Origin of the sequence: Pseudomonas profundi, assembly GCF_008638305.1 — a bacterium.
GTDB lineage: Bacteria > Pseudomonadota > Gammaproteobacteria > Pseudomonadales > Pseudomonadaceae > Halopseudomonas > Halopseudomonas profundi.
This window is the reverse complement of the sequence record NZ_VTPZ01000005.1, coordinates 113,895-229,237: the sequence shown is the minus strand read 5'-3', so window position 1 is coordinate 229,237 and position 115,343 is coordinate 113,895. Positions and strand designations below refer to the sequence as shown.

Sequence of the window (115,343 nt, the reverse complement as noted above, 5' to 3'; positions counted from 1 at the left end):
TGAGCAGCACCGGGTAGCCGATGCGCTCGGCAGCCGTTACGAAGGTCTGCAGGTCCTGTTCGTCGCCATGGTAGCCGGGCACCAGCGGCACGCCGGCCTTTTCCATCAACGCCTTGGCCGCTGATTTGCTGCCCATGGCATCGATGGCCGAGGCGGGTGGCCCGACGAAGATCAGGCCCTGCTCTTCGCAGGCACGGGCAAAACCGGCATTCTCGGACAGAAAACCGTAGCCGGGATGAATCGCCTGGGCACCGCTGGCGTGGGCGGCGGCGAGAATCTTGTCGACCAGCAGATAGCTGTCCGCTGGTTTCGCGCCACCAAGGCCGATGGCTATATCGGCTTGCAGGACGTGCTGTGCCTGACGGTCAACGTCACTGTGTACGGAGACAGTGGTAATGCCCATCTCGCTGGCGGTGCGCATGACCCGGCAGGCAATTTCGCCGCGGTTGGCGATAAGCAGGGTATTGATCATTTTTGTTCGTCCCACATCATGGCGAAGTTTTATGTTGTTCGGTTTTCACTATCTTTACCGGGTAGCTCTCAGTCTGGCTGCCATGCCGGTTTGCGCTTTTCCAGAAAGGCGCTCAGGCCTTCCTGACCTTCCGCGCTGACCCGGATGCCGGCAATGGCCGCTTCGGTATAACTGCGTACTTCCCCGGTCAGTTCACCGTGCTTGACGGTCTGCATAAGCGCCTTGGTCGCATTCATGGCCTGGGGGCTGTTCAGCAGCAGGTTATCGACCCACTCCTGTAGCGCCACGTCCAGCTTCTCGGCCGGATAGCATTCGGCGAGCAATCCCAGTTCCCGCGCCCGTTCACCGCTGAAACGCTCGGCGGTCAGGGCGTAGCGGCGCGCCGCCCGTTGCCCGATGGCTTGCACTACATAGGGGCTGATGACTGCGGGAAGCAAGCCGATACGCACCTCGGACAGGCTATACAGGCTGTCGTTGGTGCCAATAGCGATATCGCAGCAACTGATCAAACCCAGCGCACCACCAAAGGCTGCCCCGTGTACCACGGCCAGAGTCGGCAGGCTGAGCTGCGCCAGACTGGCCATCAGTTGCCCAAGTTCTCGGGCATCACTCAGGTTGGCCTGATAATCGAGCTTGGCGCACTCCTGCATCCAGGCCAGATCGGCTCCGGCAGAAAAGTGCTTGCCGCGCCCGCGCAGCAGGAGAAACCGCAGCCCTTTGGCGGCCTGAACCTCATCCATGGCTGCCAGCAGCTCACGGATCATCTCGGCATTGAACGCGTTGTTGCGTTCGGGCCGGTTCAGCCACAGGGTTGCTACGCCGTTGTCGCTGTATTCGAGTTCGATTGTCTTGAAGCTGGTCATGGCTTTCTCAATCCGTGTTGTGGCAATCAGCCGCCTGGGTGAAGCGGCAGCTGAAAGCAATCACATCCTGAACACCCCAAAGCGGGTCGGTGCAATAGGCGCATTTAGCGCGGCCGATATCGCCAGACCGAGCACGTCGCGGGTCTGCGCCGGGTCAATTACCCCGTCGTCCCATAACCGCGCGCTGGAATAGTAGGGATGACCCTGCCGCTCGTACTGCTCAAGAATCGGTTTGCGCAGCGTCTGTTCCTGCTCGGCGCTGAAGGTCTCGCCGGCGCGTTCAGCCTGCTCATGCTTGACCTGCACCAGCACGCCTGCTGCCTGTTCGCCGCCCATCACCGAAATGCGAGCATTGGGCCACATCCACAGGAAACGGGGATCGTAGGCGCGGCCACACATGCCGTAGTTGCCGGCACCGAAGCTGCCACCGATGATCACGGTGAATTTTGGCACCTGGGCGCAGGCCACAGCGGTAACCAGTTTGGCGCCGTGCTTGGCGATACCACCGGCCTCGTATTTCTGACCGACCATAAAGCCGGTGATGTTTTGCAGGAACAGCAGCGGAATGCCGCGCTGGCAGGCCAGTTCGATAAAGTGGGCGCCTTTCTGCGCGGACTCGGCGAAGAGGATGCCGTTGTTCGCCAGGATCGCTACCGGATGCCCATGCAGATGGGCAAAGCCGCATACCAGCGTGGTGCCATACAGCGCCTTGAATTCATCGAACTGGCTGTCGTCGACTAGGCGGGCAATCACTTCGCGCACATCAAAGGGTTGCTTGGCATCGGCCGGGATGATGCCGTATAGCTCGTCGCTGGCGTAGCGCGGGTTGATTGGTGCGCGGCAGTTCAGCTCACCCTGCTTGCGCCAGTTCAGATTGGCGATGCAGCGCCGGGCCAGGGCCAGGGCGTGTTCGTCGTTCTCGGCATAGTGATCGGCCACGCCTGAGGTCTTGCAGTGCACATCGGCGCCGCCCAGATCCTCGGCGCTGACCACTTCACCGGTGGCGGCCTTGACCAGCGGTGGGCCGGCAAGAAAAATGGTTGCCTGGTTGCGCACCATGATGGCTTCGTCTGCCATCGCTGGCACATACGCGCCGCCAGCGGTACAGGAGCCCATGACCACGGCAATCTGCGGAATGCCCTGGGCGCTCATGTTGGCCTGGTTGAAGAAGATGCGGCCGAAGTGCTCGCGGTCGGGAAAGACCTCATCCTGGCGTGGCAGGTTGGCGCCGCCGGAATCCACCAGATAGATGCACGGCAGGCGGTTCTGCTGGGCAATGGTCTGCGCGCGCAGGTGCTTCTTAACTGTCAGCGGATAATAGGAGCCGCCTTTGACCGTTGCGTCGTTGGCCACGATCATGCATTCGACACCTTCCACACGCCCTAGACCGGCGATCAGACCGGCGGCGGGCACGTCTTCGCCGTAGACCTCATGGGCGGTCAGTTGGCCGATTTCCAGAAACGGCGAACCTGGGTCGAGCAGGGCATCGATGCGCTGGCGGGGCAACAGTTTGCCGCGCGAGAGGTGGCGCTCCTGGGCCTTGGCGCCGCCGCCTTCGGCAACGCGCGCCAGCAACTCGCGCAGGTCCGTCACCAGTGTCTGCATGGCCGAGCAGTTAACCGCATATTCTGGCGCGTTGCGGTTGATTTGACTGTTGAGAATGCTCATGGGTTATCTCTTTTTATAAGGGCGCTTTTTATGAGGGGCTTCACCGGGTCTCGTTGAACAGTTCGCGCCCGATCAGCATGCGCCGAATTTCGCTGGTGCCTGCGCCAATCTCGTACAGTTTTGCGTCACGCCAGATGCGGCCGGTGGGGTAGTCATTAATATAGCCATTGCCGCCGAGGATCTGGATTGCTTCACCGGCCATCCACGTGGCTTTTTCGGCGGTATACAGGATCACGCCCGCACAATCCTTGCGCACCTGGCGGACATGCCCGCTGCCCATGGCGTCGAGGTATTTGCCGACGCTGTAGAGATAGGCGCGGCACGCCTGGAGGGTGCTGTACATGTCAGCGACCTTGCCCTGAATGAGCTGGAACTCGCCGATGCTCTGACCGAACTGCTTGCGGTCATGAATATAGGGCGTGACGATGTCCATGGACGCCTGCATCAGGCCCATCGGGCCACCGCTCAGCACCGCGCGTTCATAGTCCAGGCCGCTCATCAGCACCTTGGTGCCTTCACCCAGGCCGCCGAGAATGTTTTCTTCCGGGATCTCAACGTTGTTGAATACCAGCTCGCCGGTGTGCGAGCCGCGCATGCCGAGCTTGTCGAGCTTCTGCGCAACGGAGAAACCAGGGGTATTGGTATCCAGGATAAAGGCAGTCATGCCTTTGGCACCAGCGGCGAGATCGGTCTTGGCGTAGACCACCAACACGTGGCAATCAGGTCCGTTGGTGATCCACATCTTGGTGCCGTTCAACACGTAACGGTCGCCTTTCTTGTCGGCGCGCAGTTTCATGGAGACCACATCAGAGCCGGCATTCGGCTCACTCATGGCCAGGGCGCCGATGTGCTCGCCGGAGATCAGCTTGGGCAGGAACTTCTGCTTCTGCGCTTCGCTGCCGTTGCGGTGAATCTGGTTCACGCACAAGTTCGAATGCGCTCCGTAGGACAAGCCGATACCGCCGGCTGCGCGGGAAATTTCTTCCATGGCGATCATATGCGCCAGATAGCCCATACCCGAGCCGCCGTATTCTTCGGCCACGGTAAGACCAAGCAGGCCCATGTCGCCAAATTTGCGCCACAGATCCATCGGAAACTCGTCGGTGCGGTCGGCTTCGGCGGCACGCGGGGCGATTTCCTTGGCAGCAAAGCCGGCAACCGAATCACGCAGCATGTCGATGTCTTCACCAAGGAAGAAGTCCAGTCCGGGTATAGCGCTCATACTATGTAATCTCCTGTTCTTATGTTTATAGCTGCGTGGCCTGGATGCGCGCATCCTTGGCGGTGGCGTCGTGAAATTCCGCTTTGCGCTCATTGCGCCATGCCGATAGCAGCCGGGCGTGCTGAATGCGGGCCTGATCCAGGAAACGCTCCTTGACCGGACCGTAGCCGCGAACGATGTCTGGCAGGTTGGTAAGCTCTACGGCGGTTTGCAGTTTCTCTGCGGTCAGCTTGTCGAGCACCTCGTCAAGAATGCCTTCGTAGGTCGCCAGCCATTCGCGTTCTACCTTGCGCTCGGCGGTATAGCCAAAGGGATCGATGACCGAATTACGCAGGAACTTCAGACGTGCCAGCAACTTGAAGCTGCGCATCATCCACGGGCCGAAGCTGCGTTTTTTTGGTTCTTCGCCTGGCTTGGCGTTGTTCATGATGGGCGGAGCCAGGTGGAAGTTGAGCTTGTAGTTGCCCTCGAACTGCGCTTCGATCTTTTTCATGAAATCGCCGTTGGTATACAGCCGCGCCACTTCGTATTCGTCCTTGGTAGCCAGCACCTTGAAGTAATTACGTGCGACGGTCTCGGTCAGCTTGCCCGGCTCGCCAGCGATTCGCGTTTCAGCCTCGCGGAACTGCTGCACGCGCGCCAGGTATTTGTCACCCAGTTTGGCGTTCTGATACTCGGTAAGAGTGGCGATACGGCGCTGAATGACCTCATCCAGATTCTGCGACAGCGGTTGCGCTGCGGCTTTGCTGCTGTTGCTGTCGATCAGGCTGCGCAGGCGCGGCAAATCAGCGGCGGCGCGGCGGCCCCAATCGAATGCCTTGAGGTTGAACTCGATTGCGGTGCCGTTCAGCTCGATGGCCTGGACCAGCGATTCTTGCGCGACAGGTAGCCAGCCCTTCTGATAGGCGAAGCCGAGCATGAAGGTGTTGGTGGCAATCGAGTCGCCCATCAGTACGGTGGCGATACGACTGGCATCCAGGAAACTGGACTGACCCTCGCCAACCGCTTCAGCAATCTGCGCCGACATGGCCTGGGTGCGGAACTTGGGATCGGGATGGGCTTCGAGGTTGCCGCTCTCGGCCTGCAGGGCAAAGGTGCGTACGAACTCGCTGGTGATGCTTTCGTCCGAATTCACCACGGCATGGGTCACGCCGTGGCGGAGCTTTTCCAGGGTCTCGTTGTTGGCGCTGACCACCAGATCGCAACCCAGCAGCAGACTGGTTTCGCCTGCAGCAATGCGCGGTGCATGTAGCTGCGATTGCTCGGCAGCGATGCGGATATGCGACCACACGGCGCCGCCTTTCTGCGCCATGCCGGCCATATCCAGGTTCAGCACGCCTTTGCCTTCGATGTAGGCAGCCATGCCGAGCAAGGCGCCGATGGTCACCACGCCGGTGCCGCCCACGCCAGTGACCAGAATGCTGTAGGGCTGATCCAGTGAGGCCATGGCCGGCGTTGGCAGATGCCATTCATCGTCACCGGTGTTGCCCAGCGCCTTGGCCTTGCGCAATGCGCCGCCTTCCACGGTTACGAAGCTCGGGCAAAAGCCGGACAGGCAGGAGAAGTCCTTGTTGCACGATGACTGGTCGATGCTGCGCTTCTGGCCGAATTCGGTATCGACGGTCACCACCGACATGCAGTTGGATTTGCTGCTGCAATCGCCGCAACCTTCGCAAACCGCCTGGTTGATGACCACCCGGCGCGCCGGATCAGGGAACTTGCCGCGCTTGCGGCGGCGGCGTTTTTCGGCAGCGCAGGTCTGGTCGTAAACGATAGCGGACACGCCGTCGAACTCGCGCAGCTCCTGCTGCAGCTTTTCCATTTCGTCACGGTGCAGGACTGGCACGCCGTCGGCCAGGTTCTTCACCGATTCGTATTTTTCCGGCTCGTCGGTCACCACGGCAATACGCTTGACCCCCTCAGCAGCCAGTTGCTGGGTGATCTGCGGCACGGTCAGAGTGCCGTCAACCGGTTGTCCGCCGGTCATGGCTACGGCATCGTTGTACAGAATCTTGTAGGTGATCTGCGCCTTGGCAGCGACCGCTGCGCGGATTGCCAGGATGCCGGAATGGAAGTAGGTGCCGTCGCCCAGGTTGGCGAATACGTGCTTGGTGGTGGTAAACGGCGCCTGGCCAATCCAGGCTACGCCTTCACCGCCCATCTGGCTGAAGGTCTGGGTTTGCGGATAGATCCACGCGGCCATGTAGTGACAGCCGATACCCGCCAGCGCCCGACTGCCTTCCGGCACCTTGGTGGAGATGTTGTGCGGGCAGCCCGAACAGTAGTGAGGTACCCGATCCATCAGCGCGCCCATTACGTTCTTGGTGGTGAGCTGTGCTTCGAGCTGCTGCAAGCGGTTCTGCAATCTGTCGTCCGGACGCAGGCGCAGAATCCGCTTGGCCAGGGCGCGGGCGATGTGCGCCGGCGTCAGCTCACTGATGGCCGGCAGCAGCCAATCAGTGTGGGGCATGCTCCACTCGCCCTTGTCGTCGAACTTGCCGACGATGCGTGGCCGCACGTCCTCGCGCCAGTTATACAGCTCTTCCTTCATCTGGTACTCGATCATGTGGCGCTTTTCCTCCACCACGATGATCTCTTCCAGGCCTTCAGCGAAATGGCGTACGCCTTCGGCTTCGAGGGGCCAGACCATGCCCACTTTGTAAACGCGCAGTCCCATCTGCTGGGCCTGTTCTGCATCGATGCCGAGCATCTCAAGCGCCTGGCACACATCCAAGTACGATTTGCCTGCGGTGATGATGCCGATCCGGGCGTTGGGTGAGTCCATGACCACGCGGTCGATACGGTTGGCGCGGGCATAGGCCAAGGCGGCATACAGCTTGTGTTCGAGCAGGCGCTGTTCCTGAGCCAGCGGCGGATCGGGCCAGCGGATGTTCAGGCCGCCTTCGGGAATCTGGAAGTCGGGAATGATCGATTCGACGCGGAACGGATCGATATCGACAATCGCTGCGCTCTCAACGGTATCGGCGACGGCTTTCAGCGCCACCCAGCAACCGGAGTAACGGGACATGGCCCAACCGTGAATGCCGTAATCCAGGTATTCCTGCACGCCAGAAGGTGCCAGAACCGGCATCATCACGGCTTTGAATATATGCTCTGTCTGGTGCGGCAGTGAAGAGGAGCGGGCGCCATGGTCATCACCGGCGACGGCCAGTACACCACCGAACTTCGAGGTGCCGGCAGCATTGGCATGCCGGAAGACGTCTCCGGAGCGGTCCACGCCCGGACCTTTGCCGTACCACATGCCGAATACGCCGTCATAGGTGGCGCCCTCAAAGATGTTGACCTGCTGGGTGCCCCAGATGGAGGTGGCGGCCAGCTCTTCGTTAACGCCTGGCTGGAAATGGGTGTGGCTCTCTTTCAGGTATTCCCGGGCGCGCCACAGATGCTGGTCGAAGCCGCCGAGTGGTGAGCCTCTATAGCCCGAAACAAAGCCAGCGGTATTCAGCCCCGCAGCCAGATCGCGCTGGCGTTGCATAAGCGGCAGCCGGACCAGCGCCTGGACTCCGGTCATCAATTGATAGCCGCTTATCTGCGTATACTTGTCGTCAAGCGAGAGGGAAGTTCCCATGGCTGATCATTACCTGTCTTGTTCTGTTTATGGCTACTGCAATGCACGGTAGTACGGATTGACTGGAGTATATGAAGGGCGGCGGGTATCGTAAATTTATAAAAACTAGATATAGGTATCTGAAAAACAAATGGCAAACCATGACGTTTCGATGCGCCAGTTGCGCTATTTCGTTGCCGCTGCGGAGACCGGCCAGTTTTCCCAGGCGGCCAGCAAGGTGCATGTATCGCAGTCGGCCATCACCACTGCGGTCATGCAGCTGGAGGAGCGCCTGGGCGTGAAGCTGTTCGAGCGGATGCCCTACGGCGTCAGCCTCACAGCGGAGGGCAACAAGTTCTTTCAGCACGCAAGTCACATTCTCGATACGCTGCAGGATGCGCTCAGCGAGCCGTTTTTTCTCAGCCATGCGATCAGCGGTGTGGTCAGGGTAGGGGCGACCTATACGGTGCTGGGCTACTTTCTGCCCAATTTGCTGGCGCGGTTCAAGCGCAGCTACCCCGACGTCGAAATCGACCTGATCGATATGGATCGAAGCAATATCGAGGCGGCAGTCAGCTCGGGTGAGCTCGACGTGGGGTTGACCGTGATCTCCAATGCCAGCGATCTCGGCGGCCTGGAGCACAGCGTGTTGATCAGGTCTCGCCGTCAATTGTGGCTGGCTTCCACCCATCCCCTGATGCAGTCGGCGTCCATCACCTTGAAGGATGTTGCCGGATACGCCTATATCATGCCCACGGTGGATGAAGGCGAGACATCGGCGCTGCGCTACTGGCATAGCCAGAGCCTAGAGCCGCAGGTGGCTTTTCGTACCTCTTCGATGGAATCGTTGCGCGGGCTGGTGGCACACGGTTTCGGAGTGACCATTCTGTCGGACATGCTGTACCGCGCCTGGTCGCTGGAAGGCAAGAAAATCGAAATTCGTCCGCTTACCGACGCCGTACCGCCGATGGAACTGGGCTTGCTGTGGCGTGAAGGCGCAAGCCTGAACGAGGCTGCCAGCGCCTTCCAGCAATTCCTCATTCATGCTTGTGGGTCCTGAGCTAGGGTCTGTTGCCGTTTCGTCGCGGCCGTGCCGAAACGGCAACAGACCCTAGGGTGATGTGCCAGGACATCACTCCCCCGGCTCGCTCTGGCTCGTCTGTTCGCGTCTTTGTCTGATGGCTTCAGCAAAATCGCGCTTGAGCGTGGGGTAGTAGGCGATCTGGCCACCCATTCCGCCAGCGATGTCGATTGATGCGCCGCTGATAAAACTTGCGTAATCGCTGGCGAGGAACAGCACCATGCCCGCCACGTCCTCCGGCTGACCATATCGACCGACCGGCACCACTTTCATGACCATCGCATCAAACTCTTCCCGGGTTACGCCGGGGCCCATTTCCTTGAAATGCCGATCCCATTGCCCGGTATCGATCCAGCCCATGTTCAGTGTGTTGACGAGGATATTGTCCTTGGGCAGCGACATGCCAAGCGATTTCGAAAGGGCTACGCAGGAGGCGCGGTTGATGACCGACGGAATCCCTTCGGGAGTGGGCACCACGCCTGCCAGTGCATTGATCTCAACGATTCTGCCCCAGCGCTGCTTGCGCATGAAAGGCACAACAGCCTGAACAAAGCGAAAGTGACCCATTTGCAACACGTTGGCATGGGCAAGAATGTCTTCGGGCGTGAGGCTATCCAGATTGCCGCCTTTACCCTGGCCTGCGTTATTGACCAGCACATCCACACCGCCCCAGGCTTCGGTGACTTCTGCAACGAATGCCTGGACCGCAGCGGTATCAGTGACATCGACCGAGCGGGCTATCACGGCCGCTGCGCTGCGCTCCAGTTCGTTGCCGGCTTCCGCAACAGCCTGCGCATCGCGCGCGCAGATAGCGACCTTGGCACTATCCGCCGCAAACGCTCTGGCAATCGCTCGGCCAATGCCGCGGGAGGCGCCTGTAATGATCACTCGCTTACCACTTAAATCAATATTCATACATTCTCCGTAGTGATGGAAGTTGGGGTATACACGCTCTACCCTCGGCTGGAAGCGCCATTTCAGGGCGTTTCCAGTCGAGCCCCTGCTTTCTATTAAACCGACAACCGCCGAAAAAAAGAAACACAAATGGAACAAAAAATAAATTTATGTTTAATTTATGCCATTGATTACAAGCAAAAAACGGCGAATGTGCGGTTTCAAGGGTTCTACAGCAGATTTGATGGCTGTTGCATCTGCTCCAATTTCGCTGTTATCTTCAAATCTGAATGCAGAATGAAAATCTTAATATGGAATTGCGGATTGTCTTCCGCTAGGATGGCTAGACGCTGAACGGAGCGCGGCAGGCTAAGCCAACTGGTGTTGTGGTTGAAGAGGCTTGTGGTGTTGCAGCGATACGCGAAAAATTTTCATTAGCCACTGAAAATAAAAACAAGGAATACAGATGAACACTAAAATCAAATTTGGTCACATCGGTTTGGCTCGTAGTGCGCTGGCTCTTGCAGTTCTAGCGGCTACGGGCAGCGCTTCAGCCATGCAAATCGATGTCGGAAATCCTGATATTCGGCTGCGCTGGGACAATACCGTTCGCTATAACCTGGGTATCCGCGCGGAGGACCAGGACAGCGCGATTATGAATAACCCCAACTTTGACGAGTCGAACGGGAAGTTTGATAAAGGCGACATCGTCACCAACCGCCTCGATCTGCTGACGGAAATCGACCTCGCCTACAAATGGCATTACGGTGCCCGGGTCAGCGCGGCTGCATGGTACGACGACGCCTACAGTGATCGCACCGTTGAAAGCAACGTGCCGGGTTATTCGACAAGTTATAACAACGACACCTACAGCTCGGAAGTAGAGCGCTACGTCTACGGTCCATCTGGAGAGATTCTGGATGCGTTTGTCTGGGCCAACTTCGATCTGGGCAACACGCCGGTCAACATAAAAGTCGGGCAGCACACGCAGTACTGGGGTGAGGGTCTGTTGTTTGGCGCCCACGCCATGTCCTACTCCCAGGCGCCAACGGATGCGGTGAAAGCCGTCACCAGCCCGGGTATTGAAACCAAAGAAGTGTTTTTGCCGATCGGGCAGGTATCTGCCAAGGCCCAGGTGACCAATAACCTGTCCATCTCCGGCCAGTATTTCTACGAATGGGATCACACCCGCTTTCCGTATGGCGGCACCTATTTCGGCGCAGCCGATCCTTTCTTTGAAGGTCCAGACCGTCTGCCAGCGGCGCCCGGCTTCAATCTTCGTCATGCGGACTCCAAGTTCGGACGCGACGATGCCAACTGGGGTGTCATGGCACGCTATGACCTGCAGGATCTAGGCGCAACGGTGGGCGCTTATTACCGTCAATTTGATGACTACCAGGCATGGCTGTCTCCTCAGATTGATATGGCGGCTGGCCAGTACCGCCTGGTTTACCCACGGAACGTGAAACTGATGGGTATCAGCTACGCAGGCAATATTGGTTCTGCAGCCATCGGCGCGGAAGTGTCGTACCGCCAGGATGGCGCACTGAACGCCACAGGCATCAGTTCCGTCAATAACGAAGGTCCTCGCGGTGACACCTATCATGCCGTGATTAACGCAGTGTATGGTGTGCCCCGCAACTGGCTGGCAAATAACTCGGTGCTGGTAGCTGAACTCGCATTCAGTCATCTGGACAAGGTCACCAAGAACGAGGAGCTTTATAAAGGAGAGGGTAACGCAGCCTGTACCGATCTTCGAACGCCAACTATTCCAGGCTCTGGAGATAAGGAAGACGGTTGCTCGACCCGCAACTACGCGGCCGTAGCTGTGAACTATACACCGCAATACCTGGCCATCCTGCCGTCGTGGGATCTATCCGTTCCGTTGACCGTCAACTACGGCTTGCATGGTAACGCGGCCACTGCCGGTGGCGGATCTGAAGGCGCGTTGGCCTGGTCTGTTGGTGCGCAAATGACCTATCGTCAGAGCCACGACTTTACCTTGCGCTACGCGGATACTTCAGCTCAGGAGAAGAACACCCTGAATGCCAACGGCGCAGAAATGGTCAATGGCAACGGGGCAGTAGGTGGTACTGACCGCGGTTGGGTATCGCTGACCTACAAGACCTCCTTTTAATAAACACAATATCGGAGCACGTTATGAAACTTCATTTTGCCTTAAGCATCGCCTTGACAGGGATTTCGGCATATTCACTGGCCGCAGTGCCTGAGCAGGAGGCTTCCAAGCTTGGCGAGTCTCTTACCATGGTCGGGGCGATTCAAGCGGGCAATGAAGCTGGCACTATCCCCCCTTTTGAAGGGGGGCTTCGTGACGCTCCTGCTGATTTTGAACCGGGTAGCGGTTATTGGGCGGATCCCTTCAAGGATGAAGAGCCGCTGTTTCGTATCGATGCCAGTAACTATGAGCAGTATGCGGATCAGCTGAGTGCAGGTCAGATCGAATTGCTCAAACGTAATCCAGACACCTATTACATGGATATCTACCCCAGTCATCGTACGGCGGCGCATCCCCAGAATGTTCTCGACGCCACCGTGCGCAATGCTACCACCTGTGAAACCGTGAAAGACGGTCTTGCCCTGGAGCCGGAATGTCGGGGCGGTATACCCTTCCCGATTCCACAAACCGGGCATGAGCTGATGTGGAACCAGCAGACCCGTTACAACGACGGCCAATACGGTACCACTACCGCCTCATCCAATAGCTGGATCGTGGCCTCCAACGGCACCGTGACCAAGGCTTCCGAGCAGGCCACCTTCGTTGAGCGTCCTTACTATCAGACGGATCTGGAAGAACGGGATCCGCAGATGTACACCCGTGTGTATTCGGTTACCAAAGCCCCTGCACGCCGGGCGGGTGAGCTGACCGGCTATACGGATTTCCTCGATCCGACCGAGCAACCACGTCGTGCCTGGAGCTATACGCCAGGACAGCGTCGGGTCAAATTGGCCCCCGAGTTTGCCTACGATACCCCCGTAGCCAGTATGGGCGGGCTGGAATTGTTCGATGAGCTGTTCATGTTTTCGGGTATGCAGGACCGCTTTGACTTCGATCTGGTTGGTAGAAAGGAGATGTACATTCCTTACAACAACTACGAGTTGTATTTTCACTGCGATGCTGACACCCAGCTGATGGAGTCCCACGTCAACCCCGAATGCGAGCGGTGGGAACTGCACCGTGTATGGGAAGTGGAAGCGACGCTCAAGGAAGGCAACCGCCACGTCTACAGCAAGCGGACCTACTACCTGGACGAAGACACCTATGGGGCTGGCCTGTATGACGCCTGGGACCAGAGTGGTCAGCTGTATCGTTCAATGATGCTGGGTGGCGTTCAGCTTTATAACCACGATATTCCTTACGTCGTCAAGCACTCTATCTATGACTTCAACAAGGGCATGTACGGTTTGATCAATGATGCGCTCAATGGCGGCTATCAGGTACTCGAGGAGCCTCGTTCTGAGCGCGAGTTGAACCCTGAAGCCATCGTGGGCCGAGAAAGCGTTCGCTAACCAGAGCCAGACCAGGGCAACGCTGGTTCTCCAGGACGGATAAAGCGCTGCCGATCATACCGGTTGACCCGGGTGCATCCCGCATGAGGATGCTCCTGGGATCACTGAGGATAAAAACAATGAATGTATCCCGTCTGTTCAGTTGGTCTGCTGGTAAACGCCGCCCAGGTGCCTTGCTCGCCATGGCAGGGGCTTGCTGCATCGGGTTAACGGTATCGGCTTCGGAGCAAGCTTCGGAATCGCCAACCGGTTTCCATGACCCGTTGCAACAATCCGCTTTGGTTCAGGCCGCCGCGCACGCGCAGCCCACTCTCGCCGTCACCCGTGCTGGTGAGAACCTCGTGGGTGTCGGCTTGCGCGGATTGATCATGATATCTGACGATGATGGCGAAACCTGGACCCAGTCCCCGAGTCCAGTGGCTGTCGATCTGGTTCAGGTGTACTTCCAGAATGAGCTCAACGGCTGGGCCGTCGGCCATGACTCTGTCTTGCTGGCAACCACCGATGGTGGATTTTCATGGGAAGTGCAGCTGGACGGTCGGAGTCTGGTCACTCTTCTCAGGGAACATTACGCCAACGTATCGGATCTTGATGAGTTCGAAGCGGAAAGCATGCTCCGGGAAGTCGACCTTGGAACCAGCACGTCTGCCGATCCCGACATCATGGCCACGCCTTTTCTCGACGTATTCGTGAGGGAGAACGGCGAAGGATTCGTGCTGGGTGCTTTTGGCATGCTGCTGCGCACTACCGACAACGGCGCTACCTGGGAACCCTGGACCGAACATACCGAGAACGACCGTCGTATGCATCTGTACAGCATCGACATGCAGGGCGATCAGGTCTACATCAGCGGAGAGCAGGGCTTGCTGATGCGGCTGGACCGTGAAGCGCAGCGTTTCGTGCAGGTTGATACTCCCTATACCGGCACCTTCTTCGGAGTGCATATCAGTAATGGCGCGCTGATGGCCTACGGTCTGAGGGGCAATCTCTACGTCAGTCGTGACGGAGGCGAGAACTGGCAGCATGTGGACACTCAGCAAAACGCGACGCTGATCGACGCCTTGGATGGCGCCGCCGGCGGAGAGGTATTGCTGGTGAGCGAGCGAGGTGAGCTGGTTCGCCTGGATACCACGACGCTGGAGACCGATCTTCTGTCGGTCCCTTATGCCGGGCAGGTGTATTCCTCGGCCAGACCGGAAGCGCCCGGCACGCTCATCGTTGCGCAATTTTCCGGGCTTCGAAAGATAGATATCAGCCAGTTTCAATAGTAGCCATACCGCACTTCCGTTCACCTCGCTAGAGGTTTGGGTAAGGACAGTTGGTCTAAACGAGTTTATGTCCGGGTTGCACTGGGTTGAGAAAACCGCCGTGCAAGCTGATATATGTGGAGAGGATGATGGTCGATCTTAAAAGCAACGCTGGGATGCCGGTCGTGCGTGACGTCAAGGACTTTGACAAAAGTTCTGGTGGCCTGTTTGAGCGTATTATTTTCAGCCATCGGATTCTGGTCCTTGTTACTTGTCTTTTAGTCACTATCGTACTGGGATTCTTTGCAACCAAACTGGACGTTAACGCCAGTTTCGAGCGAATGATTCCGGTCAACAACCCTTATATTCAGAACTATCTCGATAACAAGAGTGAACTACCCGGGCTTGGTAATAACATCAGGGTCGTGGTCTCCAACAAGCAGGGCAGTATTTATGACCCGGAGTATCTGGAAGCTCTGCAGGAAGTAAATGACACCCTCTATCTGATTCCAGGGATAGACAGATCCTGGATGCGCTCGTTGTGGATGCCGATCGTGCGGTGGCGCGAAGTCACCGAAGACGGCATCAGCGGCGGGGCGGTCATGCCATCCGATTATGACGGCAGCGACGCCAGCATCACCGCGCTGCGTCGTAACGTCACCCGCGCGGGTCTGACAGGCAGCCTGGTGGCCAACGACAGGGCATCAAGCATGATTGTTGCGCCGCTACTGGAGACACATCCGCAAACGGGTGAGCCGCTGGATTACAGCGAATTTTCTGACCAGCTCGAGGAACAAATCAGATCGTTGGAAAGCGATCAGATCGGTATCCATATTGTGGGTTTCAGCAAGCTGGTCGGTGATCTGATCGATGGGTTGCAGGTCGTGATGCTGTTCTTTGCGATTTCCGTGGCGATTGCTGCGCTGTTTGTGTATCTCTACACGCATTGCGTACGCAGCACACTGCTGCTGGTGAGTATCGCGATTACCGGCGTGGTCTGGCTGTTGGGTTTGATGCAGCTTCTAGGCTATGACCTCGACCCCTATTCAATCCTGGTTCCGTTTCTGATCTTCGCCATTGGTCTGTCCCATGGCACCCAGAAGATGAACGGCATTCTTCAGGATATCGGACGTGGCACCCATAAATACGTTGCAGCACGGTATACCTTCAGACGGCTGTTTCTGACCGGCTTGACTGCACTGCTGACCAACGTGGTCGGGTTTGCGGTGCTGGCGATCATCGATATTCCGGTCATTCGGGACCTCGCGCTGACCACCAGTATCGGTGTCACCGTGCTGATTTTCACCAAGTTGATTCTGATTCCCGTCGCGCTGTCCTATATCGGCGTAAGCAGGAAAGCCGCCAGGCTGGCCATCGAGAAGGACGCGGCCGAGCAGCAGAACAAGAGCTGGCAGGGCAAGATCTGGCAGGGTCTGGATCTGTTCACCCAGCGCAAGTGGGCTACCGCTGCCGTCGCGGTCTCGGTGCTGATCACTGGCGTCAGTGCGGTCGTCATGATGGACCTCAAGATCGGCGATCTGGATCCCGGTGCGCCCGAGTTGCGGGCCGATTCACGATACAACCGGGACAATGCGTTTATCTCAGCCAACTATGGTCTTTCCAGTGATCAGTTTGCGGTGATCATGAAGACCGACGTAGACGGCTGCCGCTTTTATGGACCTTTGCAAACCATGGATAAGCTGGCATGGCGTCTACGCCAGACCGAAGGCGTGCAGACCACCAATTCCCTGGCCGACTCAGTACGGTTCATGACCGCGGGAATGGCTGAGGGTAGCGGCAAGTGGCTGACTATCAGCCGTGATCAGGCGATTACCAACGCATCCGTCGACGCAGCGATGATCTCGTCGCCTGGCATCACCAACCAGAACTGCTCGGTTACCCCATTGATCGCCTATCTCACCGACCACAAGGCAGAGACCCTTACCCGCGTGCTGAACGTGGTGGAGGATTTCAACGCGGAGCACGGAACCGGGCCCGACGGTGAGCAGCCTGTCCAGTTCTTGCTGGCTGCCGGCAACGCGGGCATCGAAGCGGCAACCAATATCGAGGTACAGAAAGGCATCATCATCATGTACTTCGCGGTTTACGGCGCTACCGCTCTGTTGTGTCTGATCACCTTCCGCAGTATTCGCGCCACCCTGGTTGCGCTGATCCCGTTGATCATGACCACCATCATTGCCAAGGCGCTGATGGTCTGGTTGGGGATTGGCCTGAAGGTCGCCACCTTGCCGGTCATGGCGGTGGGTGTCGGAGTCGGGGTTGATTACGCGCTCTATCTGCTGAGTGTCCAGCTTGCCGTGCAGGGCCGCGGGGAATCGCTGGCAGTGGCCTACCGTCGTTCGCTTGATTTTACTGGCCGGGTAGTAGCGCTGATCGGTTTGACGATGGCAGCAGGCGTTGTCACCTGGGCCTGGTCACCGATCAAGTTCCAGGCCGACATGGGCATCCTGCTGACCTTCATGTTCCTCTGGAACATGCTGGGAGCGCTGATTCTGATTCCGGCACTGTCGCACTTTCTGCTCAGAGATTTTGGTACCGGGAAGAAGGGCAGCGGAGGATTTTCGTCCCCCGCCGAGGCTCCGGTGCCTATTGCCTCGCAGCCTACTCAAGCTCAAAAGCAGGCGGTGGTAGACACTCATTGAAGCGCTACTTGAGGTAGCGCTTGCCAAACAACAAGATTTTTTCGCTCCCCTGTAAGAAATGGAGATAAAGATGTTCGAATTACTGATGAGCGCCGACATGATGGTGCCAGACCCGGATGGAATGACCGAATTGCTGGTGGACAAGCTGGGCATCCACAAGCACGAGCGCTGGCGCCAGGCCTTTGATGACCATCCCTATATCGCCCATTTCCTGCGGGTGCACAAATCACTGGCCGTGTCGCCGACCCGGGTCGAGCCGCAGTGGCATCTGGACCGCCCCAACCCGGGTGATCCGATGTTCCATGATTTCCTGGAAAGCCTGAAGGAGTATCAGGGCCGGCATCGTCCGATGCTGACGCACTCCATTGTGCTGTCCCTGCACGGGGACAAGTTCGATGCCCTGGTAGCGAAACTGATGCGTCGGCGTCTACCGTTCCGAATGGCGCAACGCACGCCAGACATGCCCTTCGACCGTCTGTGGTTAGGAGCGTCGCCAGAAAAGCCGGTCTACGATCCCATCGTCGATGGCGGACTGTGTATCGAAGTCATGCCAATGGAGCCGCTGCAGATGCCTGCCGATACGTTCTCGGTCCCCGCTCCGCAGCCACGTGATTCCAAGCCCGGCGATATGGTGCGTGTTTCCGCCCGCGGCTATCTGGTGCGCGACCTGAACGAGACACTTCGCCGTTGCTCTGCCAATCTCGATTGGGAGCCCTCCGGTCCGATTGAGCTGATCGAGGGCGAAGGTTATCGCCGCGCGCGCATGGGCTTCAGCCTGGCCAACAGCGCCACGCTGGACATCATCGAAGCGACCCGCTGGAACAGTGAAGCGGGTCTGTACCTCAACAGCTGGGGTCCCGGCCCCTATTACATCCGCATCGCAGTAAACGATCTGGCCGCCAAGGCTGAAGATCTGCGCGCGCGGGGCACGGCGTTCAGCTGGATCGAGTCCAGCGATGCGGTGGGTGGCAAGGCACTGATCAGGATCGATCCGTCTGAGCTCAGAGGCCAATTGTTCGAGTTCGAGGAGTGCTGACATGAGCATTGAGGAAAGCCTGCCCGAAGTAATCAATGAAGCAGTGCAGATGCATTGCGACGGGGCCGTGGGCTGGGTGGTACTCACCCGTCCCGGCCAGATCAATGCCATCAACGATGCAATCCGCGTTGGTGTACCAGCGGCCCTCGAACGGCTGGAGAAGAACGACAGAATTCACGTCATCGTGATTCGCGGTGAGGGCGAACGGGGCTTGTGTGCCGGGGCGGACATCAAGGAAAAGCGCGGAGTCGAGACCTCCATCCAGGTGCGTAAACGAATGGAGGGCGCCCGCTGGATCGAAGCTATCGATGCGATAAGCAAGCCGGTCATCGTCGCCATTCACGGCTACTGCATGGGCGGCGGTCTGGAACTGGCGCTAGCCTGTGATATCCGCTTTGCTTCGCCCAATGCGGTGCTGGCGCTGCCGGAAACCGGCCTGGGATTGATCCCGGGCGGCGGCGGTACGCAGCGCTTGTGCCGGGTGGTGGCGCCAGGTCATGCGCTTGATCTGCTGCTGACGGGTGAACGCCTGGACGCCGAAAGGGCGCGGCAGATCGGCCTGGTATCGCGTGTCGCTAAAAGCGCCGAAACCTTGCTTGAGGAAGTGTCGGCGCTGGCATTGCAGATCGCTGGCAAATCTCCTATGGCTTCGGTGTATGCAAAAAGAGCCGCGCGGGCTGCCTCGGAAGTCGACCTGAAGAAAGGGCTGGATCTGGAACTGGACCTGTTTTCGTTGTTGGCCACCACCAAGGACGCAAAGGAGGCTGCTCTGGCATTTGCCGAGCGTCGTGCGCCGCAGTTCACTGGTGAGTGAAACCGATCATCTCGTATCAAGACAAGAGAACACTAAAATGACAACAGACAAGCTCAAGGATCGTGTAGCCATCATCACCGGCGCTGGTGGTGGTCTGGGCGCCGAGTGCGCGCGGGTACTGGCCTCCCATGGTGCCGCCATCGCGATCGTCGATATCAATCAGGAAGCAGCGGCCAGTGTGGCGGCAGAGATCGAATCGGCCGGTGGCCAGGCCATTGCCATACGCACCGATGTATCCAGCGAAGACGACGTCAAGGCGATGGTCGAGCAGGTGATGAACCGGTTCGGCCGTATCGACGTGCTGCACAACAATGCCGCCGTGCTGGATGTGAGCCAGCGCCAGAAGGACCGCGATATCTGCAACTTGGACATGGACGCCTTTGATCGCGCCATTGCGGTGAATTTGCGCGGCGCCGTGCTGTGTTCCAAGCATGTCATTCCGGTGATGCTGAAACAGGGCAAAGGCTCGGTAATCTTTGCCACCTCCGGACTGGGCGCCCAGGGAGATCTGTCCCTGACCGGTTACGCGTCAACCAAGGCTGCGTTGAATATGCTGCCCAAGCTGGTAGCAGCGCAGTATGGCAAGCTGGGTGTGCGCGGCAATGCGGTGCAGATTGGTCTGGCGCCTGCGGAAAATGCCCACGGTTCCATGCCGCCCGAGCTGCTGAGTATTCTGCGTGACAATCACCTGACGCAGGAGCTGGGCACCCCGCGGCAGATTGCTGATGTGGTGGCCTTTCTCGCCTGCGACGAGTCATCGTTTGTGACCGGTACTACGCTGGTAGCAGATGGCGGCTTTGGCAGTCACACGCCTTCGCTGGTGGCAATGCGCGCCTTCTTCGAGCAGTCGGGGCGCGGCGGCATGTAGTCGGGGTCAGTGTCTTTGATTTGCGCTCCTGGCCTGGGGCGCTACAGGCGTCAGGGCTGTCGCCTGATGCTGGCAAGAATGAAGTTGGCCGAGTGTTCACGCCAGATCCGCATGCCATCTTCCGAGGTAGTGTCAAAGCCGACCAGAACGGACATGGTGTAATGGTTGGTGAACCCGCCTGACATCAGCAGCGCGGAACTCGCCAGGAACAGACGGGCGTTGATATTTTGCTTGAATACGCCAGCGTCGATTCCACGCTTGAGAACCCCTGAAAACTTGATGGCCAGCGCTGGGGATTGGCTGGTGAAGCTGTTGGGCCTGGTCTCCGACGCCTCGTGATAGCGAATGCCTTCCAGGGCCAGGGCGCCCAGGAGCGGGTCTTCCATATACTGGTCAAAACAGCAATTGAGCAGTCTTCGCAGCGCTTCTTCCGGCGGCAGGTCATCTATATCAAGTGCGATCAGTTCCTGCATTATCCGCTGGGAGGCGTCATCCAGGACGGTTGAAAACAACACTTCCTTGGAGCCGTAATAGTGGTAGACCAGTTGTTTGGTCACGCCGGCTTCCCGGGCGATATCTTCTACTCGGGCACCCGCCAGACCTTTCAGAGCAAAGATCTGCCTGGCGGCGGCGAGCAGACGATTCATGGTATCCCGCTTGCCAGGTTCTGCACGGGTTGACGGGGTGTTCATAGTTGTCTCTGGCTTCAGTGAAAAAACATCAGATGTTAGTGCTCATAGCATAAAGGATTGCGGCATCACTGTAATGAACTTGAGCCGCTGACGAGTCGGCAACGGGAGCAGATATGGATCTGAATATTACCGGTCGCAAAGCCATTGTCTGTGCTTCTTCGCGGGGCCTGGGTAAAGCCTGCGCCATGGCCCTGGCCGCTGAAGGATGCGAGGTTTTCATCAATGGCCGCGAGGCCGTCAGCTTGAATGAGGCTGCGATGGCAATCCGTGACAGCACGGGTCTTGAGGTGGTTCAGGTGGTCGCGGATCTCAACACCAGCGCTGGCCGGGACGCGCTCCTGGCGGCTTGTCCCGCTCCGGATATTCTGATCACCAACAATGGTGGGCCCGCGCCGGGCAAGTTCCAGGACTGGGATCTCGATTGCTGGCAGCAAGCGCTGGAGGCCAATATGCTCAGCGCCATCCTTTTGATTCAGGCTGTCGTTGACGGAATGCGCGAGAGGCGTTTTGGTCGGATCGTCAATATCACCTCGGCCATGGTCAAGTCCCCGCGGTTGCCAATGGGTCTCTCGACGGCAGCCAGAGCCGGGCTGACGGCGTTCTCGAAAGCCCTGTCGGTAGAAGTTATCCGTGACAATGTCACGATCAACAATCTTTTGCCCGAACGCATCGCGACCGATCGGCTGGCCTACATGACCGGCCAGTTGGCAAAGCACAGGAACATCAGTCTGGAGGAGGCGAGAACCGAAATGCTCCGCCCGGTTCCGGCACGGCGTTTCGGCACTCCTGAGGAATTCGCCGCCGCCTGCGCTTTTCTGTGCGCGGCTCAGGCGGGTTACATTACCGGGCAGAATTTGCAGCTGGATGGCGGAGCCTATACCGGCCTGATTTGAAATCAGGCTTTGCTTCTGGTTTTCCAATCGGCTGGAGCCTGCTCTGCGGGGGCAAAATCGAGTTCGACGTCCACGTCATTGGGATCCTTGAAGAACACCTGCCAGGTCCGGATGTCCCCCGGCGCGCGGATGATTCGATAACGAATGGCGTGCCGGTCGAGTTTGTCTAATGTCTCTGTCAAACCCTGCGCAAAGAACGCCATATGATCCAGCACGCCGCGGCGAGGGTTGGGCATGTCATTTATTGCGATAACGTGAAGCACAGGGCGGCCCTTGGCGTAAAGCCACAGCCCGGGCACTGGAAAGGGTGGCCTTGCTCCGACTTCGAGTCCAAGCAGGTTCACATAGAACTGCTGTGTCTCCTCGAGCTGGTCAGTGACGATGGTGAAGTGGTCCATTCTGAGAATCATGGCTTGCCTGCCGTTTTTATGGAGTTTGCCTCTTGCCGGCTAACCACAGCTGGTTAGCCGGCAATAGACGTATATTACTCTTCTTCCTTGCAGATCAGTTTCGCTCGCATCGTGGCGCTTGCATAACTGCCGTCCAATCGCAGAACGGCCGACGCACCTGCCTTGATGGGAGTCATTGGGGATTCAGAAGCCGCAGTTTCGGCAGGCCCCGGGTTTAACTGACAGGTCACGGTAGAATCACTGTTATTGGTTACCTGAAGCACTTGGGTACCGACTGCTCCTCCAGGCCCTGGCGTAGTGGCAGTATCATCACCGACTATCTTCGTTTCGATATCCAGGCCGTTCAGCTCCTTGTCCAGCTCGATATTTTCCGCGAAAGCCGCCAATGGCAGACAAGCGAGCAAGCCTAGTGTCGCCGCAATCTTCTTCATTGTAATTCTCCTGCTATGTTGGGAGGGGCTTATCTGTAGAGACGCTACCCTCTCAGGAGTTCCTGCAATTGCTCCGAGAAGTTTGGGTTTGTTCGACGAAAAGAACAAGTTACCACTTCGCTCTTTATTGATTAAAAAAGTAGTTTCAGGTATTGGTTTTTCGAATACCTGAAACTGTTATTTGTGGATTGTTTATTGAGCTTGAGTGGTTATGCTGAAATGTAAATTCAGTGTTCAACAAAAATAACCGCTGAGAGTGCCTCTTATGTATTCAGTACATTACGATGAATACGATCCGTCCGCAGCTGGAGAGTTTCTGACAGAATCTCGACTGGTGAATGAGGGCTTTGACATACGTATTGAACATGCGCATTGGTCAAATTCCGGCACGGCGGTGATTCAGGCGAAGAGCAGCTGTCTGCTGCGTCTGGTACTACCAACACCAGCAAGACGGTGGTCTCCTTTTTCGGATAATAAAGGCCGTTTTTCCGACCTCAGCTGTGAATTTCAGCCGCTTGGGCAGGCGCTGTTTCTGCCGCGGGATACGGAATTTCAGTTTTGCCACGGCGTATCCGAATACAAGGCCATGATATGCCTGTTCGATCCCGGCATCATGGGCCCGCTGGCTGGAATCCAGTGGCAGTGGGATGGCTGTCTGAGCGACAGCATGCTGAATCTGGAGAGCCCCTACCTTAGGACGTCACTGCAGCGTCTTGCCCAGGAAGTTGCTGCACCCGGTTTTGCCAGCGAGCTGCATACCGAGTGCCTGCTGACCGGTGTTGCACTTGATTTGCATCGGCAGTTCCTGAGTTCCCAGGTTACCGCTGATTCAGGAAAATTGAGCCCCAGGCAGCTGCGAACCCTGCGCGAAATGTTCGAGACGGAACCTGAACACAGCAGCTCCCTCAAGCAATTGGCAGACGCGCTCGATATGCCGGCCAGGCGCCTTTCGGAGCAGTTCAAGAACACCACCGGTCTCACGCTACGCCAATTTGCCGCGCAGGCACGCATCCGCCGCGCAAAGTCACTGCTGCTCGATAGCAAGGTGTTGATCAAGCAGATCTCCTATCAAACCGGGTTCCTCAATCCGGCCTCCTTTACGGCAGCATTCCGCAAGGAGGTCGGTATGACCCCTGAAGCCTTTCGTCAAATGCACCGGTAGGCAGTTGCTCTCAGTAAGCGGGCACGGCGTCGTCGCGGCGAAATACCGGGTAACCGCCCAGCGTCAGTAGCATCAGGGGTCCGACAACAAAGCAGACGGCGCTGAAGGCCAGGAGGCCGGAGTAGTCGCCAGTAAGACTGTAGAGCGCGCCAAACAGTAACGGCGCTGCGGCAGCACCCGCTGTGATCAAACCCAGGTGAACACCAAAGAGCCGGCCATAATCACGCATGCCGAAATATCGGGCGATAAGAAAGGCGGCGATGTCGAACTCCGCTCCTGCACCTATGCCTACCAGCAAGGTTGCCAGAACATAGAGCCCGGTGTTGCCGCTGCTCAGGGCGAAAATCAGGCAGGCAACAGCGGGCATAAGCAGGGCGATGGACGCTACTCCCGGGGCCCACAAACGATCGATCAGATAGCCTACTACCAGTCTTCCGAAGATCAGCGAAATACCGAAGGCACTGAAAATCTGTCCGGCCTCAACGGCGCTCAGCCCTCTGTCCTGCAGCAGCGGGATGATATTGGTGACCAGTCCGACAACGCAGGCTACCACCAGGGTCATGGACAGGTTGCACACCCAGAAGCGCCAGGATTTTAGCGCCTCACTCAGCAGCATGCCGCTGGATGGGTCCTGGGGCTGGGGTTGTCCCACCGAAGCCGCACTGTTTTCTGACCTGACAGGCATCAACCAGCGCAAGGTCAGCGGCAGGGCTATCAGAACCGGCAGCAGCGACAGCGCGATAAATCCGGCTTGCCAGTTCCAGGTTGATACAGCCCAGGTGACCAGTAGCGGCAACCCGGCTGCGGCGAGTCCGGAGCCGCTGAGAATGATGGCCAGGGCCAGCCCACGATTTTCCACAAACCAGAGGTTGACCAGGTGGGACCAGGTGATCTGCAACGTCCCCAGACCCGCCAGGGGTACCAGAAAATAACCCAGATAAAGGCTCCATATCGTGGTCTGCATCTGGGTCAGCAGAACCATGCTGATTGAAAGAGCGAGCAGCGAGAGGATGGTGACAATGCGCAACCCGAATTTCAGGTTCAGCCAGCCCGCTAGTTGAGCCGCGACTATGGTGCCGAGCGACAGGGCGGTGATGGCGGCCTGCAACTCGCTGCGGCCCCAGCCCATTGCCTGCTCCAGCGGTATCATCATTGCGCTGAAGCTGTATAACAGCAGCGAGCTGGAGCTGGTCGCCACGCCGACGATGGCGAGAATGAGGATCTTCCAGCCGATTTTGAATTCTCTGTTATCGAACTGTTTCATGGTCTCTCTGCCCGTTAAAGATGGTTTCAAATCTTGCGGTATAGCGTCAGTCGTTACCGATAAACTGAGCCGCCTCGGCGCTTTTCTTTACTACGTGGTCACGTCTCAGGCTGCCGGGCGAGTCTGCGCCTGCCGCAACCGCAAGATCTTCCGGATGAATCAGCGTCGGCCCGTTTCGCAGTTCCTGCAGAGCCAGGCGGGCAATGTCATCCGCCTGCGGTAACGGCATGGTCATTGCGTTGGGAATATTCAATCGTTGCATGGTCTCGCGCATCGTTGGGGTATCCACGGTGCTGATCAGCAGATTGAGCACATCGACGCCTCGATCCTTCCACTCGGCCCAAAGCGATTCGCCCAGATTCAGCGAAAAGGCCTTCGTTGCTGAATACATCCCCAGCTTGCGCACGCCGCCCAGTGCCGCATGTGAACCTACCAGCAGCAACCCGCCACGGCCTTGCTCTATCATCCGGCGTCCAAACGCGTGGCTGATATCCATGACCGTCTGCGTGTTCATTCTGAGCAGCTTCATCCAATGCTCGGCATCGGTGTTGAGAAACTGGCTGATAAAGGGATCACCGCCGGCGTTGTATATCACCAGGCCGACCTGACGGGCGCCGATGGCTCCTAGCAGCCTTGAGGTGGCATCCGCTGCCGACAGGTCCTGCGTCACGCATAACGCCTGAATGCCGTGCTGCGCTTCAAGCTCGGCTTTCAGGGACTCAAGCGCTGTCTCGTTTCGGGCGACCAGAATGCAATTCAGACCCTGCGCCGCGACCTCGCGCGCGAAGGCTGCACCGATGCCATGCGATGCCCCCGCGATAAGCGCCCAGTCACCATAACGACGGTGAAACGCGGGCGCATCGTCCAGCTGGTTGATGGTTTCTTCAGACATATCCGCTCCGGGTACGATCAGTGTCCAGGTTCATAGGGGGGGAAGGTCGATATGGCTGGCGGAGGCGCCAATAGCAGTGCCGCCGAACACCTGGACGCGCCGTTCAATTTGCGAAGCAAAAAGTGTCAGCAGGGGCAGATCATGCTCAGCGCCAGCGGTGGTAACGAAGCTCTCCAGCGCAGCCTCCATTTCCTGATGATCTGCAAAGCGCTGGTCGAGCAGTGCTTCGGTTTCACGTATGTCCTGGGCTTGTAGCTCCAGCATCATGGCGTCGGCCTTGCCCAGATATTCCACGATCTTGCGCACGGCGTTCAGCTTGGTCTTCTGAAAGGGATCAGCCACTTCGACCTGTTCGACCGCATCGCTCAGCATGCTCAGCAGTTCGGCGTTGGGTCCCTGTGGTTTGATGGGAGTCACTGGCGTCTCGATTGCCACGCCCATTGATTCAGCCAGGGCGTGGACTACTACGCGGCGCAGGGCAATATCGAATTCAATATAGGTATCGTGGGGATCTCCCGGCTTTGGCGTAGCGACGGTCGAGGAGAACTGCATGGTGCTGACGGTGGAGAACAGTGTGGTATGAAACCGCACAACGTCGGGCTCAGGCGGTTCGCCGCTGACCTGCTGGTAATATTCGTAGAGCTGTTTGAAAGGCCCTCCAAGCGGTTCGTAATTGTCCCGCATCCGCGCTGATGCCAGGTCGGCCAGCGGGTCGCCGATCATCGCGAACTCGAAATCATAGAGAGTGGTCAGCTTGCCGTTCTCGAACAGATACTGACCCGAGTCGTACTGCACCAGGCTGGGCTTGGTGCGGTGCTGGGGCACATTGCGGCGTAGCCAGTTGAGGGCAAATTCCAGTAGCGGCTGCGGACGGGTTTTATTGCGCGCGTAAAGCGGGTAATAGGCGTTAAGCCCGGCCAGCGAAATGGCTTCGGCACCCTCGGGCAGATCGATGCCCTTGGCTACAAAGCCATCCAATGGCAATTGGTGCATGGCGACCATGGCGTCTATGTATTGCTTGGCCAGGCTCAGGCGTTCGGCGTCGTCCCTGGCGGTGGAAACATCTCTAGTGCCGGGCACGGCTTGCATGACGATGGCCAGCGGGTCTTCGCAGAATCCATAGATATGCGGTGCCGGAACGCCCTGCTGACCGATCAGCGCGAGAATATCCGCTTCGCGGCGCAGATCATCCGGAAACGGGCTGACGTCACCGCCCCGGTCGCCGCGGATGTGCAGTTTGAGTATTTCGTCGCCACGTTGCAGGTCCATGTTCCAGGCCGGGCGCCAGCGCGGTAGCCGGTCTGTGCTGACCACGGTCCCGCCCAGCAGCGTTTCCACGAAGCCACGTATCTTTTGTTCCATCAACTGGTCGGTACTGGCATTGTCTAAGACCATGTTCATTGGTTACTCCACGAATAAGCTTTTGGACCTGGCGCCGGCCAGGTCTGTAAATGAATAGAGCGCTCAGGCCCCTGGGGCAGCCAGTTCCGGCCCGCCAACCTGATCCAGGGACACGCCCTTTTTCTTTGCCAGATCGGCGGTGTCGAGGTACTCGCGCCACGCCGTGATTTTGCCCTCGGCATCGAGTTCGTAAACCGCGACCATGGAATGCGGCATGGGCTTGCCGCTGGAGACGGCGTAGTCATCCCGTTCGGTCATCACGATGCTGTCCGAGGACACCATGTTGCGGATGACGCAGTGGTTGTGGGTGACGTAACTCATCTGCCGCTGGATCTCGTCACGTAGCGCAGCGCGGCCGCGAATCACTGGCCCGCCGGGAACCCAAAGCTGCCAGACTGCGTCCTCGCTCATCATGTTCAAAATGGTGTCCAGCTGCGGGCGCGACGTAGCTGTGCCGTCACCCCATGCCGCGCAGAATTCCCTGATGATTTCTTCTTGTCGTAAGCCCATTGCAAAAATCTCTTCTGGAGTAGGTTGAAGGTCTGCGCTCAAAGGTAGGCACGGACTACCGGGACCATGGGCGTGCCGCAACTCATGCCGCCGTCGACGCGCATCAGGGCGCCGTTCACATAACGCGCCTCATCCGAGGCGAGGAAGAGCGCCATATTGGCAATATCTTCCGGCTCGCCCAGCTGCGGCACGTTCTGCAGGTCGAGGAAGGCGCGGGTCATCTCTTCATTGGCCCAGCCTTCAAGGGCAGCGGTACGGATCACGCCAGGGAGAATCGCGTTGCAGCGAACGCCCTGCTTGCCGAAGGTGGCGGCGATGGTTTGCACATACCAGTTGAGTGCCGCTTTGGACGCGCCATAGCTGAACTGGGCGACTTCCCCGGCAATCGAGCTGGTGGACGAGGTGAAGATGATCGAGCCGGAGGCTTGCTCCAGCATGTGGGGCAGGGCGTGTTTGCAGGCAAGAACGCCCCCCAGCACGTTGACGCGCATGTTGGCGTGGAACAGCTCTTCATTGAAATTGATGAAGTCCACGTCCCGCGCTGTTTCCGGGTTCTTGTTGACTGCGTTGTTGAACAGGATGTCGATCCGGCCGTAGGTCTCGATGGCGGTGGCTATCATCTGTTTGAGATCGGCCTCCTGGCCAACGTCAACCTTGAGCGCCGTCGCTTCGTTGCCCGCCGCAGTGATGCTGTGGGCGACTCGATCCGCGGCGTCCGCATACAGATCGGTCACTACAACCTTGGCGCCCTGAGCGGCAAATGCGATGGCGCTGGCGCGGCCGATGCCGCTCCCTGCGCCAGTGATCACGGCTACTTTTCCAGCAAGTCTGTTCATGGAAAGCTCCAATCTGGGGATCAGGTAAGCGTTAACGGCGTTGGCCAGCGGCAATGGTTTGTGGATTGGCTTCGCGCTCCATAATGGGCGCATCGCGGTAGCGCGTCGGGCCATTGCCGAACATCCCGTACTGGCTGCGAGTGAAGTCATACAACGAATAGGAATCCTGCTGCGGATTATTGGGGATGCCATAGGCCTGAATATTGTATTGCGCGCCCGAGCGGAACATTTCGCCGCTGTCATCCCAGGCGTCGTACAAGGCCGCGCCGAAGGTGTCTTCGTCAATGTAGTAACGGCGGGATTTCTGTGCGTGCCGCACACCTTCCTTGCGCTCAGCTGAAACTACCCAGGCGCGGTGCAGTTCCCAACGCTCGCAGGCCGGGTTGATATGGTTGTCCATCAGCTTGGTGTCCATGTCGCAACCCCATTTCAACTCGTAGTTGCTGTAGGGCAGAAACATTTCCTTTTTGCCTTCCAGCGTCCAGTTGAAACGGTCCATCTTGCCGGAGAAGAGAAAGATTTCGTCGTAGAAGGACACGCTGCCGAACGCCGCGTTGGGCGTGTCATAGGAAAATTCCGGGGCCTTGCGGATGCGTCGCTGTCCGGTCGAATAGCTCCAGGCATAGCGATCATTCTCCACTGGATCAAGGTGATCCCAATACCCGGAGGCGGTGCCAGCGGTACGGGCCGGGGCGACGATGCGTGACCAGATCCGGCTAGCGATCTTCGGGTCGCGTCCGTCCACGTCCAATTGATAGAACGGTTTTTCACCGGTGGAACGGTTGGTGTTGGTCAAGGTGACATGGCCCTGGTTGACCACATAGGCGCTGTGGTTCCAATCCCAGCCGTTGATACCCTGATAGTTGAGCAGGTAGTTCCACATTACCTGTTCGCCGATCTCCGGAATCGGAAAGGGCAGCCCGCCACGGCAGGCTTCGCTGACGGATAACCCACCGTGAAGCGATTTGCATTCCGGATTGCCTGCATTGTCTACGGTTGCCGCTAGAAAGGCCTCGGGGAAAGCCGCCGTGCGGTGGGTCGGATAAATATCCATGTAGTAGGTATCCGGGTACTGCTTGAGCAACTTCATTTGCCCGGAGGACAGCTCGTCGGCAAATTCATCGGCGTTGTCGGCGGTAATGCGAAACAGCGGCTCTTCGTCGGCGAAGGGATTTGGCCAGGATCCGTCGGCTGGCTCCAGGCCGGCGGGCACTTTCAGGCCGCCGGCGTAAGCGGGGATGGTGCCTGCTTCATTACCTGCGGCTATCGCACCAAAGCGGGTAAGGTCCTGGCCCAGGTCATCGGCGGTCCATGTCTCGTTACCCAGCGCCGAGGTAGCTATGACCGCGAGCAGGCTGATTGCAATCTGATTCATCTTCATGGAGTACTCCCAATTTTATTGTTATGTCTGAAGGCTGTTACCTAGAACGCAGTGCTCAGGGTTAACGATACCCAGTCACGATCGGAGAGGCCGATGCTGCCGTTACCCCCTACCACGGTGTTCCCGACGCCAGGAACGTTGCGGGTGATGGTGTCGGAGCCATAGCCGATGTAAGACAGGCTGATGTCGTAGCGCTCATCCAGCACACCCTTGATGCCCACTTTGAAGTTGTAATCGCCTTCGTTGCCACCACCGGTGGCAGCATTGCCGGAAAGACCGTAGTTGAGGCTCATTGGTGCGGAGATATTCCAGCCAGGCAGAACACCTAACCACTGAGGCGTGAAGTTGATCGCCAGCCCGGCGTAGTTGCGGGTAGCGCAACCCCAGTCCTTATCCTGGTCGACACAGCCGCCATAGCCTTCGCCGCGGAACTGATCGGCGTTCTCGGTTACTTTATCCAGGTGGCTGTAGGCGACTTCGGTAATCAGAGAGCCGGTGTCCCAAAGCGGTGTGGAAGGTAATAGCCAGAGCGCATTAGCGACCATATGCCAGGTGTCGCCCCGCGCGCCCTGGTTGTCTGCCAGATCGAACCGACTGGAAATCAGCGAAGCGTTCTCGCGATACGACAGGTCAACGCCCACCGAAGCACCGCCGAGTACCGGACCCGCTGACCAGCTCAAGCCGTAGAGCTTGATGTCTTCGGGGTATATATAACGAGCAGAGCTGGGTCCGGTTTGCAGACCCCAGGGGGTGTAGTCGTCAAACTCCCGGTAGAACGCGCTGATATCCGACTGCATGAAATCGAGGCTGTAACGCGCCATGACGCCCCAGTTGCCGCGGTTGTCAGGTTCGAGCGGGTCCTCAATGGGAAAGGCAAAGCCGGGCGCAACGGGCAAGCGATCCGGGCCTTGCAGAGCAACATCGGCGGAGGCCAGATAGGTTCCGCCTTCAGGTGCGCGCGTCGAATCCCACTCAAGGAAATACTGTGCCGCGAGGGAAAGCCGGTCAGTCACTTGAGCCTGGCCGGAAATCTGTGCCAGAGGCAGGAATACCTCGCGGGTTTCGGTACCAGGATTTGCCTGGGCTTTGCGGCCATCAAGGGGAGCCTGCGCGTAGGACACGGCATGACCGGGAATCAACAGTCCATTGCCCCAGTAGAGCGTGTGGCGTCCGGCGCGAAGACTGACAGGCGCATCGCCTACATAAAACCGGGTGAATAAAAAGGCATCGAGGAGCTCGCCGTTCAAGCCTCGGTGGTAGCGCTTGGTGTGGGACGAATACTGATCATCGAAATAGCTGGTAGTACTCGGACCGGCAGGCGCGCCGGGGTAATAGACATTGCCCGGATTGGTCTCGACGTCAGTATCGGCGTAGGCCTGATCGTACCAGGCCGCACCGCTGATGCGCAGGCCGTGGTCTCGTTTATAGGCCAGCTCGAACTCGCTCATCACATCCAGACGATTGGTTACCACATCGCCGCGATCAAACTTGTAGTTCGATTCGTCGTAGGTGGCGTTGTTGCCGAGCGCGTTATCGCGGCCCTCGGCGCGGACGCCCAGGTTGTAGCGAATGGTGTTGTCCCAGCGACCGATCAAGTCGGGATTACCGGTATCGAATTCTGCTGCCTGAATGTTATTGGCACAGACAAGCGCGACTGAAAGTCCTACAGCCTTGCTGAGTGATGACAACTCTGGCTTGAACATTAAGCTTCTCCGTTGATCTTGTTTTTATAATCTGACCGTTGTCAGTAAACGCGACAGGGATGGAGGCGACAACGCCAATGCCTATCGCTGAACTGCCTGGACCTATCGATAAACTGCTTTGCGCTGTAACAGGCGTCGGCAGTGTTTGCTGCGGAGAATCCATTCGCCTGGTTGGCCGGCCGGACAAAGCCAAACCGGACCAACCTGGCCGGCCTTAATAGCTGGCGGCTCAGTGCGCCTGCAGCCAAGTATCCATCGCCTGCCATACCTGCAATCGTGAGGAGGCCATGTTATGCATATGGGCCGCGTGTCCGATGAGGGTGACCGTTCGGTCACTGGCTTGGGGGTAGAATGAGGCTTCACGTTGTGGGTCAGGGCTGACATCGACCTCGCCGTACAGCAGCAGCACCGGGCAGTCGATGGCACCTGCCTGGTTCTCCACCGCACCTGGGGTAAGCGCCGCCAGAGCGAGTGTTACTGGCGTGAGGCCGGCGTGCTGATCGTCACGCGCTATCAGGTCCTCCGGCACATCAGGCAGGTGAAAGAATCCGCGCATTGTCTGCCGATCAGTCGGAATGTAGCCGCCATCGGAAAGGCTCGCCTGAACGCTGGCTGCGTCAGTGTCGCCAAGCTCAAGGGGCAGGTTGCTCCATCCCGCAACGATCAGCCGCTCAAAGCTTTTAAAACGGCCCTGTTGATAAACCGCCAGCATGCCGCCCATCGAGTGGCCCAGGCCGGACACACGCAGCTTGCCGTGCGGCGGCAATTGCAGCCATTCGCCGTCCTGCAGTGCAACAGCGGCTTGCCGTGCCGCGAAGTCGCTGGCAGCGGCAATCACTTCCAGCGTCAGTTGTTTTTCGGGTTCGGGTTTGCTGCTGTTGCCCATTCCGAGGGTGTCCAGAGCCAGCACCAGATAGCCACGGTCGGTCATGAATCTGGCAAAGCTGTAGGAGGGGTCCAGATAGCTCGGATGGTAGTACTCACCGCAACAGCTGCCGCCATGCAGGCACACCAGCAGCTCGACCGGGCGCTCGGTCGCTACTGCTTCGTCTGGGGCGAACAATGAACCCGACAGCGTAACGGGTATGGAATAGGGCGTGAGATGGCTGACATTCCACGTCAGTTTGATTTGCCGCATGGGTCGATTCCTTGTTGCAAAGAAAAAGCCCTTCAGCTGCGAATGCAACTGAAGGGCTCTCGGGTCGTTCAATTAGCGCTGTGATTCACGCGATACGATCGCTTCAGGGTTCAGCTCACGCTCGCTTCTGGCCTCGCTCAATACGCGATAACCACCGGTCATGCCGTCGTTGATGATGCCGTACATGCCCTTGTTGAAGTCGAAAATGGTGTGTTTGACGATGTAGGGAATGTCGTGATCGTAGAACTGCACACCACCCATCATCATCGAGCGGTACAGCTCACCATTCTGGTCCCATGCGTCATACAAGCCTGCACCGAAGGTATCTTCATCCAGGTAGTAGGTACGCTTGCTATATACGTGGCGCATGCCCGGCTTCAGCGTTGCTTCCACTTCCCAGACGCGATGCTTCTCCCAGCGCTCGCACTCTGGATTGGCATGTGAGGTCCGGAATTGATCGTCACAATCGAAGTAGAACTTGTAGGCGTTGTAAGGAATCAACATCTCCTTTCTGCCAACCAGTTTGAAATCAAACCGGTCCTGCACACCAGAGAACATGAAGAGCTCGTCGAACAGTTCCAGACCGCCCATGCTGCCGACCGGCGTGTCGTAGTTGAATTCCGGGGCCAATTTCACGCGGCGCTGGCCTGGCGTGTAGCTCCACGCACGACGTGGCTGCTCGGTAGGGTCAAGGAAGTCCATCAGACCTGTCAGTTCGCCGGCCTTGCGCGCAGGCGCTTTGGTCAGGGAATAAACGCGGTAGAACAATTCCGGATCGCGACCGGGGACGTCGATCTGGTAATAAGGACGTTCGACGAAGGTCGACTGGTTGGCTGTACGGGTAACGGTGCCGTTGCGGTCTACCACCCAGGTATCGGATGACGACGTGGTGGTGCCGTACTTGCCATCGTTGTAGCGCACCAACAGATTCCACATCATTTCGTTGCCGGTTTTCGCGATTGGGAAGGGAATCCCCCCGCGGCAGTCGGTTTCAAGTGCCAGACCTTCCTTGTAGGTATCGCAGGTAGTGGCGTTACGGATGGTCGCGTCCATCACTTCCTTCGGATAGGCCGCTGTCCGGTGGGACGGATAGATGTCCATGTAATACTCGGGATTGCGTTGCAGCACTTCCTTCTGCCCGGCACTCAGCAGATCGGCATACTCAGCCATGTTGGCCGAGGTAATGCGATACAGGGGCTCTTCGTCCTTGAACGGATCCACCCAGAAACCGCTGTCTGGCTCGAAGCCTTCCGGTGCGGTGCGCAGTCCGCCTTCATAAGGGGGAATGGTTCCGTCGGCGTTGCCTGCCTGGATTGCCCCGACAGGTGTCAGGCTTTGTCCGAGCTTTTCTGCCTCTTCAGGGCTGACGGCCGCGAAGGAGGCAGCAGATATTCCGCTCAGTAACAGACCGATAGCGATCTTCAGTTTCATGAAAGTTCTCCGTTATTGATGTTGTTAGAGGGAGTACTGCTGGACCCACGCCAATCGCTTACGGCGATGGAAGGCTCTACAGCTCCGCTACCATTGCAGATGGGTAATGCCTGATTTGAGATAGTGAAGGAAAAGCGCGGGCTGCATAGATCTACCAGCGCCTGAAAAAGCGCTGATAAATGCACTGACCATGATGACCGTCCGGAATGATCCAGATCTGTTCTCATTGTTCTGTCCTTTTATTTTTATTTTCTAGCGGCTGATTGCCTGTTGCGCAGCCTCGACGAACATCGGAGAGCTCGTTCGGACTGTTAGCAATGCCTGGGTAGACCCTATCAGAGATTTTTTTATAATTCCATATGCAGATTAAAATTCTGCAATAAGAATTGTAGGTGCTATTGTTAGAGGCACTTATGGTGAGAACCCTGTGTAGTGCGAATCGTTTTACTCAGAGTAAAACGGTTGCGCAGCACCTGATCGGACGTTGTTATAGGGTGCTCATCAGCTTGAAAAAGGGATACAACCATGAATAACAACAAGACTGATTTTGACGTGATTATCGTCGGTGGCGGCACCAACGGCTTGTCAGCGGGCTGCTACCTCGGCCTGGAAGGGAAAAAGATCCTGGTGCTGGAGGCGCTCGACAAAGTGGGCGGCATGGCATCGTCGGGATATCTGATCCCTGAAGCACCTGAGCATCTGGTGCACCCGTGCGCTCTCGACATGATGTCGATGCGTGTTCACTCCCACATACCCCAGGAACTGGACCTTGAGCGCCACGGATTCAAGGCGATCGAGCTGGCACCAGGGTATGTGTATCTGCACCCGGACGGGAGCTCGCTGGTGTTCTGGCGAGACCGCCTGAAGACCGCTGCGGAAATCAGGCGCTACAGTGAAAAGGACGCTGAAGCATTTCTGGAGTTCATGAACGTTATTGACATGTTCCTCGAAATTGCGCTCCCCATGATGCGTGTTGATCCGGCCAAACTGAACCTGAGTGCGAAGCTGAAAGTCGTGGGCAGCGCCCTGAAAAATCGCAAGCTCAAACCTGAATTGATGGCCCTGATGACAGGCTCCGCGCACCAGGCTGCGCGTGAACGCTTTGAACATCCAGTGACCATTTCCGCGATGTGCGCCTTGACCGGCCTGGCCGGTGATATTACCGCTGATGGCGGCGGCATCTACTATGCCTTGCTGGGCTTTCTTCACCGCTTTGGTGTCGGCCGCGTGCTCGGCGGCATGCAGCAACTAAGCAATGCCATGCGCTCCAGGCTCGAGGAGCTTGGCGGGCAGGTCATCATCTCTGCAACCGTGACGGAAATCGTCTCCAGCCAGGGCAGGGCGAAGGGGGTCAAATTGGCTGATGGGCGCGAGTTTACCGCCCGCTCGGTGATCGCCGGCTGCCATCCCAAGGTGGCGCTGGAGATGGTCACGGCGGGCGAAATGCCCAGGCATCTGCTTACCCGTATCGCCATGGCGCCGGCCAATGCCAAGGGCTCCGGACCGCTCAAGGTAGACGTGGCACTGGACGGTCAGATTTCCGTGCCGCGCTTCGAACAAGCCCGGGATGACGGCATCGACCTGCGCACGACCTGTCTGCTGATCGGCACCGAGGAAGCCGTGCTGGAAAACTTTACCGCCTGCGCCCGCGGTGAAGTACCCACTCTCCCGTATATCACCATGGCCGTTCCCAGCGCGGCGGATCCTTCCCAGGCTCCGGCCGGCCAGGATGTGCTCTATATCTATCCGCCGGTCATGCCGGTCAACCCGAAGGACGGTTGGGACAACATCAGGGAAGCGGTGGCGGATCAGGTAATCGATCAGCTTTCGGCCTATGTGGAAGGTATCAACGGACATGTCATCGGCCGGCGGATCGAAGCCGCGCCCGATTTTACCGCACGGCTGAACACGGTGAATGGATGTGTCGTGCATATCGACACCACCTCCATGCGCTCCAGCACCATGCGCCCGGCTCACGGACTGGGCGGCGATACCCTGCCGGTCGCGGGCTTGTATCTGGGCAGTGCCGGCATTCACCCCGGCGGCGGCGTGAATGGCATGTCTGGTCGCCTGGCAGCCAAACGCGTGGCCAGTTATCTGGCGAAGAATCCCTAACGATAAATAACAAGAATTACATTCTTACCAGGAGAACATGCTATGTCACTCGCAGCTCAGGAACTTGATATCGAAGCCGCCTACCACGCGGTCTCGGATACCTATCTTGGTTCGGACGTCGATATCCATGGCCTATGCCGGGAAAAGCGCCGCAACGAACCGGTGATGCAGGGCGACTTCGTCGACACCTACCTCAAGGTACCGACCAATGCCGGCGCCAAGGCGGCCAAATGTGCGGTGACGCTGTTCAGGTACAAGGACGTGATGGCGGTACTGCGTGACGCCGACACCTTCACCAGCGGTTTTATCGCCGAAGGGCTGGGTGCGTTTTTTGACGGCTTGATAGTCCTGGCGATGGATGGTGAGCAGCACCGTCGCACGCGAGCGCTACTCCAGCCGGTGTTCATGCCACAAACCGTAAATGAGTGGCGGCCCGAGATTGACCGCGTCATCCGGGAAGAATTTCTGTTGCCCATGGTGGCAGACAAGAAAGCCAATCTTATGGACTTCGGCCTCTACTTTCCGATTCGCGCCATGTATGCGCTGATGGGCTTTCCGGCCGACGATCCGGAGAAGTTCAAGAGGTACGCCAGCTGGGCGCTCGCGTTGGTGGCGGCAAACCAGATCGATCCGGAAAAGGCCAAAATTTACGGTCCCCTGGCTGGCCAGGCGGTGAAGAACCTTTACGATGCGATCAAAGAGATTGTCGTCCGCAAGCGTGCCGAGGGTACTCAAGGTAATGATCTGATCAGCCGCCTGATCAATGCGGAATATGAGGGGCGGGCACTGGACGATCATGAAGTGACCACCTTCGTCCGTTCGCTGCTGCCCGCTGCGGGAGAAACCACCACCCGGACGTTCAGCTCGGTGATGACGCTGTTGCTGGAGCGCCCCGAACTGCTGGAACGAGTGCGCACTGATCGCAGCCTGATCGGCAAGCTGATCGACGAATCCGTGCGTTACGAGCCGGTCTCGACCTTCAAGGTCCGCCAGGCCTCCAAGGACGTCGAGATTGGCGGCGTTATGGTGCCCAAGGGCTCGATGGTCCAGTGCATGGTGATTTCCGCCAACCGGGATGAAGAAGCCTTCGACAATCCGGATGCCTTCGAGCTGGATCGCAAGGCGCGCCCTGCGCTGGGATTTGGGTTTGGTCCGCATATGTGCATTGGACAGTTCGTGGCCAAGGTAGAGTTGAACAGCGCGATCAACGGCATTCTCGATCTGTTCCCCAACATCCGGCTGGATCCGGAGATGCCCGCGCCTAAGATTGCCGGGGCGCAGCTGCGTGGCGCGAAGACCGTTCATGCGATCTGGGACTGAAGCGCAGCACAAGCCAGATTACGATGGTCCGGATTACGATAGTCCAGCCCTACAAGGTGAAGATAAATGAGCAATATCGATAGTAAAGAGATCGAGAAATTTTTGCACGGCCAGCTGGAATGCTGGAACGCCGGTGACCGGGACGGTTTTTTTGAACACTACCGAAACGTTTCCCCCAATGGGCTGGATATCGAATATCTGGGCCGACCCGTGATGGAAGGTTTCGCGGTGCTGGAAGGCATGTGGGACCAGCAGAACAGCAAGTTCAGCGTGGAGGTCGAGCTGTCGATCATTGCCGCCAACGAAGCAGCCTGCCACCACAAGAACGTGATGCGCGACGGTAGCGGTGTTATCGAGACCATCGAGCTGTACAAGTTCGAGCAGGGCAAGACGCTGGTGCGCTACTTCATCAAGCAATGATGGGTAGGCCAGTCTGACCCTTCAGTCTAGGCCTCAAAATAACCGCAGGTAACGCTGCGGTTTTTCGGCGTCTGGTGCATGTTGGCGCGCGACGCACAGATGCACAGCCCAGCTCTGCTATGATTGGCGCTAGCGTCGAGCAAATCCCATCCAGGCCGAGCAAATCCCATCCAGGATATCCCCTATGAGCAAACAACTCGTTGAGAGCTGGCGCATCGAAGAGCGTCGGCAAATCGTCTCCCAGCGAGGCTTGAACGTCTGGCCGCATGATCAGCCGGACGATCTGGAGCAGATCGAACACATCCGTGAATGGCTCGATAGCCTGCTGGAGCCGGTAGTGCTGGACCATCCGTTGCATCCGTTGAAAATGCTGGTGTTCAGGGGTTTCAGCCCACGCATGGCTTACTATTTTGCCCTCGGTGATTACGAAGAAGCGGACCTCGAGCTGATCGAGAAAATGGTCAGACCGGGGGATAAGGTGCTGGAGTGTGGCGGCGGTGCCGGTATGACCGGCTCGTTGGCGGCGCGCTGTTCGGGTAATCCGGTCACCATCGTCGAGCCCAATGGGCTTATGCATGGGATTATCCGACAGAACGTTCAGCTTAACGGACAGGAATGTCGGCTGATTGCGGCGGCCGTGGTGGCCGACGACTACTCAGGCGATACGCTGACGCTTCGCGTGCAGGATGAATACTGGTGGAGTTCGGTGCTGGATCATGGGTCGGGGGAGCCGGTTCAGACGGCGGTCGCCAGGATCTCCGATCTGCTGGCCAGCATCTGTCCCAGCGTCCTGGTGCTGGATATCGAGGGCGCGGAAGTAGGGCTGTTGCCCGACAAGCTGCCCGATGATTTGCGACTGATCATGGTCGAGTTGCATTCACCGGATATAGGCGATGAGGCCACTGTCAGCGTAGTCAACACGATAATGCGTCAGGGTTTCCGCCTCTGCCATGTCAGGTCCCAGACCTGGGTGTTCGAGCGAGCGGCCTGAGCCGTCATCAAGCCATTTCGGGTTGATAGGGCTGGGGCTGGAATGCGCTGGCCGAGCGCAGCGTCAACAGGCTCAGGGATGCCACCATTGCCGCGACCAGCGAATACATGATGACGGGGTCGTAGTTTCCGTACTGGGTATGGATGTAGCCGAAAAAAGCCGGAGACATCCCCGCCACGATAGTCACCAGACCCAGATGCAAGCCGAAGATGCGCGCATAATCCTTCATGCCGAAATAGCGGGCAATGAGAAAGGCGGCAATATCAAATTCCGCGCCCGCGCTTAAACCTATGCAGACAGTAGCCAGCACCAGCAAGGCGGTAGACTCGGGGCCCGTTACCAGCAAGATAAGGCAACCTATGGCCGGGGTGAACAGCGCAGCGGCGGAAATGACGATGGGCGAGTAATGATCGAGCAGGTACCCAACAAACAACCGCCCGACAATGATGGATGCGCCGAAGGCACTGAAGATCTGGCTGGCGGTAAGTGCTGGTACGCCTTTGTCCTGCAGGTAAGGCACCATCACCGTGACCATGGCGACGATAAGCGATACGGACAGAATGAGCGATAGGTTGCACATCCAGAAGATCCTTGATTTGCGCGCTTCGGCAAAGCTGAGTCCGCTCGCCGCCAGAAGGGCCGTGCGGGCTTTTCCTTGAATGCTTTGGGGCTCGGCTGTCGGGATGTGCAGCCACAGCAGCGCCATGGGGAGCGTGGTCACCAGGGGCATGATCGCGAGCAGTACAAAGCCTGCCTGCCAGCCCCAGCGTTCCATGCACCAGGCCAGCAGGGGCGGAACGATTAACGCCGCCACGCCGGTCCCGCTCAGGATTATCGCCAGCGCCAGCCCACGGTTGCGCTCGTACCATAGGCTGATGAGTTGGGTCCAGGTGATGGCAATGGTTCCCAGGCAAAGCAGCGGCATGGCGAAAAACGCGAAATACAGCCAGGCGATATTGCCATTGAGCTGGGTCAGGGCGGCGTAGCACAGAACCTGCAGAACCAGGGAGACAATGGCCACCCGCCGCAAGCCGAAGCGGGCGTACAGCCATCCGAGCAACTGCGACGCGACGGCCACGCCAGCAAAGAGAAAGGTAATGGATGCCTGCAATTCGCCGCGGCTCCAGCCAAAGGCCTCCTGAAGCGGGATAACCATAGTGCCGAAGCCATAGAGCAGGGCCGCACTCATGCTGGTAACAACGCCAAACACGCCGAGAATCAGAAACCGCCAGCCCAGGCGGAATTCGGTAAGATCCAGCCTTGGTTGACGTGACAGGTTATGGTCGGACATTTTGCAACTCCTGCGGCACCTGCGCCTGCATGAAAGCCGGCGCATGAAATCAGCATTGTTTTTATGATTTTTTAAGTAACTCTTCGACCTTGGGCAAAGCGACCATGGTGGCTCCGCCATCCACCAGCAGCGAGGTGCCGGTGATGTAACCCGCCTCGCTTGAGGTCAGGAACAACACTGCGGAAGCGATATCAGCCGATTGCCCCAATCGGGGAACCGGAAAATGCTCCGCCAGCAAGTGGGGTAGCTCGTCGCCCAGGGTGCTCAACATATGGTGGGTGCCGATCAGGCCCGGTTCGACCACGTTGACCAGAATGTTCAGTGCGCCGAATTCGACGGCAAGCCCGCGCGCGAAGGCGTTCATAAAGGCCTTGCTTGAGCCGTAGGGGATCAGCGTTGGGGTGTACTTGCGGTTGGCCTCGCCGGAGGAAATGAAGATGATGCGTCCCTTGTCCTCCGCCTTGGTGAGGTGCGGCGCGGCATCCTTGGCCAGCCAGAACAGGGACTGGATGTTGCTGCGTACCAAGTGATCGAAGGTCTCGTCCGGCATCTCGGTGATCAACCCGTGGGCGGTATCTGCCGCGCAGTGAACCACAATATCCAGCTGACCGAAGTGCTCGATGGCACCCTCTACCATGGACCTTATCGCTGCCCGGTCGGCTATATCGCCGCCGACCAGCGCCGCTTCACGATCCAGCGCGTTTATCTGCTCGACCGTTTCATGACCGTATTTCGGGGTTCTTGCTGACACCACAACCTTGGCGCCTTCTTGAGCGTAGGCCAGGGCGATGGCTCTGCCCATGCCGCGTCCGGCGCCAGTCACCAGAACGACCTTGTCTTTGAATCTCATGTATTGCTCCCGCAGTGTCGAATCGAGTTGGCTGCCTGCAACGCAGGCAGACATGAAGCAGCGTTACAGATCAGCGCCGCGCACGTTGCGGGCTGTGCCGTTGCGACGGTCCGATTCGCCCCAGGCCAGCCAGCGGTCTGGTTCGCGATCGTCGCCAACTCGACGCCAGCGCCCTTCCTGCTGGGCAGTGATGGGGAAGCCGCCGACGAAATCGATCATTTCGCCCTTCGGCGCGGGAACAAATTCCCATTCTTCCTCACCGTCCAGGATGATGCGCGCCGAATCCAGGAAGTAGCTGCCGTCCTTGTGCACCGCCACGCCTTCAATATCGGTCGTCGTGCGTATTTCGCCTTTTTCATTCATGAAAATGGCATAGCCGAGGTGTTCGTGACCGACCATGAATGAGCCCGAGTCCCAAGTGCCGTCCTTGTAGATGGTCACGAATGACCACCAGATGACGTGCATCTTGTTGTTTACCACCAGGTCCTTCTTGAAGTGGATGGCGCCGCCTTCGGCCATGTAGAACTGGTCCAGGGCCATTGCGCCCTTTACCGGACGGCCCTCGCAGGTTCCCGAAATATCCCAGAGCTGGGAAACATAAAAGGTGCCCCATTCAACGCCTGGCAAGTACCACTGCAATCCGGGCCCAAGCAATTTGCCTTCAAGTTCAAACAGGCCTTCCTCCTTCCAGGTGAGCCTTTCGCTGGACGCGGTGATCTTCCAGGAATTGCCGGGCTCGTCAGGCTGATTGGTCCAGGTGACGGTGTCGCCTTCCAGCGTCTGCACCGGGATGGGCGTGGGTGCCTGGGCGGCCATACGCTCATGATCCATGCGTAGATGCTGTCCATCAATATGGTTGGTCTGATAGATGAACTTGGTTGGATTGGGCGTGCCGTTGGGCGCCAGGAGCGAGCGCACGAAAGAGTAAATGTTGCCCTCTTCGTCGCGCACCGAGCCAAAGGGGGAGCTCTTGCTCAACTGCAGCCCGAAGAAGCCCCGTTCACCGGCCATCGCTGGCCCAGTTACCTTGTGGGGGCCAACCAGCTGCTGATAACCAAAATCGCCGCGTTCAGGAATCGTTGTAAAAGTTCGCATAGCATTCTCATTGTTTTTAGGTGACTGGGGGTGGGTTATCGCTGGCTATGCCGCGATACGATTGCTTCCGGCGCCATGTTCCGTTCAGGTAGCGGGGTGGAAACAAACTTGTAACCGCCCTTCAGCCCATCGTTGATCACGCCGTACATTCCCTTGTTGAAGTCGTAGATTACGTTTTTGACGTTGTAGGGAATGTCCAGGTCGTAGAGTTGAACGCCGCTCAGGAACATCGACCGATACAGATTCCCCTGCTGGTCCCAGGCGTCATACAAGCCGACACCGAAGGTGTCTTCGTCCAGATAGTAGGTGCGCTTGGCATACACATGTCTGCTGTCTGGCTTGAGAGTGGCTTCCACTACCCAGACACGATGCAGTTCCCAGCGCTCACATTCAGGATTCGCATGGTTTTCAAGCATCTGCTCCTCCTGGCCACAATTGAAATAGAACTCGTAAGCGTTATAGGGAATGAACATCTCCTTGCGGCCGACCAGTTTGTAATCGAAACGCTCCTGGCTGCCGGAGAACATCTGCAGTTCATCGAAAAGCGTGACGCCGCCCTGACTCGCGACGGGTGTATCGAAGGCGAATTCCGGGGCCAGCTTGATGCGGCGCTGCCCTGGGGAATAGCTCCAGGCCCTGCGGGGTTGTTCTATCGGGTCGAGGTAGTCGGCCAGAACCGTTACCTCGCCTGCCCGGCGGGCTGGGTATCGGTTGAGGGAAAATACCCTGGCATACATGTCGGGGTTCCGATCTTCCTGGTCAACCTGGTAATAGGGCATTTCTTCAAAGGTCTGCTGCTCCGCGGCTTTGGTAACGCTGCCGTTGGAATCGATGATCCAGCTGTTGGAGGAGGCAGTGGTCGAGTACCCGGAGCCAATCTTGTAACGCAGCTGCTGGTTCCATAGCACTTCGTTGCCCGACTGGGGAATGGGAAAAGGTAGTCCGCCACGACAGGCGGTATCCACAGCCAGCCCGTCTTTCTCGGTATGACACTCGGTGGCGTTGCGAATGGTTGCCTCGACCACTTCCTTTGGATAGGCGGCAGTACGGTGGCTGGGAAAGATGTCGAGGTAATAGTCCGGATTGGTTTGCAACAGGTGCTTTTGTCCGGCACTCAGTTTGTCGGCGTATTGATCCATGTTGCTGGAGTCGATACGAAACAGCGGTTCTTCGTCCTTATAGGGATCAACCCAGAACCCCGAATCGGGCTCGAAACCTTCGGGCGCCGTGCGCAGACCGCCGGTATACGCAGGGATGGTGCCCTCACTGTTGCCTTCTTTGATGGCGCCCCAGGGCGTAAGACTTTCCCCCAGCTTGGCTGCTTCTTCGGGGCTGACCGCAGCCAGCGAGAATGTCGAGAGGCCGCTGAGTGCGGCGAGTAACACCAATCGATGCTTCATATGGTTCTCCAATTGTTTTTATTTGAACGATGGCCCAGCTTTACGTCTGTCCGGGATAGCAGCGTGGCTCTGCAGCTGGACGGCAGGGCATTTTTCAGGCGCGCTCGAAAAGCGTTCTGCAGGGTATGAAGGAGCTGATCACAGAAACGAATGCCTTCCAGCGTTGAGCTTTCCGGCAATCGATACATGACAACGCGAGGATGTGAGCTGGCCATGCAAGGCCATTCTGGATGGTTCATCGAAGGCAACCTTTTGTTTTTGTTATTGAAACTAAATTGACGAGCGCTATATGCACGCGCCTTGGCCATGCATTGAACCTAGCAGAGCAATTCGAATAAATCTACGATAGAGAATCTAGTTCTAACCGAAGAATTATGTTGGAAATTAGCATGAGGGTTATTCAGGCGGTGGCTGATAGTTGTTGTAGGTCAAGCACGGTGGGAGGTGGCGAGCACCATGTGTGTTTTTTTTGGGGCGATGGACGATGCGCCAGGAAGGCTGAATGAATCGTTTTACTCCAAGTAAAACAAAACCCCTTCTGAGAGGGGTTATGAGATGAAAATACACCATGCCGCTGAACGTCAAAGCCGCTCCGTGGCAACTAGCGGCCCGGTCCCTATCTCAACTCAGCATCAACATTCCACCGTCAATCATCAGGGTCTGGCCGGTCACGAAGCGCGAACCCTCACCGGCGAGAAAAACCAGAACGGGCGCAAGATCCTGCGTGGCATCGCCAAGCTGGCCTCCAAGCGGAATCAGACTGGCCATGAATGCATCGTGCTGCTTAAGCTGGGTCTCGCTCATGCTGGCGCGGGTGGCGTCGTACATTGGCGTCCATATCGCCGGGGCGATGGCGTTAACGGTAATGCCGTGCGGACCCCACTCGCGTGCGACGGTACGCGTCCATGCCAAGACCGCGCCCTTGCTGGCGGCGTAGTGCGCTTTGCCAGGCTGCCCGCCCACTCCAGCGGCTGAGGCAAAATTAATGATCCGCCCGCCACCTTGTCGCATACGCTCGTAGGCCGCGCGGTTGGTCAGAAAGGTGCCGCGGGTGTTTACCGCAAACACTTGTTCCCACTCATCCAGGGTGATTTCATCAGCAGTGGCGTTGGGCGCTATTCCAGCAGCATTGACCAGCACGTCCAGCCCGCCCAACTGACCGGTAGCCAAGTCGAACGCTTCGTTCACCGACGCGGAATCGGAGATATCACAGATCCGGCTTTTTGCCCAACCGCCTCCCTCACTCATCACAGGCTCTTGCGAGGTGTCGACATCAAGACTGATGACATGGGCGCCCTCGGCGATGTATGCCGCGACGATCGCAGCGCCAATGCCGCGCGCGCCGCCTGTCACGATGATGCGTTTGCCAGCCAGTTGCATGGAGCCGCCCTCATGGTGTGCAGCGACGCCTGCCGCTGCTGGATAGGAGATTGTGGTTATTCGATTCGCGACAGCGCGCCCTCAAACAGCCGCAGCGCTGAGGCGTGGTGTTTTCTACCGTGTTCCATCGACGCCTTGCCCGCGCAAGCCCGGGCGTAGCTGACTTCTAGAAAAATGCCAAGCTTGAAAGCCGCGAGCACCAGATACCAGGTAAAGGCTTCGAAGCTGCGGGAGCTGCCGGCCACATAGCGCGCCACCAGCTCGTCCACTGCGGGGAACCCTTCCCAGGGATGTACCTCGATCGTGCCGGCGCCATGGCCGCTGGCGTCCGGCCATGTCACCACCAGCCAGGCAAGATCCAGCAACGGATCGCCGACGGTAGCAAGCTCCCAGTCAACGATCGCACTAAGCTTCGGCTCCTTGCGACTGAACATCACATTGGATAGATGATAGTCGCCGTGCAGGATGCCTGGGCTGAACCGTTGCGGGCAGTTGTCATTCAGCCAGCGCGCCAGCCGGTCGAGCCCAGGAAGGCTGCCTGCGCCCGGCCAACCGGCGTAGCCGGCAACGCTTTCAAGCTGATGCAGCCAGCGGGCCACCTGCCGTTGATGAAAGCCGTCGGGCCGCCCGAAGCCGTCGAGACCGATGGCTCGATAGTCCAGCTCATGAAGGCAAAGCAGCGCGTCGACCATGGCCAGTCCCATGCGCTGGCGAATGTCGCGATCGCCGGCATGGGGCAGCGGCAAACCGGCTGCGCAATTGGGATTGAAGCCATCCACGGGTTCCATCAGGTAGAACTTCGCACCGAGGACAGTCTCGTCATCGCAGGCCGCGATCAATGCGGCGTGCGGCACCCGGCTGCCCGCCAGTGCCTTCAGCACGCGGGCTTCGCGTGCGATGGTCTTGCCACCTACTTCCCGTAATTCCGCCGATGGCCGACGCAGCACAAATTCACGTTCGCCCCGACGAAAGCGCAGCAATAGATTCTGCGTGCCGCCGGTGAGCCGCACGGCATTTTCCAGCGGTCCGGACGCAAGTTTCCGCTCATCCATCCAGGCGCCCAAACGGTCGAGATCGACCAGCTCGCGCCACTCAGCCTGGCTGCTCACCGCTGCTCTCCGCTTTGTTCCAACGTCGCTAGCGCGTCGGCATATTTCTCACGTGCCAGCGCCGCCGCGGTCGGGCGGTGGTAGCTGGGAAAGAGACTGTCGCTTGGCTGGTAGTCCCGTAGTAATTGCTTGGCCACGGTGACCTTATGCACCTCAGTCGGGCCGTCCGCCAGGCCCATCTGGAAGGAACGCAGAATGTACCCGGCGAATGGCATCTCCTCAGACACGCCGATCGAGCCATGTACATGCAGGGCGCGCGCGGCAATGTCATGCAGCACCTTGGGCATGGCTGCCTTTACTGCGGCGATGTCTTTACGCACGCGCAAATAGTCCTGGTACTTGTCGATGCGCCAGGCGGTGCGCATCACCAGCAACCGGAACTGCTCCAGCTCGATCCAGGAGTCGGCGATTTTTTCCTGCACCATCTGCTTTTCGGCCAGCAGGCCGCCCTGGGTGGTGCGCGACAGGGCGCGCTCGCACAATGCATCGAGCGCTCTTTGCGCCTGCCCGATAACGCGCATGGCGTGATGCACGCGACCACCACCGAGTCGCACTTGGGCGACGACGAAGGCTTCGCCGGGCTCGCCGAGCAGGTCGCTGGACGATACCCGCACCTTGTCGAAACGCAGGTAGGCGTGCGTGGCCTCCGGATCGTCGGCTATACCGACGTTGCGCACGATGTTCACGCCCGGCGCATTCGCCGGAACGATAAACATGGTGGTGCCCTTGTGCACCGAAACGCTCTTGTCGGTCACTGCCATGACAATAAAAAACGCCGCGTAGCGTGCATTGGAGCCGAACCACTTCTCACCGCTGATAAGCCAGTCGTCGCCGTCGCGCACGGCCTCGGTGGTGAACACGCTGGGGTCGGCGCCGCCCTGGGGCTCGGTCATGGCAAAGCAGGAGACGATCTCGTTGCCGAGCAAGGGTTCGAGGTACTTGCGTTTCTGCTCTTCGCTACCGTAGTGCGCGAGAATTTCGCCATTGCCCGAATCCGGCGCGTGGCAGCCGAAAACAATAGGCGCGAACAGTGCACGGCCGAGAATTTCATTGATCAGCGCCAGGCGCACCTGGCCATAACCTGGCCCGCCCAACTCAGGACCAAGATGACACGCCCAGAGCCTGCGAGCCCTGACCTGCGCCTGTAGTGGACGCACCAGCTGCTTGAATAGCGGATCATGAATGTTCCAAGGGCTGCCCAGTACATGCTCCAGCGGCTCGACTTCCTCACGAACGAAGCGGTCGATCCAGTCCAGCTCGGTTTGAAAGTCCGGATCGGTTTCGAAATCCCAGCTCATGTCTTGCCCCTAACAGTATGAGTGACGCTCAAGCGAGCAGCATGCCGCCATCGACCAACAAGGTCTGACCCAGCATGTAGCCAGCCAGCGGCGAAGCCAGGAACAGCGCAACGTTGGCCATGTCCTGTGGGGTGCCGAGGCGGCCCAGTGGAATTGCACGTAGCGCACCTTCGAGGCGTTTGGGGTTTTCAGTGGTGACGCGGGTGAGTTTGGTCTCCACCAGGCCCGGAGCGATGCCATTGACCCGGATGCCATCGCGCGCCCAGGCCTCACCAAGCGTGCGGGTCAGGCCAAAGGCCCCGGTCTTGGAGGCGTTGTAGGCCGGATTGCCTCGGGTCGAATGGAAGGCCGCCGCCGAGCTGACCGTAATCATCGCGCCACGTGATTCCTTGAGCAGCTCGAAAAACTTCTGCGCGCAGACCATCAGGCTTGTGAGGTTTATATCCAATACTTTCTTGAAGCCTTCAGTGAGAAATTCCTGACGATCGTAGAGCACCGTACCTTGCGCCTGAACTAACACATCAAGCCGAGTGAACGGCACGACCGCAGCCTCGATCACGTCAGCGTCGGAGACATCGATCTGCGCGTAGTGCAGTCCTTCGAGGCGCGAATCCACCGAGTCAGCGTAATCCTGTGCGCTCGGGCGGGTCCCCCAAACATGCACCTCCGCGCCGCGCTGGCGAAAGCTCTGCGCGATGCCGTTACCGATGCCGCTGGAGCCACCGACTACCAGCACCGTCTTGCCGCTGAAATCCAATTCGTTCATGGCGTTTTTCCTTGTTTGTTTTTATTCGCTTCTCAACGCGCAACCGTTTGACTGCATTGGGTTCCGGCGTCGATTCAGAGGGAGCGGGTCGCAGTGCCACCCGCCAGCAAGGTTCGATGGGATGCGTACAAGGTTTCACAGCCGAACAACGCCGGCCGCAGCCAGTCGGTCCAACTCAATATCGCCGATACCAAGCCCGCCGAGCACCTCGCGGCTGTGCTGGCCGAGGGCCGGTGGCGGGCGATCCAGCGACAATGGCAGATCACCGAAATCCCAGAACGCGCCAATCTGTTGCAGTTCGCCGTACACCGCATGTCGATAACGGGTATGCAAGCCAGCCGCGGCGTGGTCAGGGTTGTCGAGAAAGGGGTCGAGCTGCGCCTCGAGAACGGCTTCGGCGGGCACATCGTGCGCGCTCAAGGATAACAGCGCATCGGTCTGGGTCTGCGCGGCGAAATGCGCCTCGGGATAAGCGCCGACTAGCCCGTGGAAACGCTGCGCTTCTTCGGGCGCCAGCGCCGCCACGGCGACCCAGCCGTCACTACAACAATACAGCCGGTGCGTGTCGCACAGGCCAGTCTGGGTGGCGTCCAGGTGCGCTATCGGCGTGACGCTACCGTCCTCGCGGACGACCGCTTCGCTCATGGTGAGCAACGTAGCGCCAAGTAACGACGCGTTCACCATTTGCCCTTCGCCGGTCCGCGCCCGCTGGTAAAGACCCAATAGCAGAACGTACAGCGAAGAAAGCCCCGCAAAGAAATCACCAACGCCGAAACGCAGCCACATCGGCGGCTGGCCGGCACCGCCCTGTTCTACTTCCCAGCCGCAGGAGGCCTGCATCAGCTGGTCGAAGCCGGGCCAATCCGCACGTGGCCCGGTGGGTCCATAAGCACTGACGTGGCAGTAGAGAAGTTGCGGATTGATCAGCTTGAGGCAGTCGTAATCGACCTTCAGCTTGCGCGCTGCCGGCAAGCGCATGTTGTGATGGACCACATCGGCCCAACGTACCAGCGCCTCGACCGCCGGCTGACTTAGCTCATCGCCAAGTTTGAGCGCGACGCCGAGCTTGCCGCGCTGAGTGCCACTGAAAATGCGTTCCAGCCGACGCATGGCATCGCCGGCTGGGGCTTCGACCTTGATGACCTCTGCGCCCAGATCGGCCAGCATCATGCAGGCGAACGGTCCGGCCAGATAGGCGCCCAGATCGAGCACCTTGAGGTCATGCAAGGGTGGCAACGGCTCGCCCTGACGCGCCGTGCCCGGAATCAAACGCCGCTTTGGTGAAGTCTTGAAGCCGGCGCCGTTGTCCGCTCCAGGCTGAGGTGCGGAACGACCTATGCGTGCCGGCGGTGTGATCTTCCAGGCTGGCCCCGGTTGCAGCGTCTTGCCGAGCGTGGCGTCATCCACTTCAACGACATAGCCATTCAGCCGCGCCTGCTCGTCGAAATAGATGTCACCGAACGGCGCGGCAATCTGCGCGGAAACATCGTGCTGCCAGAAATGCTCGACCCAATCCTGAGCGGGCCGCATGGCGATGATGGCCCGGTTGGCCCCGAAATTCGGCGCCACATGGCTTGGCGGCCACTGTGCATTGAGCCGAGCGACTTCCGCCTCGCCCAGCTCAGCCATGGCGCTGTCCATCCACGGCGATTTATCCGGCGAGTAATGCACGTGAATCCAGCGACCATCGGCGCACTGGTGCAGCGGGATCGGGATGTGCTTGTCCAATCCCTTGGCAAACACCGGTGTCGGCGTTTGCGCGCGGCTCCAGTGCATGGTCATCGGAACCAGCGCGGCCTGGGCCAGACTGGTGTGCGCCGCGCCGCCATGTCCATCACGATCACGGGCGATCAACCGCGCCATCACGCCCACCACACACAGCCAGCTTGCCAGCCAGTTGGCAAAGGGCATGCGCACGAATACCGGCCCAGCGCGGTGGCCCGGCTGTTCGTCGAGCAGGCCCAGGCGTGCCAGCACCAGGGTTTCACGTGGCATTGCTTCGGCCAATGGATGCTTCTTTGGCCAGCCCGTGATGGCTGAAACGATCAGGCCAGGAAAGCGCTCCGCCAGCTGTACATCGTCAAGCCCCAGCGTCGCGGCCTGTTTGGGAGTGAATTCGTGGATGAACACGTCGGCGACGGCCAGCAGCTGTTCGAGTTGCTGCTGCCCGTCCGGCACGTCGATATCCAGCGTGACACTGCTCTTGCCCCGATTGAGCACCGCAAATAGCGCCTCCTGTCTCCGCGCCGGATTGCCGGGCGGCTCGACCAGAATCACCTCGGCGCCTGCTTCGCACAGGTGCAAACCCGCCGCAGCGCTCGCAATGCCTGAACCCAGGCTGACGACACGCAGGCCGTGCAACGTTGACTCACTCATAAGCACCTCTGAGTATCTTGTTTTGTCCGGTGCAGCTATTGCTGGGTAGGTTGTTCGATGTCCGAGCCGTGCCGAATGAGAATGTCGCGTCGATGACCGAACTGATGGATCAGCAGGCTGCCACCCGACAGCAACAACATGACGCCGGTCAACGGAACGGCGCTGGGCATGGTCCAGATACTCACCGCCGCTGCCCCGCAGGTACCCAAGAGAAATTGGATAGATCCCATGATGGCCGAGGCGGAGCCGGCACGATGCCCTTCATTGGCCATGGCGAGGGCGACTGCGTTGGGGGTGAGCAGGCCCATCGAGGTCATGTAGACAAAAAAGCAGATCATGAGCAAGGGCAGGGAGGCAACGTCCAACAGAGTCGCGACAAGCCCGGTGAGCGCCGCGACCACCGGGACCCGAATGACGTACTTCAACATGGTGGCGGGCCCGAAGCGGGCGACCAGCCGTGCATTGAATTGCGAGCCGGCAATCATGCCGAACGCATTGATCCCGAAAAACCAGCCGAAGTGCTCTGCAGGCACGCCATACAGTTCGATGATCACATAGGGGGAGCCGGCGATATAGGCGAACATGCCGCCAAAGGGCAGAGCGCCGATCAGCACATACATCATGAACTGGCCGTTTCCTAGCAGGCTGCCGTAACGGCGAAAGGTACCGCGAACGCCCAGACGCTCGGAGGTGTGCCGGGAGAGCGTTTCACGCATGCTGAAATGCATGCTCAACAGCAGCACCAGGCCGACGCCGGCGAGCACCGCGAAAATCCCACGCCATCCCATTACCATCAACAGCAGGCCGCCCACCATGGGCGCCAGAATCGGCGCCAGTCCCAGTGCCAGCATCAACATGGAGAACGCCCAGGCGGCCTGCGCGGTGGTGGTACGGTCGCGGATAACGGCTCGGCAAATGACCACGCCGGCGCTGCCCCCCAGAGCCTGGAGAAACCGTGAAGCGGTGAGCGTTGTCAGGTCGTTTGCCAGCATGCAACCGAGGGAGGCAGCTATGTAAAGTGCGAGCCCGACATACAATGGGGGCTTGCGCCCGTATCGGTCACTGAGAGGGCCGTATAGCAGTTGTCCCAGCGACATGCCCAGCAGAAAGATGGCCAGGGTAATCTGCACATCCGACGACTCGACGCCGAGACTCTGCCCTATTGAAGGAAAAGCGGGTAGATACAGATCGACTGACAGCGGGGAAAGTGCCGTCAACATGGCAAGCAGGAACAGCCAGCCAGGGAAAAATGGCGTCTTTTCTGTGTCACTCATTGATGGCAACTCCAGCGCAGTGGTTCAGAGATGTATGCAGGGCCAGCGCGCTCGGAATACCAACGGAGCTACGTTAAAAACCCCTTCAACCCTCGCGGGTATCAGGGGCCACCACGACCAAGCGGTTAACTGCGGTGAGCGACTTCCCAGGCTTTCAAGTCGAAATCAGGTTCCTTGGCTTCACGCTGGGTTAGTTCAGGAGGACGGGACAGGAGTTTCTTGCCGGCAAGATGATCACCCGGGCGGTTGCACGATTCGACAGCGACCAGGTGATCCCTGCGAAAGCACAGCACGGAGAACTGGTTCGACTCCATCGATCCCAGGGTCACGGTACTGTCGTATCCGGTGGACAGACCGACAATCTGCAGTTTCAGATTGCCCTGATCGGTCCAGAACCAGGGCGTCGCGGCAAACGGCGCGGCTTTACCCAGCAGCCTTGCCGATACCGCTCTCGCCTGGTCCATGGCGTTTGGAACCGACTCGATACGGGTATGCTCGCCATGATTGTGAACACAGGGAAAACAGGCTACGTCGCCAATGGCGGAAATATGCGGGTCATTGGTCAAGAGATCAGCGTCGACCTTGATACCGTTTTCTATTTCCAATCCAGCTTCGGTGGCCAGAGTAATATTCGGAATAACGCCGATACCGTACACCACCAGATCGGCAGGGATGACGTCGCCGTTAACCTTTTCGACGCCGACGGCCTTGCCGTCTTTCCCCATGATCTGATCGACCGCCTGGCTGAAGTGAAATTTGACGCCCCAGGACTCGTGCGCCTTGAGGAACAAGTCGGACATCTGCGGAGAAATCGCTCTGGCCATGAGACGGTCACCGCGGTCGATCACCTGCACGCTGGCGCCTTGCGCCGCGGCTACCGCGGCGAACTCCAGTCCGATAAACCCGCAGCCGATCACTACTACATTCTTGGCGTCCTTGGCCCTGGGCGCCAATGCGTCGGCATCCGCGAGGGTTTTGATACCGAACACGCCTTCGAGGTGTTCCCCCGGGATCGAAAGCGGCCGGTTGTGGGCGCCGGTTGCCAGAACCAGATGGTCATATTCCAGTGCCTTTTCGCTTTCCAGTACCACTCGCTGATTCTGGCGATCAATGATCACCGCTTTATCGTGAATCAGTTCGATCTGCTGTTGATCAAAAAACGCAGCGGGCCGGAAGACCAGATTCTCTGCCTTGATCTTGCCAAGCAGGTACGCCTTGGACAAGGGCGGACGCTGATAAGGCAGGCCAGGCTCATCTCCCACCAGGGAAATCCTTCCGGCGAATCCGCCTTGGCGCAGCGACGCAGCGACCTGAAATCCGGCTTGGCCGGCACCGACAATTACAACTGACGAAAGCGTCATATCTGCTCCTGGGGCTCAGTACTGGGACTCAGGCAAACGCAGCACCATGCCGTCCATATTTTCCTGAATGGTCAACTGGCAGGTCAGGCGGCTGGTTTCCTGGCGTTCGTTGGCGAACTCCAGCATGTCCAGCTCAGCGTCCTCTGCCGCCGGGACGACGCCCGTCCAGGCGTCCTCAACGAAGGCGTGACAGGTGGCGCAGCTGCAAGCGCCGCCGCAATCGGCTTGAATGCCCGGCACCATGGCGTTCATGGCAGCTTGCATAACGGATTGGCCGACCTCACCCATGACTGAGTGCTGGGTACCGTTGTGTTCGATAAGCGTAATTGTTGGCATTGTAAACGTCTCCGTGAACAGATTTAGGCCACTGCAGCCTTCATGGGTGGGGATACTTCAAATACAGGAGGCCGGCCCAGCGTGAGGAGCATTAACGGCCCTACGATGGAGCAGACCGCGCAATAGATAAGCATGGCCGTGTAGGAGCCTGTCTGGCTCAGGAATGCTGCAAACAGCAAAGGTGAGGCGGCCGAGGTGGCGGTCAGCAGGCCGATGTGGAATCCGAACAGGCGACCGTATTCTTTCAGCCCGAAATAGCGCGCAATTAGAAAGGCGGCAATATCAAACTCGGCGCCTGCACCAAAGCCAAACGAAATCGCTGCCAGCAGGAGCAGGGTAAAGTCGGTGGTGCCACTGAGCAGAATGACGCAGCCAAGGGCTGGCATGGCTAGACTGAGGGCCGATATGCCTGGAGGCCAGACGCGATCCAGTAGATAACCGACCAGAATCCGGCCAAAAACCAGTGAAATGCCAAAGCCACCGAAAATCAGACCGGCTTCTTCCGCAGACAGTCCCATGTCGCGCAAAATTGGTACGGTATTGGTAACCATGCCGATAACTACCGAAATTACCAGTACCAGGGCGATATTGCAGATCCAGAATTTTTTCGAGGTGAAACCTTCCTTGAACGTCATGCCGGCGATGCTGCGCTGGGCAGCCTGCTTGCTAGCTTCGCTGGCATGGCTCTTGGGCTTGGGTACCGAAAACCACCAGATGGTCAGGGGCAACAGCAGAAACAGGTTGAGCATGGCCAGTATGATAAACGCCGATTGCCAGCCCCAAATGCCAATGCCCCAGGAAAGCAACGGCGGGATGGTCGCGGCGGCCAAGCCGGTTCCGGACAGGCCAATGGCCAATGCCAGGCCGCGATTCTTCTCAAACCACATGTTGAGTAACTGCGTCCAGCTGACCGCCAGGTTGCCAATGCTCAATATTGGAATGATCGTGAATGCCAGATAAAGGCTCCAGACCGACCCGCCGATCTGCGTGGCCCCCAGGTAACCCAGCACCGTCAATGACATGGAGACTACGGTTACTTTCTTGATGCCGAAACGCAAATTGAACCAGCCTACCAACTGCAGCGAGATGACCGCGCCCACGAACAGGAAGGTAACGGCTACCTGCAGGGCACTTCTGCTCCAGCCAAAGGCTTCTTCCAGAGGAACAACCAGCGTTCCGAAGCCGTAGAGCAATGAGGAATTAATACTGATGCCTATACCTAACAGTGCCAGGATCAGTACTCGCCAACTGGTTCGAAACTCTGAAAAGTCGATGGAGGCGTTATTGACTGAAACATTCATGTGCAATGTCCTTCATTGTTTTTATATCACCAGTTTGAACGCTGCAGTCATTCCCCTTGAGGTTAACCTTTGCAAGAGCGGTTTCAATTTCTGGATTCAGAACTATATACTGAAGTCAGAATATTGCATGGGGACAGGATTGTCCAGACCAAGGGACTGTTCCATGCACACGACAACAATAAAAAAGACGAGGGATAACTATGCCATGGCTCAGCCGTTTTTCCATGGGTGCAAAGCTCATGTTTGCTCCTGCGCTCATCGTGCTCCTGCTGGCCGTCGTGTCAGCGGTAGCCTATTACGGGTTGAATCGCCAGCAGACCGTGCTTCACCAGATTGAGCAGGTCCGCTTCAGTCAGTATCAGCGAGCGCTGGAAATCTCATCGGCATCACAAGCCGCAATGGTCGGATCCTACGCCGCAGTAGTGCAGCTTATTCAAGCCGAGGGCAAAGTATCCAAGGAAGACATGCAGTTCTACGTGGAGGATATGCAGGCCAGTGTGCGGGATATGCTGGCAGGTATCGAGGCAGGGCTGGCCCATACCGCCGATCTGAGCGAGGAGGAACGACAGACCTTCCAGACCTTCGGCGAACAGGCCAAGGCATTCGCCCAAGGGGTGGATGATCTGGCTGAAGCCGCGCTAACCAACCCCTATATGGCACCCTCGCAGCTGGGATACGTGCGTGCTGAATATAACCGTGTGCTCGGGTTGCTGGCGCAGTTCATGACACTGCAACAGGAACTGTCCGGTGTGTCCTTTGAGGGGGCCAACGAGACCGCCACGTCGGTAACCGAAGCGTTGGTAATCGCCGTCTTTGTAGCCATCGCGTTAGGCTTGATTGTAGGTTTGCTGATGCGACATCAGATACTCAGGTCGATAAAGGCGATTGAGCAGGCTGCGGTGAAGCTGCGCGATGGCGATCTGACCCATCGGGTGCAGGTGATCGGACGAGATGAAATTGCCCAGACTGCAATCGCCTTTAACGTGCTTATAGATAGCTTGCAGTCGGCTGTGCGACAGGTAACCCGGGTAGCCGGCTCGGTTGGCGCGTCCGCCGATGAGTTGGTGGCTACCTCCAATCAGGTGGCGCAAGGGGCTAATGAGCAAGCCAGTGCAGCGACCCAGGCGGCGACTACGGTCGAGCAGATGAGCGGCGGTATTGCCTCCATTTCCACCCATGCGGACGCGCTGCGTTCCTCGGCGGAAGACAGCTTGCGGGGGGCCCAGGCCGGTCAGTCCGCATTGACCAGACTGCTGGACGAAATATGCCGCGTGCGCGATGCCTTTTCCGCAATTACTGCCTCAGTCGGTGATTTCGTCGCCAGCACCACCGCCATCGCCGCCAGCATCAACCAGGTAAAGGAACTTTCAGCACAAACCAATCTGTTGGCCCTCAACGCCGCTATCGAAGCTGCCCGCGCAGGCGAAAGCGGCCGCGGATTCAGCGTGGTCGCTGATGAAGTGCGCAACCTCGCCCAGCGCTCCGCCACGGCGGCCAATTCGATCAACGACCTGACGCACGGGCTGGAAAGCCAGTCCAACAGCGTTGCCAGTGTGCTTGATGAAGGGGCTGCCGCGCTGGACAGCAGCCAGAAGCTGCTTGAGGAGCTCGTAAGCGTGTTGTCCGAAGCTGCCAGGCTGGTGGGTGCATCGACCTCGGGCGTAAGCGAAATCGCGTCGGCCGTGCAGGTTCAGAATGAGGGCGGGAAAGATATTTCGCTGGGTATCGAACGCATCGCCAAAATGGCGGAGGAGGGCGACATGGTTTCACATCAGGTCACGTCGGCGGTAGGGTCTCTACGGGAACTGGCCGGGGAGTTAAAAATGTCGGTCAGCCATTTCCGGACGTGAAAAAACGGTATTGCCAGCTTCAGGGGGGGCATGCATCACGTTTGTCGTGCCTTGTTATCGCTGTTCGTCGCTTTGGTTCTGCTGGCGCTGCCCTCCCATGCTTTCGCCCATGGCGACGGAGTCGAGAGCGGGCGTTGCGCGTTCTCGACTCCCTCGCCTGGGTCGGCGTTACGGCAGGGTGAAAAGCACCTTGACCTGATCGGTCACTACTGAACTGTTCACATAGCCGATGGCGTCGGCTTCCGCCGCTACCTTTGCCAGCACGGCGGTGTCGTCACCGACGCTGGGAAGCGGCTGGCCTTTGCCGGTAAAGATCAAGCCAGACCAATACGATTTGAGCTGCGACTCGTTCTTGTTGGCTACCGATGTGTAGAACTTGTCCTTGGTCGGGTTCCAGTCTTTCTGGTCGACACCTGACAGCGACTTGTCCTTGCCCAGAAAAATGTTGGCCACTTCAGCCTGGGAAGGCGTGTTGGCGGCGCTTGGGTTAACGATGACGGCCACCTCGGCCTGCACCAGCGTTGCGGTCAGACTCAGCATGGCGATGGCGAACGTTCTGTGCATGAAAAGATTCATTCTACTTCTCCTTAGAATATGAAGTCAGCGCCGATGCTCAGGATGTCACCGTCGAAGGTACGCTCGACGACGCTGAAGTCCGGCACGAAACCACCGCTGAAGCCTCGAGTCGATTCCACACGCTTGTACTCGCCCTTCAGCGTCACGCTGGGGGTGAGGCTGTAATTCAAGCCATAGGCCCAGGAAGACTGACGGCCTGGCTCACCCTTCTCATCCCGCTGAGAATAGGTTACATGCGGCAGGTAGTCACCAAAGCGGTGTCCAGCCATGACGTAGAAGGACTCAATGGTGCCGAGCGGACTCTGACGTTTGATCGCTTCAGCGTTGGTCAGCCAGCTGCCGTTGTCATACTGGTGACCCAGGGATTCGAACTTGCCTTTGAACTTGCCGAACATCTCGAGATCCAGGTCGGACTCGGTATAGCTGTAACGCAGCGTGCCAAGGTTCATGGTTGCCAGGCTTACGCTGCCGGTAACCACGTCCTTGTAATCCACGTCCAGCGGGCCGTCCAGGTTGTGAATGAATACCTCCCGGTCCGTCGCCTGGCCGTAACTGGCCTGGAAGTTCAGCGTGCCAAAGGAAACGGGCAAGCTGTACAGAGCATCGACGCCCTCGTAGTTGCTGACCGGCATCTGGCTATAGACTTCATCAGGCAGGCGTAGCCAGGGGTAGGCGTAACCCACATCAAGCGTCTCGGAGAACATGAACGCGCCAGGACGCAGGCGGCCTGCACGCAGAGTCAACTGGTCGTTCGCCTGGTAGGCCAGATAGGCCCATTCAACTTCCAGGTTCCACTGGTCCTGGTCAGCCTTGGCCACCGTCTGGATGGTTGCGCTGAGCCGGTCGGCTAAACCGTAGGAGAGCTGGCCGCCCAGTTTCGATAGCTGGTCGCCGCGCCAGGCGTCTGTGGTCTGGCCCTGAATGCCGTAGCCCTTGGCATCGTCGGCTCCACCGAGGTGTGTAATGGCTGCGGTACCGAATCCATTAAAACGATATTCTGCCGGCTCCAATGCCATGGCGGAGGTGCTTGCCAGGCAGACGGCCAGGCAGACGGCCAGGCCGAGTAGGTTGCGTTTGTTCATGGTTCTTCAAGCTCCGAGTAGTAGTGTTATGTGCGAAATTGTGCGGTGGCCGAACGCAGATTGTCCCCTGCTCCGACCAACTGCTCGCCAAGGCGGGCGGTGGCCCCGGCGCCGTGCGCGGTTGCTTGTGCGTCCTGCTGCAACACTTGGGTTTCTTGCTGGATGGAACTCGACAGCCCGATCTGCTCCTGGGTGAACTGGGCAATCCCGGCGTTGAGTTCGTCAATCTGGATGACGGTGCGGGCGATGGTCTCGAGCAGTTGTGTGGCTTCGACCGAACGCTCGATGCTTTCCCGGGACTTCTCGCCGTTGTTGTGCATGACGTTCAGCACGGTGTTGGCGCTGCTTTGCAGGCGCTGAATGATCTGTTGGATTTCTGCCGTCGACACGGCTGTCTTCTGCGCCAGGTTGCGCACTTCATCGGCGACCACAGCGAAACCGCGACCCTGCTCACCGGCACGGGCGGCTTCTATCGCGGCGTTGAGTGCGAGGAGGTTGGTCTGTTCGGCGATGCTGCGAATGACCGTCAGCACCGAGCCCACTTCCTGGGTTTCCTTTTCCAACTGCTGCATGGCCTGCACCGCGCTCATAACGCTGCTGCCCAGGTCGCTGACGCTGGTCGACAGATCGCCGATATGTTTGCGCGCCGTAACGGCCTGACTGGACGCGGAACCGGCTTCTTCGGATGCCTGTTTCGAGCGCCGCGCTACCTCCTGAATGCGGTCGGTCATGGTGAGAATGTCGCGGCTGATGGAGTTGGTGTGATGCTGCTGGGACTTGGCGCTTTCCTCGGAGCCCTGGGTCAGCCGGTATAGCTCATTGGAGACGTGCCCCAGCGGGCTGGCCGCCTCGATCACCTGGCGCATGGTGCCCTGCAAGGTGTCGAGGAAGCCGTTGAAGAGATGGATCATGGCGCCAATTTCGTCGTGCGCTTCGACATTGACGCGGCGCGTCAGATCACCGTCCCCGCTGGCGATGGCCTGCAGCGACTCGATGACGCCGCGGACATTTGTCATCACGCTGCGGATCACCGTCCAGGCAGCCAGCGACACCAGCACCAGCAAGCCCAAGCTGAGGATGATACCCAGACGGGTGGTCTCGGCATTGTTCTCGCGAGTTTCCGCTAGCGTTCGTTCGAAGTCCTGATAGGCATTGCTGCGGAACGCGGCGGCGAGCTTCTGGGTTTGCGCGAGATCGGAGGCCATCCGGTCAAGGCTGGAGCGCAGGTCATCAAAGGAGGCGCTGCCGCTGATTAATTGGTCCGACGCGCTGAGAGCGTTGCCAGAATAGGTCAGCACGGCCTGGCGCCAGGCCTGCAGATCCTGGAGGCGCTGTGGCTGGTTTTGCAGCAAATTCGCGAGCGCCGCCTGTTGGGTAGCGATCTCCTGGAGAACCTCGCGCGCTTCGCCGAGAATCGTTTGCTCACCGGCTGCAACAGCGTTGTTGAGCAAGCCGGGCAGGCGCGAAAACTGGAAGATCACCGCATCGGCCTTTTCCAGCGTGGGGTAGCTTTGGGACTCCAGCGATTCCAGTCGATTATCGGTGGCGGACAATTGCAGCGACGTGTAAGCGACATATAGAACGAGGCCGAGCATGGCGACGGCTGGCGGCATGGCCAGTTTGAGATTCAGTGACAGATTCTTGAGCATTTCCGGCCCCCAGGTGAGATGCGAACTAACGAAGCTGAAGTGAAATTGAACAGTAACTGGAAAAATGTTCACTAAGCTGTCGGGGTTTTCGGCCGAAAAGGGCAGGACTTTAGCGCTGTGTAACGATTTGTAGTCGCAGGGAGGGAATGATCTGAACTGGGCAGGGAAAAATCCTGCCTTCAGTCACGGTGCGTCGGCAGACCAGGTGTGATCGGCAGCGTAGTTAGAAGGCGTGGTCAGGAGGCGTCGATGGGTGAGGGCCAGGTGCCGTTGTTCATGAGCGCGTCGAATGCCTCGGTCATCTCGCTGGCCGGGTAGGGATAGTCGTGACGCACCCACCATAACCAGAGCCCGATGAGCGCGCCCACAAAGCAGCGCACTGCCACTTCGCCGCGTAGCTCGTCCGCTTGGTAAAAGCCTTGCTTGCGGTAATGTTCGCGAACCTGAATGAGGAGGATGCTTTCCAGGTGAGCGAGGATGACGGACTGGGAAGGGCTGTTGAAAAACGAGGTGGTGAGGGAGGCATGCCGCTCGGTGGCTATGAACAGCCAGGTCGATGCATCCAGTACAACGCGCTTATGTCCTGATACATCGACCACCCGGGTAGGCGGCGTGCCGATGCTCTCGTAACCGGCAACCAGAAGGTCTTCCTTGTCACGGAAGTGAGCGTAGAAGGTTGATCGCGCAACTCCGGCGCGCTCGAACAACTCCTGCACGGTTATATCTCTGAAGTCCTTTTCCAGTGCCAGTCGGTACATGGTATCGAGTAGCCGCTCCCGGGTGCGCCGGGCTCTCGCCTTGTGGCGATCACCGATTGGATCTTCATCGTTGCTGTGTTCCGGGGGGGCTGGCAAAGGCGCGTTCCTGCTGGTCTCTTAAGCGAGAGGGTCTCGCGAGATGAGGCTCAGGTCCGAGACTGACACAGGCAGCGTGGGCCGGGCAAGTTAAACCCTATTGCGGATTCTGTATTAGAAATCGAACGGATGTGGGATTCCGTCTGTTGTGGCGCAAATTGGTGCGGCTCTACACTCATCTGCGTCAGCAATAAAAACCGGACAATAATAATGAATACCGATAGCGTGACCAATGCGATACCGTCCAATGTGCCTGCTCATCTGGTCCAGGATTTCGACCTTTGGGCTGCGCTTACCGCGCAGGGCGAAAACGCCTATGCCTGGGCCGCCAAGTTGCATGAGAGCATGCCACCCATCTTCTGGGTGCCGAGCCTGGGATTTCTGCCGGGCACCTGGATTCCGCGTCGTTCAAAGGATCTGCGGCGCATCCTCCAGGATCCCGAGACCTTTAGCAGCGCTGGCTTGACGCCGTATCCCATGCTGCTGGGCGAAAGCTGGCGCCTGGCGCCGCTTGAAGTCGACCCGCCGGTTCATGCCAAGTACCGCGCCCTGTTGAATCCTCTGTTCACGCCAAAAAAAGTCAATGCGTTGGAAGAGGATATCCGCCAGTTGGCTACCCAGCTTATAGACGACATCGCTCAGACAGGGCGCTGCGACTTTAATGAAGACTTCGCCAAGCCGTTCCCGACGTTGATTTTTCTCAAGCTGATGGGCTGGCCGCTGGCGGACCGACCGCTGTTTCAACACTGGACCCAGACGCTGATCAAGAGCTCGGATCCCCAGGTGGTGACGGACAATGCACGCGAAATTACTGGTTGGATTCGGGCACGCATCGCCGAATGCCGGGCCAATCCCGGCGATGATTTCACCAGCTACCTGCTGGCTAGTCAGATTGACGGCCGGCCGCTGACCGATGACGAAATGCTCGGCATCAACTTTCTGATATTTATCGGTGGGCTGGATACCGTTACCTCAACGATCGGACTGTTCTTTCGCCATCTGGCGCGCAATCCAGAGCAGCAGGCGCAACTGCGCGCCGACCCGTCGCTGATCCCGGATGCGGTGGAAGAGATGCTGCGTTCCTATTCCATCGTCAATATGCGCCGTACCGTGACCCGGGATGTGCAGATCGGCGAGGCGACGATGAAAAAGGGCGACATTGTGCTGATCAGTACCGAGTTGGCCAACCTCGATCCTGAAGTGTTCGACCAGCCGGAAAAGGTCGACTTCCTGCGTAGCGCTGGGCATGCACCACACATGGCCTTCTCTTATGGCGTGCACCGCTGTGTAGGGTCGCACCTGGCCCGTCGCGAACTGCGTATTGCGCTAGAACTCTGGCTGACCAAGGTGCCACCGTTCCGCATCGCAACCGGTACCACGCCGCGTTTCAACGCCTTCGGCATATTCGGGATGGAAGAGCTGCATCTGGAATGGGATGTGGAGGAAACCAGATGAAAATTATCATCGACAACAAGGCCTGTGCCGGACACGCGCGCTGCAATGAGGTCGCGCCGGGGCTTTATGAGCTCGATGACAACGGCTACATCAGTACCGCTGGCTTCGACGTCGAGGTCGGGCAGCAGGCCCTTGCCCGGCGCGGCGCCAGGGCTTGCCCCGAGCGGGTGATCCACATCGTGGATGAACCTGCAAACCCCCCAGGCAATGGGCTGAATAAAGGACAAAAACAATGAACATGAAACAAAGCTACGACTACATCATCGTTGGGGCGGGGTCTGCCGGCTGCGTAATGGCGAACCGGCTCTCGACCGACCCCAGTGTCTCGGTGTTGCTGATCGAGAGCGGTCCGGAGCACACCAGCCCTTTGATTGCCATGCCGCGAGGCATAGGCAAGCTGCTCATGCCCGGCAACCCGCACGTTTGGGATTATCAGGCCTCGCGGGGAGAGGGCATGGCCACGGAACTATGGCTGAAGGGCAAGGCCATTGGCGGCTCCAGTTCGGTGAATGGGATGGTTTACGTGCGTGGCGCACCCGCCGATTACGACGCCTGGGAGGCGCAGGGATGTACCGGTTGGGGTTGGCAGGATATGGGCCGGCAGTTTGTCGCCATGGAAGATCACCAGCTTGGCAGCTCCGAGTGGCGGGGTGTGGGCGGACCACTGAAGGTAACTGTGCACCCCTCGGGCGATGAGTTGTGCGATGCCATCATCGACGCTGCCGCACATATCGGTACGGCGACCGTCGCGGATACCAACCATGTGGATTCGGTGACGCAAGGCGGGTTCGGTTATCAGCCGCAAACCACCTGGAAGGGGCAGCGCTTCAGCGCAGCGAAGGCGTTTCTCGATCCGGTGCGTACGCGTCCCAATCTGACTGTGATGACGGGCACCCATGTACAACGCATCGAGTTTGAGGGGCGCCGCGCCATCGCGGTCCAGGTGCGTGGCAAGGAAGGCGAGCGACGCATCCGTTGCCAGCGTGAAGTGCTGCTTTGTGCCGGCGCAATCGAGTCGCCGAAATTACTGCAGCTGTCCGGCATAGGCCCTGCCCACTTGCTGCAATCGCTGGGGATCCCGGTCATCCAGAACGCCCCGGATGTGGGGCGCAATCTGCGTGAGCACGTTTATATAGCCGCGCAGTTCCGGGTCACCCGGGGCAGCTTCAACCATTGCTTCGCCGGATTGGGGCTTGCCCGCTCGGTGCTGAGTTACTTTGTCGGCAAGAAAGGCCCCATGACCCACGCTGCACACGAAGCAGGGGGCTTCGTAAAAACCCGGCCTGAACTGGAGCGTCCTGATGCGCAGATCGGGGTGAGCCTGTTCTCAATGGATGGCGACGGCAAGACCGTGGCGATTGATAAACAGCCGGGGATAACCCTCGGCGGGTATTTCATGCACCCGCAGAGCCAGGGCGAGATACGCATTGAGTCGGCCGACCCGGCGGTGCCGCCAAGAATTGTCGCCAATTACCTCAGCGCCGAAGCGGACCAGACGGCGGCAATTGCGTTGCTGAAGTGGATCCGCAAGCTGGCGGCGCAACCGTCGCTCAAGCCTTTCCTGGTTGAAGAACTGACCCCCGGTCCCCAGGTGCAGAGTGACGACGAAATGCTTGCCGCCTTTCGCCGCTTTGGCCAGACCGCGTTTCACGTGGCAGGCACCTGCCGCATGGGCACTGACGAGCACGCTGTGCTGGACCCTGAGCTCAAAGTGCGCGGGGTTGAAGGTTTGCGCGTGATTGATACATCGATCATGCCCACGCTGGTATCGGGCAACACCAACGCGCCGGCCATGGCCATTGCCATGCGCGCGGCGGAAATCATCGCTGGTGCGAATCAGCAAGGAGCGAACGCAGCATGACTATTCCTTTTACCCACCTGAACAAACTCTACATAAACGGCCGTTGGGAAGCGGGTAGCGAAGGCGCTGAAGCGATCATCAATCCAGCCACCGAAGAGGTGATTGGCCATGCGCCGGTGGGTGGCGTGGCCGCTGCCGAGGCGGCAATTGCTGCCGCCCGCGAGGCCTTCGATCAAGGCCCGTGGCCGTGGCTGAGCATGGCCGAGCGGGCTGATTACATGCGCCGCATGCACGCTGCACTGGTAAGTCGGCGGGAACAGATCGCTGCGCTTATCGTAGCCGAGGTCGGCTGTTCGCAAATGGTCACCCAGGCCATGCAGGTGGATATGCCGCTGGGGCATGTTCTGAAGGCTATCGATCGTTCCCTGGTGACCGAGGCCCGGCAGATCCCGGTCGAAGCGGTACCCAATCCGATGAACCCCGGCGGCCCGATGATCCTGGGCAGCGGCAGCATCGAGCGCGAACCCGTGGGCGTGGTGTCGGGTATCACTGGCTACAATTTCCCCTTCCTGCTGAATCTGGCCAAGGTCTTTCCGGCTCTGCTGGCAGGCAACACCCTGGTGCTCAAGCCATCGCCCTTTACGCCGTACTCGGCCCTGTTGTTCGGCGAGATTGCTGAGGAAATCGGCTTGCCCAAAGGCGTCTTGAATATCGTCACCGGCGGTGTCGGGGTGGGCAGCCTGCTGAGCAGCGATCCGCGGGTGGATATGGTGTCGTTTACCGGCTCGGAGACGGTCGGCATCAGCATCATGACCCAGGCAGCGGCCACCCTGAAGCGGGTGCACCTGGAGCTGGGCGGCAAATCCGCGCTGATCGTGCGCGCCGATGCCGACATTCAGGCGGCCGCCATGGGCGCCATCGCCGGACTGATGATCAATGCCGGGCAAGGCTGTGCGCTACTGACGCGTTTCGTGGTGCACAACTCGGTCCGCGAGCAGTTTGTGCAATGTGCCCGAGCCATTGCCGGCCAGTTCAAGGTGGGTGACCCGTCGGACCCGAGCGTGATGATGGGGCCGCTCATTCGCGAGTCGCAGCGGGCCAAAGTCGAAGGCTTGATCGCCAGCGGGCTTGAGCAAGGCGCGAAGCTGGTATGCGGAGGCGGCCGTCCGGCCGGCCAGGAGAAAGGCTTTTTTGTCGACATCACGCTATTTGATGACGTCAGCAATGACATGACCATCGCCCAGGAAGAGATATTCGGTCCGGTTGGCGTAGTGATCGGTTTCGACACCGACGAAGAGGCTGTTGCCATTGCCAATGATTCACGCTTTGGGCTCAACGGCGGCGTAATGACCGCCGATGCCGCCGTTGCGTACAAGATGGCCAAGCGCATCCGTGCCGGCAGCGTCTACCTCAACGGGGGTGGCGGAACCATGCCCTACGCACCTATTGGCGGCTTCAAGCGCTCGGGTATAGGTCGTGAGTTCGGACCTGACTGGCTCAATGAATTCACTGAAGAAAAATCCATTATCTATCCCATCGGGCGCTGAACACTCGACGAGAGTCGAGAGTCGAGAGTCGAGAGTCGAGAGTCGAGAGTCGAGAGTCGAGAGTCGAGCGTCGAGCGTCGACCGACGGAGTCAGGGCGGGCTGTGTACAACAACTACAACAAAGTTCGTAGGAGACACCATGCATAAAGCATTCGGCGCAGGCCTGCTTGCAGCGGCCCTGGCTTTGGGTGGCTGCAATGATGACGACAGTGACAGCAAGGAGGACGATCTTCACGCGGAAGTGCCGCATATTGAAGCGGCTACCGATGGTGCGGGGCAGGCGGCCTTGGCCGCAGACCTGCAGTTTGCGATGGAAAGCGTTGGCTACAGCGAAAAGGAATTCATCCTTTCTGGGACTGCTGTTTCTTACCTGCCAAAGGGTGACCAGTCACTCGGTACGGATGGGCAGTGGGACGTTGAAAGGGACGACAGCGCGGCTTATGCCACGCGGGCGGTTGTTCACCAGCCACTGGATGCCGAAGCGTTCAATGGCACGGTTATCGTCGAGTGGATGAACGTTACCAGCGGCAGCGATTCAAGCCCGGTCTGGACCTATACGCACAACGAGTTGATCCGTGAAGGCTATGCACTGATCAGCCTGTCCGCGCAGGCAGCAGGGGTGGCCAGTACCAAAACGATGGATCCCGAGCGATACACCAGCCTGCTGCACCCCGGAGACAATTATTCCTACGACATCTTCTCGCAAGCTGGGCAGGCTGTGCGGGATCATGCCGATATTCTGCTGAATGGGCTGCAACCCAAGCGGGTGTTGGCGGCAGGTGAGTCGCAATCCGCCTATCGACTGGTTACCTATGCTAACGCCGTCCACCCGCTGGTGACTGTCTATGATGGCTACCTGCTGCAAAGCCGCCTGGCCAATGCCGCGCCTTTGGCCACGGCCGATGACGTCTCCGGCTCGACGGAAATTCGCTCGGACCTCGGCGTACCGGTCCTGATGTTCCAGACCGAAACCGATGTCAACGAGGCGACGCGGCAGGCCGATACTTCCACGTACCGGCTCTGGGAAGTTGCCGGAACGGCACACTTTGACGTGTATGGCGGCGGCATCGGATTGATTGACACGGGGGATGGAGAGGGCGCGGTACTCGCCCTTGAAGCATTGCTGGATCCGCCGAGCACGGTGTTCGGTTTCATCAACTGCGACAAACCAATCAATGCCGGTCCGATGAGTTTCGTGCTGAGCGCTGCGGTGCATGCGCTCAATGAATGGGTTACAACCGGTACGCCACCGGCCTCGGCAGAAACCCTGCAGGCTACCGATTTTACGCCCTACAGCCCTGTCTATGTGCGAGATGCACAGGGCAATGCCCAGGGTGGCATCCGCACACCCTTTGTCGACGTGCCGCTAGCGAAATTGAGCGGCACGGGTAACACCGGAGGTGAAGGCTTTTGCCTGCTATTTGGAACTACCGAGCCGCTCAGCGCGGGTGAGCTCGACACCTTGTACCCGACGCAGCAAGCATTCGTAACGGCGTGGACTGTGGCTACCGAGGCGGCAGTGGAAAGGGGTCATATTCGTCCTGTGGATGGGCAAGCACTTATCGATGCAGCAGCCCGGGTGCAGATTCTGCCTTGAGATAAGTTGAACATAAAATGACTTTATGTATGTATACGTAATATTGCCGTGACGGAGGCGCTTCGGTAGTTTACCAACTGATTTTAAAAGAGTTATTCCTTGAGTGGGCTCAGGTGTTGTGATGCGGCCCCCTGACCAAAGGGGCAATAATGGCGATTCATTAACTAAAAATTTACAAAAATGAATTTTTTGTTCATTATCGTCCTATAGCTGAGCCTGACAAAGAGGATAAGAGTATGAGTTCAGATAAGGTTGTTTTCCGTGCTGTTGCTGATCGCGGTCGCTGCTGTGGTTATGGCTTGTGCGCTTCGATCTGTCCAGAAGTTTACAAGCTCGATGCTGATGGGCTGGTCTACTTTGAGGATGACAAAGTGACGCCCGAACTGGAAGAGGCCGCGCGTGAAGGTGCCGAAGCCTGCCCTGCCGAGGCCATCTGGCTGGAAGAAATCAAACCCTGAGCATCGCACTCGCTAGCAGATAATAAAATATTTTTGACGAGGTAGATCGCTATGGGACGTCTGGAAGGCAAGGTTGCGCTCATCACCGGAACGGGCGGTGGGCAAGGCAGGGTTGCAGCGCTGCGGTTTGCCCGCGAAGGTGCGATCGTGGTTGGCTGTGATACCAACGAAGCTGAAAACAAGGTGACGGCTGAACTGCTGTCCCAGGAAGGGTTCACCCTTTACGGGTACGCACCGGTCGACCTCGGCGACCATGAGCAGGCCAAGGCCTGGGTCGAGTCTGCCGTAGCCGAACATGGCCGGATTGATGTTCTGTATAACAACGCATCTGCCGCACGCTTTGCGCCGGTACAGGATATGACCATCGAAGACTGGCACTTCACTATTCGCAATGAAGTGGACCTGATCTTCTACACCACCAAATACGCCTGGAATCATCTGGCTGAACGCAAGGGAATGATTCTGAATGTGTCGTCCACCGCTGCTTGGGGTGGTTCCAAAGTAGCCGGTATCTCGGCGCATTCGGCAGCCAAGGGGGCCGTGGTTTCCTTTACCCGCCAACTCGCCGTCGAAGGCGCGCCTGCGGGAATTCGTGCGGTCAGCATCAGTCCTGGTTTTGTCGCCACGCCGGGTACCGCCGCGTTCATGGAAAACCCGGCAGCGCGTGCGGCGCTGCTCGATGGCGTGTTGATGGACAGACCCGGACAACCAGAAGAGGTTGTCTCGCTGGCCGTTTACCTGGCATCCGATGAGGCTTCCTTCATCACCGGATCGGATATCGTCATTGATGGTGGATTGCTGGCTATATAAGCCATCCACCGACATCTGATAGAACGAGGAGAAGCAGATGGATATTATTGGACTGGGTTACATGGGCTTTGAAGCCACTGACCTCGAGGCCTGGCGCGACTATGGCCCGTCGGTAATGGGTTTTGCGATAGGTAAGAATCCGGAAAACGATCCGGACTCGCTGTATTTCCGTATCGATGATCGTCGCCACCGTTTTGCTTTCCACCCTGGCAAGGTTGACCGGCTGGCTTACCTTGGTTGGGAAGCCAAAGGGCGGATGGAATTCAAGGCAGCCTGCCAGACGTTTACCGATGCTGGCGTGGAGTTTACCGTCGGCGATGCGGAGTTGTGCGAGAAGCGCGGTGTCAAAGAGCTGATCCGCTTCTTTGACCCGGTCGGCTTTCGGCATGAGCTGTTCTACGGGCAGAAATGGCTTCCCGATTCCTTTGTGCCTGGGCGCCGTCATGGCGGCTACCTGGCTGACAAGAGAGGCCTTGGCCATGTGGTGCTGATGACTCCCGAGTTTCCGCCGGAACTGGAACATTTCCTCATTAATATCATGGGATTTCACTGGTACGGTTCGGGCGCGGGCAAGGGCAAGACCGGCTTTTTCCGTTCCAAGCTCAACACCTCCACCAGCCACGACATCGCCTATGGACACGCTCCGGGCCGTATGGGGATTCAACACGTCGGCATGTTCGTCGGCAGCCTGCGCGATGTGGGCGAGACCTACGATATCGTGAAGAAGCGCGAGCTGCAGATGATGATGACGCTGGGTCAGCATTCCCAGGACCCACATGTTTCGTTCTATCACTTCAATCCGTCAGGCTTCGCCTTTGAGTGCATCGCTGAAAGTGAGCCATGGCATGACGATGGGTTCGAGCTGAATCCGGAGAAGATGAGTGTGTGGGGCCACGAGCTGGTGGGCCCGATTCTGGGGCCTAGCGTCAAAACCCCGGAAGAGGTTGGCGATCCGGAATTCACCGCCAAGAAGGGCTAGAAATGCGCCTGGCTCGGGTAGAAGATGCGGCGGGAGCGCGATTCTGGGTTCTGTTGCATCCTGATAACGGCACCGGCCAGCGCATCAATGCCCCGTTCTCCCATTGGGCCGGAGAGATCAGCGCCGGCAGTCTCTCGGCGCTCGATCTGTCGGCCACAACGCTCGAGCCGGATACGTTTCGCCTCGTAGCGCCCGTTGAGCCCGGCGCCCGTATATTCGGGGTCGGGCTCAATTATTTGTCGCACCTGACTCGCTTGGGCAGTGCCGCGCCTCCTCATCCCCTCGCCTATATCAAACCGGACTCTGCAATCGTTGATCCTGACGGCGTGATTTTTTACCCAGCGATGACGGCGGAGCTGGATTATGAAATCGAGCTGGTGGCGGTAATCGGCAAGCCGCTTGGCGACGCCGTTGCAGCGTCGTCCTGCGTGATGGGTTATACCGTCGGCAACGATATCAGCGCGCGGGATGCGGGCCGTGCGCTGGGGCGGCTGGATCTGTTCACCCAGAAAGGCATGGATGGCACGACACCTGTCGGGCCCTGGATTGCCACGCTTGATCAGTTGGGCGGCGGTGGTCAGCCGCAGCTGGATATGCGCATGACCATCAACGGCGAGGTTCGCCAGCAGGACAACTCCCGGGAGATGATCTTCACGGTCGATGAGCTGCTGAATTACCTCGATGCGCGCATCACCCTGCGGCCGGGGGACCTGGTGTTCACCGGATCGACCCACGGGGTCGGGCTGGAGACCGGACGTTTTCTCCAGCCTGGCGACATACTGGAGGCACACATCGAAGGCGTCGGGATGCTGCGAAATGAAGTGGGCCCACAGCGCATCCTTGTCACCGCACGACAATCGGGGCGGCTGGGTCATCCCGCTGTTTAGCTTTCCGCCCCAGTCCCCTGACAAGAGGCAGCTATGAATCAAGGGGCAACCTGGTATCCGCTGAAGCACCGTCAGTTTCGTATGTTCTGGAGCGCGGGCGCTGTCATCAACCTTGCCATCTGGATGCAGACGGTAGGTGCTGCCTGGATCATGGCCGGACTGACCGAGTCTGCCTGGATGGTGTCGCTGGTGCAGACCGCCATGACGCTGCCAGTGTTTCTGTTCGGCCTGCCCGGTGGGGTGATCGCCGATTTGGTGAATCGCAAGTACTGGCTGCTGTTCACTCAGTCGGTGATGCTAACCGCCACCACTATCCTGTTTGTGCTGGCCTCCACCGGCGGTCTGAACGCCTGGTGGCTATTGTCGCTGACGTTCTTGCTGGGCACGGGAAGCGCGCTTAGCATGTCGGCGTGGATGGCGGTGACCTTGACGCTGATTCCGCGTGACATTGTGCCGGCGGCGGTCGCGCTCAATGCCATCTCGACAAATGTCGCTCGGGCGTTGGGCCCTGCCATAGCTGGCTTACTGATTGCAGTGGCGGGCCAGGCTTCAATGTTCCTGTTGATCGCCTGTTGTTTCATGGGCGTGATCCTGTTTTTGATTAGCTGGCGGTCTTCGCGGATCATTGACGTACTGCCTCCCGAAACCTTTCTGGGAGGTATGCGCAGTGGTCTGCGCTACATTCGCCATTCGGTGTCGTTGATCAGTTCCCTGAAGCAGGTATTCATCTTTACCAGCTGCGCCAGTGCACTCTGGGCGTTATTGCCGCTGATCGCCAAGGATCAGCTCCAGATGGACGCTGACGGGTATGGCCTGTTGATGGGCGCGCTGGGCGCGGGAGCCGTTATCGCAGCGGTGAATCTGACCCGTGTGTACCGTCTCTTTGCGCTGCGCAAAGTGGTTGTGGCGGGTGCCATTGCCTTCGCTGTGGTCACGGCCGCGGTGTCGCTGACCGAGATCGTGTGGCTGGTCTGGCTGCTTCTGGTCATCGCGGGGATTGCCTGGATGGCGGTAAACGCCACGGTCGCTACCATTGTGCAGACCTGCGCTGCGGACTGGGTCAGAGCGCGCGTCGCTTCGGTATACTTGCTGATGTACATGGGGGCTATGGCTGTTGGCGGGGCGGTGTGGGGCTTGGTTGCGGATTACCTGGGCACGACCAGCAGTCTGCTATTGTCTGCGGCGAGTATCGTTCTGGGGTTATGGTTCACGCGCGACGGGGTTTTCGTGCTGGGTAGCGAGGCCGATTACCGAACCGTTTCGCAGACCGACAAGCTGGTGGTAGCGGCTGAAATCAATCACTCCGATGGTCCGGTTTCGGTCGAGATCAGTTATCGGGCGCCCGCCGGGGTCCAGCGCGAATTCATCAAGTGCGCTTATGCGGTGGGCAAATCCCGACGTCGCAACGGGGCGCGCAACTGGCGGCTTTACCGTGATCTGGCTGATCCGAACCGCTTTGTGGAGCGCTTTATAGTAGAGTCCTGGTTGGGATATCTACGGCAAAGAGATAGAGTTACCCAGGCCGACCAGGCTATGGAAAGAGAGCTGCGGCGGCATCTGATCGAGTCGGATGCATCCACCAGGCGCTACATACACCAACCAAATGCCGATCCCGAATGGCAGTAAAAAATTGATTTAAAAATCCAATTCTTGATATAGAATGATTTGCAGGCCATTATCAAGGGCGACAATTTGGGATCCCATGATCCCTGCGCCGAAGGGGAACTGTAAAAATGGACGCTGAAGTCAATATCAATGACAAAAACGCTGCCAAGTCTTCCTTGGTGACCGTCAAGCCGGTAGTCAATGCTGTTCGCATTCTCCGTTTTCTCAGCCAGGCTGCTGCGCCAGAGCGCTCCGTGGATATCGCCAGGAAGCTGGATATAAATCCCAGCACCTGTTTCAACATTCTCAGAACCCTGGTCGCAGAAGATATGGTCGATTTCAGTCCCATGTCAAAGCGTTATTCCGCCGGGTTGGGCCTGGCCCGTCTGGTTGAGCAATTCGTGACCCAGGGGCAGAAGGTCCAGTTGACCAAGCCGCTGCTGGAAAGCTTCGCTGCTCGCTCGAAGGTGACGGTTACCTTGTGGCGGCGCATGGGCAACGACCGGATCGTCATCGTCAGCTCCGCAGCCTGTCCTACCGACGTGCGGATCGATATGAGCGAGGGCCAGCGGTTGCCGATCCTGATGGGCGCCAGCGGGCGCTTGTTTGCTTCCCAGCTCGACCTCGATCAGCCGCAGTCCAAGGCCATTTTTGACAAGATTCGCTGGGGCGGCGCGCTATCCTACGATGAATATCGTGATCAGGTAACGGAAGCTGCCAGGCTGGGCTGGTCTATCGACGACGGCAATTTCTCGATAGGTATTCTGGCCGTGGCTGCACCGGTTTATTCTCCATCCGATACCATCGACTTCACGGTTTCCGCCGTCATGTTCCGCGGCCAACGTGATGAGGCAGGGATAGCAGAGCTGGGTCAGTCGCTTCGCAATCTGGGCGATGAGTTGAGAAGCGTGCTGTTCTGACTGTCAGTCGCGCACCAGCAACAGACTGCCGCCAAGTGGGCCGCCCCCGGCGGCGGTAACCGCTACGTTGTGGTCGGCAACCTGACGTTTGTCGGCGCGCCCCCACAGCTGCAAACAGGCCTCATGCACGTAGCCCAGACCGTGGGTTCGCCCGCCCGACAGTTGACCGCCATTGGTATTCAGAGGCAGTTCGCCATCCAGCGCGATACGCTGCCCACCTTCGACAAAACGCCCGCTTTCCCCTGTCGGGCAGAGGCCAAGAGCTTCCAGCCAGATCATGGTCAGTATGGAAAAGCCGTCGTAGAGCTGGGCGGAACCCACGTCCTTGGGCTTCAGATCGGTGCGCGCCCACATCATGCGGCCGACATCGAACGCTGCGCCCTGAGTAAGCGAAATCTGATCCCATGACCAGGGTTGGTTTAGCGCTGCACCCATGGCTTCGATCCGGATGGGGGGGTTGCGTCCGTCCTTGGCGACATCACGCCGCGACAGGACGATCGCTGTGGACGCGTCACAATGCACATCGCAGTCGAACATGCGTAGCGGCGTAGAAATCATTCGCGACTGCATATAGTCGTCCATGCTCATCGGCGTTCGATAAACAGCCTTGGGGTTAAGCTGGGCATTGCGCCGGCAGGTGAGTGCGATTTGCGCCAGCTGTTCCGAGGTCGTGCCATAGTCATGGAAATGCCGCTGAGCATACATGGCCATCAGGTTTACGGCCGAGAGCACATTGAAGGGGGTATACCATTGCCAGGCAAAGCTGCTGTCGCGTCCCTGGGTTTTGTTGGTCAGAGCTGAGGCTTGCTTGTTGTGCTGCCGGGTGGAGGATTCGGTGATGGTACGAAACACCAGCACATTGCGGCACATGCCGCTGGCTATGGCCATTACGCCGTTGATGATTCCGGCCAGGGGACCGGGACCCTCATAGCCCCCGCCAAACCAGTTCACGTTCAAGCCAAGCGCGTTCTTTAGCGCATTGGGCCCGACGGGGGAAAAACTGTCCCCGTTGTTGTTATCGCCTGGCCAGCAGGCTACGCCATCGATGTCGTCCCGGGTCAGCCCCGCATCCGCAATGGCTTCAAGGCAGGCATCAGCGGTCAGGCGCATGGCTGACAGCTGCGAAGGGCGGCCAACCTCGGATTGGCCAATACCGGTGATGGCGACATCTTTTTCATACAGACGGTCAAACATGCTCAATCCTTAACAAATAGTGGAAGCCACACATCGTCTTCCTGCTGAAAGTGCACTCTGACGGGCATCCCTATATGGACGTCTGTCACCGGAATGCCTTCGATATTGCTGACAAAGCGAAGATCGGTCTGCTCCGCCAGCTCCACAATGGCAATGACGAAGGGTTCCTGCAGTTCGGGTGTCCAGGGCTGGTGGTTGATCGTGAAGCTGGCCACCTGGCCCTTGCCTGATACCGCCTGCGGGCCCACTTCAAAGCTGTTGCAGGCGGGGCAAACGGGACTGGGTGGGTGAAAGTAACGAGTGCAGGCGCTACAGCGGTGGATCAGCAGTTCGTTGTTTTCACCGCCTTGCCAAAAGGCGCTATTGTCACCGGTGAGGGCTGGCAGCTTTCTCGGCATCGGATAAATCCTGTCTCAACAACCTGGGTAGCCCCAAGGTTAGCATTTGTACATATATTAAAAAAGTGTTCTAATTTAGTTCTGCTGGGCCTCCCACTAGGCTCATTCTAATAAGACTAACTTGCGGAGGACCTCCGATGACTCTTTCCCTGCAAGGCCGCACTGTGATCGTGACAGGCGGCTTTGGTGTGCTCGGTAGCGCGCTGACCAGATTATTGCTTGAGCGGGGCGCCCGAGTAGCGGCCCTGGATCTGAACGAGGTGCCTGCCTCGCTGGCTGCTACCGCCGATTTTCTTCCCTTGGGCAAGGTCAATCTGACCGAAACGGCCTCTGCAGAACAAGCGATGAGCCGGGTGGTCGATACCTTTGGCCATATAGATGCGGTCGTCAATGTCGCCGGCGGCTTCGCCTGGGAAACCTTTGAATCAGGCTCCCTGGACACCTGGGACCGCCTGTATCAGATGAACGTGCGTACCGCCATCGTCAGTACCAAGGCAGCGCTGCCGCATATCCTGAGCGCGGGCAATGGTCGAGTGGTCAATGTCAGCGCGTTGGCTGCCAACAAAGCCGGGCTGGGTGTGTCTGCCTATGCTGCCTCCAAGGCGGGTGTAGCGCGCTTTACCGAGTCGCTCGCCGAAGAACTGAAACAGCGCGATGTAACGGTCAACGCGGTGATGCCAAGCATCATCGATACCCCGACTAATCGGGCTGACATGCCTGATCAGGATTTTGCTGCCTGGGTGACACCTGAAGCGCTATCTGCTGTTATCGCCTTTTTACTGTCGGCTGAAGGGCAGGTCATTACTGGTGCCTGCCTGCCGGTGAGTGGGCGAGTATGAAAGGCTTAATGAGCTGGAGATTGCTGCCATGAGGTTGGTCACTTTTGTAAATAGCGAAGGTTTGGAGCTGGCCGGTGCGTTGATCGAACAGGATCAGTCCGTGCTCGACTTGCAACAGGCTTACACCGAACTTAACGGTGGACGAGCCGCCCCGCTGGCCAGCGTTCTGGCGCTTGCCGAGGCTGGTGAAGACGGTATGCAGCTCGCCCGGAACCTGGTTGCCAAGGCGCCTTCTGCCGCCGTGCAGGCGCGGGCTTCAGTGCGACTTCGGGCGCCTATCCAGCCGCCGCCGCAGATGCGCGATTTTTCCTGTTTTGAGCTGCATCTGCGCCAGAGTTTTGCCGCTGCTCGTCGCCTTCGTGCCATGCGCACGCCAGATCCCGAGGCAACCCTCAAGGCCATGAACACCAGCGCCGATGACCGTGTCATCGACACGTTCAACCGCCAGCCGATCTACTACAAGTGCAACCGCTTTGCGGTGGTAGGTGTGGACGATCAGTTCGAGTGGCCTGCCTATAGCAAGGCGCTGGATTTCGAGCTTGAATTTGGCTGCTATATCGGCAAGCGCGGCAAAGACATCACGCGTGAGAACGCCAGACAACATATCTTCGGCTACACGATTTTCAACGACATCAGCGCGCGTGATGCCCAGGCCAAAGAGATGAGCGGCATGCTCGGCCCGGCCAAGGGCAAGGATTTCGATACCGCTAACATCATGGGTCCCTGTCTGGTCACTGCTGATGAGCTCGAAGATCCCTATGATCTGAATATGGTCGCCCGGGTAAACGGGGAGGAGTGGGGTCGCGGCAACACCCGCGACATGCGCTGGCAGTTCGAAGATGTGATAGCGCATGTTTCCCAGTCCGAGACGCTGCACAGCGGGGAGTTTCTGGGATCAGGCACAGTGGGGAACGGCTGCGGTCTGGAGCAGTTGCGTTATTTGAAGCCTGGTGATGTGGTTGAGCTCGAAATAGACGGAATCGGCCTGTTGCGGACTCAGGTAGGTGAGAAGGGTAATCCGTTCTAAAGAACAGCAGTGCTCTGGCCAGGATCAAGATCAAATTGATACAGATCAATAAAATCTGTTCACAAATTTATTGTAATGTGATTTGCTTGCCAATGAGCCGGAACTTACCAAGGATTCAATAAATTGATGTTTAGCGCGGCCTGATAAGACCCCTAATAAACTGGAGGCGAACATGCTTACTAAAACCAGCCAGGTGCTTTCTGATGGCACCAAGATTTCCGACCTGATTTACCCTGAGACCCGTGAAGTGCAGATGCGCGTGCTGTCGGACCCGGAAATCTATCAGATGGAAATGGAAAAGATTTTTGGCAAGACCTGGGTGTTGCTGGGTCACGAGTCAGAAATTCCCAATGCGAACGATTTCATGGTTCGTGATATAGGCGGCGACTCCGTCATCGTCGCGCGCGACAAGCAGAATGAAATTCATGTCACGCTGAACGTCTGCCCCCACCGCGGCATGCGCGTGGCGCTGACCGACTGTGGTAATGCCCAGATCCACAAATGCATCTACCACGGCTGGGCTTTCCGTCCGAACGGCGACTTCATCGGCTCCCCGGTGAAGCGCGAGTGCATGCATGGCAACATTCTTCCAGAATCCGAGCTTGGCCTGAAAAAAGCCCGCTCGGTCCTCTATGGCGGGTTGATCTTCGCGACCTGGAATATCGACGGTCCTTCGTTCGACGAGTTTCTCGGCGATGCCAAGTGGTACTACGATATTCTCTTCCTGCGCAGCGACAAGGGCATGGAAGTGCTTGGGCCACCGCAGCGTTTCATGGTCAACGCCAACTGGAAGACTGCCGGTGAGCAGTCAGCTGCCGACGGTTTCCATACGCTTACATTGCACCGCTGGCTTGGTGAGGTAGGTAACTACGCCAAGAAGGGCGACGCCGCTGCGGAGGAGAGCGATGAGCCGGATCTGACCCCCGAGATGTACGGCGTCGAGGTGAGTTCTCCCCACGGCCACGCGTTGCGCTGTATTGACCTAGCGCGCAAGATCCGCCGCCTGACCGGTCTGGAGCCTGACGACCTGAGCGTTCAGGAAAAGCTCAATGCGCTGCCGCCAGCCGGCATGACCAAGGACATGGTCGAGCAGTTGGCACGCAACCTGTCAGAGGATCAGCTCAAGGTTCTTACTACTATGCCTCCGCAAGTGGGCGGCATGTTCCCCAACATTCTGTTTGGTTTCGTCTATATCCCGCAGCCGGATGGTTCGGTTGTCGGCTCGATGACGTTGCACACCTACATTCCGCGCGGACCAAACAAACTTGAATTCTGCAACTGGATCTTCGCCGAAAAGGACGCTCCGGAAGAGCTGCGCGAGAAGATGCTCAAGCAGACCATTCAGCTGTTCGGTACCTCAGGCATGGTCGAGCAGGACGATTCGGATACCTGGCCGCACATGACGCTGTCAGCCAAGGGCGCCATGGGCAAGCACATGACCCTGAAGTATCAAGCTATGTATGAAACTGGCAAGCCTGCAGGCTGGCCCGGACCTGGCATCGTCAATGAAGGGTTCACCAAGGACGATACTCAGTGGCACTGGTGGCTCTACTGGAACGAGCTGATGAGCGCTGAATAAACCATTCTCCAGATTATAAGAACAGGAGTTTCTCATGCAGCAGGTTCAAGAAAAAAGCGCCGAAGCCCCGCAGGGTCAGGCTGTCCCGGTCGGATCGGCTGAGTACAACGCCATCCTCACCTTTCTATATGAAGAAGCGGCGCTGCTCGATCAGCTTCGCCTGAGCGAGTGGGGCGAGCTGCTGGCGACGGATCTGGTCTACACCGCACCGTTGCGCCACACCCGGCTGGGCGTTGACCACGCGAAAAGCTTCGTGCGTAGCGTCATGCATTTCCATGACGATTACCGCTCGGTAATGGGTCGGATTCTGCGCCTGTCGGGCAAGAGCGCCTGGGCCGAAGATCCGCCGTCGCGTACTCGTCGGCTGATAACCAACGTATTGGTTCGGGAAGCGGCCAAGAGCGATGAGTTCGAGGTGGTCAGCTATCTGCTGATGACTCGCAGCCGCTTCAGCGAGTCGCATGTCGATGTGATCAGTTGTGAGCGCAGGGACGTGATTCGCCGGGAGGCGGATGGCACCTTCAAACTGGCCAAGCGGGAAGCCCTGCTGGATCAGTCCGTTTTGGGAACCGCCAACCTGGCCGTGTTCCTGTAAGAGTTTGGTTGGGTGCGGTCACACCCAGCCATGCGGAGGATGAAGCCCGCCTTGAAAGAGGCGGGCTTTGTTCTGTCTGGCGGTTGAGTCTGGACGCTAATGTTTCTGATTGCCCGGCTTAAAGCTGCTGAACTGAAAGATTCGGCTCCTTGCCTGCAAACCAGTCCTGATCGCTAGCGCACAGCGCCCCGGGACGACCAGTAAAATCCAGCGTCGAGCCCTTCATGCGCAGCGCTTGCGCGGCTCGAACCGGCTGCTGGGCATAGCACAGGCTGGTTTCCCTCGCATGTTCCATCACGTCCAGGTCATATTCGCGTCCACGGGAAATCGTCGCGCACCGCCGTAACAGCAGGGCGGCCTCCGCTTCCTCTGGATCCAGAGTCTTGATTGCCCAGCCCGCCATGCCCTGGTTCAAATCAACCCCGCTATAGAGTGCCGGCTGTTCTATGAGGGTGCCCTTGATCTGCCATCGCAGACACGGCTGTCCATCGCGGAAAAGAACTGGGGATGTGCGTCCGTCAACTCGTGTCGGTATTTCTACATCGTAGACACGGTGTTCATCCTGCCTGGCCGCGGCGGCAATGGCCAGGCCTGCAAGGTCAAGCATGTGCGTGCATTGATGCCTGCCATCCGTGGCTCTGGTTACACTGTGGGCAATCTCTGACAACTGCATGCCGATCAGGTCTTCCAGGGGCTTGGCTGCGCCGGGGCAGGCCGTATAGGGAAATCGCACGGCGTAGCCGTGAATAGCCGTAACGACTCCTTGCTGATGGCGGATGCTGACCCTGAAATGATGAAAGTCATCCTCCAGCGCTGCGCGAATTTCACCGTCTTTCTGAGTATGAATCTCTACTCGTCGTCGGAAAAGCATATGGATAGCCTTAAGCAAGCAGGATGGATTTAAGCCGGAAAAGCGCCTACAATATGAACATTAACAAAAAAAGTGTCTATTAAGAAGGCTGCGGATATGAGGCTACTTGAAAATAAGGTCGCGCTGATAACGGGCGCCGGTGGCGGTATTGGTGAAGGCGTGGCCCGTTATTTTGCCAAACAGGCCGCTGCTGTGGTGGTAGCGGAGCTGAATGAAACAATGGGCGAAGCCGTTGCTGCCGACATACGTGCGCAGGGCGGTCAGGCCATCTTCTTCAAGACGGATGTGTCGAGCAAGGAAAATATCGCTGCCGCTGTTCAGGCCGCAGTGGATGAGTTCGGTGGGCTCGATATTCTGGTCAACAATGCCTTCGCCCCGACGCCTAACGTCCTGATGGAAGACAAGACGGATGAGATGCTGCAGCAGACCCTCGATACCACTGTCTGGGCAGCCTGGTGGGCGATGCGTGCTGCGCTGCCACACATGCGTAAACGCGGTGGCGGCTCAGTGATCAATTTCTATTCGATCGATACCGAGATCGGTGCCTGGCTGCATGCCGATTACAACACCGCCAAGTCCGCTATTCTTGGGCTTACTCGCAGTGCTGCGGCCGAGTGGGGCCGCTTCAATATCAGGGTAAATGCCATTGCCCCCACCGCGATGGGCGCAACCTTTCACAAGCTTGCAGCAGAAAATCCCGGTTTCGCCGAACGCTCCGCCTCGATGCGCCCGCTGGGTCGCTGCGGCGAGCCTGAAGCGGATATCGGTCCGGTTGTAGCCTTCCTTGGCTCGGAAATGTCTCGCTTTGTCACCGGCGAAACGATCCACGTGGACGGCGGACTGCATTTGCCTGGCTACAACTCCAGGCCTGCCGATATTCCGGTCAAGGAATACTAAAGGCGCTCCAACACAGAAAATCAGCCGAGGCTGACAGGCCCGCCAGTATTTGCTGGTGGGCTTTTTGCTGTAAGGGTCTGGGGCATGGGACTGACTGTCAGCCAACACCGTATCCTCAGGCGCGATCAACACACGCAAGCACGCGGTGGTTGATCGGCGGAGGCCTGCTCAGCGCTTCTTGACGTTGATATCGGTGTCTTCCAGATCCCAGGTGTTGGCCGTCTTGCCTTCATCCCTTAGCTCATATTTGAGCACGCGTCCCTGGGGGTTTTTGGGAAGCGTATCGCGGAACTCGATATAGCGAGGCAGCGCGTAGTAGGGGACGGCATCGGTCGCCCAGTAGAACAGTTCTTCTTCAGTCAGTGACGCGCCCTCGTGCAGGATAGCGGTGACTTTGACGTCATCTTCGCCCTTGTCCGAGAGCACCGCATGAACCGCTACTTCGGATATCGCCGGGTGGACGGCAAAGGCCGATTCCATCTCGAAGCTTGAAATGTTCTCGCCACGACGGCGCAGATAGTCTTTCTTGCGATCCACAAAGAAGAAGAAACCGTCCTCGTCGAATTTACCGATATCACCGGTGTGAAACCACATGTTGTTCATCAGTTTGAGGGTGGCTTCCGGCCGGCGCCAGTATCCCTGAAACATGATGTCGGGTCGCAAAGGACGCACTACGATTTCGCCGGCTACGTTGGTGGGCAGTTCCTGATCATTGTCATCCATGATGCGCACATCGAAATCGGGAATACGTTTTCCCGACGAACCAGGTTTGGCGTATTCGCCTGCAGCCAATGAAGTGATCACGCAGGCTTCGGTTAGCCCGTAACCATTGCCGCCCACCAGAGGCGTGCCGAACCGAGTGCGCCAGATCTCCTTGGTTTCCTCGGTGTAAGGGTTGCCCCGGGCGGTATGGATCTGCCCGAAGCAGCGCTTCATGGATTCGTTGTCGGGGGCCTGGGCGAGCAGACCGCCCATGCCGCCGAGGATGGACGCGATGGTTGCGCCACTGCGTTCCACTTCAGGCCAGAAATTGGAAACCGAGAAGCGCGGCAGTATCGCCGCACGGGCGCCCACCAGAATGCTGGCGATAATGGTCACGCAGAGGGCATTCATATGGAACAGGGGCAGGGGAGTGATGGTCACATCATTTTCATTGGCAGGTCCTGAGCGCAATTGCAGGCGCGCCAGGTTACACATGAAGTTGTAGCTGACCATGCAGCCCTTGGAAGGGCCGGTGGTGCCTGAGGTGTAGATCAGACAGGCGAGATCGGAAGGGGCAGGCTTGTCCTCAATCGCGGTGGTGTCCGTACCGCGATGTTCATCCAGCGGCGCAACAGGCACAGTGCAATCGACTGGCGTTTCCAGCGATCCGCGATGCAGGATGCGCTTCAATACCGAGAGCTGGCCGCTGATGGCTGCAACGCGCTCCATGTAGCCGGCTTCACATATGAGTAACTGGGTGTCGGCATCTGCAATCTGGTGTCGGAGGAACTCGCCGCGTAGCGCGGTATTGATGGGTACGCTCACGGCGCGGAGCTTGTTGATCGCGAGCCAGCACACGACGGCATCAATGTTGTTGTCCAACATGGTAACGACTGTAGCGCCGCGGGTTACACCCAGGGAAGCTAGGGAGTGGGCCAGCTTGGTGGAAAGTAAGTCAACTTCTTGGAAAGTGTATAATTCTCCACTGAAATCGAGCATTACTCGGTCTGGATGGCTTGCAACTGCGCGGTCCAAAGCTGCGATAGCCGTGTCTTGTTCTCCCACGAACCAGGTTTCGGGATTGCCAGTACCGCTCATACGCATCTCCTTCCAATGCGGCTCCAGACGGGAGCCGGACAGCTTTATTTTTGATAGAGAATGGCATTCTATATCTTATTTTTTCTCTTGTCTCTAGCAAGAGTTGAACAGAAAATGCTGAATGTGACTATTTAACCTGCTAGGATGGCATTTACAAGGAAACTGACCGGGGTTGAGTATGCTTGATGAAGAGCTTGACGACACAGTGGTATCTGCTGACGTAGTTCGGGAAGGCGCGGCACTTAAGGCGGGTCGCAGTAAAATCCAGGAGCGCTCAAAGGCAAAAAAGACTACGCCTCGGCTGGCTTCCGGTTCAGGCAAAGCCCGAGCGGTCAAACCGAACAAGCGATCAGAAGAAACCATCAATAGCATTCTGCAATCCACTGAAGAGGTGGTTCTACAGTCAGGGGCGGACAGGATATCCATTCTTGATGTTTGTAAATCGGCAGGTGTGTCGCGGGGTACCTTCTACCGCTATTTTTCCTCCCAGGAAGATTTGCTGGATACCTTTTCGCGGCACAAGCGCGATCACTTTCATCAGGTACTGATGAACACCATTGGTACGGTTGAAGACCCCGAAGCACGGCTCAATGCGTTGATCACCTTTATAGATAATTACCTTGAGCAAAGTCGGGCTCAGCGGTTGCTGCTAGTGGCGCCTGAGTATGCCCTTGGGTTTTTTAGGCGAATATTCCACGATTCGATATTGCGTTTCCAGGATACCCTGGACATCGTCTTTGACGACTGGGATGAAAAGCTCGGAGTCAAGCTGGACCGGGAGCTGATCTGCGAAATGATCATTCGTTATGTTCTAAGTGAAATCCTGGTGCCGGAAAATTCCGGTAGACGTCTGCTTCCCGCACGTGTGAGGCGCCTGGTCGCTTCCCTTACCATGGGTTCTACGTCGCGGACACGGCGCTGACATCATCTGGGGAGGCGCCTGCCTCCCTTGCCTGTGTTTCTCTTGTCAGCCATCCTCCAATAAGCTGTCTGGCCGTTCTTCTGATCCCCCTCCTTCTCGGCTGATAGTCGCGGCCAGCGCCGCGTCTTATTCCTTTTCTGTGGCTATTATTTAGTCGTTATTCCCAAGTTTGTCTTAATTATAGGTTATCGCTGGAACCTTACCCGGTAAGCATCAGAGCGTTTTACGCTCTATATATCCTTTATTTTTCAACAAGATGAATGTTTATGCGAGCTGTTATCCGGGATACCGAGGTGGCGAAATGCGGGCCAAAGGCAGCGCGAAAGACATAAAGAAATTGAACAGTTTTGCGATATATGATCATTTTGTATTATGCTTCTGCATAGGGCGCCGCTCGCTTCGGCCACAAGTGCCTGGCTTTTCTACCAAATAGAACAAAACCGAGGTCTACATCATGCTTATCGATCTTCATGCACATGCGCCACATCCGGAATACTATGACCAGCATCCTCATTGGGGTCCGGCCTTTGAATCACAGCCCGATGGCGACATAAAACTGCGCGTTGGTGAATGGATCCTGTCTCTGGGGGCGCCAGAGCGCAAGGTCGCTTTGCGTGAAGCCCACGCCCGTGGCGAAACGCTTCAGGTTGCTGAATACATGGCGAAATGGGCCGACCCCAAGCATCGCCTCGCCGGGATGGATGCGGCTGGTCAGAATGCCCAGGTCATTTCCGTGCCAAGCCACTGCTACATGTATTGGGCCGAAGCTGAGTTCGGCGTTCCCTTTGCCCGCACGGTAAACGATTCGCTGGCCAAATATTGTTCCGGCGCACCGGATCGTCTGATGTTCTGGGCCCATGCGCCGTTGAACGTACCTGTCGAGGCAGCCAAAGAAATTCGCCGCGCGGTAACCGAACTGGGAGCAAAGGGGCTGGTAGCAGGTGGCTCGAACTTTGGCGGTCTGGAATTCGATTCGCCGGAAATGGATCCAGTCTGGGAAGCGCTGTGCGACCTGGATGTGCCCATGTTCGTGCATGGTTACAACCAGTCAGTGACCTGGGGCAAAGAGGCCAACACTGACCGCTACGAAACCACCGCAATCGTCGGCATGAACTACGATGAAACCAAGTGTTTCTGGTACATGATCAACGGTGGTGTGTTTGATCGCTTCCCGAACCTGAAGGTCTACATCACCCATGGCGGCGGTTACGTGCCTTACCAGCTTGGTCGTATGGCTCAGACCAACCCGAACCTTGATGTGTCCTACAACAAGAAGCCTTTCCTGGAATATCTGCGCAACTTCTATTTTGACGTTGAGCTGCATGAAGTACCCATGCGTCAGGCGATGGTTGAGGTGATAGGTGCTGATCGCGTCCTGTATGGCTCGAACTTCGGCGGCAGTGACGCGGTGCGCCACGATCTGACCTCCGACCTGAAGCTGTCCCAGGAAGATATGGACCGGATTCGCTGGAAGAATGCCTGCGAGTTGCTGCACCTGGATCCTGCCAAGGTAGGCAAGGTGGGTGACCCTGCCAAGACTGCCGGTAAGGTAGGTGCCTGATGAAACTGGCGCGCTGTTCTCTCAAGGGCGGTAAGCCTTTCTGGGCGGTTGTGGATCTGGAGCACAATGAAGTCAACCCAATCCACGGTGACTTTCAGGAGTGGGCTCCACGGGTCGCCGCCGGTGCCGGAATCAGCGCGCTGTCGCTGGCTTCCGCGCCGGTGGCAATGGCCGATGTTGTGTTCTTGCCGCCAATCGATCCGGTCAACCGGGTCGTGGTGGCGGGTGCCAATTACCTGAAACACCTGAAGGATGACTTCGGCCTTGAGGCGCCTGCCCAGCCGGTGGCTTTTCTCAAGGCTTACGGCGCCTTGATCGGCGCCCACGACCCGATCCGTTTTCCTCCGCTTACCGGGGAACTGGACCACGAAGTTGAGTTGGTCGCGGTGATTGGCAGCAGTGAGATCGATCTCCAGAATCCGCTCGCATGCGTGCTCGGTTATACCGTGGGCAATGATGTCAGCGCGCGCGATCTTCAGCGCAGCGGTCCCAAGGGTATCGGTATGGATCTGTTTGCCGCCAAGAGCCAGGACCGCACCACGGGCGTCGGGCCCTGGATCGTCACCAAGGACGAATTTCCCCAGGGTTCACCCAAGCTGCGTCTGACGCTGGCAGTCAATGGTGAGGTTCGTCAGGACGGTACTACTGCGGATATGACCTGGGATGTGGGGCAGTTGATCGCTTTTGTCCAGGCGCGGTCGAGCTTTGCCTGCGGAGATATCCTGTTTACCGGGTCGCCCGCAGGTGTCGGATTGGGGACAGGCCGCTTCCTGAATGCGGGGGACGTTGTTGAAGCCTCGGTTGAAGGCATTGGCACCCTGCGCAACGTGGTCAGTGAAAAAAACGTTTAAAGAGGCTCTTCGAATGAGTGCTGATAAAAGTAACAAGGTTGTGGTTGTCGGTGCCGGCCTAATGGGCACTGGCATCGCTCACGCTTTCGCGAGCTCGGGCTTCGAGACCGTTCTGGTTGATACCAACGCCGAGTCACTCAAGCGAGCCTATAGTGGCATCGAGAAAATACTGGGCGATGGCGTACGCCTGGGCAAGGTCACCGAAGAGGCCGCGCAGGCCGCGTTCGCCAGACTGTCGACCAACGAGAATCTGACCGAAGCCGCTACCGGCGCCCAGGTGCTGGTCGAAACCGTTTCCGAGCAGTTGGCGGTGAAGAAGGCGGTAGTTACCCAGGCGGCGGCGGTAATGGCTGATAACGCGATCATTACCAGCAACACCTCGGCGCTGAGTGTGACCGAGATCGCTGCCTCGATTCCGGCACCTGAGCGTTTCATTGGCATGCATTTCTTCAACCCTGTGCACAAGATGAAACTGGTCGAACTGGTTCGCGGCCTGGCTACCAGCGATGAAACAGTCGCCAGAACCAAGGATCTTTGCGATGCCATCGGCAAAACCTCGATCACAGTCAACGAATCGCCCGGCCTGACCACCAGCCGGATGTCCGCGCTGCTGGGCAACGAGGCGATGTATATGCTTCAGGAAGGCACAGCTACCGCTGAGGATATCGATACGGCGCTACGCATGGGTTTCAACCATCCGATGGGTCCGCTGGAACTCGGCGATCTTACCGGCTGGGACACCCGTCTTTCCGTGCTGCGCTATCTGCACGAAACCCTCGGCGAAAAGTTCCGTCCCTGTCCGCTGATCATCAAGATGGTTGGAGCAGGGCGCCTCGGTCGCAAGACCGGCCACGGCGTATACAAATATGAAGACGGCAATCGGGTTCCGGCTTCCGGGCTCAAGGCAAGCGCATTATGAATGACATCGTCATTGTGGAAGCAGTACGAACCCCGGTTGGCCGCTTTCGCGGCAGCCTGGCCGGGGTACGGGCAGATCACCTTGGATCGCTGGTCATCAATGAATTGCTTCAGCGTACGGGTCTGTCCGCCGAGCAGATTGATGACGTGATCTTCGGTTGCGTGACGCAGATCGGTGAGCAGTCGGCCAATATAGCACGTACCGCTCTGCTGGGTGCGGGCTGGCCGGCTTCAGTGCCTGGCCTGACGCTGGATCGCAAATGTGGTTCTGGCGAGGCAGCGGTGCACGCGGCCATGGGCGCTATTGCTGCCGGTGCAGCGGATATCGTGGTGGCAGGCGGCGCGGAAAACATGAGTCGGGTGCCCATGGGCAGCAATCGGGACCTTCACGGCGAAGCCTTTGGCTGGAAAGCTACCGAGCAGTACGAGCTGACTTCGCAGGGCGAAGCGGCAGAGCGCGTCGCTGAAAAGTGGCAGATCAGCCGCGAAGAACTGGACACCTTTGCCCTGGAAAGCCATCGCCATGCTGCGGCTGCCGTCGATGCAGGGCATTTCGATCGGGAGATCGTGCCGGTGCCGGTGGGCGATTACTGCGAAACGGGTTACGAAGGATTCACTGGCCTGTTCGCCGCCGACGAAACCATTCGTCGCGATACGTCCCTGGAAAAGCTGGCTACGCTGAAAACCAGCTTTCGTCCGGAAAACGGGCGGGTAACGGCTGGGAACTCGTCGCAGATTTCCGATGGCGCCGCTGCGCTGATGTTGATGTCGGCTGAAACAGCCTCACGGCTGGGGTTGAAGGCACGGGCGCGGATCAAGTCGATCACAACGGTGGGCGCTGATCCGACCCTGATGCTGACAGGTCCTATCTCAGCTACCTACAAGATTCTCGCCAAGTCGGGCTTGCAGCTTGCGGACATCGATCTGTTTGAAATCAACGAGGCGTTTGCTTCGGTGCCGATTGCCTGGCTCAAGGAGACCGGCGCTCCGGCGGAGCGCTTGAACGTGAACGGCGGCGCCGTGGCGCTGGGGCATCCGCTGGGTGCCAGTGGTGCGCGAATCATGACGTCTATGCTCAACGAGCTCGAACGTAGGAACGGTCGCTATGCCCTGCAAGCCATCTGCTGCGCGGGTGGCATGGGCACCGCGACGCTGATCGAGCGTCTTCCTTAAGCTGACAGCGCCGATCAAGATCGGTGCAGGGTGGTCTTGTATGTCGAGGATTACACCGGTTCCGTTTTCGGCCTTGCCCGAGAGCCTGGCGACTGCCCTGGACCGAGGTCTGGCTTCGGGAATGCTCAGTTCGAGCGTGCCTGTCCAGGTCTGGGCGCACCGCCCGGCGATGGCGCAAGCATGGCTTTCATTGCTCGAGCAGTTTCATACCCAGAGTTTGCTGGGTGAGCGACTCAAAGAGCTGGTTCGCCTGAAGATCGCCAGTATTACTACCTGCAAAGCCTGTCAGCTGGCGAGAAAGTCGGATGAGGTGAGCGAAGACGATATCGCCTGCCTGGCGACAGACAGTGACCGTTTTTCGCCGCCCGAACAGGCCGCCCTGCGCTACGCCGAACTTTTCGCCGGTGACTATATGGCGTTGGATGACCAGCACTATGAAGCCTTGGCGGGCTTTTTCAGCCTGGCTGAAATCACCGAACTGAACATGTATTGCGCGCTGATGCTGGCCGGCGGCCGCATGACCTATGTCCAACAGGCCTATGAGGACTGATTATGAACACTGAACTGCAGCAGATCCCCCTGAAAAAAATGGACGGCACCAGCACCACGCTCGGCGAGTTCGAAGGCAAGGTGGTGCTTATCGTCAATGTGGCGTCCCGTTGCGGGCTCACACCCCAGTACTCAGCGCTTGAAAAACTATACCGGGAAAAGCAGGACGCGGGACTGGTGGTATTGGGTTTTCCCGCCAACGATTTTAAAGCGCAGGAGCCCGGCACCGATGAGGAAATCGCCAACTTTTGCAGCACCGAATATGACGTCACCTTTCCCTTGTTCTCGAAGATCAGCGTACATGGCGAACAGCAACATCCGCTCTACAAGGCGCTGACCGCCGCCGCGCCGGAAGCGATAGGTGAGGGTCCCATGCGTTCGAAGCTGGCGGGATATGGCATCGAGCCGAACGCCGCGCCGGAGGTGCTGTGGAATTTCGAGAAATTCCTGATGAACCGCGACGGTCAGGTCGTGGCGCGCTTTGCGCCGGACGTGGATATGAGCGAGCCCCAAGGGCTGACCGTTATCGACGAATGGTTGGCCCGTTGAAAAAACGGTTATTGAGCAATAAACCTAAAATAGTTCAAATTCTGCGCGTTCAGGCATAAGCTGGAAAGCGATGCCAGGAACAACAAGAGGATAGCGTCATGTCTGAACAGAACAAAAGCAACCTTGAACAGGTGTTCGCCGATGTGGCGAGCAATTATCAGGGTACCGATATTGACCTGCACGCGGCCTATGCCGAGATGCGCAAGAATAGCCCGGTGCTGGAAGGGAACTTCATGGAGCGCTTGGGCGTTCCGTCGATAGCGGGTGTAGACCCTGATCGCCCGTGCTTCACGTTGTTCAAATATGACGACGTTATGCGCGTCATGCGCGACGCCAACCAGTTTACCAGCGGGTTCATCGCAGAAGGACTGGGCGCTTTCTTTGATGGATTGATCCTGACCGCAATGGACGGCGATCAGCACAAGAACATGCGCAACCTGTTGCAACCTGTATTCATGCCGGACACTGTCAACCGCTGGAAGGAAGATCGCATCGACAAGGTCATTCGTGAGGAATTTCTGACTCCGATGGCGCCGCAGAAGGGTGCGGATCTGATGGATTTTGCGCTGTATTTCCCGATCCGGGTCATCTATTCGCTGATCGGCTTTCCCAACGACCAGCCGGAAAAAATAAAGCAGTACGCTGCCTGGGCACTGGCCATTCTTGCCGGTCCGCAAGTCGATCCGGCCAAGGCCCAGGCGGCCAAGAAAGCCGCCATGGAGGCGGTAGTTGCGCTCTATGATGCGATCAAGGTAGTGGTTGCCGAGCGCCGCGCCGAAGGTGGGGAAGGCGATGACCTGATCAGCCGCCTGATCCGCGCCGAATATGAAGGCCGCTCGCTTGATGACCATGAGATCACTACCTTCGTGCGTTCGCTGCTGCCTGCGGCGGGGGAGACCACTACCCGTACGTTCGGCACCTTGATGACGCTGCTGCTGGAAAACCCGGAACTGCTCGAACGCGTGCGCAACGACCGCAGCCTGGTGAACAAGGCGATCGACGAATCGATTCGTTTCGAACCTGTTGCGACGTTCAAGGTGCGCCAGACAGCGGAGGAAACCGAAATTCGCGGTGTCAAGATTCCCAAGGGGGCGATGGTGTCGTGCATCGTCAGCTCAGCCAACCGGGACGAGGAGTTCTTTGATAACGCCGATACCTTTGATATCGACCGTCGGCAGCGTCCGTCCTTCGGCTTTGGTTTCGGGCCGCACATGTGCATTGGCCAGTTCGTCGCCAAGACTGAAATCAACTGCGCCCTCAACGCGGTGCTGGACATGTTCCCGAATATCCGTCTCGATCCTTCCAAACCGGCCCCGGAAATTACCGGGGCGCAGCTCCGCGGTCCGCATAAATTGCACGTCCTTTGGGACTGAGTTAGCCGCACCAGTATCAAGCAGGGCTCGCTGAAAACCGGCCAGAGACCTGCTTGTTTCCTCGTCTCCAGCGAATCGAGGGAGGCAGCTTCAGGCAAGACCCCCCCGTGATAATCCAAAAAGATATAGACACAAATCAAAAATGTGTTTAAATCAACTCTGATCTGAACTAACATCGTAGAACAAACACAATCCGCGAACAGCGAAGGGGAATACACCATGAATCTCGAAGACCTCATCCTCGTCAGTGTGGACGACCATGCGATCGAGCCGCCGGACGCCTTCAAACACCACATGCCTGAAAAATTCAAAGGTCGTGAGCCGCACGTCGAAAAGCGTGGGGATCGTGATGTATGGGTATTTGAAGAAGAAGCTACCGGCTACATGGGCCTCAACTCTGTAGTGGGGCGTCCGAAGGAAGAATACGGGATGGAGCCGCTGGGTTACGACCAGATGCGTCGTGGTACCTGGGATGTGAAAGCGCGTGTCGATGACATGAACGCCAACGGCGTACTGGGCTCGCTGTGCTTCCCGACCTTCCCTGGTTTTGCCGGCCAGCGTTTCCAGACCCATGGCAACCGGGAAATCGCCCTGGCGGCGATCCAGGCCTACAACGACTGGCACCTGTACGATTGGTGCAATGCGATGCCGGGTCGATTCATTCCCCTGATGCTGGTGCCTTACTGGGATATGAAAGCCGCCGTCGCAGAGATCAAGCGTCTGTCTGCCCAGGGTGTGCACGCGCTGTCGTTTTCGGACAACCCTGCCCGCCTGGGTTATCCGTCTATTCACGACGAATACTGGGACCCGATGTGGAAGGCTTGTGCCGATAACAATGTGGTGATCTGTTGCCATATCGGTTCGGGCGGCAAAGCAGAACACGCTTCGGACCTGTCGCCTATCGACGCCTGGATCACTACCATGCCGATTTCGATCGCCAACGCGGCGGCCGACTGGATCTGGGCTCCCATGTGGAAAAAGTTTCCGACCCTGCGCATGGCTCTTTCAGAAGGCAGCATTGGCTGGGTACCTTATCTTCTTGAGCGGGCTGACTTTACTCACCGTCATCACAACGCCTGGACCAATGCGGACTTCGGCGGAAAAATGCCGAGTGACATCTTCTTCAAGCACTTCGTTACCTGCTTTATCGAGGACAACTTCGGATTGCAGAATCTCAAGTTCATGAACGAAGACATGGTTACCTGGGAAAGCGACTATCCGCATTCCGATTGCACCTGGCCGCATTCTCCCGAAACGACCTGGGCGCATCTGAAAAACCTGACCGACACACAGATCAATAAGGTTACCCACCTCAACGCCATGCGTGAGTTCTCTTATGATCCGTTCGCCGTCCTCGGTGGTCGTGAAAACTGCACAGTCGGCGCACTCCGCGCTCAGGCGACGCATGTCAGCACCGAGCCTGCTCTGGGTCTCGGCGGCGCCGAAGTCACGCGTAAAGATGGCAAGCCCGTCACCTCCGGCGACATCAATGCGATGTTTGAAAGTGCAGACGCCAAAACGGCCATCTGACGCTTGGACTAACGCCTTGCCTTGCCATCGGCCGCAGCCGGTGGTGAGGCGGGGGCCAACCAACAAACCTGCTTTCTGCATTGCTTCGAGCAGTTGAGGGTGTCTTGTTGATGAGTATTTCCCAATTTAACTACAGCACCATACCGCCAGAAGCCGAAGCGCTGCGTGCTGACGTCAGGGCGTTTATCGATCAGGCTCTGCAGGATTATCCGCCGGTCAAACGAGCCTATTCGTGGATGGGATTCGACGCCGAGTTCAGTCGCCTGCTCGGGCAGAAAGGCTGGCTGGGTATGGCGCTGCCAAAACGGTACGGCGGGGCAGAGGCATCACCCTTTGCACGCTATGTGATCATTGAAGAGCTGCTCGCTGCGGGTGCGCCGGTATCGGCCCACTGGATCGCTGATCGACAGAGCGCACCGCTGATCCTGCGCTTTGGCACCGAAGCTCAGAAGGAAAAATACCTGCCGCTGATATGCCGCGGCGAAAGCTATTTCTGTATCGGGATGAGCGAGCCGAACTCCGGATCCGATCTGGCATCCATCAAGTCCAGCGCCCAGCGCGTCGACAATGGCTGGCTGGTCAATGGTCAGAAGGTCTGGACCACCAATGCCCAGCATTCGCATTACATGATTGCGTTGCTGCGCACCGGTAACAAGGAAGAAAGCGGCCGCCACGGCGGCATGTCGCAGTTCATCATCGATCTGAGTCTGCCCGGCGTCACGATTCGGCCTATTGCCGATCTGGCGGGCGGTGAGCATTTCAATGAAGTGTTTCTGGATAACGTACGCCTGGACGCGGACGCCCTGGTGGGTGAAGAGGGCAACGGCTGGGGACAGGTGACTGCCGAGCTGGCATTCGAGCGCAGCGGCCCGGAGCGTTTTCTCAGCAGCATTGCGCTGCTGCACACGGCCATCAAAGCTATCGGCTCCAAGCCCGACGCGCTGCAGGCTCGAGAAATAGGGCGCATCTCCGCTCGATTGCTGACGCTGCGCAATATGTCGCTGGCGGTAACCAGGCAGTTGAGCGACGGTGAGAACCCGGCTTGGGCTGCCTCGTGCGTCAAGGATCTGGGTAATGTTTTCGAGCAGGATCTCCCGGAAATGCTGCAGGTGCTGGTTGAAGAACAACCCCAGGTGGGCGGCGGGTCCGATCACGCCCAGGTGCTTGCCTACCTGACCCAGATGGCGCCGTCTTTCTCATTGCGCGGGGGCACTCGCGAGATCCTTCGCGGGATCATTGCACGTGGATTGGGGCTCAGATAATGCGAGAACTTTTTGAATCGACAATAGAACGCTTACTGGGTGACATCGCCACGCCTGAATACATCCGCGCGGCTGAGTCCGGAGCCTGGTCCGCCGACCTCTGGAGTGCGTTGGAGGACAACGGCATCCTGCTGGCAGGGGCGCCAGAAGCTGCCGGCGGCGCAGAGGCCAGCTGGTCCGAGCTGTTTGTTATCGCCCGCGCCGCAGGCCGGTTTGCAGCGCCCGTTCCGCTGGTTGAAATGTTGCTGGGCAACTGGTTGTTGGAGAAGGCCGGTATTGGCGCCCGGAGCGGTGTGCTTACAGTCGCTACCGACTCTTGCTTGCAGTGGAACGGTGGCAGGATTTCCGGCGAGCTGCGTCAGGTGCCGTGGGGACGGCACGCCGAACTGGTGATTGCAATGGTGGGGGAGGGAGCTGAAAGCACTGTCCTGCTAGTGGAGCCGGCTGCAGCGGAAAACATCATACAGGGAACCAATATTGCCGGAGAGCCTCGCGATACGCTCCAGTTCGCCGCGGCGAACGTCGTGGCATCGGCGCCTTTGCCCGCCGGGCTCAGCGAGTCGGTCTTGCTTACCGGTGGCGCCATGTTGCGCTCCGCGCAGATGGCTGGTGCGTTGACCGCATTGATGGAACTCACCTCCGGGTACGCGGCGGATCGCAAGCAATTCGGGCGGCCCATTGCGGCATTCCAGGCGATCCAGCAGCAGCTGGCTGTACTGGCGGAGCAGACGGCCGCAGCGAACATTGCTGCCGAAGCCGCCTTCGTCGAATCCACCGACCACCTGGCTGCCTTCAGTATCGCTGCCGCCAAGGTAAGCACGGCCGAGGCGGCGAGTCTCGGAGCGGGGATAGGTCACTCAGTGCATGGCGCTATCGGCTTTACCCAGGAATACACGCTGCACCTGCTGACCCGTCGCTTGTGGGCATGGCGGGGTGAATACGGATCGTCGACGTTCTGGAGCAAGCTGCTCGGCGCGCACATCTGCGCCGCTGGCGCCCAGAACTTCTGGCCCGCCATTACTCATGCGCAGCAACAAGAGTTGATCGTCCCGCCACAAGGATCACATCTATGAGCGAGTTTCTACAGGTACAACGCAACGGCGGAGTAGCCGTGGTCAGGATGAATAGTCCTGAAACACGCAACGCCCTGTCCGAACCGTCCCAGATGCAGGAGTTTGTCGACCTCTGCCGCGATCTGCGACGCGACCAGAGCGTCAGGGTCATGGTCCTGACCGGTAACGGCAAAGCTTTTTGTGCGGGCGGCAATATCAAGGACATGCAGAATCGCGAGGGCATTTTTGCCGGCTCGCCATATGACCTGCGCGATACCTACCGCAACGGTATCCAGCAGATCCCGCTGGCGCTCTACGAACTGGATATCCCGATTATCGCTGCGGTGAACGGACCCGCTATTGGCGCGGGGCTTGATCTGGCGTGCATGTGTGATATCCGCATCGCCAGCGATAAAGCCCTGTTCGCTGAAAGCTTTGTGAAACTTGGCATTGTGCCGGGTGACGGCGGCGCCTGGTTGTTGCCGCGCATCATCGGCATTCCCAAGGCCAGCCTGATGGCTTTCACCGGGGACACCATTGATGCGGCCAAGGCGCTGGAGTGGGGCCTGGTTGAGCAGGTCTGCACGCCGGAGGCGCTAGAGTCGGAAGCGTTGGCGATGGCCGAGCGCATTGCCCGGAACCCGGGGCATGCTCTGCGTCTCTGCAAGCGCCTGCTGCGTGAAGGTCAGCACATGCGGTTGGACTCGTTGCTCGAGCTCTCGGCCGCCTATCAGTCTCTGGCTCACCACACTGAAGATCACCGCGAAGCGGTCAGTGCGTTTGTAGAGAAGCGCGAACCGAATTTCAACGACAAATAATGAGCCTGCTCAAAGGAGACCATCACGATGCGTAGCGTATTTCGTGAAGACCACAACATGTTCAGGGAACAGGCCCGTCGCTTTGTCGAGCGGGAAATCGTTCCGAATCTGCATGAATGGGAAAAAGCCGGGATTGTTCCCAAGGAAGTATGGCTGAAAGCCGGCGAAATGGGCTTGCTGTGTTCAACCGTGCCTGAGGAATACGGCGGTGCGGGCGGGGATTTTGGACATTCAGCCGTGATGATCGAAGAACTCGCACGCGCCAATGCCACGGCTGTGGGTTTTACTACCCATTCGGAAATCGTTGCGCCCTATGTGGTCGCCTATGGTTCCGAAGAGCAAAAACACAAATGGCTGCCCAAAATGGTCAGCGGCGAGATGATTGGCGTGATTGCCATGAGCGAGCCGGGAATCGGCAGCGACTTGCGCTCCATGCGCACCGTACTGCGCCAGGAAGGTGATGAATACGTAGTGTCTGGCCAGAAAACCTTTATCACCAACGGCGGCAACGCGGATCTGGTGGTGACGGCTACCAAACTGGACCCTGCGGGCAAGGATCTTACGTTGGTGTGTGTGGAAACCGACCGGGCCGGATTCTCCAAGGGCCGGTTGCTCGACAAGATCGGTCTGAAAGGCCAGGACACTGCCGAGCTGTTTTTCGACGACGTGCGTGTACCGGTGAGCAACCGGCTCGGCGAAGAAAACCGGGGATTCAAGTACCTTACCCATCAGCTTGCCTGGGAACGATTGATTATTGGGCTGCGCGCAGCACAGTCGATTGAAACCTTGCTTGAAGAAACAATCGCCTACACACGCGAGCGCAAGGTGTTCAGCAACACTGTGTTTGACTTCCAGAATACCCGGTTCAAGCTGGCCGAAGTGAAGGCCCAGGCGACCATGTTACGTGTCTTCGTCGACGATTGTCTGGAAAAGGTCATGGCTGGCGAGTTGACTGCCGATGTGGCGGCAATGGCAAAATTGCTCGGCTCGGAAATGCAAGGAAAGATGCTTGACGAGTTGCTCCAGCTTCATGGTGGCTACGGTTTCATGAGCGAGTACAAGATAGGGCGTGCCTGGGTTGATGCCCGCGTTGCGCGGATCTACGGTGGAACCTCGGAAATCATGAAGGAGATTATCAGCAGGAATCTTTGACGAGGCCTGGATCTTCAGATCTTGCCGCCCAAAACAAAAAGCAGGAGATAGGCTATGTTACTGATCTGTCGAAATGTTGTTCTGGTTGCCACGATGTTCCTGGTTGCCAATGTGTTTGGTCAGGGCATTCCGGAAGATCGCTACGCCGAAGAGGCGGATCGCGCAAAGTCGCTTTTGCGCAAAGCCGTCGACCACTATCAGGAGAATGGCGAAAAGGCCATCGCCGCGTTCAGTCGGCAAGGACAGTTCATTGATGACGAACTCTATGTCTATGTCATCGATACCGACGGCATCATGCTCGCCAGTGGTGGGCCCTCGGCCAATCTGATTGGGCGAGATGTCAGCCAGGCGCTGAACGACGACCTGAACAAGGGCTTCAAGGAAGCGCTGGCCCTGCCGCCAAGCGACACAATACATCATGCCGACTATCGTTGGCAGAACTGGCAGGATGGCCGCGAAGAGCGCAAGCGAGTCTTTTTTCAACGCGTTGATGGCAAGGTTTTTTCGGTGGGCTATTACATGCCCCGTTCAAGCGAAGGAGAAGCGAAAGCGCTGCTCAATCATGTCGTGGAGGCGGTGAAGGAAAATCCACAGCAGACCTTCGAGCGAATCAACAAGCTGGATGCTGAGTACCTTCGGGATGATCTTTACGCCTTTGTTGTTGATCGCGAAACTCAGCGCTTCATTGCCCATGGTTACAATCTGCGCCTGGTCGGCAGCGATTTTCGCAAGCTGCACTCCGCCGACCGACATCCAATTGGTAGCCAAATTCTGGAGGCCGCTGCGCAGAGCGGGAGCGGTCGTATTTCCTATCTGTGGCCCAATCCAGTAACCCGCAAGAATGAACCGAAAGTGACCCTGTTCGAGGCGACGGACAACTATATCGTTGCCGTGGGGTACTACCTGGACGAAGAACAGTAGCGAGGGTGCTGATATGCCTGATGCGCCCATAAAGTCCCGGCCAGCCGTTCTGATCACTGGCGGCGGTCAGCGCGTAGGTTTGCATTGCGCTCGCCGCCTGGTTGAGGATGGCTTCCAGGTGGTAATCAGCTGCCGCCGGCTGAGAGCGGAGTGGCAAACCACTCCGTTGCAGGGTATTGACGTCATCGTGGCTGATTTTTCAACCGTGGAAGGCATTGCAGAGTTCATAGCGGCAGTCGCGGCGAAGAGGTTACGTTTAAGAGCCATCATTCACAACGCCTCATTGTGGCTGGAAGACGAGGGGTTGACGCCCGAGCAGTTTCAGCAGATGTGCATGGTGCATATGCAGGCTCCCTACATGATCAATATGGCGGCTGCAGACTGGTTCGATTCAGGCCCGGCTGACATCATCCATATTACCGATCATGATGCGCTCGGGGGCAATGCTGATCACGTCGCCTATCTGGCCACCAAAGCCGGCCTGGAAAACATGACGCGATCCTTCGCTGCTCGTTTCGCGCCGGACATCAAGGTCAACAGTATCGCCCCTGCGCTGATCATGTTTAACGACAATGATAGTGAAGAGTTCAAGAAACATATCCTGTCCCGTTTGGCTCTTGGCGTCGAGCCAGGCCCCGAGGTGGTTTATCAAGCTGTGCGCTATGTGATGGGCAATCCCTATATAACCGGTACGTGCCAAGATCTGAACGGCGGCGGCATGCTCAAATTTGCTTAAGGAAACACAATGAGTACAGAGAATCTTGCTCTCCAGTATGAGGCGATTTTGCGCGGCATTGGGGAGGATCCGCAGCGGGGCGGGTTGGCAGGGACTCCGCTAAGAGCAGCCAAGGCCATGCAGTTTCTGTGCAAGGGCTATGAGCAATCGCTGGAAGAGATCGTCAATAATGCGCTGTTCGATGCCAAGGGTGACGAGATGGTGATCGTCAAGGATATCGAGCTCTACTCTCTTTGCGAGCATCATATGTTGCCGTTTGTCGGCAAGGCCCATGTTGCCTATATTCCCACCGGTAAGGTTATTGGTCTTTCCAAGGTGGCGCGCATTGTCGACATGTTTGCTCGACGTCTGCAGATACAGGAAAACCTGACTCGTCAGATCGCGGAGGCACTGCAGCAGGTGACTCAGGCTGAAGGGGTGGCCGTAGTGATAGAAGCCAAGCACATGTGCATGATGATGCGCGGGGTTGAAAAACAAAATTCCACTATGTTCACCTCGGTTATGCTGGGTGCTTTCCGTGAATCAGGTAACACTCGTCAGGAGTTCCTGCAACTGATTGGCCGGGGCTAACCGGCCCATCTTTGCTGAGATGTCAGGCGTCAGTAGAAATAGCTAAGTTTCCCCAGCGCTGCATTTCCTGTTTTCTCGAGGCTAACCGGGTTTCAGCCAGCCCGACGGCATCGGAACCCACTATAAAATGGAGTGGAGCTTCCGGATTCAATGCTAACTCGACTAAAGCCTGGCCAAGCTTCTCTGGTGATCCGGGTTGCTTATGGTTGTTGTTAGCAGATGATGAGCGAACTTTATCAGAGAATGTCTTATATTCGGGAAGGGGCTCGCTGCCAAAGTGAGCTGAACTATCGTCCAGAAAGTCCGTGCGGAAGGCACCGGGTGCGACCGAAGTAACCTTAATGCCAAAGCCTGCAACTTCCTGCGCCAAGGATTCTGAAAAACCAGCGACGGCAAATTTGGAGGCGCTATACACGCTAGCACCCGCGGAGACGGCGCTGGCATTGGAGCTTGCCAATGGCTTATCTCTGGAGGAAGCCGCCGAGAATCTCGGCATCATGCGTAACACTGCGCGGGCCCACCTCCGGGCAATCTTCTCCAAGACGGGGGTAAGGCGGCAGGCTGAGCTGGTGCGCGTCATGCTCAACAGTGTCGTATCCCTTGGCCAGGGCGGAATCTCCCCCTATCGTGGCAGCAATGCTTCGTTGATCAAACCTGAGGTCAAGCCGCTACGTCCGACGGGCTGATCCATATCATGACCCCGTGCGCGTCTGGTCCGAATTGACCATGCTCCAGCCGGCCTGTTCAGCAATCATATGGATCCCAGACGGAGGATCCATATGAACAAGGTCGCCTTTATCACCGGTGCCAGTCGCGGCATAGGTCGCGCAACTGCTCTCTCTTTTGCCCAACGGGGTTTCGATATCGTGCTCAGCGCACGAACGCTCGCCGAAGGTGAAAAACACGAACACGCCCTGACTACCGCCGAGGGTCTGCCGTTGGCTGGTAGTTTGCTGGAGACCGCCGCGTTGGTGGAGAAACTCGGGCGCAAGGCATGGACTATCCGGATGGATCTTCTCGATGCGGAGTCGGTACTGTCAGCCGCCGCGGCAGCGATAGACCAGGCTGGTCGAGTGGATGTGCTGGTCAATAATGCTGTGTATCAAGGCAAAGACCTCAACAGTGCGTTCATGGATCTTGGTCCTGACACCCTCGAGCGTGTCTATCAGGGCTACCTGCTTGCTCCATTCCTGCTAAGCCAGAGGATCGCCGCGCACATGTCCGAGCGCGGGGTTGGCGTGATCATCAATATCACATCGGGTGCCGGTGAAACCGATCCGCCGGTCGCCGCAGGCAAGGGCGGTTGGGGCTATGCCTACGGAGCAGGAAAGGCAGCCGTATCGCGGCTTTCTGGCATCATTACAACAGAACTGGGTAGCCAGGGCTTGCGGGCCTATACGGTGAATCCCGGAGTGGTGACGACCGAAGCGCTGAAAGCAACCATTGGCGAAAAAGGTGTCATCGCGCTGCGCAACGGCTCCGCTCCGCCCGATGTGCCGGCCGAGGTGATCTGCTGGCTTGCCTGTAAGGATGTCGAAGGCGCGCATCAGAAAAAGACGATCAACGCGCAGCCATTCGCGCTCAAGCAGGAAATCGTCGCAGATTGGCGAGCTTGATCAGCCGGTCGATGATCTAGTCCGAGTGGAGGATGAAGCAATCCGCTGGCTTGGCGACTATGTCCTACGTTGAATGTGGTTATACACGCCGCAGATGAATTGAAGCGAGGACATGGGCATGACACAAATGATAGATATAAAAACAGTCCCAACCACGGCGGAGTATCGCTATGCGCGTGGTTGGCATTGTCTTGGCGAAGCCGAAAAATACCGCGACGGCCAGATCCATACTCTGAATATCTTCGGGACACGCCTGCTGGCGTTTGCCACTGACGAAGGCCAGATCAGCGTGCTTGACGCACATTGTCCGCACATGGGCGCTGATCTGTCTACCGGTGAGCTGGTAAATGGCCGTATCGTCTGCCCGTTCCATCATTGGGAGTTCGAAGCCAGCGGTCGCTGTGCGTCGATTCCCTATTGCAAACGCGTGCCTCCGAAAGCCAAAACCCGCAAATGGCTGACCAAAGAGGTCAACCGCTTGTTGTTCGTATGGAACAACCCAGAAGGCAAAGCACCTGCGGAAGGCGTCGAAATACCGTACCTGCCTGAAATTGACAGTGATGAGTGGGATCATGATTGGCACCTTGATCTGATGATCATCGAGACCAATCCGCGGGAGCTGGTCGATAACCTGGCGGATGCGCAACATTTTGGTCCGGTCCATGGCACACCGACCAAATATTTTTCGAACGTCTTCGAAGGGCATATCGGTGAGCAGACATTCCATGGTGATTCAGAGCGTTTAGGTGGCGACCTGGTTGCCGAGTCGGCTTATCACGGTCCCGCTACGCACTTTACCCGTATGCGCGCTGAGTTTGACGGAATGACTGTTGAAAGCATCCTGCTGAACTGCCACGTGCCCATCACGCCGAACAGTTTCGAGCTGCGCTTTGGTGTACTGGTGAAGAAGATTCCGGGTTGGACCGAAGAGCAGAACCGGGACCTGGCTCTGCAATATGTTCAACAGAACCGCGAATCTTTTTACCAGGACGTGGATATCTGGAAAACCAAAGTGCGTATCGATAATCCGCTGCTCGCCGAGGGCGACGGTCCGGTCTATCAGCTACGCGAGTGGTACTCGCAGTTCTTCATGGACGAAGCGGACGTGCCCGCTTCACTGAAACAGCGTCAGGAAATCGTCACGGTAGATAAGTAGCGAACCTGGAAACGTCTGGTCTGACAGGTTCGCATCTGTCCGGCCGACGTTTCGTTCGTATTCTTATCAAGTGTACGGGCCAGGCAAACGGCGCGAATGTCTATCTGGCCCGCCCCTCCGAGGCCGCGCAGTCGCCTCTCCAGCAGATGTCGTTCCCCTCTCTTCCATTTACGCAGCGAGCCCGGACTGCCGGTGCCGTGCAATGACGACGCCGCCGGACGGTTTGTCAGTTGCCTCATATTGAACAAGCCGGCTCGTCCTTATGGACGATGCTGTATCCCTGACTGGATGGGCAAGCTAACCAACAAAGTACCGACCAGGAGAACAAAATGAAAAAGTGCTGGATGGTGTTGATCAGTCTGTGCGTCGCGTTCGCAATGCCAACATTCGCTGATACCAAGCCTGAAGAGGCAAGTCGAGCTAAAAAATTGCTTGAACGTGCGGTGGAGCATTACCGCGATGAAGGCGATCGCGCGCTGGCTGCTTTCAGTCGGCAGGGTCCCTTTCTTGAGGGTAATCTGTATGTTTTCGTCATTGATAGCGAAGGGGTAATGCTCGCCAGCAGCGGTCCATCCCACGCGTTGATTGGTCGGAATATCAAGCCGTTACTGGATGACAGGCTCAAGCTCGATTTTGAAGCGGTACTATCGGAGTCCGGCGAAGGGGTCCGCGAGGGCGAGTACCGTTGGGTGAACCAGAGCACGGGCAGGGTCGAGCGTAAAAAAGCTTTCTACCAGCGGGTCGGCGACCACATCCTGGCCGTTGGTTATTACCTCGGCAGACCTGGTGAGGCAGAAGCGAAAGCTTTGTTGGGCCGTGTCACTGAAGACCTGAAAGAAAACCGTCACAAGACTCTCAACGCGATCAACTGGCTGGACCCCCGGTATATCCAGGACGAGCTATATGCTTTCGTTGTCGATCTGCAGAGCAAACAGTTTGTCGCCCACGGCTATGATCTGAATCTGATAGGCCAGGATTTTGTTTCGCTCAAGGACCGGACTGGCAAGTCCATCGGGCAGGACATGCTTGATCTGATCGATGATCAGCCCGAAGCGACATACTCCTACCAATGGCGTAACCCCGTTATCCGCAAGTTTGAAACGAAGCAGGCGTTCCTGCGTCGTCAGGACGATCTGTTGATAGTGGTCGGGCATTATTCAAATCTTGAAGCCGATTCAGAGGCAGTGCCGAACAACAATTGAGTATCAGTGCCGGGGCAGTCAGGGTCTGTTTCCGCTTCATCGCGAGCCGCGTTGCTGTGTCAAATGTCGCCAGGCAAGGCGCGGGACGCAGGTAATGGTTGTTCCCTTGCCAAGTCCCGCAACGCCGCATGGCGTCATTTGCCGCGCAACCCGAAGGGACGGGGCTCGTTTAGCGCAGCACTGCGTTACTCGTCGCTCATTTGGAACAACCAAATCACGCTCCTCGCGCCTTGTTCTGCACCAAACGGGCCTCCGTCGCGGCCGTGATGAAACGGGAACAGACCCTAGCTCAAAGGCGAGCTTTATTTATTGTCCGGGACTGCAGCCCGTGGCGCATCGGCACTTGCCAAAGGTGTCGTGTGCTCATCCATCGCGCGTCCGAGTTCTTCCCTGAGGACCTTGCCGAAGCGCAACTCGCCGGCGATGGTCCAGTGGTCACCATCGCGAAAATACAGGTTCTGACAGTCCATCAACTGATGGCCTCCGCTCAGGTTGAGCGTCTTGATGGAGGAGCGGTAGTCGATTCCTTTATATGTCTGCGCCGTATCGGCGATGCGATCATCAAGCTGTTCGAATGTATCGCGCAGGGGTTTACGGATTTCAGGCGGGGATTCACAGCCGTGGAGCACGTATTCCCTGGGTAGGATATGCGGCTCGGTCCACGGGCCGAGCCAGACGACGCGTGAGTATTGCTCGAGCTGCTGCAGATATTGCAGAGTTCCATCTATATAACGCTCGTTTGGCACGAAACCCGTGTGGCTCTGCTCACTCAGGGCGGCGCGTGAAACGGTGCGGCCTTCTGGCGTCTGCAGCAGGTAAAAGCCCGCTTCGTTGAATATCACGGTACGGAACAGATCGGGGTGCTGCTGCAGCAACTCGCGAAACCCCTGGTACTGACATCTGTCCTGGTGCGGATACGGGATGCAGCCGTTTTGCAGAAATCCCACGATGAACTGATCGTCCATGTTGACCGACAGCGCATTGAATACATTCATGCCGTGGGAGTCCCCAAGGATGGCGAGGCCGGGGCCGTGCGTCTGCCGGCACTTCAATATTCGGTCCGTCGTGGAAGGAGTAATCAACTCGCGCGCAAAATTGCAGGGTTCGTCAAACCGGGGGGTTTGTTTGGGTTCATTGCTTTCGACCAGTTCCAGCGCACGCAGCTGATCACCGGTCAGTTTCCGCTCGTGCATCTGAATGGGAGCGGGGTAGAAGGAGGCGAAGACGGTGCTCATGAACAGCGTTGCTGAAAAGGCCAGAGCGCCGGCAAAAATTGTTTTGCGAGGGAATTTCCGGCGCTCACGGAAGGGACTTTCCACATATCGCCAGGAGAGATACGCCAGCACAAAAGTCAGGACGATCAGTCCGAGAAAATCCACAGTGTCGAGATTATTGAGTGTACGTATACGTGCAAAGGCAAAGAGTGGCTGATGCCACAGGTAAGCGCTATAACTCATCAGCCCGATCAGTACCACGGGCGGCAGCGCCAATAGCTTCCCGACCCCTGTTCGATGATCGGCGAAACCGATGATCAGTGCCGTCCCCATCACGGGTGCGAGAGCATATATGCCTGGGAATGGCGTTTGTGCGTCGAAGGTGAAAACGGCGATGACAATCAGCGCCAGGCCTGCCAGGGACAAGGTCTCGGAAAGCCAGCGTGTAGTGCTGGACCAATACTGAGCAGTCAATGCCAGCAAGGCGCCGGTGAGCAATTCCCAGGCGCGGGAGGGTAGCAGGTAGAAGCTGGCGGAGGGATGCGTGACAGTCAGGCGGGTCGCCAGCAATATTCCCGCAGCGATAGCGAGCACGATGCCGGCGATCAGCAAGCGTTTGTCCAGCTGCCTCACTAATAGAAGACCCAGCGGAAAAAACAGATAGAACTGCTCCTCGACCGCCAGCGACCAGGTATGTAACAGGGGCGTCAGCTCAGCGCCAGTGCTGAAATAGTCCGTGTCCCACCAGAAGTAGATGTTGGATGCGAACAACTGAATGGCGGCGATGCTATAGAGAAAATCGCGAAACTCCGAGGGCAGCATCCACCACCAGGCGAATGGAATGCAGAACAGGGTAACCAGCGTCAGGGCAGGGTACAGGCGACGAACGCGTCGCTCGTAAAAGCGCGCGAGACTGAAGCCGCCGTTCTGAATTTCGCTATAGAGAATCGAGGTGATCAGGTGACCGCTGATCACAAAGAAAATATCGACGCCCACGAACCCGCCGGCCATGGCTTCGAAACCCGCGTGGAAGAATATGACAGGAACCACTGCCACGGCGCGTAAGCCGTCTATCTCCGGACGGTAGGCGATGGTGCGGTCATGCGTCGGCTGCATTGGGGTCTGCTCTCGAGTCTGCAAGGCCCTCTGAGCGACAGGACTACGGCCGGCGATGTTACTTGGGTTTGGTTATTTGCCGACCCGTCTGCTTGACAAGATGGGCGGCTAATCCCGTAGAAGAAGACGGTCCGCTTCAGACAGGCAAGCATGGGTTGCACGCCTGGTCCATTTGGCATGTGCATGTCGGAGCGAGCAGATAAATCCTTGCTCGGTGAGACCTGGTAATGCAGCAAGCTATCGGGGTGTTTTATGCATCCGTGTCCGGCACCGACTCTCGCCCCTCTCTGATTGTGCGGTCTATCCGAGGTTCCCAGGCATAGCGGTAGGAAGCGGGCTGCGTCACAATTCTGGCAGATGATTCTAAAGTGCCAGTTTCTTGTCATTGATAGTTCATTTGGATGCCCCCGGCTTGTCACGCCAGCTCCTCATCATGTGCCGGCATTCAAAACAAACTTGATGAGGAACACCGGATGTCCACGGATATGCAACGTCACGTGATCATGGTCGACAACGGCGATGCCGACGAGCCGCTTAGCACCCGCCAGATGAACCCTCTTTTTTCAGGCATTCTGGAAGCCCGCCTTGGTCGTCGCCAGATACTCAAAGGGAGCGCCGGTGCCGCTGCTATCGGTTTCATGAGCCTGGGGCTGGCCGGTTGTATCAGCGGCTCCGGCGGTGATAATGACGAACCGGAATTGGCACCGGGAGAGGAGGAGCCGCCAGCGCTGCTGGGCTTTTCTGCTGTGCCGGTCAGCTTTGAAGACCAGATCACCATCCCTGAGGGCTACAGCCACCAGGTCCTGATTCCGTGGGGCACGTCCCTGATTGATGGCGATACGCGTTTCAGAATTGAGAGCACCGGCGCTGAGCAAGCTGATCAGGTGGGTTCGCACCATGACGGGATGCATTTCTTCCCGATCGATGGGAGCTCGGAGGACGGTTTGCTTGTGCTCAACCATGAATACGTTGAGCCGCGCCTGATGCACGCTGCCTATGCTGGTCAGGATCTGGGTTCAGGCGCTGTATTGCTTAGCTCGGATTTGAAACGGGTAGATGACGAAGTATTGAAAGAAATGAACGCGCACGGGGTCACGGTGGTGCGCATCGTCCGGAACCTGAACGGTGAGTGGCAGGTTCAGCCTGACGGCTATAACCGCCGAATCACAGCGCTGACACCGATGAAGCTCTCCGGCCCGGTCGCCGGAAGTGATCTGGTCAAGACCTTGTACAGCCCGGATGGCACCGCAACGCGCGGTACCATCAACAACTGTGGCAGCGGCGTAACGCCATGGAATACCTACATGGCCGCCGAGGAAAACTGGGCAGGCTATTTCGTCAACGAGGGAACCTATCCGCGCGAGCACGAGCGGTATGGGGTGCCGCGTCCGAAGGAAGATGGTACGAGGGCTTCGGGCAAGTACGAGTGGCACCTGGCCGAATCCGGTAACGATGAGTACGTGCGTTTCAATGCAACGGACAGCGGGGCCACGGCGCTGGACGACTACCGCAACGAGCCCAATACCTTCGGCTGGATGGTCGAGATCGATCCGTTCGACCCTGATAGTACGCCGGTCAAGCGCACCGCCATGGGCCGCTTCGGGCATGAGGGCGTAGTGTTTGCTCCGGCTGTCGAAGGCAAATCTGTGGTGTGCTACTCGGGTGATGATTCGCGTTTCGAATATATCTACAAGTTCGTCAGCCGCGATCCTTACTACCAGGCCAGCGCCTCGGGAGCCTTGCTGGACAACGGAACGTTGTATGTGGCGCGCTTCAATGCCGATGGCAGTGGCGAATGGATGCCCTTGGTACACGGCCAGAACGGCCTGGATGCATCAAACGGGTTCGCTAGCCAGGCGGAGGTGCTGGTCAACACACGTCTGGCTGCAGATCGTTTGGGCGCGACACCGATGGATCGCCCAGAATGGGGCGCCATCGACCCGGCTAACGGCGACGTGTACTTCACGCTGACAAACAACAGCCAGCGTGGGGAAGACGAGACCAACGAAGCCAACCCGCGCGGACCGAACACTCATGGGCACATCATTCGCTGGGCCGAGACCGGTGAAGACCACGCAGCAACCTCCTTCGAATGGGATATTTTCCTGTTCGCCGGCGACAGCGGTGAGAGTGGCAAGCCAACGAGCATAGGCTACGACCCGAACGGCGAAAAGCTGACCGCTGACAACATCCTCAGCTCGCCGGATGGCATGTGGATTGATCCGGACAGCCGCGTGTGGATTCAGATGGATTCGGGCGATACCGATCCGTTCGGCAACTGCGCCATGCTCGTGGCCGATCCGACAACAGGCGAACTGAAACGCTTCCTCGTCGGGCCGGTGGGGCAGGAAATAACCGGTATCAGTATGACGCCGGATCAGCGCACGCTCTTTATCAACGTTCAGCACCCCAGCGGGGATTGGCCTGATTACGATCCGTCAGTCCCGCCGCGTTCTGCAACCGTTGTGGTGTGGAAGGATGACGGCGGCATAGTCGGCACCTGAACTTCGGCAAGGTCCGGCGGCGGAGTTTCCGCAGCCGGACCTGATGTTGATCAAGTCGTTTTACGCTGTGGTGAGATATAAAGCCAGGGCATTTACTCGTGGAGAATGGTTATGGGAATCGGCGGAATCAGCATCGGATCATTATTGATTGTTCTGGTCATTGTCATGTTGCTGTTTGGCACCAAACGGCTGCGCAGCATTGGGAGCGACCTGGGCGGTGCACTCAGTGGTTTTCGCAAGGCAGTCAAGGAGAGCGACGACACCCGTGAAGCGCTTGCCGCGACGGTGGAGCGTCAGGATGGGCAGGGTTCGACAGTTCACGCTGATCGCTCCGCAGCCTGAGCGAGGGCACGGCCATGTTCGATAGCGGAATGACCGAGTGGTTGGTGGTGGCTGTGGTGGCGCTGTTGGTGTTGGGCCCCCAGCGTACCCTGACCACGATGAAGATGGCCGGGTTGATGTTGGGCAAGGCGAAGGCTGCGTTGGCTGACGTTCAGCAGCAAGTCGAAAAGGATCTGCCGACGGAAGAGGTGAAGCTGCTCAAGGATAATGTCCAGGCGCTACGGCCTTCCAATGTGAAGAAGAAAGTCGTCGAGCTGGCGGTCGGTAGCGGGCAGGGTTAGGTTCAGTCGAAGAGCCTAATAACTGCCCGCACCGGTTAGCTTACTCTGGCACGTCGCAGGGTGGCATGAGTTTGCGCGTGTCCTCCTGAGGGAAGCCGTCACGAGTAAACTGACAGCCAAAATTCGAATTAGCCATCTCTGCCGGGTCGAGCAGATCATCCCCGGGTGGTTTGACGCCTGTTTGTTCCCACTGGATCATCGCATCGAAGGTCTCGGTGAATTCCGCTATCGAAAAATCGCAGTGGGCGGGAGCTCTTATCGCGCGTTGTACCAGCAGGTCAGCGCTTCCCGCCGCTTCGGCACGTTGACGGTAAATCTGCTGCATGCTGATAGGTACGAACAGATCACCCAGGGTGTGCACGGTAACAACCGGGACATCGAACTCGCCATTGATTGCCGGAACCCAGCGAAGCCCGTCGTCGCGTTGCGCGTTGGCGCCGGAAACTGCTTCAGCCTGGGCTATGGTTGCGTTGAAGTTCTGCTCGGCAGGGGTCAGAGGCTCACCCGGGTTGCCTTCGAAACGATAGGTGATGTCCGTGGTGTCGACGGCACGTTCTGCAGTGATACCCGTGATGGTGCCGTCTGTGCCGAGAAAGCCCTGTAACAGATCCTGGAACCCACCAAATGACCGGGGATAGATAGGACGTTCGCCGCCGGACAGGTTTTGCAGGATCTGGAAGAATACGAGGCCCTTCGAGGTCAAGCCCAACGGAGTAGGATTGGTCTCATAATCGAACCAGAGTTCCTGGTGGGCGACCGTCAGTTTTTCTTGCGCTTCTTCGGGCGAAACCGGGAATTGCGCGGCGCCAACGCCAGCCACTTCGAACAGGGCAAGCCCGTAGGCTGTGAAGTAGTCGAACAATGCCGTGTCGCCCATCACTCCGCACATAGGCGCAGCGCCTGCGTACTCAACCACATTGTTCGCGGTCGCCAATGTTTCGCGTTCGATCGCGGCGCCGGCAACATGGCCGCCCATGGAGACGCCCGCAATGTAATACTTGCCAGGTGCCGGCAATGCACGACCGTTCTGCTCGGCGATATCTTTGAAGGCCAGCGCCAGCGCATTGGTGTCTTCGACGCCTGCGCGCACATCATAAAAGTTGGCGCTGTAGCTCGAAGCAGCCCAGGCGTATTCATTTTCCAGCAGATATGTTCTGAAGGGCGGGCTGTCTACGGTCAGCTCTTTGCCTTCGCCGCGATATTCATGGGCCCACATCACCAGCATGCCATTCCAGTTTTCCGGCACTTCGACCCTGTATCCGGCGCCCTGGTGGACACCCCACCAGCGATCGGTTCCCGGATATCCGGGCAGGGCTTCGAACGGGAGGGATTCTTCATTGACGACGAATAAGCCGTCATCAATACGGGCTTGCTGCTCTCGTGCCGGTTCGTGGATAGGGGCGGGCGCGTCACTGCTGCTTCCGCCGTCGAGGCAGCCAGCGACCAGGACAATGCTCAAGGGAATACCGGTGACTGCTCCTTTTTTAAGCGCATTCATCTTGTTCATTATTTTTCTCCGGTTGCCGAGTCGTTGGTGCTGTTACGGGCCGGGGCGGCTCGCTCGGCTAATTGGAGTAAAGATCCAGGCACGCAGGATGGCAACGCCGTTGAGCGGGGGACCAATCCCAGCGTATGCCGGATCAATGGTCGTTATTTTGTTTCAGGCCTCACGGCGGTTGAAACTTTACTGTCATAATCGCCAGGTAGGTTGCAGGGCCAGGTGCGGCTTGGTGTGAGCGGCATCGCCATTGATACGGTTACAAAGCCGGCTACTGCTATGCGAGCTCCGGTTGATCCCTCGCGATCCAACCGGAAGTGAATCCGCTCACAGTTTCGTATACAGGGGCTAACACCCGGACGGGTGATTGAGGCTATATCAAGACCAGCAGGCCGCTAGGCTTGAGGTATTTTCGCTAAATTCTCACCCATTCAGGGGGGGTTGCTGGGGTATAGCAAATTCGTGACAATCCAGATCATTACAAGTCGGCGCCGGCTTATAACAATATTTTTGCAAAGAAAAGTCAGTAATGTGTAAGCATCTGATCATGGCTTCCGGATCGGAGCCTTCCTTGCCTTCGGAGAAAGCATGCCCTTGGTCGCCCGTTTAACCTTAGACCCTGCGCTGAAAATCGCCACTTTCATCTTGATTGCGATCACAGCGGTGGTGCTGGGGCGCCTCAGCTGGGCCTTGATTGAGCCATCGAGTATCCTGCCGAGCGCCGAGGCGGCTGCCACCCAACCGCTACTGACATCCTCAGCGAATGGTTCCCGGGGTGGTTTTCGTGAACTGGCTGCGCTTTCGATATTCGGCGCCTCCAACAATTCCAATTACTCTGTAGTCAATGCGCCAGACACCACATTGAGCTGGGTACTTAAGGGTGTGCTTTCCGATCGTGACCCGGAACGTAGCTCAGCGATACTTTCCCCTCAGGGGCAGCCCGAAAAACTCTATCGGGTCGGCGCATCTTTGCCCGGTAACGTGCGGCTCGAACAGATCCTGTCGGATCGGGTCATCCTTGCCCGAGATGGCAAGCTGGAAACGCTGCGATTAAAACGCGAGTCGGCTACCAATGGAAAAAAAGCGCCGTCGCGCCCGAAACCCGGTGCGTCTAACGCCACCCTGACGCCCGATGGCGGCGTCGCCACTATTGATCGCGAGGCCTGGGCGAACGATCCGCAGCGTTTTCTCGAGGTTATCAGTGCCAACCCTGTCATGCAGGACGGCGAGATGTATGGGCTGGAAGTCAATCCCGGTCGCCAGGCTGGCGAGTTCGAAGCAGCAGGGTTGATGCCGGGCGATGTAATCCTCGCGGTGGAAGGTACCCCGGTTTCGGAAATCCAGGATTACCGCGACATACTCCAAGAGCTTGGCGGCTCTAGCTCCGTATCGGTTTCGCTGGAGCGTGATGGCCAGCCGACCGAAATTACTATAACGATGGACTAAGACACGATGCCGACGTTGTTCTCATTTAACCGTTATACCCTTCCCGTGGCATTGAGTCTGAGTTTGCTGGCTTCGTCCATTGCTGCGCAGTCGCCGGATAGCCCAGTGGGTAACCCCAATGAGGAACTGGTGTTGAATCTGCGTGACGCGGATATCAATGGACTGATCGAGATAGTGAGCCTGGAAACCGGTATCAACTTCATTGTTGATCCGCGCGTTCGTGGCCAGGTAAATGTGGTGTCGGGTAAACCGGTCCGCCGGGGCGAGCTGTACGATCTGTTTCTCGGTGTGCTGAAATCCTACGGTTTCGCTGCGGTGGAAGGTTCCGAAGGGGTTGTCCGGATCGTGCCCGAGGTGCAGGCGAAGGAGAACGAGGTCGCCGGATTGAATGAAGACAGCCGCGGCGACGAAGTCATCACTCACGTCATCAGCGTCAAGCACATCAATGCCGGCCAGCTGGTGAGAATTCTGCGGCCATTGGTCCCGAAAGGCGGGCATCTGGCCGCCGCAGCCGAATCGAATACCCTGGTGATCGCCGATACGGCAGCGAACGTACGGCGTATCGAAGGGCTTATCCATCGAATCGATCGGGAGTCGATGGATGATTTTGAAATCATCCCTCTGGAGCATGCTGCGGCAGCCGACATCATGCGGATGGTGCAGGGCCTTGAGGGCGATAACAGCGGCGATGAGTTCAACAAACGCACTCGAATCATTGCTGACGAGCGAACCAATACCATCATTCTGCGAGGGGAAGCGGCTCGTCGAGCGTCACTGCGCAAGATGGTCTATCAGATGGACGTGCCGGGCGATAGCGGCAATAGCCAGGTGCACTATCTGCGATATGCGAAGGCGGAAGATGTGGCTGAACTGCTTCGTGGGATCGCCGAGGGACGTGATCGAAATAACGTGCAAACCAGCGAAGATGGCGCTGCCGGTAGCATGAGTAGCATGGACGAGTCCAAGGTGCGTATTCAGGCGCACGAAAGCACCAATTCGGTAGTGATATTCGGTCCTGCGGAGCTGACCCGCGACCTGTCCGGCATCATCACTCAACTGGACATTCGCCGAGCCCAGGTTCTGGTCGAAGCGGTGATCGCCGAGGTTTCCTACGATCGCGCCAAGGAGCTCGGCGTGCAGTGGGGTATTGGGAACGATAACGGCGGTGTCGGTATTATCAATTTCAATCGCGGCGGCCGCGGTATCGTCAACCTTGCCGCAGGGGTCAACAATTTCCTTGAGGGCGATGTCACCACGCCGCCTTCGCTGGCCGATGGGGCTACCTTCGGTGCCGCCGGTAATATAGGCAGTACCCAGATCGCCATGTTGGTCAACGCGCTGCAGGGCGATAGCTCGAGTAACATTCTGTCTACGCCCAGTCTGTTGACGCTGGACAACGAGGAAGCCGAGATCGTTGTCGGCCAGAACGTTCCGTTCATCGTCGGGCGATCGGTTGAAGATTCAGGTCAGGCGTTCGACACCATCGAGCGGCAGGACGTGGGTATCAAGCTGAAAATCAGGCCGCAGATCAATGAAGGTAATGCGGTGCGTCTCGAAATCGCGCAGGAGGTGTCACAGATTGCGCAGGGTGCAAGCGGTGCAGCTGACATCATTACCAACAAGCGCAGCCTGACCACTACCGTGATGGTGGACGATAACGAACTCATCGTTCTTGGCGGATTGATTGACGACCAGATGGTCGAGACCCGCGACAAGGTACCGGGGCTGGGTGATATTCCTGGCCTGGGCCGGTTGTTCCGGTATGACACAGGGCGTCTGGAAAAGCGTAACCTGATGGTTTTTCTGCGGCCGGTCATCATCCGTGATACCGCTGTAGCAGAAAGCGTGACTCACTCGAAATATACTTATATTCGTGACCAGCAGCTCAAGGAACAGGAACGCGGCGACCGCATGCTGCCCAGCGATAGCATGCCGGTATTGCCCGACTGGAACTATCTGTTGAGCCTGCCACCGCCGTTCGAAAACGCAGCCCAGGGCGGCGTGCCTGTCAAGACGGCTATTCCTGCTCCTCCGAAAGTGAATTGAGGCGGCTGACATGAGCGAAAGCGAAATCAGCGATATCAGCGATGCCATTGCAGATCCCGGCCAGCAGGCCGAAACGGGGTATCGCTTTGCCCGTCGTTTCGGTGTGCTTACCGGAAATCTCCAGGACGGTTTGCTCGATGTGTTCGTACGTTCGGATTGTGATCCGCAGGCATTGCTGGAGCTGCGCCGCCGTTCGGGGCACCCGCTGCGTCCCCTGATGCTTGATGATGACGCCTTCGCCGCTCGCTTGCGAGACCGCTATGAGCGCTCGGCAAACGATGCCATGCAGCTTGTTGAAGGTCTGGATGACGGTGATCTGATGTCGGTCGCTCAGTCGCTGGCTGAGCCCGAGGATTTGCTCGAATCCCAGGACGAAGCGCCGATCATCCGTCTGATCAACGCCTTGCTCTCCGAGGCCGTGAAGGAAAACGCGTCGGATATTCATATCGAACCCTTCGAGAATCGCTTGTCGATTCGTCTGCGCGTCGATGGTGTGCTACGCGAAGTGCTGGAGCCGCCCCGCGCATTGGCGCCGGTAATTGTGTCGCGTATCAAGGTCATGGCAAAACTGGATATCGCCGAAAAACGGTTGCCGCAGGATGGTCGCATAGGTTTGAAACTGGTGGGTCGTGCCGTGGACGTGCGGGTTTCCACCCTGCCTTCGGGCCACGGAGAGCGGGTCGTTCTTCGTTTGCTGGACAAGCAGGCTGGACGTCTCGAGCTGCGTCACCTGGGGATGTGTGAACAGCATTACGAAGCGATGGAGCGTGTGGTTAACAAGCCCCACGGCATCGTGCTGGTAACGGGTCCGACCGGCTCGGGTAAAACCACAACCCTGTACTCGGCCTTGATGCGCCTCAACGACCGCACCCGCAATATCCTGACGGTAGAAGATCCGATCGAATACTATCTGGACGGGATTGGCCAGACCCAGATCAATTCCAAGGTGGATATGACCTTTGCCCGCGGCCTACGCGCCATTCTGCGTCAGGATCCTGATGTTGTGATGGTCGGTGAGATCCGCGACATCGAGACCGTGCAGATCGCCATTCAGGCCAGTTTGACTGGGCACCTGGTGTTCTCGACCTTGCATACCAACACCGCTGTGGGCGCGATAACGCGTCTGCGTGACATGGGCATCGAGCCGTTTCTGTTGTCATCCACGCTTAACGGCGTCCTCGCGCAGCGGCTGGTGCGAACTCTGTGTCCCTCGTGTCGTACGCCGCATATCGCCACGGCGAGTGAATGCAAACTGATGAACGTTGATCCGGCTAATCCACCCACCTTGTACCGCCCGGGCGCTTGTGCTGCGTGCAATCAAAGCGGGTACAAGGGGCGGACCGGTATCTACGAGCTTATCGAAATCGACGATACCCTGCGTGGCCTGATTCATGATGGCGCCAGCGAGCAGGCGATGGTCAGGCATGCGCGTATCGAGCAACTCGGCATTCGCCAGGATGGCCTGCGTCGCGTATTGATGGGCGACACCACGCTGGAAGAAGTTCTTCGCGTCACCAGGGAGGACTGAACATGCCTGCTTTCGAATATGTAGCGTTGGACCAGGCGGGCAAGACCCGTAAAGGTGTGGAGGAGGGCGATTCCAGCCGCCAGGTACGTGGCCGGTTGCGTGACCAGGGATTGATGCCGATGTCGGTGCATCAGGTAGCGGAGCGTCACGCTGCACTGCGCATGCCGGTATTCCAGCCGCGGGTGAAACCCCTGGAACTGGCGCTTGCAACACGACAGATGGCAACGCTGGCCCGGGCCGGTATGCCCATCGAAGAAGTACTAGGCACCGTGGCCCGGCAAAGCGAAACGCCGAAGGTCAAATCGACCTTGTCCGCCGTGCGCACCCGGGTCATGGAAGGGCTGCCGCTGGCGCATGCGCTGGGGGAGTTTCCTTCGGTATTTCCATCGATTTATCGAACCACGATCGCTGCGGGGGAATCGGCTGGCCGCCTGGACCTGGTTCTGGAGCGCCTTGCGGACAACGTTGAAGCGCAGAATGCGATGCGTCAGAAGATTCAGCTGGCCATGTTTTACCCTGGGGTACTTACCGTGGTTGCCTTGTTGGTGACCGTTGCGCTGCTCACCTACGTAGTACCCGAGGTGGTGCAGGTCTTTACCGGCATGAATCAACAGCTGCCCTGGCTGACCCGCGCGCTGATCGCTACCAGCGATGCCCTGCGTAACTGGGGGCTGGTGATGGCGATAGGGATGGTCGCTGCCTACTTTGCCGCCAAGGAAGTACTCAAGCGACCCAAGGCATTGTATCGCTGGCATGCCTGGTTGCTCCGGTTACCTTTGCTTGGGCGCCTGATCCGCGGCCTGAATACGGCCCGTTTCGCTCGAACCCTGAATATCCTGGCCGGCAGCGGTGTTCCGCTACTCGAGGCCTTGAATATGAGCGCCAGCGTGATTTCCAATGTACCTATGCGCGACGCCGTCAGTGATGCGGCGAAGCGGGTCAGGGAAGGCGCCGGGGTGGGCGCATCGCTGGAGCGAAGCGGATACTTCCCACCCATGACGCTGAGCCTGATCAAGAGTGGCGAAAGCAGCGGCACGCTGGACCAGATGCTGGAAAGGGCAGCCGAAACACAGGAACGCGAACTGGAGGCGCGTATAGCAATCGTGATGGGCGTTTTCGAACCCCTGCTGATTCTGGCGATGGGCGGCGTAGTACTGATCATTGTACTGGCCATTCTTCTGCCGATCTTCGAACTCAATCAACTGGTTAACTGACATGCTCAAGACTATGAAAAACACAAGAGCGCTACAGCGCGGTTTCACCCTGATCGAGGTCATGGTGGTGGTCGTAATTCTCGGGATTCTGGCGGCAGTCGTCGTCCCGCGCGTCATGGATCGTCCCGACCAGGCGCGTGTTACCAAAGCTGAAAACGATATACGTGCGCTGGAAAGTGCACTGAACCTTTACCGTCTCGACAATTTCAACTACCCGACCAC

100 protein-coding genes and 1 pseudogene (2 of these 101 cut by a window edge) are annotated in these 115,343 nt (G+C 58.0%); 59 read left to right on the top strand and 42 right to left on the bottom strand.

Going from position 1 to position 115,343, the window contains the following annotated elements; translation table 11 throughout:
* From FZE95_RS09100 to FZE95_RS09080, 5 genes are all read right to left on the bottom strand, one after another.
* Positions 1 to 472: the 5' portion of an acetyl/propionyl/methylcrotonyl-CoA carboxylase subunit alpha gene (locus FZE95_RS09100; RefSeq protein ID WP_150300542.1), read on the bottom strand. Its footprint begins 1,484 nt before the window's first position; only the first 472 of its 1,956 coding nucleotides appear in the window; its start codon is at positions 470 to 472; its stop codon lies beyond the left edge, outside the window.
* Between the two features lie 68 nt (positions 473 to 540).
* Complete coding sequence (locus FZE95_RS09095) at positions 541 to 1,335, bottom strand: gamma-carboxygeranoyl-CoA hydratase (protein ID WP_150300541.1); 795 nt, start codon at positions 1,333 to 1,335, stop codon at positions 541 to 543.
* A 60-nt stretch (positions 1,336 to 1,395) separates the two neighbouring features.
* The gene (locus FZE95_RS09090; protein ID WP_150300540.1) at positions 1,396 to 3,003 is read right to left on the bottom strand and encodes a carboxyl transferase domain-containing protein; all 1,608 of its coding nucleotides are present in this window, start codon (positions 3,001 to 3,003) and stop codon (positions 1,396 to 1,398) included.
* Between the two features lie 40 nt (positions 3,004 to 3,043).
* Positions 3,044 to 4,225, bottom strand: coding sequence for an isovaleryl-CoA dehydrogenase (locus FZE95_RS09085; RefSeq protein ID WP_150300539.1), 1,182 nt, complete (start codon positions 4,223 to 4,225; stop codon positions 3,044 to 3,046).
* Between the two features lie 25 nt (positions 4,226 to 4,250).
* Positions 4,251 to 7,814 carry an indolepyruvate ferredoxin oxidoreductase family protein gene (locus FZE95_RS09080; RefSeq protein WP_150300538.1) on the bottom strand — a complete coding sequence of 1,188 codons (3,564 nt, stop codon included), beginning with the start codon at positions 7,812 to 7,814 and terminating at the stop codon, positions 4,251 to 4,253.
* Positions 7,815 to 7,944: 130 nt separating this feature from the next.
* On the opposite strand from FZE95_RS09080, the gene FZE95_RS09075 reads away from it, so the two are divergent.
* On the top strand, positions 7,945 to 8,853 hold the full coding sequence (locus tag FZE95_RS09075; protein WP_150300537.1) for a LysR family transcriptional regulator: 909 nt from the start codon (positions 7,945 to 7,947) through the stop codon (positions 8,851 to 8,853).
* Between the two features lie 72 nt (positions 8,854 to 8,925).
* Here the strand turns inward: FZE95_RS09075 and FZE95_RS09070 are convergent, their stop codons facing one another.
* On the bottom strand, positions 8,926 to 9,789 hold the full coding sequence (locus FZE95_RS09070; protein ID WP_150300536.1) for an SDR family oxidoreductase: 864 nt from the start codon (positions 9,787 to 9,789) through the stop codon (positions 8,926 to 8,928).
* A 445-nt stretch (positions 9,790 to 10,234) separates the two neighbouring features.
* Between FZE95_RS09070 and FZE95_RS09065 the strand changes: the two genes are divergently transcribed.
* The 7 genes from FZE95_RS09065 (at position 10,235) to FZE95_RS09035 (ending at position 19,924) form a co-directional block, all read left to right on the top strand.
* Positions 10,235 to 11,905 (top strand): DUF1302 domain-containing protein, encoded by a 1,671-nt coding sequence (locus FZE95_RS09065; protein ID WP_150300535.1) that lies wholly within the window; start codon positions 10,235 to 10,237, stop codon positions 11,903 to 11,905.
* A 23-nt stretch (positions 11,906 to 11,928) separates the two neighbouring features.
* Positions 11,929 to 13,296, top strand: coding sequence for a DUF1329 domain-containing protein (locus FZE95_RS09060; RefSeq protein ID WP_150300534.1), 1,368 nt, complete (start codon positions 11,929 to 11,931; stop codon positions 13,294 to 13,296).
* A 119-nt stretch (positions 13,297 to 13,415) separates the two neighbouring features.
* Positions 13,416 to 14,564 carry a WD40/YVTN/BNR-like repeat-containing protein gene (locus tag FZE95_RS09055; RefSeq protein WP_163983024.1) on the top strand — a complete coding sequence of 383 codons (1,149 nt, stop codon included), beginning with the start codon at positions 13,416 to 13,418 and terminating at the stop codon, positions 14,562 to 14,564.
* Between the two features lie 128 nt (positions 14,565 to 14,692).
* Positions 14,693 to 17,206, top strand: a complete 2,514-nt coding sequence (locus FZE95_RS09050) for an efflux RND transporter permease subunit (protein WP_150300532.1) — start codon at positions 14,693 to 14,695, stop codon at positions 17,204 to 17,206.
* Positions 17,207 to 17,276: 70 nt separating this feature from the next.
* Positions 17,277 to 18,242 (top strand): VOC family protein, encoded by a 966-nt coding sequence (locus FZE95_RS09045; protein WP_150300531.1) that lies wholly within the window; start codon positions 17,277 to 17,279, stop codon positions 18,240 to 18,242.
* Between the two features lies 1 nt (position 18,243).
* The gene (locus tag FZE95_RS09040) at positions 18,244 to 19,056 is read left to right on the top strand and encodes an enoyl-CoA hydratase/isomerase family protein (protein WP_150300530.1); all 813 of its coding nucleotides are present in this window, start codon (positions 18,244 to 18,246) and stop codon (positions 19,054 to 19,056) included.
* 37 nt (positions 19,057 to 19,093) lie between these two features.
* Positions 19,094 to 19,924: an SDR family NAD(P)-dependent oxidoreductase gene (locus FZE95_RS09035; RefSeq protein ID WP_150300529.1), complete on the top strand. Its 831-nt coding sequence runs from the start codon at positions 19,094 to 19,096 to the stop codon at positions 19,922 to 19,924.
* Positions 19,925 to 19,974: 50 nt separating this feature from the next.
* On the opposite strand, the gene FZE95_RS09030 is transcribed toward FZE95_RS09035, so the two are convergent.
* The gene (locus FZE95_RS09030) at positions 19,975 to 20,616 is read right to left on the bottom strand and encodes a TetR/AcrR family transcriptional regulator (RefSeq protein ID WP_150300528.1); all 642 of its coding nucleotides are present in this window, start codon (positions 20,614 to 20,616) and stop codon (positions 19,975 to 19,977) included.
* Between the two features lie 113 nt (positions 20,617 to 20,729).
* Between FZE95_RS09030 and FZE95_RS09025 the strand changes: the two genes are divergently transcribed.
* Complete coding sequence (locus FZE95_RS09025; RefSeq protein ID WP_150300527.1) at positions 20,730 to 21,509, top strand: SDR family oxidoreductase; 780 nt, start codon at positions 20,730 to 20,732, stop codon at positions 21,507 to 21,509.
* Between the two features lie 2 nt (positions 21,510 to 21,511).
* On the opposite strand, the gene FZE95_RS09020 is transcribed toward FZE95_RS09025, so the two are convergent.
* Entirely contained in the window at positions 21,512 to 21,907 is a 396-nt protein-coding gene (locus tag FZE95_RS09020; protein WP_223825014.1) for a VOC family protein, read from the bottom strand.
* Between the two features lie 86 nt (positions 21,908 to 21,993).
* Complete coding sequence (locus FZE95_RS09015) at positions 21,994 to 22,350, bottom strand: hypothetical protein (protein ID WP_150300525.1); 357 nt, start codon at positions 22,348 to 22,350, stop codon at positions 21,994 to 21,996.
* 265 nt (positions 22,351 to 22,615) lie between these two features.
* Here FZE95_RS09015 and FZE95_RS09010 point away from each other — a divergent pair, with 265 nt between their 5' ends.
* Complete coding sequence (locus FZE95_RS09010) at positions 22,616 to 23,512, top strand: helix-turn-helix domain-containing protein (RefSeq protein WP_150300524.1); 897 nt, start codon at positions 22,616 to 22,618, stop codon at positions 23,510 to 23,512.
* Positions 23,513 to 23,522: 10 nt separating this feature from the next.
* Here the strand turns inward: FZE95_RS09010 and FZE95_RS09005 are convergent, their stop codons facing one another.
* The 9 genes from FZE95_RS09005 to FZE95_RS08965 all read right to left on the bottom strand — a co-directional run bounded on the left by FZE95_RS09005 (position 23,523) and on the right by FZE95_RS08965 (position 34,068).
* Positions 23,523 to 24,776, bottom strand: coding sequence for an MFS transporter (locus tag FZE95_RS09005; RefSeq protein WP_150300523.1), 1,254 nt, complete (start codon positions 24,774 to 24,776; stop codon positions 23,523 to 23,525).
* Positions 24,777 to 24,822: 46 nt separating this feature from the next.
* Positions 24,823 to 25,668 carry an SDR family NAD(P)-dependent oxidoreductase gene (locus FZE95_RS09000; RefSeq protein ID WP_150300522.1) on the bottom strand — a complete coding sequence of 282 codons (846 nt, stop codon included), beginning with the start codon at positions 25,666 to 25,668 and terminating at the stop codon, positions 24,823 to 24,825.
* Positions 25,669 to 25,698: 30 nt separating this feature from the next.
* Entirely contained in the window at positions 25,699 to 27,069 is a 1,371-nt protein-coding gene (locus tag FZE95_RS08995; protein WP_150300521.1) for a phosphotransferase family protein, read from the bottom strand.
* A gap of 63 nt (positions 27,070 to 27,132) precedes the next feature.
* Positions 27,133 to 27,579: a nuclear transport factor 2 family protein gene (locus FZE95_RS08990; protein ID WP_150300520.1), complete on the bottom strand. Its 447-nt coding sequence runs from the start codon at positions 27,577 to 27,579 to the stop codon at positions 27,133 to 27,135.
* A gap of 38 nt (positions 27,580 to 27,617) precedes the next feature.
* Positions 27,618 to 28,415, bottom strand: a complete 798-nt coding sequence (locus FZE95_RS08985; protein ID WP_150300519.1) for an SDR family NAD(P)-dependent oxidoreductase — start codon at positions 28,413 to 28,415, stop codon at positions 27,618 to 27,620.
* A gap of 31 nt (positions 28,416 to 28,446) precedes the next feature.
* A complete protein-coding gene (locus FZE95_RS08980) occupies positions 28,447 to 29,796 on the bottom strand; it encodes a DUF1329 domain-containing protein (protein WP_150300518.1) in 1,350 nt (449 codons plus the stop codon).
* Positions 29,797 to 29,837: 41 nt separating this feature from the next.
* A complete protein-coding gene (locus tag FZE95_RS08975) occupies positions 29,838 to 31,499 on the bottom strand; it encodes a DUF1302 domain-containing protein (RefSeq protein WP_150300517.1) in 1,662 nt (553 codons plus the stop codon).
* 229 nt (positions 31,500 to 31,728) lie between these two features.
* On the bottom strand, positions 31,729 to 32,637 hold the full coding sequence (locus tag FZE95_RS08970) for an alpha/beta hydrolase (protein ID WP_150300516.1): 909 nt from the start codon (positions 32,635 to 32,637) through the stop codon (positions 31,729 to 31,731).
* 72 nt (positions 32,638 to 32,709) lie between these two features.
* Positions 32,710 to 34,068 carry a DUF1329 domain-containing protein gene (locus FZE95_RS08965; protein ID WP_150300515.1) on the bottom strand — a complete coding sequence of 453 codons (1,359 nt, stop codon included), beginning with the start codon at positions 34,066 to 34,068 and terminating at the stop codon, positions 32,710 to 32,712.
* Between the two features lie 525 nt (positions 34,069 to 34,593).
* On the opposite strand from FZE95_RS08965, the gene FZE95_RS08960 reads away from it, so the two are divergent.
* From FZE95_RS08960 to FZE95_RS08945, 4 genes are all read left to right on the top strand, one after another.
* Positions 34,594 to 36,183: a phytoene desaturase family protein gene (locus FZE95_RS08960; RefSeq protein WP_150300514.1), complete on the top strand. Its 1,590-nt coding sequence runs from the start codon at positions 34,594 to 34,596 to the stop codon at positions 36,181 to 36,183.
* 42 nt (positions 36,184 to 36,225) lie between these two features.
* Positions 36,226 to 37,503 carry a cytochrome P450 gene (locus FZE95_RS08955; protein ID WP_150300513.1) on the top strand — a complete coding sequence of 426 codons (1,278 nt, stop codon included), beginning with the start codon at positions 36,226 to 36,228 and terminating at the stop codon, positions 37,501 to 37,503.
* 66 nt (positions 37,504 to 37,569) lie between these two features.
* Positions 37,570 to 37,923, top strand: a complete 354-nt coding sequence (locus tag FZE95_RS08950; RefSeq protein WP_150300512.1) for a nuclear transport factor 2 family protein — start codon at positions 37,570 to 37,572, stop codon at positions 37,921 to 37,923.
* Positions 37,924 to 38,107: 184 nt separating this feature from the next.
* The gene (locus FZE95_RS08945; RefSeq protein WP_150300511.1) at positions 38,108 to 38,914 is read left to right on the top strand and encodes an FkbM family methyltransferase; all 807 of its coding nucleotides are present in this window, start codon (positions 38,108 to 38,110) and stop codon (positions 38,912 to 38,914) included.
* 7 nt (positions 38,915 to 38,921) lie between these two features.
* Here the strand turns inward: FZE95_RS08945 and FZE95_RS08940 are convergent, their stop codons facing one another.
* From FZE95_RS08940 to FZE95_RS08880, 13 genes are all read right to left on the bottom strand, one after another.
* Positions 38,922 to 40,205 carry an MFS transporter gene (locus FZE95_RS08940; RefSeq protein ID WP_150300510.1) on the bottom strand — a complete coding sequence of 428 codons (1,284 nt, stop codon included), beginning with the start codon at positions 40,203 to 40,205 and terminating at the stop codon, positions 38,922 to 38,924.
* Positions 40,206 to 40,266: 61 nt separating this feature from the next.
* Positions 40,267 to 41,055 carry an SDR family NAD(P)-dependent oxidoreductase gene (locus FZE95_RS08935; RefSeq protein ID WP_150300509.1) on the bottom strand — a complete coding sequence of 263 codons (789 nt, stop codon included), beginning with the start codon at positions 41,053 to 41,055 and terminating at the stop codon, positions 40,267 to 40,269.
* A gap of 63 nt (positions 41,056 to 41,118) precedes the next feature.
* A complete protein-coding gene (locus FZE95_RS08930; protein WP_150300508.1) occupies positions 41,119 to 42,150 on the bottom strand; it encodes a hypothetical protein in 1,032 nt (343 codons plus the stop codon).
* Between the two features lie 35 nt (positions 42,151 to 42,185).
* Positions 42,186 to 43,550 (bottom strand): DUF1329 domain-containing protein, encoded by a 1,365-nt coding sequence (locus tag FZE95_RS08925; RefSeq protein WP_150300507.1) that lies wholly within the window; start codon positions 43,548 to 43,550, stop codon positions 42,186 to 42,188.
* Positions 43,551 to 44,171: 621 nt separating this feature from the next.
* The gene (locus FZE95_RS08920; protein WP_150300506.1) at positions 44,172 to 44,930 is read right to left on the bottom strand and encodes an SDR family NAD(P)-dependent oxidoreductase; all 759 of its coding nucleotides are present in this window, start codon (positions 44,928 to 44,930) and stop codon (positions 44,172 to 44,174) included.
* 56 nt (positions 44,931 to 44,986) lie between these two features.
* Positions 44,987 to 46,039, bottom strand: a complete 1,053-nt coding sequence (locus tag FZE95_RS08915) for a phosphotransferase family protein (RefSeq protein WP_223825013.1) — start codon at positions 46,037 to 46,039, stop codon at positions 44,987 to 44,989.
* Positions 46,036 to 47,337, bottom strand: a complete 1,302-nt coding sequence (locus FZE95_RS08910) for an acyl-CoA dehydrogenase family protein (RefSeq protein WP_150300505.1) — start codon at positions 47,335 to 47,337, stop codon at positions 46,036 to 46,038. The genes FZE95_RS08915 and FZE95_RS08910 overlap by 4 nt, the downstream gene beginning before the upstream one ends.
* 28 nt (positions 47,338 to 47,365) lie before the next feature.
* Positions 47,366 to 48,103, bottom strand: coding sequence for an SDR family NAD(P)-dependent oxidoreductase (locus FZE95_RS08905; protein WP_150300504.1), 738 nt, complete (start codon positions 48,101 to 48,103; stop codon positions 47,366 to 47,368).
* 135 nt (positions 48,104 to 48,238) lie between these two features.
* The gene (locus FZE95_RS08900; RefSeq protein WP_150300503.1) at positions 48,239 to 50,479 is read right to left on the bottom strand and encodes a CoA transferase; all 2,241 of its coding nucleotides are present in this window, start codon (positions 50,477 to 50,479) and stop codon (positions 48,239 to 48,241) included.
* A 35-nt stretch (positions 50,480 to 50,514) separates the two neighbouring features.
* Complete coding sequence (locus FZE95_RS08895) at positions 50,515 to 51,753, bottom strand: multidrug effflux MFS transporter (protein WP_150300502.1); 1,239 nt, start codon at positions 51,751 to 51,753, stop codon at positions 50,515 to 50,517.
* Positions 51,754 to 51,878: 125 nt separating this feature from the next.
* Complete coding sequence (locus tag FZE95_RS08890; protein ID WP_150300501.1) at positions 51,879 to 53,114, bottom strand: NAD(P)/FAD-dependent oxidoreductase; 1,236 nt, start codon at positions 53,112 to 53,114, stop codon at positions 51,879 to 51,881.
* Positions 53,115 to 53,129: 15 nt separating this feature from the next.
* Positions 53,130 to 53,450, bottom strand: coding sequence for a 2Fe-2S iron-sulfur cluster-binding protein (locus tag FZE95_RS08885; protein WP_150300500.1), 321 nt, complete (start codon positions 53,448 to 53,450; stop codon positions 53,130 to 53,132).
* Positions 53,451 to 53,473: 23 nt separating this feature from the next.
* Positions 53,474 to 54,751 carry an MFS transporter gene (locus FZE95_RS08880; RefSeq protein WP_150300499.1) on the bottom strand — a complete coding sequence of 426 codons (1,278 nt, stop codon included), beginning with the start codon at positions 54,749 to 54,751 and terminating at the stop codon, positions 53,474 to 53,476.
* A gap of 200 nt (positions 54,752 to 54,951) precedes the next feature.
* On the opposite strand from FZE95_RS08880, the gene FZE95_RS08875 reads away from it, so the two are divergent.
* Positions 54,952 to 56,601, top strand: a complete 1,650-nt coding sequence (locus FZE95_RS08875) for a methyl-accepting chemotaxis protein (protein WP_150300498.1) — start codon at positions 54,952 to 54,954, stop codon at positions 56,599 to 56,601.
* A 168-nt stretch (positions 56,602 to 56,769) separates the two neighbouring features.
* Here the strand turns inward: FZE95_RS08875 and FZE95_RS08870 are convergent, their stop codons facing one another.
* From FZE95_RS08870 to FZE95_RS08855, 4 genes are all read right to left on the bottom strand, one after another.
* Entirely contained in the window at positions 56,770 to 57,177 is a 408-nt protein-coding gene (locus tag FZE95_RS08870; RefSeq protein ID WP_150300497.1) for a phosphate ABC transporter substrate-binding protein, read from the bottom strand.
* A gap of 11 nt (positions 57,178 to 57,188) precedes the next feature.
* A complete protein-coding gene (locus FZE95_RS08865; RefSeq protein ID WP_150300496.1) occupies positions 57,189 to 58,259 on the bottom strand; it encodes a porin in 1,071 nt (356 codons plus the stop codon).
* A 26-nt stretch (positions 58,260 to 58,285) separates the two neighbouring features.
* Positions 58,286 to 59,908 (bottom strand): methyl-accepting chemotaxis protein, encoded by a 1,623-nt coding sequence (locus FZE95_RS08860; protein WP_150300495.1) that lies wholly within the window; start codon positions 59,906 to 59,908, stop codon positions 58,286 to 58,288.
* A 236-nt stretch (positions 59,909 to 60,144) separates the two neighbouring features.
* Positions 60,145 to 60,762 (bottom strand): TetR/AcrR family transcriptional regulator, encoded by a 618-nt coding sequence (locus FZE95_RS08855; protein WP_223825012.1) that lies wholly within the window; start codon positions 60,760 to 60,762, stop codon positions 60,145 to 60,147.
* A 210-nt stretch (positions 60,763 to 60,972) separates the two neighbouring features.
* On the opposite strand from FZE95_RS08855, the gene FZE95_RS08850 reads away from it, so the two are divergent.
* From FZE95_RS08850 to FZE95_RS08800, 11 genes are all read left to right on the top strand, one after another.
* Positions 60,973 to 62,217: a cytochrome P450 gene (locus FZE95_RS08850; protein ID WP_150300494.1), complete on the top strand. Its 1,245-nt coding sequence runs from the start codon at positions 60,973 to 60,975 to the stop codon at positions 62,215 to 62,217.
* Entirely contained in the window at positions 62,214 to 62,453 is a 240-nt protein-coding gene (locus FZE95_RS08845; protein WP_150300493.1) for a ferredoxin, read from the top strand. The genes FZE95_RS08850 and FZE95_RS08845 overlap by 4 nt, the downstream gene beginning before the upstream one ends.
* 2 nt (positions 62,454 to 62,455) lie before the next feature.
* A complete protein-coding gene (locus FZE95_RS08840; RefSeq protein ID WP_150300617.1) occupies positions 62,456 to 64,078 on the top strand; it encodes a GMC family oxidoreductase in 1,623 nt (540 codons plus the stop codon).
* Positions 64,075 to 65,565, top strand: coding sequence for an aldehyde dehydrogenase family protein (locus tag FZE95_RS08835; protein ID WP_150300492.1), 1,491 nt, complete (start codon positions 64,075 to 64,077; stop codon positions 65,563 to 65,565). The genes FZE95_RS08840 and FZE95_RS08835 overlap by 4 nt, the downstream gene beginning before the upstream one ends.
* Before the next feature lie 139 nt (positions 65,566 to 65,704).
* On the top strand, positions 65,705 to 67,162 hold the full coding sequence (locus FZE95_RS08830) for an alpha/beta hydrolase domain-containing protein (RefSeq protein WP_218573597.1): 1,458 nt from the start codon (positions 65,705 to 65,707) through the stop codon (positions 67,160 to 67,162).
* A 236-nt stretch (positions 67,163 to 67,398) separates the two neighbouring features.
* Positions 67,399 to 67,620, top strand: coding sequence for a ferredoxin (locus tag FZE95_RS08825; RefSeq protein WP_150300491.1), 222 nt, complete (start codon positions 67,399 to 67,401; stop codon positions 67,618 to 67,620).
* Positions 67,621 to 67,671: 51 nt separating this feature from the next.
* Complete coding sequence (locus tag FZE95_RS08820; protein WP_150300490.1) at positions 67,672 to 68,430, top strand: SDR family NAD(P)-dependent oxidoreductase; 759 nt, start codon at positions 67,672 to 67,674, stop codon at positions 68,428 to 68,430.
* Between the two features lie 37 nt (positions 68,431 to 68,467).
* Complete coding sequence (locus FZE95_RS08815) at positions 68,468 to 69,409, top strand: VOC family protein (RefSeq protein WP_150300489.1); 942 nt, start codon at positions 68,468 to 68,470, stop codon at positions 69,407 to 69,409.
* 2 nt (positions 69,410 to 69,411) lie between these two features.
* Positions 69,412 to 70,296: a fumarylacetoacetate hydrolase family protein gene (locus FZE95_RS08810; RefSeq protein WP_150300488.1), complete on the top strand. Its 885-nt coding sequence runs from the start codon at positions 69,412 to 69,414 to the stop codon at positions 70,294 to 70,296.
* Between the two features lie 33 nt (positions 70,297 to 70,329).
* A complete protein-coding gene (locus tag FZE95_RS08805) occupies positions 70,330 to 71,922 on the top strand; it encodes an MFS transporter (protein WP_150300487.1) in 1,593 nt (530 codons plus the stop codon).
* 107 nt (positions 71,923 to 72,029) lie between these two features.
* A complete protein-coding gene (locus FZE95_RS08800; protein ID WP_150300486.1) occupies positions 72,030 to 72,821 on the top strand; it encodes an IclR family transcriptional regulator in 792 nt (263 codons plus the stop codon).
* Positions 72,822 to 72,824: 3 nt separating this feature from the next.
* Here the strand turns inward: FZE95_RS08800 and FZE95_RS08795 are convergent, their stop codons facing one another.
* Positions 72,825 to 74,015 (bottom strand): thiolase family protein, encoded by a 1,191-nt coding sequence (locus tag FZE95_RS08795; RefSeq protein WP_150300485.1) that lies wholly within the window; start codon positions 74,013 to 74,015, stop codon positions 72,825 to 72,827.
* A gap of 2 nt (positions 74,016 to 74,017) precedes the next feature.
* The gene (locus FZE95_RS08790) at positions 74,018 to 74,413 is read right to left on the bottom strand and encodes a Zn-ribbon domain-containing OB-fold protein (RefSeq protein WP_150300484.1); all 396 of its coding nucleotides are present in this window, start codon (positions 74,411 to 74,413) and stop codon (positions 74,018 to 74,020) included.
* Positions 74,414 to 74,550: 137 nt separating this feature from the next.
* Here FZE95_RS08790 and FZE95_RS08785 point away from each other — a divergent pair, with 137 nt between their 5' ends.
* The 4 genes from FZE95_RS08785 to FZE95_RS08770 all read left to right on the top strand — a co-directional run bounded on the left by FZE95_RS08785 (position 74,551) and on the right by FZE95_RS08770 (position 78,453).
* Positions 74,551 to 75,252, top strand: a complete 702-nt coding sequence (locus tag FZE95_RS08785) for an SDR family NAD(P)-dependent oxidoreductase (protein ID WP_150300483.1) — start codon at positions 74,551 to 74,553, stop codon at positions 75,250 to 75,252.
* A gap of 28 nt (positions 75,253 to 75,280) precedes the next feature.
* On the top strand, positions 75,281 to 76,279 hold the full coding sequence (locus FZE95_RS08780) for a fumarylacetoacetate hydrolase family protein (RefSeq protein ID WP_150300482.1): 999 nt from the start codon (positions 75,281 to 75,283) through the stop codon (positions 76,277 to 76,279).
* Between the two features lie 172 nt (positions 76,280 to 76,451).
* Positions 76,452 to 77,858 (top strand): aromatic ring-hydroxylating dioxygenase subunit alpha, encoded by a 1,407-nt coding sequence (locus FZE95_RS08775; protein ID WP_150300481.1) that lies wholly within the window; start codon positions 76,452 to 76,454, stop codon positions 77,856 to 77,858.
* A 34-nt stretch (positions 77,859 to 77,892) separates the two neighbouring features.
* Positions 77,893 to 78,453: an aromatic-ring-hydroxylating dioxygenase subunit beta gene (locus FZE95_RS08770; protein ID WP_150300480.1), complete on the top strand. Its 561-nt coding sequence runs from the start codon at positions 77,893 to 77,895 to the stop codon at positions 78,451 to 78,453.
* 118 nt (positions 78,454 to 78,571) lie between these two features.
* Here FZE95_RS08770 and FZE95_RS08765 read toward each other — a convergent pair whose 3' ends face one another.
* Positions 78,572 to 79,324 carry a DUF2889 domain-containing protein gene (locus tag FZE95_RS08765; RefSeq protein WP_150300479.1) on the bottom strand — a complete coding sequence of 251 codons (753 nt, stop codon included), beginning with the start codon at positions 79,322 to 79,324 and terminating at the stop codon, positions 78,572 to 78,574.
* Positions 79,325 to 79,420: 96 nt separating this feature from the next.
* On the opposite strand from FZE95_RS08765, the gene FZE95_RS08760 reads away from it, so the two are divergent.
* Positions 79,421 to 80,221, top strand: coding sequence for an SDR family NAD(P)-dependent oxidoreductase (locus FZE95_RS08760; protein ID WP_150300478.1), 801 nt, complete (start codon positions 79,421 to 79,423; stop codon positions 80,219 to 80,221).
* A 168-nt stretch (positions 80,222 to 80,389) separates the two neighbouring features.
* On the opposite strand, the gene FZE95_RS08755 is transcribed toward FZE95_RS08760, so the two are convergent.
* The gene (locus FZE95_RS08755; protein WP_150300477.1) at positions 80,390 to 82,021 is read right to left on the bottom strand and encodes an ATP-dependent acyl-CoA ligase; all 1,632 of its coding nucleotides are present in this window, start codon (positions 82,019 to 82,021) and stop codon (positions 80,390 to 80,392) included.
* 178 nt (positions 82,022 to 82,199) lie between these two features.
* On the opposite strand from FZE95_RS08755, the gene FZE95_RS08750 reads away from it, so the two are divergent.
* The 16 genes from FZE95_RS08750 (at position 82,200) to folE (ending at position 97,958) form a co-directional block, all read left to right on the top strand.
* The gene (locus tag FZE95_RS08750; protein WP_150300476.1) at positions 82,200 to 82,943 is read left to right on the top strand and encodes a TetR/AcrR family transcriptional regulator; all 744 of its coding nucleotides are present in this window, start codon (positions 82,200 to 82,202) and stop codon (positions 82,941 to 82,943) included.
* 454 nt (positions 82,944 to 83,397) lie between these two features.
* Positions 83,398 to 84,504 (top strand): amidohydrolase family protein, encoded by a 1,107-nt coding sequence (locus FZE95_RS08745; RefSeq protein ID WP_150300475.1) that lies wholly within the window; start codon positions 83,398 to 83,400, stop codon positions 84,502 to 84,504.
* Entirely contained in the window at positions 84,504 to 85,355 is an 852-nt protein-coding gene (locus FZE95_RS08740; protein ID WP_150300474.1) for a fumarylacetoacetate hydrolase family protein, read from the top strand. Before FZE95_RS08745 ends, FZE95_RS08740 begins: the two co-directional genes overlap by 1 nt.
* A 13-nt stretch (positions 85,356 to 85,368) precedes the next feature.
* A complete protein-coding gene (locus tag FZE95_RS08735; protein ID WP_150300473.1) occupies positions 85,369 to 86,274 on the top strand; it encodes a 3-hydroxyacyl-CoA dehydrogenase in 906 nt (301 codons plus the stop codon).
* Entirely contained in the window at positions 86,271 to 87,446 is a 1,176-nt protein-coding gene (locus FZE95_RS08730; protein ID WP_150300472.1) for a thiolase family protein, read from the top strand. The genes FZE95_RS08735 and FZE95_RS08730 overlap by 4 nt, the downstream gene beginning before the upstream one ends.
* Positions 87,447 to 87,486: 40 nt before the next feature.
* Positions 87,487 to 87,996 (top strand): carboxymuconolactone decarboxylase family protein, encoded by a 510-nt coding sequence (locus FZE95_RS08725; protein WP_150300471.1) that lies wholly within the window; start codon positions 87,487 to 87,489, stop codon positions 87,994 to 87,996.
* A 2-nt stretch (positions 87,997 to 87,998) separates the two neighbouring features.
* Positions 87,999 to 88,544: a glutathione peroxidase gene (locus tag FZE95_RS08720; RefSeq protein WP_150300470.1), complete on the top strand. Its 546-nt coding sequence runs from the start codon at positions 87,999 to 88,001 to the stop codon at positions 88,542 to 88,544.
* 98 nt (positions 88,545 to 88,642) lie between these two features.
* A complete protein-coding gene (locus FZE95_RS08715) occupies positions 88,643 to 89,917 on the top strand; it encodes a cytochrome P450 (protein WP_150300469.1) in 1,275 nt (424 codons plus the stop codon).
* A 219-nt stretch (positions 89,918 to 90,136) separates the two neighbouring features.
* Positions 90,137 to 91,447 (top strand): amidohydrolase family protein, encoded by a 1,311-nt coding sequence (locus tag FZE95_RS08710; protein WP_150300468.1) that lies wholly within the window; start codon positions 90,137 to 90,139, stop codon positions 91,445 to 91,447.
* 110 nt (positions 91,448 to 91,557) lie between these two features.
* Entirely contained in the window at positions 91,558 to 92,709 is a 1,152-nt protein-coding gene (locus tag FZE95_RS08705) for an acyl-CoA dehydrogenase family protein (RefSeq protein WP_150300467.1), read from the top strand.
* Complete coding sequence (locus FZE95_RS08700; protein WP_150300466.1) at positions 92,709 to 93,782, top strand: acyl-CoA dehydrogenase family protein; 1,074 nt, start codon at positions 92,709 to 92,711, stop codon at positions 93,780 to 93,782. Before FZE95_RS08705 ends, FZE95_RS08700 begins: the two co-directional genes overlap by 1 nt.
* Positions 93,779 to 94,579 (top strand): crotonase/enoyl-CoA hydratase family protein, encoded by an 801-nt coding sequence (locus FZE95_RS08695; RefSeq protein ID WP_150300465.1) that lies wholly within the window; start codon positions 93,779 to 93,781, stop codon positions 94,577 to 94,579. The genes FZE95_RS08700 and FZE95_RS08695 overlap by 4 nt, the downstream gene beginning before the upstream one ends.
* Positions 94,580 to 94,606: 27 nt before the next feature.
* Positions 94,607 to 95,731 carry an acyl-CoA dehydrogenase family protein gene (locus FZE95_RS08690; protein ID WP_150300464.1) on the top strand — a complete coding sequence of 375 codons (1,125 nt, stop codon included), beginning with the start codon at positions 94,607 to 94,609 and terminating at the stop codon, positions 95,729 to 95,731.
* A gap of 54 nt (positions 95,732 to 95,785) precedes the next feature.
* On the top strand, positions 95,786 to 96,652 hold the full coding sequence (locus tag FZE95_RS08685; RefSeq protein WP_223825010.1) for a cache domain-containing protein: 867 nt from the start codon (positions 95,786 to 95,788) through the stop codon (positions 96,650 to 96,652).
* 13 nt (positions 96,653 to 96,665) lie between these two features.
* On the top strand, positions 96,666 to 97,388 hold the full coding sequence (gene folM / locus FZE95_RS08680; protein ID WP_150300463.1) for a dihydromonapterin reductase: 723 nt from the start codon (positions 96,666 to 96,668) through the stop codon (positions 97,386 to 97,388).
* A 9-nt stretch (positions 97,389 to 97,397) separates the two neighbouring features.
* A complete protein-coding gene (gene folE / locus FZE95_RS08675; RefSeq protein WP_150300462.1) occupies positions 97,398 to 97,958 on the top strand; it encodes a GTP cyclohydrolase I FolE in 561 nt (186 codons plus the stop codon).
* A gap of 22 nt (positions 97,959 to 97,980) precedes the next feature.
* Here the strand turns inward: folE and FZE95_RS08670 are convergent, their stop codons facing one another.
* A complete protein-coding gene (locus tag FZE95_RS08670; protein ID WP_223825018.1) occupies positions 97,981 to 98,454 on the bottom strand; it encodes an SDR family NAD(P)-dependent oxidoreductase in 474 nt (157 codons plus the stop codon).
* Between FZE95_RS08670 and FZE95_RS19735 the strand changes: the two are divergent.
* The 4 genes and pseudogenes from FZE95_RS19735 to FZE95_RS08655 form a co-directional block, all read left to right on the top strand.
* Positions 98,366 to 98,644: pseudogene (locus tag FZE95_RS19735) on the top strand (helix-turn-helix transcriptional regulator); the annotation flags it as partial. The gene FZE95_RS08670 and the pseudogene FZE95_RS19735 overlap by 89 nt on opposite strands.
* A 93-nt stretch (positions 98,645 to 98,737) precedes the next feature.
* Positions 98,738 to 99,574, top strand: a complete 837-nt coding sequence (locus tag FZE95_RS08665) for an SDR family NAD(P)-dependent oxidoreductase (RefSeq protein ID WP_150300461.1) — start codon at positions 98,738 to 98,740, stop codon at positions 99,572 to 99,574.
* 118 nt (positions 99,575 to 99,692) lie between these two features.
* A complete protein-coding gene (locus tag FZE95_RS08660; protein WP_190324536.1) occupies positions 99,693 to 100,730 on the top strand; it encodes a Rieske 2Fe-2S domain-containing protein in 1,038 nt (345 codons plus the stop codon).
* A gap of 329 nt (positions 100,731 to 101,059) precedes the next feature.
* A complete protein-coding gene (locus FZE95_RS08655) occupies positions 101,060 to 101,932 on the top strand; it encodes a cache domain-containing protein (protein WP_150300460.1) in 873 nt (290 codons plus the stop codon).
* 302 nt (positions 101,933 to 102,234) lie between these two features.
* Here FZE95_RS08655 and FZE95_RS08650 read toward each other — a convergent pair whose 3' ends face one another.
* On the bottom strand, positions 102,235 to 104,262 hold the full coding sequence (locus FZE95_RS08650) for an acyltransferase family protein (protein ID WP_150300459.1): 2,028 nt from the start codon (positions 104,260 to 104,262) through the stop codon (positions 102,235 to 102,237).
* Between the two features lie 473 nt (positions 104,263 to 104,735).
* Between FZE95_RS08650 and FZE95_RS08645 the strand changes: the two genes are divergently transcribed.
* The 3 genes from FZE95_RS08645 to FZE95_RS08635 all read left to right on the top strand — a co-directional run bounded on the left by FZE95_RS08645 (position 104,736) and on the right by FZE95_RS08635 (position 107,389).
* Positions 104,736 to 106,766: a PhoX family protein gene (locus tag FZE95_RS08645; protein WP_223825009.1), complete on the top strand. Its 2,031-nt coding sequence runs from the start codon at positions 104,736 to 104,738 to the stop codon at positions 106,764 to 106,766.
* A gap of 111 nt (positions 106,767 to 106,877) precedes the next feature.
* The gene (locus tag FZE95_RS08640) at positions 106,878 to 107,108 is read left to right on the top strand and encodes a Sec-independent protein translocase subunit TatA (RefSeq protein ID WP_150300458.1); all 231 of its coding nucleotides are present in this window, start codon (positions 106,878 to 106,880) and stop codon (positions 107,106 to 107,108) included.
* Positions 107,109 to 107,122: 14 nt separating this feature from the next.
* Entirely contained in the window at positions 107,123 to 107,389 is a 267-nt protein-coding gene (locus tag FZE95_RS08635; RefSeq protein WP_150300457.1) for a twin-arginine translocase TatA/TatE family subunit, read from the top strand.
* A gap of 40 nt (positions 107,390 to 107,429) precedes the next feature.
* On the opposite strand, the gene FZE95_RS08630 is transcribed toward FZE95_RS08635, so the two are convergent.
* Complete coding sequence (locus FZE95_RS08630; protein ID WP_223825008.1) at positions 107,430 to 108,896, bottom strand: alpha/beta hydrolase; 1,467 nt, start codon at positions 108,894 to 108,896, stop codon at positions 107,430 to 107,432.
* Positions 108,897 to 109,475: 579 nt separating this feature from the next.
* Here FZE95_RS08630 and gspC point away from each other — a divergent pair.
* The 5 genes in view from gspC to gspG are tightly spaced (at most 13 nt apart) and all read left to right on the top strand, a layout consistent with a single transcriptional unit that may run on beyond the window.
* Positions 109,476 to 110,333: a type II secretion system protein GspC gene (gene gspC, locus FZE95_RS08625; RefSeq protein ID WP_150300456.1), complete on the top strand. Its 858-nt coding sequence runs from the start codon at positions 109,476 to 109,478 to the stop codon at positions 110,331 to 110,333.
* Positions 110,334 to 110,339: 6 nt separating this feature from the next.
* The gene (gspD, locus tag FZE95_RS08620) at positions 110,340 to 112,379 is read left to right on the top strand and encodes a type II secretion system secretin GspD (protein ID WP_150300455.1); all 2,040 of its coding nucleotides are present in this window, start codon (positions 110,340 to 110,342) and stop codon (positions 112,377 to 112,379) included.
* Between the two features lie 10 nt (positions 112,380 to 112,389).
* Positions 112,390 to 113,907 carry a type II secretion system ATPase GspE gene (gspE, locus tag FZE95_RS08615; protein WP_150300454.1) on the top strand — a complete coding sequence of 506 codons (1,518 nt, stop codon included), beginning with the start codon at positions 112,390 to 112,392 and terminating at the stop codon, positions 113,905 to 113,907.
* 2 nt (positions 113,908 to 113,909) lie between these two features.
* Positions 113,910 to 115,121 (top strand): type II secretion system inner membrane protein GspF, encoded by a 1,212-nt coding sequence (gene gspF, locus FZE95_RS08610; RefSeq protein WP_150300453.1) that lies wholly within the window; start codon positions 113,910 to 113,912, stop codon positions 115,119 to 115,121.
* Positions 115,122 to 115,134: 13 nt separating this feature from the next.
* Positions 115,135 to 115,343 carry the 5' portion of a type II secretion system major pseudopilin GspG gene (gene gspG / locus FZE95_RS08605; RefSeq protein ID WP_163983127.1) on the top strand. The gene runs 247 nt beyond the window's last position, so the window shows 209 of its 456 coding nt (coding positions 1–209); it begins with the start codon at positions 115,135 to 115,137; its stop codon lies off the right edge, out of view.

Bases quoted from the DNA above. Each gene is read 5' to 3' on its own strand.
- FZE95_RS08785 (WP_150300483.1), top strand. From the start codon at position 74,551: ATGACTCTTTCCCTGCAAGGCCGCACTGTGATCGTGACAGGCGGCTTT.
- FZE95_RS09000 (WP_150300522.1), bottom strand. From the start codon at position 25,668: ATGTCTGAAGAAACCATCAACCAGCTGGACGATGCGCCCGCGTTTCAC.
- FZE95_RS08995 (WP_150300521.1), bottom strand. From the start codon at position 27,069: ATGAACATGGTCTTAGACAATGCCAGTACCGACCAGTTGATGGAACAA.
- FZE95_RS08845 (WP_150300493.1), top strand. From the start codon at position 62,214: ATGAAAATTATCATCGACAACAAGGCCTGTGCCGGACACGCGCGCTGC.
- FZE95_RS08700 (WP_150300466.1), top strand. From the start codon at position 92,709: ATGCGAGAACTTTTTGAATCGACAATAGAACGCTTACTGGGTGACATC.
- FZE95_RS08850 (WP_150300494.1), top strand. From the start codon at position 60,973: ATGAATACCGATAGCGTGACCAATGCGATACCGTCCAATGTGCCTGCT.
- FZE95_RS08730 (WP_150300472.1), top strand. From the start codon at position 86,271: ATGAATGACATCGTCATTGTGGAAGCAGTACGAACCCCGGTTGGCCGC.
- gspC (WP_150300456.1), top strand. From the start codon at position 109,476: ATGCCCTTGGTCGCCCGTTTAACCTTAGACCCTGCGCTGAAAATCGCC.
- FZE95_RS08750 (WP_150300476.1), top strand. From the start codon at position 82,200: ATGCTTGATGAAGAGCTTGACGACACAGTGGTATCTGCTGACGTAGTT.
- FZE95_RS08695 (WP_150300465.1), top strand. From the start codon at position 93,779: ATGAGCGAGTTTCTACAGGTACAACGCAACGGCGGAGTAGCCGTGGTC.
- FZE95_RS08905 (WP_150300504.1), bottom strand. From the start codon at position 48,103: ATGAACGAATTGGATTTCAGCGGCAAGACGGTGCTGGTAGTCGGTGGC.
- FZE95_RS09070 (WP_150300536.1), bottom strand. From the start codon at position 9,789: ATGAATATTGATTTAAGTGGTAAGCGAGTGATCATTACAGGCGCCTCC.
- FZE95_RS08875 (WP_150300498.1), top strand. From the start codon at position 54,952: ATGCCATGGCTCAGCCGTTTTTCCATGGGTGCAAAGCTCATGTTTGCT.
- FZE95_RS09020 (WP_223825014.1), bottom strand. From the start codon at position 21,907: ATGGACCACTTCACCATCGTCACTGACCAGCTCGAGGAGACACAGCAG.
- FZE95_RS08660 (WP_190324536.1), top strand. From the start codon at position 99,693: ATGACACAAATGATAGATATAAAAACAGTCCCAACCACGGCGGAGTAT.
- FZE95_RS08955 (WP_150300513.1), top strand. From the start codon at position 36,226: ATGTCACTCGCAGCTCAGGAACTTGATATCGAAGCCGCCTACCACGCG.
- FZE95_RS08705 (WP_150300467.1), top strand. From the start codon at position 91,558: ATGAGTATTTCCCAATTTAACTACAGCACCATACCGCCAGAAGCCGAA.
- FZE95_RS09040 (WP_150300530.1), top strand. From the start codon at position 18,244: ATGAGCATTGAGGAAAGCCTGCCCGAAGTAATCAATGAAGCAGTGCAG.
- FZE95_RS08630 (WP_223825008.1), bottom strand. From the start codon at position 108,896: ATGAACAAGATGAATGCGCTTAAAAAAGGAGCAGTCACCGGTATTCCC.
- FZE95_RS08880 (WP_150300499.1), bottom strand. From the start codon at position 54,751: ATGAATGTTTCAGTCAATAACGCCTCCATCGACTTTTCAGAGTTTCGA.
- FZE95_RS08685 (WP_223825010.1), top strand. From the start codon at position 95,786: ATGTTACTGATCTGTCGAAATGTTGTTCTGGTTGCCACGATGTTCCTG.
- FZE95_RS08735 (WP_150300473.1), top strand. From the start codon at position 85,369: ATGAGTGCTGATAAAAGTAACAAGGTTGTGGTTGTCGGTGCCGGCCTA.
- FZE95_RS09085 (WP_150300539.1), bottom strand. From the start codon at position 4,225: ATGAGCGCTATACCCGGACTGGACTTCTTCCTTGGTGAAGACATCGAC.
- FZE95_RS08760 (WP_150300478.1), top strand. From the start codon at position 79,421: ATGAGGCTACTTGAAAATAAGGTCGCGCTGATAACGGGCGCCGGTGGC.
- FZE95_RS09025 (WP_150300527.1), top strand. From the start codon at position 20,730: ATGGATCTGAATATTACCGGTCGCAAAGCCATTGTCTGTGCTTCTTCG.
- FZE95_RS09080 (WP_150300538.1), bottom strand. From the start codon at position 7,814: ATGGGAACTTCCCTCTCGCTTGACGACAAGTATACGCAGATAAGCGGC.
- FZE95_RS08920 (WP_150300506.1), bottom strand. From the start codon at position 44,930: ATGCAACTGGCTGGCAAACGCATCATCGTGACAGGCGGCGCGCGCGGC.
- FZE95_RS09005 (WP_150300523.1), bottom strand. From the start codon at position 24,776: ATGAAACAGTTCGATAACAGAGAATTCAAAATCGGCTGGAAGATCCTC.
- FZE95_RS09095 (WP_150300541.1), bottom strand. From the start codon at position 1,335: ATGACCAGCTTCAAGACAATCGAACTCGAATACAGCGACAACGGCGTA.
- FZE95_RS08790 (WP_150300484.1), bottom strand. From the start codon at position 74,413: ATGCCGAGAAAGCTGCCAGCCCTCACCGGTGACAATAGCGCCTTTTGG.
- FZE95_RS08650 (WP_150300459.1), bottom strand. From the start codon at position 104,262: ATGCAGCCGACGCATGACCGCACCATCGCCTACCGTCCGGAGATAGAC.
- FZE95_RS08645 (WP_223825009.1), top strand. From the start codon at position 104,736: ATGTCCACGGATATGCAACGTCACGTGATCATGGTCGACAACGGCGAT.
- FZE95_RS08780 (WP_150300482.1), top strand. From the start codon at position 75,281: ATGAGGTTGGTCACTTTTGTAAATAGCGAAGGTTTGGAGCTGGCCGGT.
- FZE95_RS08980 (WP_150300518.1), bottom strand. From the start codon at position 29,796: ATGAAGATGAATCAGATTGCAATCAGCCTGCTCGCGGTCATAGCTACC.
- FZE95_RS08925 (WP_150300507.1), bottom strand. From the start codon at position 43,550: ATGAAGCATCGATTGGTGTTACTCGCCGCACTCAGCGGCCTCTCGACA.
- FZE95_RS09015 (WP_150300525.1), bottom strand. From the start codon at position 22,350: ATGAAGAAGATTGCGGCGACACTAGGCTTGCTCGCTTGTCTGCCATTG.
- FZE95_RS09035 (WP_150300529.1), top strand. From the start codon at position 19,094: ATGACAACAGACAAGCTCAAGGATCGTGTAGCCATCATCACCGGCGCT.
- FZE95_RS09090 (WP_150300540.1), bottom strand. From the start codon at position 3,003: ATGAGCATTCTCAACAGTCAAATCAACCGCAACGCGCCAGAATATGCG.
- FZE95_RS08965 (WP_150300515.1), bottom strand. From the start codon at position 34,068: ATGAAACTGAAGATCGCTATCGGTCTGTTACTGAGCGGAATATCTGCT.
- FZE95_RS09075 (WP_150300537.1), top strand. From the start codon at position 7,945: ATGGCAAACCATGACGTTTCGATGCGCCAGTTGCGCTATTTCGTTGCC.
- FZE95_RS08935 (WP_150300509.1), bottom strand. From the start codon at position 41,055: ATGAGATTCAAAGACAAGGTCGTTCTGGTGACTGGCGCCGGACGCGGC.
- FZE95_RS08945 (WP_150300511.1), top strand. From the start codon at position 38,108: ATGAGCAAACAACTCGTTGAGAGCTGGCGCATCGAAGAGCGTCGGCAA.
- FZE95_RS08840 (WP_150300617.1), top strand. From the start codon at position 62,456: ATGAAACAAAGCTACGACTACATCATCGTTGGGGCGGGGTCTGCCGGC.
- FZE95_RS08825 (WP_150300491.1), top strand. From the start codon at position 67,399: ATGAGTTCAGATAAGGTTGTTTTCCGTGCTGTTGCTGATCGCGGTCGC.
- FZE95_RS08895 (WP_150300502.1), bottom strand. From the start codon at position 51,753: ATGAGTGACACAGAAAAGACGCCATTTTTCCCTGGCTGGCTGTTCCTG.
- FZE95_RS08960 (WP_150300514.1), top strand. From the start codon at position 34,594: ATGAATAACAACAAGACTGATTTTGACGTGATTATCGTCGGTGGCGGC.
- FZE95_RS08770 (WP_150300480.1), top strand. From the start codon at position 77,893: ATGCAGCAGGTTCAAGAAAAAAGCGCCGAAGCCCCGCAGGGTCAGGCT.
- FZE95_RS08865 (WP_150300496.1), bottom strand. From the start codon at position 58,259: ATGAACAAACGCAACCTACTCGGCCTGGCCGTCTGCCTGGCCGTCTGC.
- FZE95_RS08970 (WP_150300516.1), bottom strand. From the start codon at position 32,637: ATGCGGCAAATCAAACTGACGTGGAATGTCAGCCATCTCACGCCCTAT.
- FZE95_RS08775 (WP_150300481.1), top strand. From the start codon at position 76,452: ATGCTTACTAAAACCAGCCAGGTGCTTTCTGATGGCACCAAGATTTCC.
- FZE95_RS08950 (WP_150300512.1), top strand. From the start codon at position 37,570: ATGAGCAATATCGATAGTAAAGAGATCGAGAAATTTTTGCACGGCCAG.
- FZE95_RS08740 (WP_150300474.1), top strand. From the start codon at position 84,504: ATGAAACTGGCGCGCTGTTCTCTCAAGGGCGGTAAGCCTTTCTGGGCG.
- FZE95_RS08710 (WP_150300468.1), top strand. From the start codon at position 90,137: ATGAATCTCGAAGACCTCATCCTCGTCAGTGTGGACGACCATGCGATC.
- gspE (WP_150300454.1), top strand. From the start codon at position 112,390: ATGAGCGAAAGCGAAATCAGCGATATCAGCGATGCCATTGCAGATCCC.
- FZE95_RS08795 (WP_150300485.1), bottom strand. From the start codon at position 74,015: ATGTTTGACCGTCTGTATGAAAAAGATGTCGCCATCACCGGTATTGGC.
- FZE95_RS08800 (WP_150300486.1), top strand. From the start codon at position 72,030: ATGGACGCTGAAGTCAATATCAATGACAAAAACGCTGCCAAGTCTTCC.
- FZE95_RS08745 (WP_150300475.1), top strand. From the start codon at position 83,398: ATGCTTATCGATCTTCATGCACATGCGCCACATCCGGAATACTATGAC.
- FZE95_RS08720 (WP_150300470.1), top strand. From the start codon at position 87,999: ATGAACACTGAACTGCAGCAGATCCCCCTGAAAAAAATGGACGGCACC.
- folM (WP_150300463.1), top strand. From the start codon at position 96,666: ATGCCTGATGCGCCCATAAAGTCCCGGCCAGCCGTTCTGATCACTGGC.
- FZE95_RS08890 (WP_150300501.1), bottom strand. From the start codon at position 53,114: ATGACGCTTTCGTCAGTTGTAATTGTCGGTGCCGGCCAAGCCGGATTT.
- FZE95_RS08940 (WP_150300510.1), bottom strand. From the start codon at position 40,205: ATGTCCGACCATAACCTGTCACGTCAACCAAGGCTGGATCTTACCGAA.
- FZE95_RS08975 (WP_150300517.1), bottom strand. From the start codon at position 31,499: ATGTTCAAGCCAGAGTTGTCATCACTCAGCAAGGCTGTAGGACTTTCA.
- FZE95_RS08670 (WP_223825018.1), bottom strand. From the start codon at position 98,454: ATGCCGAGATTCTCGGCGGCTTCCTCCAGAGATAAGCCATTGGCAAGC.
- FZE95_RS08665 (WP_150300461.1), top strand. From the start codon at position 98,738: ATGAACAAGGTCGCCTTTATCACCGGTGCCAGTCGCGGCATAGGTCGC.
- FZE95_RS08635 (WP_150300457.1), top strand. From the start codon at position 107,123: ATGTTCGATAGCGGAATGACCGAGTGGTTGGTGGTGGCTGTGGTGGCG.
- FZE95_RS09030 (WP_150300528.1), bottom strand. From the start codon at position 20,616: ATGAACACCCCGTCAACCCGTGCAGAACCTGGCAAGCGGGATACCATG.
- FZE95_RS09065 (WP_150300535.1), top strand. From the start codon at position 10,235: ATGAACACTAAAATCAAATTTGGTCACATCGGTTTGGCTCGTAGTGCG.
- FZE95_RS09010 (WP_150300524.1), top strand. From the start codon at position 22,616: ATGTATTCAGTACATTACGATGAATACGATCCGTCCGCAGCTGGAGAG.
- FZE95_RS08805 (WP_150300487.1), top strand. From the start codon at position 70,330: ATGAATCAAGGGGCAACCTGGTATCCGCTGAAGCACCGTCAGTTTCGT.
- FZE95_RS08725 (WP_150300471.1), top strand. From the start codon at position 87,487: ATGTCGAGGATTACACCGGTTCCGTTTTCGGCCTTGCCCGAGAGCCTG.
- gspD (WP_150300455.1), top strand. From the start codon at position 110,340: ATGCCGACGTTGTTCTCATTTAACCGTTATACCCTTCCCGTGGCATTG.
- FZE95_RS09055 (WP_163983024.1), top strand. From the start codon at position 13,416: ATGAATGTATCCCGTCTGTTCAGTTGGTCTGCTGGTAAACGCCGCCCA.
- FZE95_RS08870 (WP_150300497.1), bottom strand. From the start codon at position 57,177: ATGAATCTTTTCATGCACAGAACGTTCGCCATCGCCATGCTGAGTCTG.
- folE (WP_150300462.1), top strand. From the start codon at position 97,398: ATGAGTACAGAGAATCTTGCTCTCCAGTATGAGGCGATTTTGCGCGGC.
- FZE95_RS09045 (WP_150300531.1), top strand. From the start codon at position 17,277: ATGTTCGAATTACTGATGAGCGCCGACATGATGGTGCCAGACCCGGAT.
- FZE95_RS08990 (WP_150300520.1), bottom strand. From the start codon at position 27,579: ATGGGCTTACGACAAGAAGAAATCATCAGGGAATTCTGCGCGGCATGG.
- FZE95_RS08835 (WP_150300492.1), top strand. From the start codon at position 64,075: ATGACTATTCCTTTTACCCACCTGAACAAACTCTACATAAACGGCCGT.
- FZE95_RS08810 (WP_150300488.1), top strand. From the start codon at position 69,412: ATGCGCCTGGCTCGGGTAGAAGATGCGGCGGGAGCGCGATTCTGGGTT.
- FZE95_RS08985 (WP_150300519.1), bottom strand. From the start codon at position 28,415: ATGAACAGACTTGCTGGAAAAGTAGCCGTGATCACTGGCGCAGGGAGC.
- FZE95_RS08830 (WP_218573597.1), top strand. From the start codon at position 65,705: ATGCATAAAGCATTCGGCGCAGGCCTGCTTGCAGCGGCCCTGGCTTTG.
- FZE95_RS08655 (WP_150300460.1), top strand. From the start codon at position 101,060: ATGAAAAAGTGCTGGATGGTGTTGATCAGTCTGTGCGTCGCGTTCGCA.
- FZE95_RS08755 (WP_150300477.1), bottom strand. From the start codon at position 82,021: ATGAGCGGTACTGGCAATCCCGAAACCTGGTTCGTGGGAGAACAAGAC.
- FZE95_RS08910 (WP_150300505.1), bottom strand. From the start codon at position 47,337: ATGAGCTGGGATTTCGAAACCGATCCGGACTTTCAAACCGAGCTGGAC.
- FZE95_RS08815 (WP_150300489.1), top strand. From the start codon at position 68,468: ATGGATATTATTGGACTGGGTTACATGGGCTTTGAAGCCACTGACCTC.
- FZE95_RS09060 (WP_150300534.1), top strand. From the start codon at position 11,929: ATGAAACTTCATTTTGCCTTAAGCATCGCCTTGACAGGGATTTCGGCA.
- FZE95_RS08930 (WP_150300508.1), bottom strand. From the start codon at position 42,150: ATGCGAACTTTTACAACGATTCCTGAACGCGGCGATTTTGGTTATCAG.
- FZE95_RS09050 (WP_150300532.1), top strand. From the start codon at position 14,693: ATGGTCGATCTTAAAAGCAACGCTGGGATGCCGGTCGTGCGTGACGTC.
- FZE95_RS08860 (WP_150300495.1), bottom strand. From the start codon at position 59,908: ATGCTCAAGAATCTGTCACTGAATCTCAAACTGGCCATGCCGCCAGCC.
- FZE95_RS08715 (WP_150300469.1), top strand. From the start codon at position 88,643: ATGTCTGAACAGAACAAAAGCAACCTTGAACAGGTGTTCGCCGATGTG.
- FZE95_RS08640 (WP_150300458.1), top strand. From the start codon at position 106,878: ATGGGAATCGGCGGAATCAGCATCGGATCATTATTGATTGTTCTGGTC.
- gspF (WP_150300453.1), top strand. From the start codon at position 113,910: ATGCCTGCTTTCGAATATGTAGCGTTGGACCAGGCGGGCAAGACCCGT.
- FZE95_RS08900 (WP_150300503.1), bottom strand. From the start codon at position 50,479: ATGAGTGAGTCAACGTTGCACGGCCTGCGTGTCGTCAGCCTGGGTTCA.
- FZE95_RS08690 (WP_150300464.1), top strand. From the start codon at position 94,607: ATGCGTAGCGTATTTCGTGAAGACCACAACATGTTCAGGGAACAGGCC.
- FZE95_RS08820 (WP_150300490.1), top strand. From the start codon at position 67,672: ATGGGACGTCTGGAAGGCAAGGTTGCGCTCATCACCGGAACGGGCGGT.
- FZE95_RS08765 (WP_150300479.1), bottom strand. From the start codon at position 79,324: ATGCTTTTCCGACGACGAGTAGAGATTCATACTCAGAAAGACGGTGAA.
- FZE95_RS08885 (WP_150300500.1), bottom strand. From the start codon at position 53,450: ATGCCAACAATTACGCTTATCGAACACAACGGTACCCAGCACTCAGTC.